The following is a 115,343-nucleotide window of genomic DNA, read 5'->3' on the forward strand; positions in this document are numbered from 1 at the left end:
TGGAACCTGGAGATTCCGTTCGAAATCCTTGGTGGGTCGTCGTTGTTTCCATTGTTCTGGCGCTTATCGTGTGCGGCGTCTTCATTGCCATGAATGGGATGAACCCGCTCATCGTATATAAGAAGATGGTGACCGGCGCGTTCGGCAGCTCGTACGGCCTGTCAGAAACGCTCGTTAAAGCCATACCGCTCCTCTTATGCGGGATCGGCGTTTCCATAGCCTACCGAATTTCGTTCTGGAATATTGGAGCGGAAGGGCAATTTGCCGCAGGGGCAATTGCAGCGACCGCGGTTACGGTTTATTTTCCGACATTGCCGATTTACTTCTCCATTCCGCTTATGGCCTTGTTCGGCATCCTGGCAGGTGGAATATGGGGGTTGCTTACGGCTTTACCTCGCATTTATTTTCGAGTTAACGAACTGATTACCTCACTAATGCTGAATTACGTCGCGCTGCTGGCGCTCGATTACGTGGTCTTCGGACCTTGGCGTGACCCGGAGGGCTTTAACTTTCCTGGTACACCCATGTTCACCGCTGCGCAATCACTACCCGTGCTCGGAAGTACGCGACTCCATGCCGGCCTCATTATTGGACTCGTCGCAGCTGCGCTATATGCCATTACGATTCGTTATACGAAATGGGGGTATGAGCTTCGACTGATCGGAGCGAACCCGGAAGCAGCAAGGCATGCGGGCATTCCGCTGAGTAAGCATATCCTGCTTGTCATGCTGATCAGCGGCGGCTTAGCGGGCATTGCCGGGATGAGCGAGGTGTCGGGCGTTACGCATCGGTTGATGTACGGGATCTCACCGGGTTATGGGTATACGGCGATTATCGTCGCTTGGCTTGCTAAGCTGAACCCGCTCGGCTTGATTGTCTCTTCCGTCTTGTTCGGCGGGCTGATCGTCGGCGGCTACAGTGTTCAAACGATCGGTTTGCCGTCATCGATCTCGAATATGCTGCAAGGCGCAATTCTATTCTTCCTCATTGCCGGGGGCTTCATTGGCCGCTTACGACTGCGCCGAAACGTGTAACGGAGGAGTGTCGAGCTTATGGAAACGATGATTCAGCTGATACAGGTCGCCATCTCTTCCGGTACGCCGCTATTGATCGCAGCGCTTGGAGGGATTCTCATTGAACGCTCCGGCATCATTCAGCTTGGGGCGGAAGGATTGATGCTGCTCGGCGCTGTGATGGCGGGGTTGACCTATTTGCATACCGAAAATCTCACACTCACCTTGCTCGCCGTCATCGGGATAAGCGCTGTTCTTGGTTTGCTGCATGCGGCGTTTACGATTTCGCTGCGGACGAACCAAATTGTGACCGGACTTGCGCTGACGCTGTTCGGCTCAGGTCTGAGCGCTTATCTGGGGAAAAGCATCAGCGGCACTCCCATCGCGCATGCCGTCCCCATGATACGATTGCCTTGGCTTGCGCAAGTGCCGGTGGTCGGTGATGTTTTTGCCCGCTTGGACTTGTTTACTTGGCTTAGTTTCCTGCTTGTGATCACGATGCATGTGTTCATCTATCGCACCTCTTGGGGCTTGCATTTACGCGCGATGGGCGACAGTCCGGCGACAGCGGATGTGATGGGAATCCGTGTATATGCGTTCCGTTATGGCTGCGTCATTGCGGGTTCGATGCTGATCGGGATCGCCGGCGCCGATCTGCTGCTCGTGTATACGCCAACTTGGACGGAGGGGATGACGGCAGGACGAGGCTGGATCGCCGTTGCTCTCATTATTTTTGCCAGATGGAACCCCATTCGTGCGTTATTCTGCGCGTATTTCTTCGGTTTGCTAAGTACAATCGGCTTCAGGCTGCAGCTCATTGGCGTTGAAATCCCCTCTTATTTTCTGAAAATGATCCCGTACCTCGTCACCATTCTCGTACTCATGGCTTTAGGCTGGCGTAACCGCAACAAACCGTCCGGCGCACCTGAAGCGCTCGGCATGCCTTATTATCGGGAACAACGATTCTGATCCGTTTGTTCGTTTGGGTAAGGAGGTGATCGAACGATGAGCATTACAGGCAATGACAAGGAGAACTTCCATGACAATCCTTCGGTCTGGCATCCGCTGGACGCGGCGGAAGCCTGGCGATTGAAGCAGAGCTTCGGCGATGAAGCGGCGTTTATATCCGGCGGCACTTGGCTCTCCGCGCAATGGGAGAACGGTGCGCCTAAACCGCGGCATCTCATCGATCTAAGCTGCATCCCAGGCATGAAAGGGATCGCCTTCAGCTCGAAGGAAACGACAATCGGCGCGCTAACTACCTTAACGACGCTTCGGCGCGACCCGTTCTTAGGTGAGCATTACAAGAGCATCGTAGATGCCGTGACCACGATCGCCGCGCCTTCTATTCGCAATGCTGCAACCATCGGGGGAAACATCGCTTGCCAAACCGGCGATATCCTGCCTGCCCTGATCGTAAGCGATGCTGAGCTGCTCTGGCATGATGGACGAAGCATACAGCGTGAACTGCTGGTCCGGTGGCTCGAGGGGTTGGGTGAGGCGTCGGCGCCGCAGGGACGGCTGTTGACGCAGTTAAAGCTGCAGCTGCCGGAAGCGAACCCGCATGTGAGGAGATTGGAAGTCTATCAGAAGATTGGCAGACGCGAGGCTTTTACGCCATCTGTCGTGACTGTCGCTTATTCTTGCGACATCGCTAGACCGAGCAGTGAAATCGTCCGCATCCGGATGGCTGTAGGCGGGGGGCAGATGGTTCCACATCGGCTATACGACGCTGAGAAGCTGCTGCAAAATTCCGTCATGAGCTCCGAGCTGATGGAGAAGCTGTATGAGCAGGTTTTGCTGGAGGCGCGGCCGAAGGGAGATGCATTTGTTTCGGCGACGTATCGCAAACGAACGGCTGCCGGGCTGATTTCGGCATTGTTGTGGCAGCAATGGCAGAACAGCGCGATGACTACTTCGGGCGAATAATGCAACACAACACATAGCTAGCTAGCTAGCGATACGGGAGGGCGATGAACATGCTGCTTAACCGAAGCTCCAGCAAGGAGCGGTGGCGAATCAGGCCGGACGGTCCTGATAAAGTGACGGGCAAGCTTGCTTATCTCACGGATCGGACAGTACCGGGCATGCTGATCGGGCGCGTGCTGCGCAGCCCCTATCCTCATGCGCGTATTGTAGCCATCCGTACCGATAAAGCGAAACAGCTGCCGGGTGTTCATGCGGTACTGACTCATGCGGATATCCCCGGTTTGAATGGTTATGGCATTGCGGTTCAGGATCAACCCGTGCTGTGCTGGGATCGAGTTCGTTACGTTGGCGACGCGGTTGCTTGTGTTGCTGCCGAGACGGCTCAGCTGGCAGAACGGGCGTTGTCGCTGATTGAGGTCGATTATGAAGAACTGCAGATTATGGACAGTCCTTCGAAGGCAATGGCTGCGGATGCGGTGAAGCTTCATGCAAAGGGGAATATTTTGCATCAAACTGAATTTGCTCGCGGTGATATCGGGGAAGGCTTCGCAGGCTGCGTCCATATCGTGGAGGAGACTTACTTCTCGCCTCGACAAATGCATACGTACATGGAAACCGAGGGAGGATTGTTCGTTCCGGAAGCGGACGGACGGCTGACGGTTCACTCCCCGACGCAGCATGGGTTTATGGATCGGTTGCAGCTCTCGCGCATTACGGCGATGCCGGAGACGGCCATTCGCATCTTATCCAGTCCGATCGGCGGTTCCTTCGGCGGCAAGGATGAACTGAACGTTCAGCCGTATGGCGCGTTGCTCGCTCTCAAGACGAATCGTCCCGTTAAGATTCACAATTCCAGGCAAGAGTCGGTGAAGGCCGGGCTTAAACGGCATCCGATGACGATTACGATGAAAACGGGGATTGATGGGAATGGCAGTATCCTGGCACATCAAGTATCAATAACGGCGGACACCGGGCCTTATGCGACGCTTGGGGCGGAAGTGCTTCATTTTGCCACCGAGCATGTGATCGGGCCTTATCGATATGGAACGCTCGATGTACAAAGTGTCTCTGTCTATACCAACAACGGAATGTCCGGCGAGTTTCGCGGCTTTGGCGGCAATCAGGCGATATTTGCGCTGGAAGGTCAGATGGATCGCCTGGCGGAGGCGTGCGGGATGGACCCTTGGGCGTTCCGGCTGCACAATATGCGAAAGAAGGCTGATCCGGGGCCATTCGGTCATCCAATAGCACCGACTGACGGTGCGAAGCAGGTATGGGATGCGGTCGAGGCTTCGCCATTGTGGCTGGAAAAGCAACAGAAGCAGCGGTCTGCTCCGTCTGAACCTTGGCTTCATACCGGCATAGGGGCAGCCTTCATTATGCATGGAGCCGGTCTTGGAGCCGGCATACCCGATCCTGCAGGCGGAAGGCTGGTGCTGGCCGAAGATGGCGTCATTGAAGCGCAGTTCGGCTACGAGGAATGCGGGCAAGGGCTATTAGCTTCCCTTGAGCTGATGCTGATTGAGCAGTTCGGCTTCGCGCCGTCAGATCTGCGCCTCATTATCGGCGACACCGATGCAGTGCCGGACAGCGGTTCGACGACCGCTTCCAGAGCGACAACGATGATGTGGAAGTCGCTGCAGCAGCTGCGGCCACCATTTGTAAGCAGCCTGCTTGGCACGGCAGCTGAAATACTGGCCCTTCCTGAAGAGGAGCTGCGTGTTGGCGCAGGCGGTATATGGAGCAAGGGTGAAGCCGGCGGCAGCGGTAACGGTAAAATATTGCTCAGCTACAAAGCGCTGGCTGAGCGTGCAGGTCGAGTAATCCGTGCCGAGACGAAATTCGCGTTTCCTGCCACTTCGTTTCCGCGGACGGGAGCCCATTATCTATACACCTTTGCTGCGGTGGTCGCGAAGGTCGAAGTCAATACGCTGACAGGACGCGTACACGTCCTTGAACAGTATCATGCCGTAGCGGCCGGTCCGGTCGTAAATCCGCAAGGGTATCTGGGGCAAATCGAAGGCGGCAGCATCATGGCGCTGGGCTATACGCTGACTGAGGAAGCGCTCATGCAGGAAGGTCGCTATATGACGGCTAACCTCGACAGCTATTTAATCCCGACGATCAAGGATGCTAACGGAGTCATTCATGTCGAGGCGATCGAAGAGCTGCCGGAAGGAGATGGATTCGGACCGCGGGGAGTCGGCGAAATCGGTTCGGTTGGCGTTGCTCCTGCCATATTAGCAGCGGTGCACGACGCAATCGGAAGGCGTCTGAATAAGCTCCCAATCGATCCGCTCGAGCTGCTGGAACGGCCTACATTTACGGTGAAGGCGGTGAAAGACCTATGAAAAATGAGTCTGAGCTTCAGCAATGGTCTTCCTCTCCGCTAAACTGTTCCGTAAATGGCGAAGAAGTACAGTTGAATGTCCCTGAGAGTAAACGATTGTTGGCGATCATACGTGAAGATCTGGAGCTCTCCGGCACGAAAATATCCTGTGAAATCGGGCGCTGCGGCGCCTGCATGGTGTTGGTGGATGGCAGAGCGGTCAATGCCTGCCTGACGATGGCTTATCAATGTAACGGGAAGGCAATTACGACCATTGAAGGCATCGCCGGAGAAGGCTTGCATCCGGTTCAGCAGGCCTTTCTCGACGAAGGCGGCTACCAATGCGGGTATTGCACGCCTGGCATGATCGTTTCGGTAACCGCGCTGCTGCAGGAGCAGCCATGCCCAACGCTTGAAGAGGTTGAGGAGGCGCTATCAGGCAATTTATGCCGGTGTACGGGCTATGGGGGAATCTTTCGCGCGGTACACCGGATCATTGAACAAGGGAGGGATCAGCCATGAACGAAAAGGAACGGCATTTGTATTATTTGCGCAAAACCATTGAAGTGTCCAAGCAGGCAATAGCTTCAGGCAATACGCCGTTTGGCGCAATTTTGGTCGATCCGGCCGGTACCATCGTTCTGGAGCAGGGCAATGTGGAGGTAACAACGGGCAGCTGTGCCGGTCATGCGGAGACGACCCTCATGGTGAACGCCTCGCGAACATTTTCGAAGCAGCAGCTCTGGCAGTATACACTCTACACTTCCGTTGAGCCTTGTGCCATGTGCGCAGGCGCGATCTATTGGGGGAACGTGGGCAAAGTCGTCTATGGCATGTCGGAGAAACGGCTCATCGAGCTGACCGGTGATGATGAACGGAATTTAACGTTAAATTTGCCTTGCAGAGACGTCTTTGCCTGCGGACGTAAGCCGATAGAAGTGATTGGGCCATTCCCGGAAATCGATGCGGAGACGGCGGCCGTACATGCGGGGTATTGGACATGAGCATAAGTCTATGGCAGCTGAATACGCTCAGTAAAGAGATGTTCGTCGGTCAAATCGGAGGTGTGTTCGAACACTCGCCTTGGGTAGCGGAGAAGGCTTGGGAAGCAAAGCCCTTTCATTCCGTCAACGAGCTGCATGAAGCGATGCTGGCTGCAGTGCGCTCGGTTCCTGAAGAACAAGTAACCGAGCTGCTGCGCGCGCATCCGGATTTGGCGACCCGAATGACGATGACATCTTTCTCCTCTGCCGAGCAGCAAGGGGCAGGGCTGCATGAGCTGTCCCCGGACGAGTTTAAGCGATTTGCTCAGCTCAATGAGGCTTATACGTCACAATTCGGATTTCCCTTTATTATGGCGGTACGCGGCAAAACAAAAGGCGATTTACTGGCAGCCATGCAAGAAAGATTGCAGCATTCTGCCGTGCAGGAGCGCAAACAAGCGCTGCTCGAAGTTCAGCGGATCACGCAGCTGCGATTGCTAGATTTAATCGAAGAATAAGTCTTGAGGTGAAAGGATGATGCATGATGAAGCTTCGAGATGGACGGACGCTTTATTATGGCAAAGGCGATGTGCTGACCTATCGAACCTATGCGGCTCCGCTTGTCGTAGCGCCGATTCCGGAATCACCGTATTGTGGCGAATCCAATATTATTTTTGCGCATAATGTGACGTTCTCGGTCAGCAGCGAGGTGCTGCTGGGCTCGTTCAGCGAAGGTGACAACACGCATGTCGTAGCTACCGACTCGATGAAAAATTTTATTCTAAGGCATGCTGCGGCGTTTGATGGGAGTACGACCGAAGGCTTCCTGGCCTATGTCGCGGAAGCTTTTCTCGCTCAATACCCGCATATTACGGATCTTGAGATTGCTGCCGATCGCATTCCGTTCCAGTCCATTCGGGTTGGCGGGGATGGGGGATTTAACGAGAGCGGATTGGTGTTTCGCAGATCTCACAACGAACATGCCCATGCATGCTTAGCGATGAAGCGCTCTGTCGATGATGGAGTCGTCGTTGTCGGTCAGTCCAGCGGAATTGCGGATTTACAGCTTATTAAAGTGAGCGGCAGCTCATTCTACGGATTTATTCGAGATGAATATACGACATTACCCGAAAGCTATGATCGTCCCTTGTTTATTTACTTGAATCTTCATTGGCGGTATTCGAAGGTCGCGGATGCGTTTGATGGAAGTGGCGGCGCGTATGTGGCGGCGGAGCAAATTCGCGATCTGGCTCAGCAGGTGTTCCACGCGATCCAATCTCCGTCTATTCAATATTTGGTCTGTCAAATTGGCTTACAGCTATTAACCAGATTCCCGCAGCTGGAGGAGGTTAGCTTCGAATCCAACAACCGCACATGGGAAACGATCGTCGATCGTGATCCGGTCACGGGAGCCGGTGTATATACGGAGCCTAGGCCGCCATATGGGTTCCAAGGGTTCTCGCTGACTAGGGCGGATTTGGAGAGCGCTGATTTTCAGAAGGCGATGGCCAATAATACTGCAAAGTCGGTCGCATCGCCATGATGGGACAATTGACCACACATGTTCTGGACACGTCGCAAGGGAAGCCGGCTGCCGGGATGAAGATTCAGCTGTGGGTTCATTCCTCGCTTGGCAAAGCGCCGCAGCTGATCAAAGAAGTACAGACAAACGCGGATGGTCGCGTGGATACGCCCTTGCTTAGCCGCGGCGAATTGCATATTGGCGAGTATGAACTTGTATTTGATGTTGGAGGTTATTTTGGCGATACGCGGTTTCTAAGCCTAGTGCCCGTTCGGTTCATCGTCGAGGATGCGAGGTCCAACTATCATATCCCGCTGCTAGTCGCGCCGGGTGGTTACAGCACGTATAGAGGAAGCTGAACTGGCAGGATTTTGCAAAGCGGCTTGCGCAATGGTAGAGTATAGACTACCTACATACGTGCAAGGAGTGAGTTTCGATGACAGAACCGCAGGCGGTCCAAGTCCATCCATTTTACAAACATGCTGAAGAAGCGTTTAGGCTGCTTCCTGAAGCTGCCGAGAGTTTAGCGAAGCTGAAAGCGGCGTTCGAAGCCGCAAACGAAGAGTTTCTGGCGATTGAGCTTAAACATATGCTGGCGAGGCTGGAAGAGCTGCGCGCATTGTTCGCGGATGGTCCGACAGGTTAGATAGTGGGAAAGAGCTAAGCAGCTTGATATGCTTGGCTTTTTTTATAGGAGTAGGTCAACCGGAATTTACTGGTTGGCCTTTTTTTTGCAGGCAACGCACCAAGGTTGATTATTTAACGAACCGTACTGGCCTTATTTGCTCAAAAAGTAGAGTAGCGAGAGGTTCGAGGCAATGCAGTTTCATGATTCCGGATGTAAAGTATCAGCTACTTTGTTGATTTGGATTGTCACCCAGGCGCCTTCATTCATAAATTAGGGATAAAGGAAGGTGATGAATTCATGCGCGTAACGATTACGATGGCATGTACGGAATGCGGGACACGCAACTACATGACGACCAAAAACAAGAAAAACAATCCGCAGCGTCTGGAGCTTCGCAAATATTGCCCGACGCATAAAAAGGTAACGCTGCACAGAGAAACGAGATGATGAGCAAGTGCGATCCGCGGTTTTGATCTGCACCCCTCTTTTTAGATGAGTCTAATATATGGGGGGCAGTTTATTTCCGCGGATTTTTTTAATTCAAATTGCCGGAGGAGGCGGATCGATGAGAATCACAATTGCGGCAGTCGGGGATTTATTGATGAAGAAGAAAATGATCGCATCGGCCCAGCGCGAAGGCGGATTCGCCCCGATCTTTGCCAAAGTGAAGCCCTATCTGCGAAATTCCCATTTGACGATAGGTAATCTGGAGACGACCTTTTCGGGTGCCGGTTTTCGAGGGGAACGCGGGAAACTATTGTTCAACTCCCCGGACAAATTCGCCGCTACGCTTCGGAGCTTGGGTTTCCATGTATTGGGCACGGCCAATAACCACTGCATGGACGGGAAAGTGTCCGGTTTGAAGCGGACATTAAACGTCCTCGACCGCAACCGTCTGCGGCATACGGGCACGAATCGTTCAGCTCAAGAAGCCCGAAGGAAGCTGATTGTGAACGTGAAGGGAATCAAAGTCGGCATTTTGGCTTATACGAAAGGAACGAACGGGATATCAGTGCCGCAGACGTGGCTGGTGAACCGGCTAAACCGGAAGAAAATGATAGCGGATGTGCGTCATTTGAAGCGGAGATCGGATTTTATCATCGCTTGCCTTCATTTCGGGAAAGAATTTCGACCTTACCCCGATGGCAGCCAGATCCGGCTTATGCAATTGTTATTTAAGAATGGTGTGAATGTAGTGCTCGGAGCGCATCCCCATGTGCTGCATCCCATAAGAATGGCTAAGGTAAAGGATATCGACGGACAAATTAGAAATCGGGTATCCGCATCGTCCTTGGGTAATTTCGTTTCCACCGAACTCCCCCAACATACCGCCAGACTACGCGGCACAATCTTGCTGTTAATCGTAACGAAAGATGCAAATGGGAAGACGGATGTGGTGAAATTGTCGCGGGTGGCAACTCGGATCAAACAAAATGTAGGGAAGAACAACGTTTATCGGGTTGTGCCTGTTTAGATGAATATGGAGGAAGGCAAAGAGGTGAAGAATGGCTTCACTTCTTTTTTTATGGCAACCCAATGCTGAGGGGGGGAGCTAGGGAAACTATCCGAATTCGTGCAGGCTTGCCAGATACATAAGCTTCGTTCGCTAATTATTATCGTGGACTGAGGGAGAACCTAACGAGCAGTAGAAAGGAGAGGATCGAACATGTCTGCACGGACTCCATCGCAATCATTACCGAACAAAGACGACTTCTCGCTGAAAAAGATAATGCCACCACTTATGGCCATTATCGTGGGTATGATCATGGTTATTCTCGACAGTACGGTCGTCAATAACGCCATTCCGCATCTGGTGGACTATTTCGACACGGATCTGAAGACCATCCAGTGGACGGTTACCGGTTATACGCTCGCTTTGTCCGCTGTCATTCCGCTAGCGGGTTGGCTGACGGATAAATTCGGTTCCAAGCAGATCTTTCTGCTGACGATTACCTTGTTCACCATCGGTTCGCTCTTATGCGGGATTGCACAGACGCCGGAGCAACTCATTATTTACCGGGTTATCCAAGGCCTAGGCGGAGGTATGGTATCCCCAATCGGGATGGCGATGGTGTTCAAGCTTGCGCCTCCTGAACGCCGCGGATCGATCATGGGTGTATTGGGCATCCCGATGCTGATGGCGCCGGCTTTCGGCCCCGTCTTGTCAGGGTGGTTAGTGGATTCGGTCAGCTGGCATTGGATCTTTATTATCAATTTGCCAATCGGCATTATTGCATTCATTCTCGGCGTAAAATATTTGCCAAAGTCCGATCGTCATAAAGCACCTCATCTGGATGTCATCGGCATGTTACTTGCGCCAATTGCATTCACGATGCTTGCTTTCGGTGTGAGCGAAGGGGGCACAAGCTGGTCATCGACTGGTGCAATTACGGGGCTAACCGTTGGCGGAATCGCATTACTTGTGTTTATATTCGTGGAATTAAGGCAGGAGCAGCCGCTTCTGGAACTGAAAGTATTCAAATCGTCTGACTTTACGCGCGGGATTATTTTGACTTGGATCGTGCAGCTCGCGTTGTTTGGGGCCATGCTGATCGTACCGCTGTACCTGCAAAGCGTCAAACATTACACAGCTTTGGAGACCGGCTGGATTCTGATGCCGCAGGCGATTTGCGCAGGAATTGGGATGCCGATCAGCGGACGATTATTTGATAAAATCGGGGCAAGGCCGCTTGCGTTCTGTGGACTAGCTGTCGTTTCCGCGGCGTTGTTTATTTTATCTACGGTATCGGTCGACACCAGTCTGTGGCTTATTATCGTTTCCATATGCATGATGGGCCTTGGCATGGGCTTCTCCATGATGCCGCTGAATACACATGTACTGAACTCGGCGCCTAGGCGGTTGGTTAGCCGTGTCACGCCTCTTACAACAGCTGCGCAACAAGTTGTCGTCTCGTTCGCGGTTGCCGGTCTTACCGGATATCTGACGGCACAGATCACTTCCCATACTGCACGCGCCGGACAAGGAGCAAACCCGCTAACTGCAGTAGTCGCGGGGTATGGAGATACGTTCTTCCTGTCCGCATGCATTGCAACCGCGGGTGTCCTTCTTTCGTTAATTCTTCGCAAGCCGAGATTGAACGAAGAGGATAAAAGAAGTATCGGAGATGAACCGGATGCGGCTATGATGATGGGGCACTAAAGCACCTTGTATTTAGGTTGCCGGATGTTGTACAATTACGACAATTTGATAGGAAGTTGTATAACCTCAATAATATGGTTTGAGGGTCTCTACCAGGAGCCGTAAAATCCTGATTACAAAAATGTGTATGACGCTTACACGTTTTTGTGATCGGGATTTTTTGTTTTATTACAGGAACAGAGGTGTGAATAATGGTGCAAAATAGTTCAGCTTTGCGTCCGCTTATCCGAGTCGCGGCCAAACAGGAACCTGCGGATGTGGTCATCCGTAACGGACGAATTGTAAATGTTTTTACAGGTGAGGTAATGACAGGCGACATCGCGATCGTTGAGGGCGTTATAGCCGGAATCGGCAAGTACGAGGGAAAAGAAATTATCGATGCTGGGGGACGTTATATCGTACCTGGTTTCATTGACGGTCATGTCCACATCGAAAGCTCGCTGCTTACACCGCCGCAATTCGCTCGCGTTTCGCTACTGCACGGAGTCACGACGGTCGTTACGGATCCGCATGAAATCGCCAATGTCGCGGGAACTGCGGGTATTCAGTACATGCTCGATGCTGCCGAAGGTTTGCCGATCGACAGCTATGTCATGCTGCCTTCATGCGTACCGGCAACTCCGTTCGAAAGTAATGGGGCTCAGCTTGACGCAGGGCATCTGAAACCTTTCTATAGCCATGCCAATGTATTGGGATTGGCCGAGGTTATGGATTTTCCATCCGTTGAACATACGGAGGAACGCATGCTGCATAAACTTGAAGCGACTCATGAAGCAGGTGCTTTAATGGACGGGCACGCTGCCGGAATAAGCCGCGAAGGGCTAAATGTATATATGGCCGCAGGCATTCGTACCGATCATGAGAGCACCAGCTTGCAAGAGGCGCAGGATCGACTCGACATGGGCATGTACTTGATGATCCGCGAAGGGACGGTCGCGAAGGATCTTGATGCGCTGCTGCCTGTCGTCACGCCGAGAAATGCAAGACGCTGCCTTTTCGTCACCGATGATAAGCTGATCGACGATTTGCTCAGCGAAGGCAGCATCGATCATATTCTAAGGCTTGCAATGGCGAAAGGTTTCGATCCAGTTACCGCCATCCAGATGGCAACGTTGAATGCGGCGGAGTGCTTCCGCCTTTATCGGCATGGTGCAATCGCAGCAGGTTACCAAGCCGATTTGGTGCTGCTCGACGATCTGGAACAAGTTCAAATCCATCAAGTATATAAGCGCGGCCGCTGCGTAGTGGATGCCGGCAAATTAGTGGAAGAAGCTTTCCCGCCAATAGATCGGACGATGGACAGCATGAACCGCAATCTGCCCGGACTTAATTCTAAAGAGGTCGAGCCGGCTCAATTAGCTATCCCGCTCACAGGCGATCGGTGCCGCGTCATTGAGGTCATTCCGAACTCCCTTGTAACAAATCAACTTATTGAACAAGTCATTGCGGATGAGAAAGGGATGTTCTCGCCATCCACAGCCAGTGATTTGCTGAAACTGGCCGTGATCGAACGACATCAGGCGACCGGAAATGTAGGCGTTGGGATCGTCAAAGGCTTCAAACTGCAGCGAGGGGCGATTGCAACTACTGTGGCGCATGATTCCCATAACATTGTGGCGGTTGGCGTTTCCGACGAAGAAATATTGCTCGCGATCGCTGAATTGAAGCGAATCGGGGGCGGAGCGGCGGTCGTAGCCGGCCAAGAGGTCCTTTCATCGCTGCCTCTGCCAATTGCGGGTTTAATGTCCGACCGGCCCTACACGGAAGTGAATGAGGGACTCAAGAAGCTGATGACTGCAATGACCGAGATTGGGGCTTCGCAGGATTTCAATCCTCTGCTAACCTTGTCGTTCCTGACACTGCCCGTCATTCCGCACTTGAAGCTGACGGACAAGGGATTATTCGATTTCACATCGTTCTCCCATATTGCGGTAGAGGTTTAATGAGAGCGCAAAAAAGACCGGCATTTAGCCGGTCTTTTGTATGTGAATGTAAGTGAACTCGATGGAAGGTTATACAGTCAAATCTGCATAAAATGGCGGAACTGCGCCAAGCATGCTGGCATATACGAATAGTTGTCCTTTGTGATGCGCCTCGTGCCCGATTAAGCGATGCAGCACTTCGACAATCGGTTCCGTAACTTGAAAGGCTTCAACGGTAGCGTCTTGCCGTAAATCGGATTCTGAATAGGAGGCAAGCTTCTGTTCATGTTGGGCGGTAAGCTGCTCAAGAAGCTGCCGAGCTTCGCATTACTTGTTGTCCTGCAGTGAGTTCCATTGTAGTTATTGTTGTCATTGATCTATCACTCCTCGATTCGAAATATTTTTATGAAGCGCAGCGCACTATAACCAAGAACAATTCATCACTTCTGCATGACTCTGCCTTGGATAATTATCGTTTCAGACAAAGAACAAAACGACGATGTAGTTGTCGTTGTTTTTGCTGTATCCATACTGTAACACCGCAGACCTGCAGATTGTACTACCGCTATGTTTGACCGGGAGTAACCAAACGTTATGAGGGATGAAGATGAGAATTGAATGGCTGGAAGCCTTTCAGCAGACGGCGGAAACGAAGAGCTTAACGAAAGCCAGCGAATCCTTGCATATCAGCCAGCCCGCTCTGAGTAAGCAAATCCGCAACTTGGAGGTTGAGTTAGGGGCCCAATTGTTGCTGCGCTCGTCCGTCGGCGTATCCCTGACAACAGCCGGTCAGATCCTGCTCGAAAGAAGCAAACGCATCCTTAATGAAGTAAATGCGCTGCGACGGGAGATTACGCTTAGTCAGGATGAAGGGAAGGTCGTACTGACGATCGGTTCTTGGCCAAGTATCGCGACGATCTATTTGCCCGGCCGCATTGCAGGCAATCAGCAGGCAGAAACAAAATTGGAGATCAAAGTACGGGTGTTTTATAGCTTTTTCGAATTGCTGACGAATTTGGATAATGGCACGATCGATGCTGCTTTTTTCGATGACAGAGGGGTTAAGCACTCTTTCTATACTACACCTGCATTTACGGAGAGGTTCTTCCTGTTCGTGAATGTAAACCATCCTATATACGGTAACAAAGAAGAGGTTCAGTTTGAGGAAATTAAGGATGAAACGTTTGTCATGCTGCCTGAGGGCTGCGATGTAAGAATGTTAGTCGAGAAAGAATTTTCCGACAGAGGCAATCAGCTGAACATTGCGTTAGAAATTGAACTCGGACAAAGCATTCTTGGTTTCGTTCATGCCAACCTGGGGATTGCGATTCTGCCCGAAATCTTCATTATTCAGAAAAAGGATACGATTAAAGTCATTCCCATTACGGATTTTGCGACGATACGCCAAATCTCGGTTATTACTCGCGAAGAATCCGTCTGCAAACAGTTGTTAGGCTTCATTTAATCGCATTTGCCCATCATTCGTCATAACGATTGGTTATTACCCACCAAACAGAAACGTAGTACAATCATCCATTTTGGAGTGGTACAGTTACGGAGTACTTATCACAACCACTACCACTGCCAAGAAGCAGTTGAAGGTATAAAGGAGCATGCGAATCCATGTATAATTTGTTCAACGACTTTAAAATCAAGGGTTTGGAACTGAAAAACCGAGTCGTCATGCCGCCGATGTGCCAATATGCTGTCAGGAACAATGATGGAATTCCCACAGAATGGCATTACGTGCATTATGTGAGCAGGGCAATTGGTGGAGCGGCGCTTGTGATCATCGAGATGAGCGACATCGAGCCCGACGGCCGGATTACGGATTTCGATTTAGGCGTGTGGTCTGACGAACAAATCGCACCGCTCAAACGCATCGTCGATGCATGTCATGAATACGGAGCGAAAGTGGGCATTCAAATCGCTCACGCCGGACGCAAAGCCGAGCACGCTGAAGTTCCCGTCGCACCTTCGCCGATCCCGTTCGACGAGAAGTCCAAAACGCCAAGAGAGTTAACGACGGAAGAAACGAAGGCGATGGTCGAGAAATTCCGTACGGCGGCTGAACGCGCGATTAAAGCCGGCGTGGATACGATCGAGATTCATGGCGCCCACGGCTATTTGATTCACCAATTTCAATCCGGCTATACCAATAAACGAACCGATGAATATGGCAAGGACAAGACGTTATTTGGCTGCGAAGTCATCCGTGCTGTCAAAAGCGTGATGCCGGAAAACATGCCGCTAATCATGCGCATTTCCGCTAGAGAATACGTTGACGGCGGCTATGGCCTTGATGAAAGCATTGCATTCTCTAAGGCGTATCGCGATGCAGGCGTGGATATGTTCCACGTGAGCTCCGGCGGCGAAGGCCCGATTCTGGCGCATGGCAGGCCGGGCACGCATGTTGCTTACCAAGTACCGATGGCCAGAGCAATCAAGCAAGCATTGGATGTCCCTGTAATCGCCGTCGGTAGACTGGACGAACCTTCGCTCGCCAATGCGGTCATTGGCAATGAAGACGCAGATCTCGTGGCTGTCGGAAGAGGTATGCTGCGGAATCCGTACTGGACGCTCGAGGCAGCCACTGTGCTTGGCAAAGAAACGTCGCTTCCGGGCGTGTACGGCATGGGTTTTAGAGGTTTGACGAAATAATACGGAGTCATGATCGAGCACCGTTCGGCTGCGAACGGTGCTTTTTTGCGAGTAAATTAATCTAGCAATAACGAAACAAGTGAGGTCATGCGACATGATAAACATACCCGAGAAGATCAAGCAAAATGTCATTTTCTCCAGAGTACAACTAAGTCTTGTAAATCCTCGTATCGTGCTGGAGCAAACGCCAAAGGGCATGCGCTATGAATCTGATCTCACTCATCCCTTGTACAACAGTGTGATTGCATATCAACAACCTTTGTGCGATAAAGGGACCGGGGACGACATCGCAAGCATAATTAAAGGATATAAGGCTCGGGGCGTTCCTTTCACTTGGCTGTCTTGGTCTCATGACGCCGATTACGGGAACTTAGCGCAAACGCTCGAATCGAACGGACTTCAGAAAGTCGATAGCCTGTCAGGGATGTCGCTTTCCTTATTGGATTGGACGTACATTTCGCCGGAGATTCCCGAATTGACCATCCAACCGATCCGAACGCGAGCCGAGATGTCTTGGTTTAGAGAAATTGTGCTGCCCGTATTCGGATTTCAAGGTGAAGCCGGCGATGTCCTCGTTCAATTCAGCGAAGACACCGCTATTGGCGAGAAGGCCGCTTTCCGCCATTACATAGGCTTCATGGATGGCCAGCCGGCCGCAGCGGCAACTGCGATTCACGATGGGGAAACGATCGGCATCTATAATGTAGCCACATTGGAAACCTATCGCCGCAGAGGCATAGGAAGCGCAATGACTGCGCATGCCGCAAGCGAAGGTTATGCCGCCGGCGGAAGGCTTGCCGTTCTGCTGGCGAGCAAGATGGGACAAGGCGTGTATCAGGCGATCGGATTCGAAGAGGATGTCACGATTGACGTTTATTTGGGCTAAATGATTGGATGCAACCGAGCCTGCACAATCTACCAGCACGGCATAGTGATATGTCTCGCGCCATTTTCTCTAGCATCTCATACGATAGAGGAATGGAAGAGTAGAGGAGGCGTCCCCTTTGCCGATCTTGGACACTGGACTGCTGATAAATCGAGAACGAAGACGAACGGCGAGCCTTAGAATTACGGTTATGAATCGCGGAAGACAGCAGGCCTCGGCAGGCATTCAGGTGTATACGATTGCAACCGAAGCGGCGGCATCAATGGATTCGAATCTAGTAAACGGTGATCAAGTAGGAGGGGGATACGGCAAGCTTGTTATGCGCAGGCTGGCTATCGTAGAGCTGCAGCCTGTCGGTTATTCCAGCGGCACCTTCACGGTCCAGCATGAGGTCAAAGAGCTGGATCAGTTTGGCGTCAGTATTACGGCAAACGGTCTTGCGGCCGGTGAGGTGTTTGCTACAATGGCGGAGCTCGACGAGAAAGGCGAGATGATCGATCAGCACAATTTGCAGGTGATGTCGTCGCTGATGGATGAAATGATGCACGCTTATGTGGCGAATCATACCGGTCACACCGTGACGGTCATTCAGACGGCAACCAATACGAGAGTGGCAACGATCCCGTTTCCGGTTGGCAGCAGTCCGCGTCAGCTGGATTTTACCCCGAATGGGCGAGAAGTTTTAGTGACTTGCCAGGGCGATAAAACGGTCAAAATCATCAACACGCTCACGCATACCATCGCCGGTGAAATTACGTTCCCGGTAGGCGCGGTGCCGCTTGCGGTTGCCGTGTCGCGTAACAGCGGCAAAGCTTACGTGACGACGATGGTGGAAGATTATATTGTCGTCATCGATACGGAAACGCGTTCACTCTGCAAGTTGATCCCACTCCCACCAGGTAGTGACCCCGTTGCGGTAGCCATCGCGCCGGATGGACAGAAAGCGTACTGCTGCTTAATCAATAAAGGCTGCATCGCAGTTGTGGACACGATCACCCATGCCATTATATCAACGATCAGGCTCCCTCATGGAGCCAAACCATCTGCGATCGCTTTTACTCCGGACGGTGAGCTAGCGTATGTAACGGATGTGCAGTTTGAACGCGTATATGCGATTCGAACATCTTCGCAAGTAATTACGGCTACGATTAAGCTGGATACGGGCAATGATCCACAGAAGCTAGTGATTACGCCGGATGGCGCATTAGCTTATGTGGCAAGCCGAGGTGGCGACGAGATCGTGGTCATCAATCTGTCGCGCAATGAGATCTTAACCCGTATTGAGCTGCCCGCGGGCAGTAATACGAGCGATATCGCGATAACCGCGGATGGACTGAAGGTGTATGTGACGATATTAACCTTTGGCTACGTTGCGGTAATAGAGGTTGCAAGTCAGCTGCCGATTGCGATTCTGCCAACAGGCAGTTTCCCGTCAGGCGTAGCGATTTCGCCCATTTTACTGGATTAAGCAAACCAAACAAAGCCGCGGTCGGGATTGAGCCTCCAAGCTCATCCCTTCCGCGGCTTTATTGTTTTTATTCAAGCGGCAGCCATGCCAGCACATCCTGAATGTGCTTATCCCAATAGCCCCATTCATGCTCGCCCGGCCCTTCCTCATAGGTAAGCGGCAGCCCAAGACTCCGCGCATGGTCTCGGAACAGCACATTGTGGCTGTATAAGAAATCCTCGGTACCGCAGCATTGGTAGAGCTTCGGAACCGGTTTTCCGGATGCAGCCAGCTGCTCAGCGGCCAGGAACAAATTGTTCGGCAGCTCGTCCACCTTTTCCGGTGAACCGAATATAAGGTTATAATCAAGAGATGAGCGATCGTTAAAGTCTTTCAAATGAAGTGCACCAGATAAACTTGCGGCAGCTGCGAAGGACTCCGGTTTATTCAGAGCGAGCTTAAACGCGCCATAACCGCCCATCGACAAGCCAGCAACGAAATTATCTTCTCTGCGGTCGGACAGCGGGAAGAAAGAGCGGGCGATCGCGGGGAGCTCTTCGCTTATAAAGGTCCAATAATTGCCGCCTAACGCCATATTCGTATAGAAGCTTCGATGTACGGCAGGCATAACAACAGCGATGCCGAGTGCTGCTACATAACGCTCAATTGACGTTCGTCTCAACCAGATCGTATGGTCATCCGACAAGCCGTGAAGCAGGAACAAAGTCTTATGTTTCTTCTGACCGGCATGGGAAGCCATTCCAATCTGTGAGGGAGCCGCCTGCGGTAAAATCACGTTCATCGACATGGACAAGCCAAGCACTTCCGAATAGAAATCACATTGAATAAGAGCCATCCTGTTTATTACCTCCGGTTTATTCGCATTTGGTATTTGGTTGGATCTGTCAAGCTACTCTTATTTTACATGCAAGCAACCCATACAGCCAGTAAGAAAGGAACTACTTACACATGGATGTACTGACTTCAGCGTCATCGAATCGGTCAGAGCTCTACACGGACGAACTACGCAAACACCTGGAAACATGGAAAATAAACGATGTCGTCATTCTCCGGGGCGGCGAGCTGCTCTGGGATTGGCATGACAAGAACATCGACCGAGTAGGCGCGATCTACTCCTGTACGAAGAGTATTCTCTCCGCATTAATCGGAATCGCCATCGAGCAAGGCCATATCAATAGCATCGACGAGCCGATAGCCGATTACTTTCCCGCGATTATCGGAAACGATGAACGCAAACGTTCCATTCGAATCAAGCATCTGCTGTCCATGACGTCCGGACTGGACTGGCCTGATTTCGATAAGCCGTATTGGAAAATGAAGCGTACAGACGATTGGATCTCCTTCATTCTCTCGCAGCCAATGGTGCATGACCCGGGGGAAGCATTTGCCTACAATTCAGGCGGCTCGCATGTATTATCAGCCATTCTGACGAAAGCGACCGGACAAACAACCTATGCCTATGCGGAGGAGCATTTGTTTCAGAAGCTGGGATTTCGCAAACCGAGATGGAACAGCCACAATGGCATTTACGAAGGCGGAGCGGGGCTTCATATGACTTCCGGGGATATGGCGAAATTCGGCCAGCTTTACTTGCAGGGCGGGCTATGGAAGGGGGAGCAGGTTATTCCGCGGAACTGGGTCGAAACCTCAACCTCGGTACATCACAAAGGACTGTCGCATTACGAGCCTCCAATATTCGGTGAATACGGGTATCACTGGTGGATATCGACTGTGGCGCATAACGGCGTGGTAGACTACTGCTTCGCCAAAGGTTATGGGGGACAATACATTTGCATCGTACCGTCTTATGATCTTGTTGTTGCCATCCGTAAGGAGCCTGAGGGCAAGAGCAGCGCGATGGCGGCCAAACAACTGCTGTTCGAGCATATCCTTCCGTTCTGTTCATAATCTGTTCAAAAACCGCTGTTATGCTTAACGCATACTACAGAATAGATACGCAGGGGAAGGAACTGATCACCATGAACGAACAAGCAAAAACAAGCGGCAGCTGGAAACCGCTGCTGCGATTAATCGGTCAAACAAGGCCGTCTAAAGGTCTATTAATAACAGCTATATCGATGAGTTTGATCGGGACATTAATTTCGCTGATCATCCCGTTGTTTACGAAGAATCTCGTGGACGGCTTCTCGATTAGCAATCTTAGCTGGCAGCAAATCGCGCTATTCGGCGGCATCTTCGTTCTTCAAGCCTTAGCCAGCGGGTTCTCCATGTATATGTTGAATGCGGTAGGGCAGCGAATCGTGGCCAACTTGCGCGACAAGCTGTGGAAGAAGCTGCTGAAACTGCCCATTCCGTATTATGACAATCACCGCACGGGCGAGACGATTAGCCGAATGACCAATGACACCGGTGTCGTAAAGCAGCTTATCTCTGAGAATTTAACGAATTTCTTAACCGGCATTATCTCGGTAACCGGATCGGTTGCCGTATTGTTCTACATGGATTGGAAAATGACTTCAGTCATGCTCGGCGTGATCCCGATTGCTGCCGTTTTCCTGGTCCCGCTGGGCCGTCAAATGTACATCGTTTCGAAGGGACTGCAAGAGGAAACGGCATCGTTCACGACTACATTAACTCAGGTTCTCTCCGAGGTTAGACTTGTGAAATCGATGAATGCCGAGAAACGTGAATATACAGCCGGCAGCACGAGAATTAGCAGTTTGTTCAACTTCGGTCTGAAAGAAGCGCGTATTCAGGCGATGATCGCACCGCTTATGATGTTCGTTATGATGATGCTGCTTGTGGTCATTATCGGTTACGGCGGGATGCGGGTGGCCTCAGGCGCGCTATCGGCCGGCGAACTCGTTGCCTTCATTCTATATTTGATCCAAATTGTAATGCCGATGACGCAAATTACTTCTTCTTCACACAGTTCAAGAAAACAGTCGGCGCCACGGAACGAATCATCACCATATTGGAGTCACCGGAAGAAGATCACGAAGGCGGCAAGCCGGTGGATCGTGCGGATCAAGTTATTTCCGTGAATGATCTCAGTTTCAATTATTCGAATGGCGAGCCCGTGCTGACGGATCTCAACTTCCGTGTAGAACCGGGGACAGTTACAGCGATCGTAGGGCCGAGCGGCGGCGGGAAAACAACCCTATTCTCTCTTCTGGAACGATATTATGAGCCAACGGGCGGGACCATTAAGCTTGGCCGGGAATCCATCGACAACTACAATTTAAGGTCGTGGAGAAGCCAGTTCGGGTATGTTTCGCAGGAAAGTCCGCTGATTGCCGGAACGATTCGAGATAATTTGTGCTATGGCATGGATCATGAAGTAAGTGACGCCTCGATCGTCCATGCGGCTGAAATGGCCTATGCCCATACTTTCATCAGCGAGCTGCCAAATGGTTATGATACGGAAGTCGGGGAACGCGGAATCAAGCTCTCCGGCGGTCAACGCCAGCGGATTGCCATTGCCAGGGCGCTGCTGCGTGATCCGAAGATCCTGATGCTCGATGAGGCGACATCAAGTCTTGACAGTAAATCGGAGGTTGTCGTTCAAGAAGCGCTTAAGAACTTAATGGCGGGGCGAACGACGCTGGTTATTGCCCACCGGCTGTCAACGGTTGTGGATGCGGATCAAATTCTGTTCATCGAGAAAGGCAAATTGACCGGAAGCGGAACGCATGATGAGCTGCTTGAAACCCATCCGCTGTACTTGGAATTTGCCACGCAGCAGCTTCGGCTTTATGAGAGAGAAACCGTAGAATTAGAGTAGTCAGCTTGGACGGACACGTGTATAGTAAAGCGTGGTAATTTTATTACAGGTATAGGTCTGAGGAGGAACATGACATGCAAACGAAGTTTTTGAAAGCATTGTGGGGAATGGAAGGCACATACCGGGACATGTTTACCCGGATTAAAGCAGCAGGTTTTGACGGTGTCGAGACACCGATGCCCGAAGCCGATCAAGAAAATGAATTCAAGGAACTGCTGGAAGAGTTCAAATTCGACTTTATCCCGCAAATCTTCACAGGCGGCGCTGATCATGCGGCCAGCTTCGCTGAGCAAGTGGAGCGCGCGGTTTCGTTTAAACCGCTATTCGTGAACTCCCACAGCGCTCGCGATCACATGACATTCGAGCAGCAGGTTAACTTCTTCGAACAAGCGCTTGCCGTAGAACGTGCAACTGGCCTTGCGGTAGGACATGAAACGCACCGTCAACGTGCGATGTTCACGCCATGGACGACAGCTCGTTTGCTTGAAGCGCTCCCTGAGCTTAAGATCACAGCTGACTTCAGCCACTGGACTTGCGTTTGCGAGTCGCATCTGGAAGATAACAGAGCGGACATCGAGCTTGCGATTTCCCGTACGCTCCATATTCACGCGCGTGTAGGCTATGCGGAAGGACCGCAAGTGCCGGATCCATCTGCACCGGAATACGCGTATGAAGTGTCGCTGTTCGAAGGCTGGTGGAAAGAAATGATCCAAAGCCGTGCGGCGCAAGGACATGCTGTTTCAACGGTTGTACCTGAATTCGGACCTCCGGGCTACATGCACACGCTTCCGCACACGAACCAACCGGTTGCGGATCTGTGGGAAGTTAACGATTGGATCTACAAACGTTTCCGTGAGAACGTAAAGAACTGGCAAGCGTAAAAAATATTTGTAATTTCCATTCTCAATGATAATTATTATCACTGTTGGCTATACTACGGTATAGAGGGACAGGACGAGGACGAGCCGCCTTCTGGTCGAGACGGCTCGTTGTTGTTTCATCCTGTTTTATTAAACAAACCAAGAACTTACCTTAGATTTTTGCTTCAAAGGTTTTGCAATCCGTTTCTTCGGAATTGTTCGCTTGTTTCCCGCGGTTACTCACCACATATATGGAAGAAGCGTTGCAATGGTTGCCTGCAGCCCAATGCTTGCAGGAATTAACTTCGCAAAGAACATCTTTCGCCATCTGAACTCACCTCCGTTCTCATTTAGGATGGTCGTTTTGGCATGCCTTTTATACCCTGACTACAGAAGTTTATTGCCTATGAAGCTGTGAAGCGGCTATGATAGGGAGCAAATAGGGTGTAAGGGCTGACAATAGCGATGACGATGATGCGTAAAAGTTTTATGTGGATGATGTACAGCGTGTTAACCGGGATTGCCGTCGGTACGGCTGCCGCTTTGTTTCTGGCCGGACTCGAATATGCAACTTATCTTCAGAATTCCTTTTCTTGGATGCTGCTGCTTCTGCCAATCGCTGGAGCTGGAATGAGCTACTTATTTGTGAAGTATGGGGCGAATACCGCTAAGGGTAATAATCTCATAATTGAGCAAATACGTCGGAGCGACGAACAGCTGGGCCTCTATGAACGAGTTCCGATTCGCATGGCTCCGCTCATATTGCTCGGTACGTGGATCACCCATTTATTTGGCGGCTCAGCCGGCCGAGAAGGGACAGCCGTTCAGATGGGCGGCAGTATCGCCGACTGGTTCGGAAGGACGTTTAAGGTTAGTGCAGCCGGCAGACGAATCCTGCTGTTAGGTGGAATAAGTGCCGGATTCGGAGCTGTATTCGGGACGCCTTGGGCGGGTACGGTCTTTGCGCTTGAAGTGGTCACCATGGGCAGGAAAATTTCGTATAACGCGATCCTACCCTGTCTCATTGCAGCATTTGCTTCCAACTATACAACGCTGGCTTGGGGGATTCATCATATTGCATACAGTATGGGCAGCGGTATTCCTTCATTTAGCTGGGGTGTTCTGCTGAAAGTGCTGATCGCATCCATCTTGTTCGGTTGGATGAGTCTCTTGTTTACCTACGCGATTCTTTTCGTGAAACGAATGGCCTCGAGATGGGTACCGCTTGGCTGGATTAGAGCTTTTGTAGGTGGTTTGGTCATCATTGGGTTAGTTTTTGCCGTTAATACCCGTGAATACCTGGGGTTAAGCTTGCCGCTTCTGGTACAATCCTTTCAGGAGCAGGTGCCGGCTGCCGCATTCTTATGGAAAACGATCTTTACGGTCGTCACACTCGGTACCGGATATCTGGGTGGAGAGGTTACGCCGCTGTTTGTTATCGGTGCCGCACTCGGTAATGCGCTCGCGCCACTCTTGCATTTAAGTGTCGCCTTTCTGGCCGGACTTGGGTTGATTGCGGTATTCAGCGGAGCGGCCAATGCACCGCTGGCTTGTGCCGTGCTAGGATTAGAGCTCTTCGGTACTTCCGGAGCCGGCTATATGCTTCTAGCTTGTATAGTCAGCTATATGTTCTCCGGACATAACGGCATTTACAGCTCGCAGTTAATCGGTGTCGCGAAGCCGCGCTATTATGTTAAGGTGCCCGGATTGAGCTTGCTGCATACGAAACTCAAAAAGGGAAGAAACGCTCAGCTATGAGCGCTTCTTCCCTTTTTATTCGCCACTAGACTAGGATACGCGGCGTGCTGTAGCGTAGTGATCGCTCCACCAACCGGATTTGATGCTTGAGATCATGACGCCCGGCTTGCCATAGGTATGAATCATTTTGCCATTACCGATGTAGATGCCGACATGGTGAATCGGTTTATAGAAGAAAACCAAGTCGCCTGGCTTCAGATTGCTTTTGCTTACATAAGTACCGACTTTGGATTGGCTCTTGGACGTGCGCGGCAGCGTAGTACCATACTTCTTAAACACATATTTAGTGAAAGAAGAGCAATCGAAGTATCGAGTTGTTGACGTAGAGACGCCATATTTATAAGGTGTGCCGAGATATTTTTTGGCGGTGCTGATAATGCCGCTTGCTTTCGCAGCCGATGTTGCGTGAGCCGGTGTAGCTTGCAGTGCTACTGTGCCGCCTGCCAGCAAAGAGAAGCTTAATGTGATACTCATAATAAATTTGCCGATTTTAGTGTTCATGATTAAAGTTCCCCCTGTGATGTAGTTCCCATGAAGCATGTTCGCCTGGGACAAATGACCTAAAAACACTATAGCATATAAAAAACTTCCAACATTTACTTGGTAAGCGGATTCACAAGGAATGACAAGGGTTTCAGCCGAACTATGAGAAATGCATTAGAAATTCTTCATCGAATGAATATTGACATGCGACACCGAATACTATCATGGAATGATGAGGTGACAAAGGGGCGTTTGATCGATGAATTACTTCTATTTCGGTAGCATTGTTGGGGTTGCAGGCATGTCCATCTGGTCGATAATCCGTACATATAGTAGAAGTGCGTTCCTAAGCTGCATGGCAGGAATGATGATTGCCATGACGATCGGGATGATGACAAGCGTCTCCATTGGTACGATCGCAGGCGTTTTATATCCCAAAGATTTGACGTTCCCGACTGCAGCCTCCGTGCTCCTTGGGCTTGTCTGCGGTTACCTGGCAGGGAAGCCGGTTAGTACGATGGCTGCGCTTGATGGCATGCTCGCCGGGATTATGGGGGGCATGATGGGTGCGATGCTTGGCGTCATGATGGGCAAACATGCTGCTATGATGGTGCTTTTCGTCGATGTGTTGTATGTATTCATTCATCTGGTTGTTTTACAGCTAATCCGGGAAGAATCACGAGAAGCGACCACGGAAGCGAAGGGAGACAGTAAGCAGACGCCGATTCTGCATCCGCTCGTATTCGGGCTTGGTATATTTGTGCTTGCAGCCGTGTTTCTGTACCAGGGTTAGTCGACCGAATCGTTGCATGCACGAACGAAGTTGTATACCCCCTGGAGGTATGATATAGTGATTGGTATGAAGAGGGGGATTGCGGGATGAACCATAGCGAGCAAGAGCAAAAACAAGAACATTGCCACGATCACGCCGGTTCTGTTCGGCGCAGTGCGCATACCGATGAAATTAAGAACAGCCTGATTACGCGTTTGAACCGAATCGAAGGGCAAATTCGCGGGTTGAAGGGACTTATTGAGAAGGATACGTATTGCGATGATGTGCTCAATCAGATCGCTGCCGCTCAGTCGGCCTTAAATGGCGTCGGGAAGCTGCTGCTCGAACATCATATGAACAGCTGTGTAATCGAACGCATCCAGCAGGGGGATCATGAAGTCGTAAAGGAACTGCTTGTGACCATGAACAAGCTGATGAAATAATAGACCGACAGACCGAAAATGCAGGCTGTGCGGTCTTTTTTACACCTCTTGCAATACCCCCATGGGGTATGTTAGAATGATTATGAGGATATACCCTCCGGAGGTATATAGATCGAAGAAAGGAATGGATCTATAGTGGCGATTCAGAAGACTACGCTTCAGATTAGCGGTATGACATGCGCTTCTTGTGCTTCTCGAATCGAGAAGGGGCTGTCGAGACTTGAAGGCGTCACGAGTGCCAGCGTGAATTTGACGATGGAAACCGCTCGTGTGGAATATAATGAAGCTGTCATCGCTGTTGGCGATGTGATGAGCAAAGTCGATCAGTTAGGGTTTCATGCTGAGCTACATAAAGAAATGTCGCAGCTCAGCGAGCAACGAGAATCCGGATTGAGGCAGCTGAAGCTGCGATTGCTTATTTCAGCGCTGCTCTCCTTGCCGCTGCTGTTAGCCATGGCGGATCACTTCGCTTTTGCATCTTTTCTTCACATTCCGGGCTGGTTAATGAACCCTTGGCTGCAGCTTGCCTTGGCAACACCGGTTCAATTCGTAATAGGAGCTCCGTTCTATATAGGTGCCTATAAGGCATTGCGCGGTAGAAGCGCCAATATGGACGTGTTAGTTGCGATCGGCACATCTGCGGCTTATTTCTACAGTTTAGCCCAGACGCTGGAATCCCTGGGGCAAGGCATGCATAGTGTTGAACTGTACTATGAAACGAGCGCGCTGCTCATCACCTTCCTGCTTCTTGGCAAGCTGCTCGAGGCGCTGGCCAAGGGCCGCTCCTCACAAGCGATTAGCGCGTTGATCGGGCTGGCGCCGAAGCAAGCCGTCGTTTTGCGAGAAGGAATAGAGGTTCGCCTGCCGATTGAAGAGGTGCAGCCCGGTGATTTCGTCGCCGTTAAGCCTGGGGAGAAGATCCCGGTCGATGGCGTTGTGCTGGAAGGCAGCTCCTCCGTGGATGAGTCGATGCTTACCGGCGAGAGCTTCCCTGTACAGAAGCAGGCAGGCGATCCGCTTATCGGGGCCACGATTAACGGAAACGGCGCATTGGTCATGCAAGCTACGAAGGTAGGCAAAGAGACCGTACTGGCTTCGATTATCCGAATTGTGGAGGAGGCGCAGGGTTCGAAGGCGCCGATTCAGCGAATCGCGGACGTTATTTCAGGCATTTTCGTGCCTATTGTCATCGGAATCGCTGCGGTGACATTTCTGTTATGGTACTTTGCACTTGAGCCCGGGGCATTCCCGGAGGCGCTGCGCAAAGCGATTGCGGTGCTCGTGATTGCCTGCCCTTGTGCACTTGGTCTCGCGACGCCGACCTCGATTATGGCAGGCTCAGGCAGAGCGGCCGAGCTGGGCATCTTGTTCAAAGGCGGAGAACACCTTGAACGCGCGCATCTCATTGACGCCGTGCTGCTCGATAAGACGGGAACCGTGACGGAAGGGAAACCGAAGCTGACGCGTTATCAGATCGAGTCCGGTTTTCAAGAAGAAGAGGTGCTGCGGCTGGTTCTTACAGCCGAGAGCAGCTCCGAGCATCCGCTTGGCGATGCGATTGTCGCCGGACTTCGTGAGCAAGGCATCGAAAAGGCAGCGGCCATTGAATCGTTCTCCGCGATACCCGGCTTCGGGATCGAGGCGCGCATCGAAGGAAAGGCGCTGCTTGTCGGCACTCGCCGCCTGCTTGCGCTGCACCATGTCGAGCTTGCGGATCAAACGCAAGTTGAACAACTGGAGAATGAAGGCAACACGGTCGTTCTCGCAGCTGTAGATGGCGTGTACGCAGGTTACTTCGCGGTTGCGGACCGTATCAAACCGACCTCTCGCGCTGCAGTCGAGGCGCTGCAGGCGCTTGGCCTGGAAGTTGTACTGATTACCGGAGACAACGCTTCTACCGCGCGGGCAATCGCTGAACAAGCAGGGATACGTACGGTTCTTGCCGAAGTTTTACCGGAAGGCAAAGCGGAGGAAGTGAAGAAGCTTCAAGCGCGAGGACTTAAAGTCGCGATGATCGGCGACGGTATTAACGATGCGCCGGCGCTGGCTACCGCTGATATTGGGATGGCGATGGGGACGGGAACCGACGTTGCCATCGAGGCAGCCGATATTACGCTGATGCGCGGTGATTTAAGCAGCATTCCCGAGGCGATCGCGCTTAGCCGGAAAACGATGAGCAACATCAAGCAAAATTTATTCTGGGCACTTGCCTATAATGCGGTCGGTATCCCGATTGCCGCAGCCGGCTGGCTCGCCCCTTGGGTGGCAGGGGCTGCGATGGCGCTGAGCTCGGTATCAGTCGTGCTCAGCGCCTTAAGGCTTCAACGATTCCGCAAATAACTTTGACTAAGAGGAGCGATTTCAAATGACAACTACCATCCAAGTGAAGGGCATGTCCTGCCAGCATTGCGTGAACAGTATTGAGGGAGCGCTGAAGAAGAACGGCGTAGCAGCAAAGGTTGACTTGCCCGGTAACCGGGTCACGGTCGATTATGAGGAGAAATCGATATCCCTGGATCGCATCAAAACATTGATTGAAGATCAAGGATTCGATGTCGTGTAAGCACAGGTGGCAATTCTTTCATTAAGGCTAATCCACGAGATGGATTAGCCTTTTTGAGTGGAAACATGGTATGATTACGGTTTGAATGTTGTTCGAAATTGAGTAATGCTGGAGGCTTTGAAACTGGTGAACAAGTACCCTTTTGACTTTGACCCGAAAGAATCCTTCGTCCAGCAAGCCAGCGATTGGATTGCGGATGTCTTCTATGAACGGCTGCCTGAAGCCGGCTTTGAAATCCGAGATGAGCAGATCTATATGGCTTTTCAGCTGGAACGGGCTTATAGCGAGAAACAAACGATTTTTGCAGAGGCTGGCGTAGGGACGGGGAAAACATTCGTCTATTTGCTTTATGCCATTAACTATGCACGATATACGCGAAAACCGGCCATTATTGCCTGTGCGGATGAATCGCTGATCGAGCAGCTGGTGAAGCCGGAAGGCGATATCGCGAAGCTGGCCCGTTATCTGGATTTGACGATTGATGCGCGGCTGGGCAAATCGATGGATCAATATATTTGCTTGAACAAGCTCGAAGATGCAAGAGGCGGCTTCGCGGATACGGAGATTTATCGGGACATGCATGCTGCATTGCCCGATTTCGTCCATAACCCGGGCACGATGCAAGCCTTCTATCCCTATGGCAATCGTAAGGATTACCCGAACTTGACTGACGATCAGTGGAAAGCGGTTGGCTGGGATGTGTTCCAGGACTGCCTGGTTTGCTCAAGGAGACACCGCTGCGGTCAGACGCTCTCGAGGGAGCACTACCGTAAGGCAGCGGACATCATCATCTGCTCCCATGACTTCTATATGGAGCATGTGTGGACGTATGAGGCGCGTAAACGCGAAGGACAGCTTCCGCTTCTGCCTGAGCATAGCTCGGTCGTATTTGACGAAGGTCATCTGCTGGAGACTGCTGCTCAGAATGCGCTCACCTATAAACTGAAGCACAACGTATTTGAATCCATCATTACGCGGCTGCTTCAAGGAGAAATCCGCGAGACGCTTGCTGTAACGATCGACGAAGCCATCGAGCAGAGCGAGCATCTCTTCAGGCTGCTGGATTCCAGCAGCCGTTCCATTGCAGCGTCGGATCGGCGTGAAGTGATCATGTCAGATCGGTTGTTGAAGGAAGTTACTCGCTTCGGGGCGGTGCTAGCCGCGATTGAAGAGGAGCTTGTCTTCGAGAGCGGGATGTTCACGATCGATGCGTATCAGCTCACCATTGTGGAAGAGCATATCGAGATGCTTCAGCTGGCGCTGAATTTATTTAAGAAGCCAAGCGGGTTGATCACTTGGATCGAAGAAGAGCAGGACGGCATTACGCTTGTCATTATGCCGAAGCTCGTGAAGGAGATTCTGGAGGAGCGTGTCTTCTCGAAGCACATGCCCATTGTGTTCTCTTCCGCTACGATGTCCGTCAATGATTCGTTTGATTATATCGCAGATAGTCTGGGTATCCAGAAGGCGTTATCCTTCTCGGTAGCGTCGCCTTATGATTATGAGACGCAGATGAGCGCAGCGGTTGCGCCGATTGGCAGCCAGGCTGACAAGCTCAAGCTTGCCCTGCAGCGGCTTCAGCAATCGGAAGGACGAGCGCTTATCTTGTTCCCTTCCAAGGAAGAGCTGCTGCAGTTCAAAACGGATATCGCGTCGATTCCAGGCTTCGCAGCTTTCCGCTTCCTATTTGAAGGAACAGCTGAAATCAGTCATCTCATCGAGTCGTTCCAAAGTGATGAAGCCAGTGTCCTATGTGCGGTCACACTATGGGAAGGGCTTGATATTCCGGGTCCGTCGCTGTCGCATGTGCTGATGTGGTCGCTTCCGTATCCACCGAACGATCCTGTCTTCACAGCCAAACGCAGAGATGCCGAGCACCCCTTCGAAACCGTGGACATGCCTCATATGCTGCTTCGTTTGAAGCAAGGCTTGGGACGTTTAATTCGAGGTCGCGAGGATACGGGGATGATTACAATGATGGGCAAAGAACTGGCGGATGCGCGGGTAATGGAGCAGGTTGAACGCATTCTTCCGGCAGGCGTTAAGCCGCAGGTTCTGAGCGTTTGAATGAATTGACATCTAGTATGTCGTTCTCTACAATTTAAATAGAATAGGCTCATAGAAAAGGATGGGAAGCAAATATGTCGCAGCCAATGAAGAAATCCACGTATAAGAGTCAACGTAAAGCCGAGCAAGAGAAATTGGAGAAGCAGCGCAAGTTTATGAAGAAGCTGATGTGGGGAACGGGTATCGTTGTTGTTCTGGGCATCATTGCAGCCCTGATTTTCACGCCGAAGGCAGATCCGACCGCATTTGATTACGAACAGCTGCCTATTCTGGGGAAAGCGGATGCGCCGGTCAAAATTGTCGAGTTCGGCGATTATAAATGCCCGTCCTGCCAAATCTTCAGTCAGCAAATTAAGCCGCAGATCGAGAAAGATTACGTGGAGTCGGGCAAGGCTGCCATCTACTTCATGAACTTCCCGTTCATCGGAGATGATTCGACGACAGCCGCTCTGGCCGCACAATCCGTCTACCATCAGAATAATGACGCTTTCTGGAAATATTTCGACGTTCTCTATAAGAATCAGCAAGACGAGCACACGCTTTGGGCTACGCCTGAATATCTGGTTCAGCTGGCTAAAGATAACGCGATCGATGTTGATCTGGATTTACTGAAGAAAGATATCGAAGAAGGCACCTATGCCTCTGAAGTCAGCAAACATAAGTCTACTGCAATTGCCGCTAACGTTAATTCCACGCCAACCTTGTTCATTAACGGCGAAGAATTTAAAGGCGAATTCGGTGACTATCCAAGTATTAAGAAGGCTATCGACAACGCGCTGGCCGGCGAGGGCAAATGATCCAAACGTCATCGAGACTGGGGTTCTTTAGCAAATACGCGCTCTACTTGGCGTGGATCGTATCGATTGTCGCTACGGGCAGCAGTTTATATTTAAGCGAAATCATGCACTTTATCCCATGTAATTTATGCTGGTATCAACGAATATTCATGTACCCGCTTGTGGTGCTCCTCGGAATGGCGAGCTACCGCAACGACCGCAAGCTGATCCCGTACATTTGGCCGCTTTCCCTACTGGGCGGATTGATCTCCATCTATCATTACGCGGAACAGCAAATTCCGGCTCTGGCCAAAATGCTTCCGTGCACGGTCGGCGTTCCGTGCAGCGATGATTATCTCGACTGGTTTGGCGGTTATGTCACCATTCCGTTCTTGGCTTTGATCGCTTTTGCATTGATCACGATGTTGATGTTGAATGCACGGGGAACTGCAGAAGAAGCGATCGATGATGCAGAGCAAGCCGAGGATGCGGAAGAGCTGGGTGAGCGTTCCACCTTATAAAAAGAGTAGAAGTCCTTCGGGACTTCTTTTTTTTGTCGAATTTAGGTGCTGATTTACTTGCATTTCTCGGTCGTTAGTATGCATTTTCTCTGTCAACGGGGATTGAAGTCTCAAAATATGAACATTCCATGGACTTTTGCCTGTTCATTTGTCCCAACTATGATGTTTCTGCTATCATGTATGGATGGACGTACAAAGGGTTAATTAATTAAATAAGCGCATCTAAATAGTTGGAGGTAGCCTGTAATGACAGCAGAGAATAATAGTCAGAAGTCGCCATGGGAACTCTATTATGGCCCGAATTTAGGGTATATCGAGGAAATGTATGAGAAGTTCCTGATAAACCCTGAATCGGTTGAGCCAGCATTCAGAGATTCCTTTGCGAAATGGGGACCACCGCCGTCCACATCGGCAAAGGGAATTGTAAAGGTGAATCCACCGCTCGCATCCGGCGTTTCAGGCTCTGATAGCATTAAATCGATTGATCCTGCTTTCTTGAAGAAAATCGTTGACGCCGGCAAGCTTGTACGAAATATCCGTACTTACGGTCATCTTGCAGCCGACAATGATCCGCTCGGTTTATCTGCCGCACCGGACACGCAGCTGCTCGAGCCGATGACATTTAAGCTTACATCGGAAGATCTGGACACCATTCCGGCTTCTCTCATCTGGGAGGAAGCACCGGAAACGATTCGTACAGGTGCCCAAGCTATCGCGCATTTGAAAGAAGTTTATACTAAGTCGTACGGTTTTGAATTCGGGCATATTCATGCGGAAGATGAGCGGATTTGGCTCCATCGCCAAGCTGAAATCGGCATGGCCAGCAAACCGATGAGCGCCAAAGAACGGATCGCTTTGCTTGGACGCTTAATTGATGTTGAGCAATTCGAAACTTTCCTGCATCGCTCGTTCGTAGGTCAGAAGCGTTTCTCCATCGAAGGAACGGATACACTTGTGCCGATGCTCGACGAGATCATCCGGGAGCTCGCGCATGACGGCGCTCGTCACATTCTGATGGGTATGGCGCACCGTGGACGGTTGAACGTATTGACGCATGTTCTCGGCAAACCCTACACAGCTATTTTCTCTGAATTCCATCATTCGCCAAACAAAGAGAAAGACTTGCTGCCATCGGAAGGCGCGATGGGCATCAACATCGGCTGGACCGGCGACGTGAAATACCACTTAGGCGCGCATCGCTCGCTTAAGGAGAACGAAACCGTTGAAACCCGTATCTCGCTGGCAAACAATCCGAGTCACCTGGAATACGTCAATCCGATCGTAGAAGGCTACACACGCGCAGCGCAAGACGATCGCAGCAAAGCCGGCTATCCAACACCTGATTTCGGCAGCGCAGCAGCGATTCTGATGCACGGCGACGCCGCGTTCGCAGGTGAAGGTATCGTAGCGGAGACGCTTAACTTCAAGAAGCTTGCGGGTTATGAGAACGGCGGAACGATTCATATCATCGTCAACAATAAACTCGGCTTCACGACCGAGAGCAAAGATTCGCGTTCTACTCATTATGCGAGTGACCTTGCAAAGGGATACGAAATCCCAATCGTACATGTTAGCGCCGACGATCCGGAGGCGTGTATTGCTGCGGTTCGGATGGCATGTGAATACCGTCAGAAGTTCCACAAAGACTTCCTGATCGACATGGTGGGCTACCGCCGATACGGTCACAATGAGACGGACGACCCGGAAACAACGCAACCGCTCGTTTATCAGAAGCTTCGCAACCATCCGGTTGTCGGCCGTATTTACAGCGAGAAGCTGAAAGAGAAGGGGCTATTGTCTGAGGATCAAGTTACAGCTATTAGGCAAGCTGGTCTTGCAAAGCTGCAAGCTGCACTCGATGAAGTGAAGTCGAGCGATAAATCATTCAAGCAGCCGAAAATTGATGATACGAGCAAACGCCGCAAGAAAGAAGTCGTTACTTCCGTTCCGCTTAAGAAGCTCAGCGCGATTAATGAGGAGCTGCTTAAATGGCCGGATGGCTTCAAGGTGCACGATAAGCTTGAACGTATTCTGATGCGCCGTGCTAACGCGCTGGAGAAAGGCAGCAAGGTGGATTGGGGCTTGGCCGAAACGCTTGCTTTTGCATCCATTCTATCCGACGGTACGCCAATTCGCTTGAGCGGACAAGATTCGGAGCGCGCAACCTTCGCATTCCGTAACATCGTGCTGCACGATGTAGAAACGAATGCGACGTTCTCGCCGCTTCACAAGCTGCCTCAAGCCAATGCTTCCTTCGCGGTTCATAACAGTCCGCTTGCCGAAGCTTCCGTTCTTGGGTTTGATTATGGATACAACGTGTTCTCCCCGGAAACACTTGTTATTTGGGAAGCGCAATACGGCGACTTTGCCAACTGCGCGCAAGTGATCATTGACCAGTTCATCACGGCAGGCCGTGTGAAATGGTCGCAAAAGTCCGGTCTGATCATGCTGCTGCCTCACGGCTATGAAGGTCAAGGTCCGGAGCATTCCAGTGCGAGACTTGAGCGTTTCTTGCTTCTGGCAGCGGAAGATAACCTGACGATTGTAAACCTGACGTCAGCGTCGCAATACTTCCATTTGCTTCGTCGTCAAGCCGCGATTATCAATACGGACGAAGCGCGTCCGCTGATCGTGATGTCGCCTAAAAGCTTGATCCGGAATCCTAGCGTCGCTTCGGACCCAGCTGAATTCAGCAATGGCTCGTTCAGACTAGTGCTGGAGCAGCCGGGTCTTGGCAAGCAGCCGGCACAAGTAGAGCGTCTGATCTTCTGTACCGGTAAAGTGGCCATCGATCTGGAAGCCGCATTGGAGCTTAAGGATGGACAAGCCGAGGATAAATGGAACTGGGTTCATATCGTTCGCGTGGAGCAGCTGTATCCGTTCCCGAAATCCGATATTGAACAAATCATCAACCGTTATCCGAATGTGAAAGAAGTACTGTGGGTTCAAGAGGAGCCGCAAAACATGGGTGCATGGAACTATGTCGAGCCGCGGATCCGCGCACGTGTAACACCTAATACAACCGTCCGTTACATCGGTCGTCCTAAACGGTCGAGCCCGGCAAGCGGATTCCAATACGTACACAACATGGAGCAGCAACGTATCGTTTCCGTTGCGCTGAATCGCAGTACTCTAACAACGACGACTAAAGGGGAGAACAGCCATGAGTGAAATTAAAGTACCCGAAATGGGAGAATCGATCGTAGAAGGCACGATCTCTAAATGGCATGTCAAAGCCGGTGACAGCGTGAATGTAGGCGATGTGCTTGCTGAGCTGGAAACGGATAAAGTCAACATTGAAATCAGTGCGGAGCAAGCCGGCGTTATCGAGCAGCTTCTTCGCGGCGAAGGAGATACCGTAGCGGTAGGCGAAACGATCGGTAAGATCGGCAGCGGCTCCGGTGCAGCAGCTCCTCAGCCAATGTCGCCTAGCAGCGACCCTGCGGCAGCGCCTGCGCCGGTAGCGCCGGCAACAACGCCGGCAGCGCCTGTGGCAGCGGCGGAACCGGCTCCAGTGGCTGCTCCGGCCGCAGCGCCGGCCCCGGTTGCTTCTGATGCGAATGCCGCTGTGTTCTCTGCAACGCCTGCAGCGCGTAAGCTTGCAAGAGAGCGCGGCATTGATCTGACGCAAGTGCAAGCTCAAGATCCAATGGGCCGTATCCGTCAGGAAGATATCCAAGCGCATAACACGGCTGCGCTAGCTCCTGCTGCAGCACCTAGCGCACAAGCAGCTCCTGCGGCGTCTGCTCCTGCAGCTGAGCCGGGCAAACCGGCAGAACGCCGTAAGATGTCCCGCCGCCGTATTACAATCGCGAAGCGCCTTGTAGAAGCGCAGCAAACGGCTGCAATGCTGACTACGTTCAACGAAGTCGACATGACGGCGATTCTTGAAGTTAGAAAACGCCGGAAGGACGCGTTCAAAGAGAAGCATGACATCGGTCTTGGTTTCATGTCTTTCTTCACGAAAGCCGTAATCGGCGCGCTCAAAGCTTACCCGCTGCTGAATGCGGAAATTCAAGGCGACGAGATCCTTGTGAAACAGTACTACGATATCGGTATCGCAGTATCTGCTAAAGAAGGCCTTGTTGTACCGGTTGTGCGTGAAGCCGATCGTCTGAGCTTTGCTCAAATCGAGAAGCAAATCGCGGAACTTGCAGGAAAAGCTCGTGCCAACACATTGGCATTGAACGATCTGCAAGGCGGCACGTTCACGATTACAAACGGCGGCGTATTCGGTTCGCTGCTCTCCACGCCGATTCTTAATGCGCCGCAAGTCGGTATTCTCGGTATGCACAAAATCCAAATTCGTCCTATGGCGATTGACGATGTGCGCATGGAGAACCGTCCAATGATGTACATTGCTCTATCCTACGATCACCGTATCGTAGATGGTGCAGAAGCGGTTCGCTTCCTCGTTACAGTGAAGCAATTGCTCGAAGATCCAGAATCATTGCTGCTTGAAGGCTAATTCTTCCGCGGACAAACATCAACCTCACCTTCTGACGTCAGGGCTTCTATCCCTGAACGTCAGCTTGTGAGGTTTTTTATTTGCTATTGGCCCTCATTCTACATAGAATGAGGGTAAGACAGCGAGAAACGGAGGCGAATGCAGATGAACGTACGTAAAATGCGGTTATTTGATTTCGAGAACATCCACTCCAGCGAGGATCGGGATGAGTATGAGAAAGACTATGCCAGATTAATTCAATCTCCGGCATTTCGTCGCCTGCAGGGCAAATCACAAGTATTCGGAGCAGGCTCCGGTGACTACTATCGAACGCGACTGACGCATTCGCTTGAAGTTTCGCAAATCGCGCGAGAAGTGGCCCGTAAGCTCGGGAAGAATTATTCGTTCCTGGCGAAGAAGGAGCATCCGGGACTAATGCTCGACCCAGAGGTTGTGGAATGCGCATCGCTCGCCCATGATTTGGGGCATCCTCCTTTTGGCCATAAAGGGGAAGAAGTGCTCAATGAACTGCTCATGGAAGAATGCGGACTTAAATATGAAGGCAACGCTCAGAACTATCGGATCTTAATGTTTCTGGAGAAGCGTGCAGGAAGTGACAGCGGGCTCGATCTGACAGCTGCCGTGCTGCTCGCCATTAATAAATACCCGTTCTGCTTAGACGACCCCGGTCGATTGAAGGGGGTCTATAGCATGGAATGGGAAGGGATTAAGGCGCTGCGCGGCGCCTGGGGGATGCCGGATGGCTGCGCGACACTTGAGGCGCAGCTCATGGATCTCTGCGACGATATTGCGTACTCGACACATGATATTGAGGATGGCATTCGGGCAGGAAAAATCCAGATGAATCCCAGTTTGTTCGAGGATGACCGTCTCGTCGCGAACGTCATGCAGGAAATCATCAACGATCCCGGTAACGCGGTCATGCATTGGGAACAGGTTGATATGAAGCTGATGGTGAAGCAGGCGCTGCATCATTATCTGGAGCAGTGGGAAAGCATTTATGTGGAATGCGGCAGGGAGCCATCGCGTACGCGCAGAGAGATGAAAGCGCGGTGGGTGAGGAAGTTTGTGAGCGGGGTCGGAATCATTGATGATCCGGCAACAGGCTGGAAAAGGGTCACCTTCGTTCGCGACGGCGTGCAGGACATGGAACTGCTGCGCACGATGGAGATCTTGAAGAAGCTGGCGTGGGTGATGCTGATTAAGGATTTCCGCGTACAGCGGCTTCATAAACGCAGTGAGATCATCATTAAGCGTTTATGGGACAGCTTTAAGATACAGGACTCAGGGCGGCTCATCATCCCGCCGGATTGGCTGGAAAGCTACGAGCGGCTCAAGGATGTATGGTCTTGGGAGCGGATGGTGTCCGATTATATCGCAGGTATGACGGATGCCTATGCGGAGAAGGTATATACCGAATTTTACGGAAGCGCGTCTACGACAAAAGGCGGGTTATTGTACGATCGGGACTAATAATGGAGGAGGCTGCCTGGGAAGCAGTCTCCTTTTTGTTGTGGCGTATGTGTCACTGGCAGCGATAAGATGCAACTTGGCAATTTGCATCTAATCACGGCATTGTCAATGGTGCTCGCCGCCGATGATTAAAATTCTAACGAATGGTACGGGCCTTATTCGGGTGGGATAGAGCGAAAGTAGGCATTGCGACACTAAATAGCACATAAGGCCTCTACGATTCGTTAGCGTTTGAATGTGCGGGGTAAAATCGAAAAAGCTGCCCCCAAAGCCAATACATGCACTTTAGGGACAGCCGATAATTGTATATGGTGATGGATAGATTCCGAGCCTAGCCCTTATCGGTTCCAGTAAGGGTGATTCGAATTGCCGGAAGTTTTCGTTGGTGTTGCGGAATCATCAGACTGCACAGGTTGCGTATCATTTACAGTCCCGCTGTTATCGCTATTGTCTCCGGTGTTGCCATCGTCAATGGAGCCATTATCAGTATTACCGTTATCGTTGTTACCGTTGTCGCCGGTATTGCCCGTATTGCCATCTGCAATGACATGACGTGCCGTTACAAAGGTTTTATCCCAAGCGCTGCCTGAGAATTTAGAAACCGTTACGCCTACACCGACACGGTATGTTTGCAGCAATTTGTCATCGCCGATATAAAGACTCACGTGATTGATGACGCCATCATGATTGGTATCCGAGAACACCAAATCACCCGGCTGCAGTTGATCCTTTGTTACTTTCGTACCGACTTTTGCTTGTTGTCTGGACGAGCGCGGCAGATCAATGCCATGCTGCTTAAAGATGTATTGAACAAAAGAAGAACAGTCGAATACAGAGGTTGTTGTTGTTTTGGCACCGAATTTGTACTCCACGCCTAGATATTGTTTACCTGTTGCAATGATGTCATCCACGATCGATGAACTGGCTGTCGCTGCATGCGTTGTATTGGGTGTGAAAAGCATGCTTCCGCCGCCTATTGCAATGGATAAACCTAATGTAAGGCTCAGTAGTTTTTTATTTAAACGTTTATGATTTAGTGTGTTAGTCATGGTGAACTCCTCCTGCACTGAAATGTAGTTTGGTACAGGCCGCTGTGATTGCCTACAAACACTATAGCACAGCATTTTGTACCATCACTTTCCAATGAGTCGAAAGACCTATGAAGCATAGCGGATGATCGCGATTATTAGAAAACGATTAGAAAAGACTAATGTAATCTGCCTTGACTTACGGAAATGTTACTTCCGCAGTTCAAGCATGCTCGTAGCTATTAGCTTCACTTTGACATGCAGTTCTATCCCCGGAATGTCTTCGTTTACGGCAAGGCCTTTGCGATACCAAACCTCGTTCAAGGAGTAGATATCCGTGGAACGTTTCTTGCCTACTTCATAGGTCTTCATAATTTCGTCGTACAAGCTCTTCTCGAGCAGTTTATTCATTTCAACCAGTGGGAATGTGTCCTGCTGCTCCCGTAGAGCGGCGTCCATGGCGATGTTTAGTTTGACGATTCGTTTACCATCCTTATAGGCAGGCTTTTTCTTCACCTTAATGCTCTTTAAAGCAGCAGTTCCAACGAATTTCCCTTGTTCATCTTTGATAGGAAGGAGGCCGCGCCTGGTGTTTTTCTTTAACCATTTTACTCCTGTTGCTTCTTCGCGGCTGAATCGAGCCTCGCTCTTTCCGTTCTTAAGTGCGACAAGCCCGTCCACGATCGGCAATGTGAATGCCTTGCTGCCTTTCTTCCAGTTTTTAGAAAGCGTCACATGGTCGACCAAGGTCGTCTCGAAAGGTTCCCTTGTAGATCGGATGAGTCTCTGATATTGAATGGGCTCAAAGGAAGATTGCAGCTGCTTAAATAACAGATTCGGCTGATAATACAGCGTAGCTACGTACGAGCTGCCGGTGATTGGCATTGTAGTAAGAATCTCTGCGAGATTTTCATTTGTTGCGAAAACCCAAGGGGTATAACGTTGATCGCGTGTTCGCATCAATTCGTCATGGATATTGAAGATTCCCTTGGCGAGTAGGCGGTCACTGAATATAAAGGCTTTATTCTGTGTCCAATCCATACGCATCTGGCTTTCCTTCTGCAGATCGAACACCGCCATCCCGATGCTCTCGCCTTCGCCTCTTCCGATCACGACCGGTTTAGCGTTTTGGCTGCCGCCTTCTTGTTTTGCCATGGTTGTAAGGTCATTGATTTGCGCATAGACTTGATATTTTCCGTCCACGTAATCTATTCCCATCACAGTGACAAAATTAAAATATTGAATGTTCTTTACGTCCCAGCAGCCGCACAAGCATAACACGAGGCAGCTGACCAGGGCCGCCTTCCAAATCCGGTTCATGGTTTTCCATCCTTCATCCTCGTATCGTCCTGTAAATGGAGGTTCTGCGGTCTCTTACTCATGTTATTGGCCGGTTTCTTCAGCAGCGCTCCTACGATATCTCCCCACGATGGCGGTGAAATCGGAGAAAGATACGGGATCCCGAATGATTTGAGATTGGACATATAGGAGACGACGAAGAAAATGGACATGAAGAAACCGAACATACCGAGTATGGAGGAGATGATCATAATGACGATGCGAACAATCGACACGATGCCGCTAAGCGTCGGGTTTACCAGCGTGTAGCCGGCTATCACCGTAGTTGCAACCACAACGGTTACGGTAGGAGACGTAATGCCGGCACGGATGGCGGCATCGCCTACGATGATACCGCCGACGACGGTTACGGTTGGCCCTACCGATTTGGGCAGTCGTTGTCCGGCTTCCTTGAACAGCTCAAACAAGATGAGCACCGTTATCGCCTCGAATGGAAGCGAAAGCGGAAGTCCGATACGATTCGATGCGATCGTAGCTAATAAAGGCAATGGAACCTGCTCGAAATTAAAGCCGATCAAAGCAATGTAGAAAGCGGGCAGGAACAGTGCCAAAAACCAGCCAAAGAATCGGATCAACCGTTGAAAAGAGCTAATCACTGACCGGAAATAGCCATCTTCCGGTGAGTTAATGAGCGACGTAAGCGTAATGGGCGCGATAATGGCTAGCGGTGAGCCGTTAAGCAAAATCACGAAACGGCCGCTGATTAGGCATTCTGCGGCAAAATCCGGTCGGCCGGTATTGTCGATTAGGGGTATCACCGAATAAGAACGATCCGATATAGCTTCCTCTAGCTGCGAGCTCGTAACGAGCGCATCAATCTGTATTTTCCGCAATCTTGCCCTAGCCTCATCGACAGCCTGTTTGTTCGCAATATCCTGGATGAAAAGCAATTTTATCGCGGTCAGGCTTCGAACTCCGATTATAAAGGATTCTACTTTGAGTGTCGGAGTAGCCAATCTTTTTCGAATCAGCGCCAAATTAGTCTCGATACTCTCGGTAAATCCGTCACGCGCTCCCTTCGTAGACGTTTCCGTAACGGACTCTTCCGTCGTTCTTTGTGGCGGATCCGAGACGTATTGTACGTAGCACTTAGCTGTTTCCAGATCGTAAAGGAATAAATCGCCGTTAAACACATACAAGGAGAGCTCTTTTTTCCAATGCGATGTAAGCATTACGGGGTGTTGCCGCCAAAGGTCTGCGCCGTACGTACTGATTTCATTGATTTGCTCACGGTTCGACAGCCCTTGGCAGAAGACGAAGAGAAAATTGCCGTTCCTCTCGAAGGTAACATCGCCGCAGTCCTCGAATAAAAGCCGGATATCGCTTTCACTGATGTTAACCATTTCGCTGCACCGCCTTTTTGTTTTTTCCTGTCCAGATGCAAATTAAGATCACGATTGTAACGACACCGCAAAATATACTGGCACTCGTGTAGTAGTTTCGCACTAGATTGTGAAAATTCACATCCGAAAGCTTAAGCAGATTGACCACTAGAAGGATCAACGAAATCAGAATGAACAAAATCTCGGGATGTTTCCACCTCTTCACCCACAGCGTGTGTATGATGTAGATGGCCAATGAGATTCGGATAAATGCACCTGCCAGCCACTGATATATGGACAAAAAGTCGGTTTGGCCGAGCATGCTTCCGATGGCGGCCATCCGCCACTGCTCGTAGGCCGGGTATCGCAGCAGCGTAGCTTCGAAAGGACCAAACATGGCGATCACACCTGTCAATGGCCCAAATGTCAGTTCAATTAACATGAGCACGACAAGGCTCATATTGAGTCGTGACAGCTTCCCTTTCACTTCGTCCTTCAAGAAGAATACAAGGAAGATCTCCGTAATGCCTGATGTCGTGTACCAAGCGCCTTTCGTGATCGCCTGGGTTGAATTTTTGAAGATGGGAAACAGGTAGTGGTAGTCCTTATATTGAAAGTTCACGGTCATAACGTACAATCCGGCCGCGATAATCCAGGGCAGCAGAATGCCATTGGTGATGGCGATGGCAGCCAGTCCTTTTCTGGCTGTGAAATAACTAATGCCAATGATACACAGGCCAACGATCCATTGCGGGGTATAGGTTAAGTAGGAGGAGTTGGACCACATAATCGTATCCCGAATGCTGATGCTCGCCTGTGTTAGGAAATATACGGTGAACAGGAGTGTGAAGAACAGCCAGATCAACTTATGCGCTTTTGCGAACATCCAAGTGGACAACGAATAAGGAATATTTTTGTACATATATACATACAGCAAGCCGAGTAGCAAAGAAGGGATAATGGCTGTCAAGACAGAAATCCATGCGTCGCGATTCGCTGTATCCAGTAAAATGGGAATCAGGATGACATGGTTGGAGATGCCGATAAACGTAACCAGCAAGGTGGACAGTTGAAAAGGGGTGATTTTATCGTTCAAATCCTTGATCCTCCTTTCATTAGCGGTGTACTTAAAATTTCCAATTTCGCAAATTTTATGCATAAAATCGGCTTTCTCGCGCATGAAGCCTAGGCGTTTGCTTGATGAATGTTGCCCTCGCAGCGAGGTAGCGTATAATCTAAAGTAACGAATCATACGGACATGGACGTCTATTTTATTCAATTGACCTTAAGGGGCTATAGGGATGGAAAACGAAGCGAATACTACGTTTAAGTGCGCCGTTCAACGGCTAGGGAAAGTTGTTGCCACAGATGGGAAGAGCCTTGCCATTGAAGTGAACGGCAAGCTGCTGACGTTGTCGCGCGAGAAGGCGGAGAAGGAGATCGCGGCCGGCGATGTGCTGCGCTGGGACGGAACAAAGTGGATTCGCGTCGCGCAGCAGGATAATGCCGCGGGACAATAATGAGAGAAGCTTAATCCCCTTTGCACCCTAATCGGAGCCGGCTGCTGCGAATCGTTAAGGAAGGGGTGATTAGAGGAATGGAAGTATTAGAATCGAAACGTTGTTTATTTTGTGATGAGCTTGTGAAAGTGAAACGAAAAGGTGGAAACGAGTGGTACATCGATTGTATGTGCGCACCGGGCGGATCTTATGGATTGCGCGAAGACAGCTACGAGCCATACCGCCAGTTGTCCTATTCGGAAAAACGCAATTCGTTCCCGATTCTGTCGGCTTATATCCGGGAGCAGACGGATTGCGATGAGAAGGTCGTTCTCACTTACGCGGACCGGGAAACGATCCTGCAATCGCCTCAAATTCCAATCACAACGGAAGAGAAGGGGAAACGTCTTCTCCGTTATCTTCACCGGCACACAAGCGGACCGGGTGAAGCGGTAGTTATTAATCAGTTCTCGCAAAGCTATAATTTGACCTATTCTTTAAACTTGCAAGAGCTTGTCTTCATCACGGAGAAGCTGAAAGAAGAAGCTTATATCGAGCGCATCGGCTCAACATTTAAGCTGACGGAGAAAGGATGGGTAGAAGCAGCCAATACGGCGAGCGGTAAAGCGCTGAAGCCATGTTACGTCCTACTGAGCGGCAATGATGAGAACGTAAGCAGAGTATGGCTGGAGACGGTGTTCCCGAGACTGATTCAGCTTGGTTATGCACCGAAGTTTCTGGAGGATGATCTATCGCTTCGGCTGGATCCGAAACCGATTGAAACGATGCTGCAAGAGGTGAGCGACTGCAAGCTGCTTGTGGCGGATGTGACGGAACCGAGTGCGGAACTGTGGCTTCGTGCGGGGTTTGCGATAGGCAATGAGATCCCGATCATATGGACAAGCCAAGCGGCGGATCAGCAGCTTCCGCAAGGGGTCAGACCGCATGTTTGGCAGGATGTGGAAGAGCTCGTAAGGGTGCTTCAGAAGGTGTTAACGAAGGAATAATGGTTATTTTAGGGGTTGCTCGAAGTGGTGTTCATAGGCTATAATCATTTTATACAATTTAATTAAATGCAATATACTGTGAACTCAATTCAGGAGGGACCTACCGATGAGCATTTATGATTTCACCGTCAAGACCATTGCTGGCGAAGAGCAGTCGCTGTCCGCATATAAAGGCAAGACGCTTCTGATCGTCAATACGGCAAGCGCATGTGGACTTACCCCTCATTACAAAGGGTTGCAGCAGATCTATGAAGCCCATAAGGACGAGAATTTGGTCGTACTTGGTTTCCCTTGTAATCAATTTGCTGGTCAAGAGCCGGGGACGAACGAGGACATTGCGAGCTTCTGCGAGCTCAATTACGGTGTAACCTTCCCGATGTTCGCGAAAATTGACGTGATTGGCGAAGATGCTCATCCGTTATACAAATATCTAGTGGACGCAGCGCCTGCACCTTACCATACCGGTACAATCGAGTGGAATTTCGTGAAATTCCTGATTGATCAAGAAGGCAACGTTGTGAAGCAATATCCGGCATCGACGGATCCAGCGGCAATTGAGCCGGATCTACGCAGCTTGATTGATAACGGCAGCCTGGGAGCGGCGCCGAATACAGTTAACGATTAACTGTATCTTACTTTAAACGATGAAAGCACCCCTTACGGGGTGCTTTTTGATTTCTCAATCGAGAAAGATTTGTTTCGTTGCAGGACAAGCTTTAGAGCGTCTTGCTTGCGATAGGCTTGATAAAGCACACCGAGGATGAGCCAAATGAGCCCCATAATAAGTGCATCCTTGCTTAGCAGGAGAAACAAGTAGGCGATGACGCTGGCACCTGTACCCGGCAGAAGCAAATATGCTAGTGTGCCTTTAACAGTACGCTTCCGTTCCTTGACATAATAGTGGCAGATGACAGATATGTTGACAAAGAAGAAGGCGGTAAGCGCGCCGAAATTCACGAATTTGATGGCTGTATCGAGTCGAATGACCAAAGCTAACATGGAGACCATGCCAACAATCAGGATATTAACCGCAGGCGTTTTGAGCCTAGGGTGTACATAGGCGAAGATGCGCTCCGGAAGGATCGATTCGCGTCCCATTGCTAACAGCAGCCGTGACACGCTTGAAACGGAAGAGATTCCTTGCGTAAAGATTGCAAATAAGAGCACAATGATGAATACCGATCCAAGCATGGCTCCGCCGACCATTTTCACAATTTCCAGCCCGGCCGAATCGATGTCGGTGAACGGGATCGGATTTGGGAATGCAAGCTGAGTTAAATAAGACGGTGCGACATATAAAACGATCGCGATCCCAATAATAATAGCGATCGCTCTCGGGATGGTTTTGCTTGCGTTCTTCGTTTCTTCGGACATTGTCGTAATGGAATCGAATCCGAGGAAGGAGAAGCAGATCATGGAAGCGCCTGATAGTATCGTTGTGAAGGGAATCTCATGTTGGAGGAGTGGCGCGAGTGGCTCGCTTATGGAAGTTAGGTCTCGGTAGAGCAAGATGCAAAACAAGGCGATGAAGCCCATTTGAATGAGCACAAACCATTTGCTTAGATTGGCTGAGAATGATGCGCCGCGCAGATTCACCAGTGTGATGAGCAAATTGATTCCGATCATCCAGAGGTAGGCAGGTATTGCCGGAAATTGCGCATGCATATAGATACCGAACGTTAGACATGCGATAATAGGTGAGAAGAGGTAATCCAGCAGCAATGCCCACCCGACAAGAAAGCCGAGGTAGGGATGGATAGATTTCTTCACATAGGAATAGGCGGATCCGGAGCTTGAGTGTGCCTTCGACATATGACCATAACTATAGGCAGTAAACATGATTGCGACAAAAGCGGTTAAGTACGCTTGGGTTAACATCCCGGCGGACGATTCGTAAGCAATACCGTAAATCGAGAAGTAGATCATCGGAGTCATCCAAGCAAGGCCGAGGAACACGATTTGAAATAACGATAATGTTGGCGTTAGTTTGACTTGTACATTCATGTGCAGCACCCTTCCGTCATCCCGCGTGTAACCATCCCATTTCAAAAGAGATGGCTTGAAAATAAAAAAAGCGCGGAAGGTATCCCATTATGAGATCCTCCCGGGCTTTTATCCCTCCGTGAACACAGCAACGGCTGTGCGTTCTCTCTCGGTCCAGACCAGCATGCCGGAAAGGCTGCTACGGAACCCTAGAAAACGTATGGCATATTTAGTTACGTTGTTTTGTTAGATAATATAACATAAACTACCTGATCGTCAATTGAAAATTTAATGGCGTGCGAACTAGCTTCGTTCAGGCAGCAAGAGAAAGGATGCTTTTAAATTGTCTATGAATGAAGAGGAAAAACCGCAGTTAATCGCAACGAAGATTTGGAAATGTAAGAACGCGGATTGTAAAGCGTGGGTTCGTGAGGAATTTGCCGAGGCTGGTGAACAGGCTTGTCCGATCTGTAAAGGACCGATGCATCGCAGTATGAGGCATTTGCCCAAAGTACAGAATAAGATCAAATCTCAACCGCGAAAGAAGAAAAATGAATTTGACTTTTAGCCGCCTATTGGCGGCTTTTTTATATGTTCGGGGAACGAGAGGTGGCGCGGAGGAACGGTAGGGTGAAGTAGGTGCTAATAAAGAGTCCTCCAGAGGTAGAAGGTCGCATAGGCTTTCCAGTCGCCCCAGGTAGAGGAGAGCTGTTTGATCTCTGCGATGGATGGCTTATCTGGCCGTACCATGAGGTGTTTCAGCGCATTGTGAAGCCCCGCATCCTCGATCGGAAAAGCTCCGGGCATACGCAAACAGCGCATCAGTACATAATTAGCCGTCCATGGTCCGATTCCGCGAATACGGGTTAGTGCTTTCTCGATGGCTGTCCAGTCATGTAGTGACATGAGCTGTTCTTTGGATAAACGGCCTTCGACGATTTCGGCAGCCGTTCCGATTAAGTACTCGGCCTTGCGGGTTGTGAACTGCATTTCCGTCAGGTCGGAGACCTGGAGGGCTGCAATCGTTTCAGGTTTAGGGAAGGTAAAGTAACATCGGCCATTCCATTCCTGGGAAGAGCCGAAGCGCTCCACGAAAGGTCTCTTGAGCGTATAGGCAAAGGTTAAATTAATTTGCTGACCCATAATGCCCCAGCTGAGCGCCTCAAATAAGTCATCGATACCGACTACGCGCAGTCCGTGGAACTGCTTGACGGTATCTCTGAGGAGATCATCTTGCTCAGCCAATTCGTAGAATGGCAGCAAATCGCGATCGCAATCGAACCATTCCCACACATAGCGGGCGGCAGTCTCGCGAAGCTCCTGAGAAGGTTCCTCGTTCAAAGCGGGGAACTCAATGCTTAGTGAATCGTTCTGTTCAGGCGTGATTCGTATGAGTACGGGATTGCTCGCAGTGGGAATGAGCCGCAGTACAGCGTTATTTTCGACATGGAATAAGCATTCGTTACTGGATCGTTGCAAATAATCAATGATATGGGCACTGCTGAACGGAGCAGGTGGATGGATTGTAATGGCGTGCATCTCTCGTTCGGAGGCCTCCTTTCAAAATCAATTGGATGTGACTGCTGCGTTAGTTGAAGTACATAATCAGTTGTATCATACTTTGGGGCTTGTCCGCTTTCGTAATCTTGCGTTCTCATACGGTAAAGCTTACATCAACCCGGTAAAGAGGTTATACTTCTTCTCATGGAGGTGAAGCTGCATGCCAATGATGACAAGCGATATGTGGCTGGCTATTGCAAGCTGTGATGCTTCGTACGATGGCCAGTTCTATTATGGCGTGAGTTCGACCGGGATTTTCTGCAGGCCCTCCTGCAAATCGAGAACGCCGAATCCGAAGCATGTTCACATTTTCTTGAATGCGGAAGCTGCGCTTGCTAATGATTATCGCCCTTGTAAACGATGCAAGCCCGAGGGAAGGCGACTTCCGGAGGAAGAATGGGTAGAGTCGATTGCTGCAGTGATTGCCGAACGTTACGAAGAGCCGCTTACTTTGTCCAAATTAGCAGAGCTGGCGCATGTCAGTCCTTATCATATACAGCGAACGTTTAAGCGAATCAAGGGCGTGTCCCCTGCTTCGTATTTGCAACGGGTACGTATGGAGGCGGCAAAAGAGCTGCTGTCCGGATCTGGGTTATCGATTAGTGATATTGGCGAAAGAGTGGGTTACCCGAATGCGGCGCATTTCGCGACCGTATTTCAGAAGGAGACGGGCAGCTCGCCGTCGGCTTATCGTATGACGCATAGTAATAAGGATTAGGGGAGGATGGGGAAAATGAACAATCTGTATTGGACTGAACTAGATGATGCCTCGTGGCGGTTCATTCTTGTTGCGACGGAAGAAGGGCTTAGTTATGTCAGTTCGCCCGGCGATTCATTGGATGAAGTCGCTGAATGGTGTGCGAAGCATTATCCGGGATGCATGTTGGTAAGAGATGATGTGCGATTAGAGGGATATAGGAAGCAGCTTCGCGCTTATTTGAAGGGGGAGCTGACAAGCTTTCAACTGCCTTTGCGTGTGAAAGGGACGGCTTTTCAGCAGCTGGTCTGGCAAGCTTTGGAGCAAATCCCGCATGGGCAAACCTGCTCTTACTCCGATATCGCGGAGCGGATTGGAAAAGCAAGCGCCGTTCGGGCTGTTGGAACTGCGATTGGCGCGAATCCGGTGCTTATCGTCGTGCCTTGTCACCGGGTTATCGGGAAGAATGGCGCGTTAACCGGGTTTCGCGGCGGGATGGATGCGAAAGAGCGTTTGCTTCGGCTTGAAGGCGGACGATATACTAACACATGAGGCATAACTTGAGGAATTTGAAGGGATGAGGCAATGATTTCGATTACAGAATTTTCGGTTGATAAAATTAAAGACCCGTTCGGCATTCTAACCGGCGATCGGTACGAGTTTAGACTGGATGTGGACTTGCCGGAGGATGATGAATTGTTCGTCGAGAATGGCGTCTATATCCGCGTCATTTATAAAGTGGACGGCGAAACCTCAAGCATCGTGAAGTATGAGCTGTATGAGCGCATGAACGATCGGTACGTGGATGCTGAGCTGGAGGATGAGGAAGAGCAGCTTATTGATACTTTTTGTAAAGCGCATTTCTCGGAAGCCGAAGAATAGAATAAGGTGAACTGCTTAGGAATGAGCAGACGTGTGTAATAGTTTGTACGGCCAGCAAATAGCGGGCCGAAACAAAGTGATTAAGGCGGTGTATGACATGACAGTTCATTATCTGCTCAATTGCTACAACAACCAAATTTTGGTGAAGCAGGTAGAAGGTGATGAAGGGCCATTTAATGTCAACATACAATCCAATAACAATCCACTCAGTTTCGGTAATACGTTATATACGGCCCAAACCAAAGAACATGCCATCCGAATCGCCAATCAGCTGTGCGCGTTCTATTCGATGGCCAGAGTCAACGGCTACTATCTGGATGGCAATTGGTTCCGCAACGAGAACAAGTCCGACATATCCGCGGAGCATGTGCTCAAGCAGGAGCGGACGAAGGACGAAATGCACGCCATGCTGACGAGTGAGTGATGAAGGATGATTGAAGGCAGCCGAGAGGTTGCCTTTTTTGTTGTTGATGGTGACTTTAGCGGCCGCTAAGTAGACCTCGACAGCCTGACCCTAGTCGGCGGTGTTTGCGCGGCGGCGGGATCTCGTCGCCTAAAGTGAAATGAACCGGCTGGCTTTGCCATTTCTGGGGGCTGATAGCGGATATGCCGCTTACGGCAGCAAAACGTGGTCGAATAGGTGCCCTTAAGCGGATATACCGCTCTCGAAGTGGCTCAATCGTCGAAACCATGCCGCTTGTAAGGTGAAATGATGCAGGAATGATCTGTGGAAGCGGGTATAAGGCAAAGGCATACGAGCTTGAATGTGTGTATAGCTGGAGCTGCGTGTTTCCCAAGGAAAGGGGTTAGTAGTTTGTTGGCTTGTTGATTGTGCTGAGAATCGGTTTTCCCGACTCTCAGCGTCAATTCGGTGTGGATTTGGCCGTGAGAGTCGGTTTTCCTGACTCTCAGCCTCCGCCGCGGAGGTAAGCAGCTAGGTGGAATGGTGCGAGAGGATTCAAAAAAAGCTGAACGGGATCCTAACCCGTTCAGCCTATTTTCCGCCGATGATGCGAGCATAGCGCTCTTCGCGCTGCGGTGCTGTGAGTTTTGGGCAGTTGTAGCACATGTCGCCGTCTTCGCGGCAGTAGTACATGCAGCAGCCGGAACGAATCATGATTTTGCCGCCGATCTGGTAGGGGCTGTCGACGTATCTTGGCGTATGCAGGAAAGGATTGCGTTTGCTGCCGAACAAGCCGGGGTCAAGCTGCTCCATGAGCACCTTGGAAGCATGGGTGAATCGCTTCCGAACTTCTTCAGAGGTTTCTTTTGCCTCGAAACTGGTTATCATGTTAGCCAGCATGCTGCCGAATTGCGTCCAAATAACCGCCGGTTTCAAGTTCCCGGCAGAAGCGAGGGCGTTCAGCGCTGGACCAATGACATCTCGAAAATCCGCCTCAAGCGCATCCCGCACGTACTGTCCACGGTCTGCGTCTTCAGGTATTTCCGTATAGCTGAGCTCGTTCAGCTTGAAACCGTACAAATTATAAGTCCCGCAATCCTCGATTTGAAACGTGAGCTTATCGAGCGACATTGCCAGAATCGCGTTATAGCGTGACAACAAGAGAAGCCTTGCCGCGCATAGATGAAATAAGGAGCCGCCCATAAATGAAGCAGGCAGCTCTGAGCCGGTAGCGCGTACCGTTAAACCTGCTACCCCGATTGCCTTGTGCACCGAATCTGCGCGCAGAAAATCGGTCGCCGGCATCTCGAAGGAAGGATGAGCAGTGCCTGTGGGCGACACGCGTATGTAGTAAGAATCGAATAGGGAGAAATCGATGACGAGCTTGTTCATCATCATTGGCGCGCGCTCCTTTGATAACATTTCTCAATCGCATGAATAGCAATTATAAGATGCGCTTAACGATGTGTCAACGCCGAAACTGCCGTTTCCAGTGTCCTTAAGTGGACAGCTTTTGCATTGGCGATTTATAATGGAGGGTATGTTCTTGCACCGCAACCTATATTGATCGTATGAACGGGGCCTAATCGGGATGAAAAAGTTCAAGAAATTTTATATCGAAATTACGAGTGTCTGCAATCTGGCCTGTTCGTTCTGTCCGCAAACGAAACGTCAGGCGAATTTCATTAAGGTCGAAGACTTCACGAAAATATTAGATGAAATCAAACCGCATACGGACTATATCTACTTCCATCTTAAAGGCGAGCCGCTGCTGCATCCGAAAATTGATCAGCTGCTCGACATCAGCCATGAGCGCGGCTTCAAGGTGAATATTACGACGAACGGAACGCTGCTCCACAAAGCCAAGCACAAGATTATGGGCAAACCGGCGCTTCGCCAAATGAACTTCTCGCTGCACAGCTTTGACGGGCATGAAGGCTCAGTGGATAAAGAAGGTTACGTCGGCAGCGTGCTTTCGTTCGTGAAAGAAGCTGTGGCGACTTCGGACATGTTGGTTTCGCTTCGGCTGTGGAATTTGGCTGAAGACAACGAGGTAAACGTGGAGGTCAACCGCAACCACGAGATTTTAGAGCAAATTGAAGACGCGTTTGAGCTGGATTTCCGCATTCAAGAGAAGTTTACGCGCGGGAATGGGATTAAGATCGCGGATCGCGTGTATTTGAACCACGAGGTGGAATTCAAATGGCCGGATCTGAAGGAGAAAGAAGACGAGGGCAAAGGCTTCTGCCATGCGCTTCGCAATCAAGCCGGAATTCTGGTTGACGGTACCGTTGTACCTTGCTGCTTAGACGGCGAAGGCGTCATCAATTTAGGCAACATTCACCAGACATCATTCTCGGAGATTATTGAAGGCGATCGTGCGAACCGGTTGTATGACGGATTCTCGCGCAGAGAAGTCGTCGAAGAGCTTTGCCGGAAGTGCGGCTTCAGGCAACGGTTCAGTTTATAAGAAAGAAGGTACAGAAAGTCGTTATGAATCATTTTCCAATCCATCAGCGGAGGACGCTTCTTTCTCTGAATCGGGAGAAGAACGCGAGGCTTCCGTTATTCTATATGGCTGTTGCTCTATTCCTTGCCAAAATGCTGCTGCTGCGCTATTTCTTGTTCCAAGAAATTGACTTGACGCGGATCGTTGCAGACATCGGCGCCATCCTGGTGATACTCAGCGTAGTCGAACTGGCAACGCCGAATAAGCTTCGAACGACCGTTTACGGTGCGGTGAATCTCATCTATTCGTTCGCGTTATTCTCATCTGCTGTGTATTTTGAGCATTTTGGGAACGTTCCGACCTATACGGCGCTGTATGAGCTGCATCAGGTGACGAAGATCGGTTCCAGCGTAGAATCGACAATTCAATTTAGTCATTACTTATTTTTTGCCGATTTGGTGATTGGCTTAGCCATTTGGATATTCTCAGCTGTCCGCGGCTCGGGCCGCCGCTCTAGGAGCAGCTATAGCGGTTATAGCAAGCCGCTCGTTACGCCGGTTTACCGTGTCGTAATGACACTAATTCTAATCCTAAGTTTTGCGCTTTCGGCTCGCGTTATTCAAGTTGGCATGCCAATCGACAATGAGCTTGTCGAAGCTGAGCAGGAAGGTTTCTTGAACTATCAAATATCTGCGGCGATTAAAGCGGCGCAAGACAATAGTGTGGCGGCTGAAGGGAATATCGATGAAATTACGCAGGAAGCAAGTGATCTTCAAGCGAGCTATCCTTATAAGGATGGGGCGAGTGGTCTTCCGGCGGCGTATTTCGCATCGCAGAAGGGCAAGAATCTGATCGTCATCCAAATGGAGGCGTTTCAGAACTTCCCGATCCATCTCTCAGTAGGCGGGCAAGAACTGACGCCGGTACTGAACAAACTTGCCGATGAAAGCTTCTATTTCCCTCACGTATTCCAGCAGATCGGGCAGGGAAATACTTCGGATGCGGAGTTCATGTCCAACACGTCCATTTACCCGACCGCGAAAATTGCGATGTCGACCGGTTACGGTGATCGGGATATCCCGAGTTTACCGAAATTGCTGCAAAAGACCGGCTATGTCACAAACACGTTTCATGTAAATGATGTGACGTTCTGGGATCGGAATAAACTGTATGCGGCCCTTGGATTTAATCATTATTTTGACAAGCCCTATTACACGAACGATCATTACAACAGCTTCGGAGCCTCAGATGAGGAGCTATACCGTGTTGGCGTCCAGAAGCTGCAGGAAGTGAGCGATGCTAACAAGCCGTTTTATGGGCAGTTTATTACGGTATCGAATCACTTCCCATTCGAAGTTCCGTTGGACCGGATGAAAATGGAGCTTCCGGAGAAGCTGAAAGGAACACAGCTGGGCAACTATCTGCTAGGCGTGAACTACACGGATTATGCAATCGGCACGTTGATTGATAAGCTCAAAGCAACGGGGCAATGGGACAATACCGTATTGGTGTTGTATGGGGACCACTTCGGTCTGCAGCCAAACGATAATGATCCTGCATTCGTGAGTCAAGCGCTCGGAATCAAATACGACCCGCAAGTCAGCCGGTTTAATATACCTCTGATCATCCATGCACCCGGTCAACAAGGTAAAGTCGTCGATCAAGTAGGGGGACAGCTGGATATTATGCCGACAGTGGCGAATCTGCTCGGCGTGTCGCTGAAGGATGAACATTTTACGGCCTTCGGCCATGATCTGCTTAATGTGGACCGGAATGTGTTCGGAACGAGATACTATTTGCCGACTGGCTCATTCTACAACAATGATATTCTGTTCGTGCCGGGCAAAGGCTTCGAGGATGGCAAAGCAGTGAACATCCGCACGCTTGAACCGGTGACGGATCTTGCTCCTTATCGGAGCGACTATGATTATGTGATGCAGCTCATGGATGTTTCCGACCGTTATGTAAAATCACTTCCGAAACGTCATTAAGATGAATTCAAATCGGCCTCTCCTAAGTGCGTTTAACGCAGGTAGGGGAGGTTTTTTTTGGCTTTGTTTGCATTGCCTAACGAACGTTAATGTAATAATACCTTACATAAGGATTGACACTTTCCCGAAATCGCCCCTATAATACGAATCAATAGCAGGTTTTAACAATTGAATATCGGTTCTCATGTTAGCTATTGAGAACAACTAACCATCTAGGGTTCCGTTGCGCGAGCGTTTCGTTCAAGTAAGTCTGGTCCGAGAGATGGTGTGCAGCCGCGCTGCATAACACGGAAGGATAAAAGCCTGGGAGAAACCAATCTCTCGGGCTTTTTATATTTAGATCACTTTTCGAGGAGGAATATTCAATGACGACAAGCGTGTGGAGCACTACCTTTGGGGCAGGGGATAAATGGTCAGCGAGAATTAGCAGAGGGAGATTACTTCGGTTTACAGCTTTGCAGGATAACGCCAATTTGTCGGTCATGATGTTTCACGCTGACGACCTGACGGAGCGCTACAATATGCCGGACACGCTGAAAGCCCAATATACCGCGCATTTGACTCGCGGAAATATTCTGATGAGCGATAATGGCCGCGCAATGGCAAGTTTCGTCGAAGATGATCTTGGCTGGCATGATACGATAACGGGCTTCATGACTCGCGCCTCAACGGATGCCAAGTATGGCTTGACCCAATATCAGCAGCTTCGAAATGAGTGGCTGCGCAGCGGCTATGAGAATTTTGCGGTAGAGCTGGTTCGTAGCGGTCTAGGCATTCGCGATATGGGGCCGGTCGTGAACTTGTTCTCGAAAGTCAGCTGCGATGACGTAGGACGCATGGCTTACGATCCTACACATTGCAAGGAAGGCGCTGCCGTAACATTGCGGACAGAGATGGATATTCTCCTTGTCGTATCCAACACGCCGAACCCGCTGAATCCGAGCACCCGTTATCCGACTGCCGCTGTTCAGCTTGAGGTATTGCCCGCACCGGCCGTCGATCTGGATACGGACTATTGCTGCAATTTTAGGTCCGAGAACCGAAGAGCATTCGAGAATACGGCGGAGTACTATTTACTCGCCGGGCGTTAATATTCGATGGTCAGATAGATACACGTAACTATTCATAAGGAGGAACTACGATGACTACTGCATTTAACCGACACGAAAGTTTACTGCAACCGGAAACGGCGATTATAGATGAAATTGTTTTGGCAGGGGATGGCTGGATGAAAGAGCTTCAGCCGGGTCAAGTACTGCGAATCGTGGATTTAGAAGGCAACCAAGCGGCGGATACGCTGTTCTACGATGCGGATAATCCGGAAGATCACTATAGTGCGGTTGCGACGATCACAGGGCAAGGAAACATCTACTTAACGACAGGCTCCGTGCTGCGGGCCGAATCCGGCAAGGAACTGGTGAAGATCGTAGCCGATACTTGCGGCAGACATGACACGGTAGGCGGCTCTTGTTCCGCTCAAAGTAATACGGTGCGATATGCGCACGAGAAGCTCCAAATGCACAACTGCCGCGATACGTTCATGCTGCAGCTTGCCAAACATGATGGCGGCTATACGAAACGTGACTTGGCGCCTAACGTGAACTTCTTCATGAATGTACCCGTGTCAGAAGATGGCGGGCTGCGGTTTGCCGATGGGGTATCCGCACCTGGTTGTTATGTGGAGCTCGAATCGATCTGCCGGACGATGGTGTTAATCAGCAATTGTCCGCAACTAAATAATCCATGCAATGCCTATAACCCAACTCCGATTCGGGTGTTGATCTGGAATCCATAGAGAGAAAAAGAGTCATTCAGGGAGGGAAACACCATGTCCATGTTCACTAAAGTTCTCATCGCGAATCGCGGCGCAATCGCTGTTCGAATCGAGCGTACGCTTCGCAAGCTTGGCATCCAATCCGTTGCCGTCTATACACAAGCAGATCAAGACAGTATTCATGTCGATGGCGCGGACGAAGCGGTATTGATCGGTACGGGTCCTGCAAAAGAAAGCTACCTGGATGTGGACCGTATTCTCCAAACCGCAATCGATACCGGCGCGCAGGCGATTCATCCGGGCTATGGATTCTTGAGCGAGAATGCAGCATTCGCTCGTGCGTGCCGTGAGCGTGGCATCGTGTTTATTGGACCTACTCCGGAGCAGATGGAGATGTTCGGTCTGAAGCACTCCGCTCGCGAGATTGCAGAACGCGCCGGTGTACCGATGCTGCCCGGCACAGCGCTCATCTCGGAGCTTGACGAAGCACTCGCGCAGGCAGAAGAGATCGGGTATCCCGTCATTCTGAAGAGTACAGCCGGCGGCGGCGGAATCGGAATGCGGGTTTGCGCGGATGAGAGCGCGCTTGCTGCCGCATTTGACGGTGTTCGTTATTTGGCGGAGACGAACTTTAAGAACGGCGGCATTTTTCTGGAGAAATATATCGCTAGAGCCCGTCACGTAGAAGTGCAAATCTTCGGAAACGGTTTCGGCGAAGTCGTGACCTTGGGTGAACGCGACTGCTCGATTCAGCGCCGTAATCAGAAGGTAATCGAAGAAAGCCCTGCGCCGAATTTGCCTGAGCATGTGCGTCAAGAGATGTTTGCTTCCTCGAAGCGACTTGCCGCAGAGGTTGGCTACCGCAGTGCGGGAACGATTGAATATTTGTACGATCCGGAATCATGCGCGTTTTATTTCTTGGAAGTGAATACCCGTCTGCAAGTGGAACACGGTGTGACCGAAGAAGTACTTGGCCTTGATCTCGTGGAATGGATGGTGCGCGAAGCCGCGAACGAACTGACGGGGCTGGAATCCATGATCAAACCGGCTGTTGGCCACAGCATTCAAGCGCGTATCTATGCAGAGGATTGCCTGCAGCAATTCCGCCCGAGCGCAGGGAAGCTCGATCAAGTGAAATTCACAGAACATGCGCGTATCGAATCCTGGGTACGCGACGGGATTACAGTCACCACCTTGTACGATCCGATGTTGGCGAAGATCATCGTTCACGGCGACGACCGGATGGATGCCATCGCAAAGCTGATTCAAGCCATCGATGAGACGCGCCTCTACGGGGTCACGACAAATCTGCAATATGTCAAAGCGCTGCTTAGCCATGAAGATTGCTTGAGCGGCAATGTGTATACACAGCTTCTGAATACGTTCGAGCCGGCTGAGCTTGCTCTTGAAGTCATAGATGGCGGAGTGCAAACGACGGTGCAGGATTGGCCGGGGCGTACGGGGTACTGGGATGTCGGCGTTCCGCCTTGCGGTCCGATGGATCCGCTCTCGTTCCGCATGGGGAATAAGCTGCTTGGCAATGCGGATGACGCAGCCGGACTTGAGCTGACCCTTCGCGGCGGCGCTTATAAGTTCCGCGATGAGATGTGGATTTGTTTGACCGGTGCCGATATGGAAGCCGTGCTGGATGAAGTGGCTGTACCGTTGTACCAGCCGATTCTAGCCCGTAAAGGTCAAGTACTGAGCTACGGCGAAGCAAAAGCAGGCATGAGGGGCTATTTGCTCGTTGCCGGCGGGTTCGATATGCCGCGCATGCTGGGCAGTTCCGCGACGTTTACGCTTGGCAACTTCGGTGGTCACGGCGGACGTGCGCTTCGCGCAGGGGATGTGCTTGGTGTCAATCGCAGCGAGCAGCAAGTACTGCCGACCGGAACGGCTGTGAACTTGCAGGAATGGGACTTACCGACAATGACTCGCACATGGACCATCGGCGTTATTCCGGGACCGCACTGTACATCCGAGTATTTGCTGCCTACTTATCTTAAGGAGCTGGCAGAAACAAGCTTCGAAGTCCATTTTAACAGCTCGCGTACCGGTGTCCGACTCATCGGTCCTGCCCCTCATTGGGCAAGGGAGGATGGCGGTCAAGCCGGCCTGCATCCATCCAATATCCACGACAATGCCTATGCGGTTGGGACGCTGGACTTAACGGGGGATATGCCGATTCTGCTCGGGCCTGACGGTCCAAGCTTGGGAGGCTTCGTATGTCCGGTGACGACAGCGTCGGCGGAATTCTGGAAGCTGGGCCAGCTGCATCCCGGCGATCGCGTTCGTTTCCGGCTGCTGTCGCTGGATGAGGCTGACCGTCTGCGCAAGGAACAAGAAGGCAATCTGGAAGCGATCGGGCATGGAGAATGGGATCAGCTTATACCGCTTGGCTTACCGTTGGAAGAGTCCGTATTATCGCCGGAGTATCCGCTATTGAAGCAAGAATCGGCGAATCGCAGGTTCCCGATTACGATTCGCTGCAGCGGGGACGAGAATATTTTGGTGGAGTACGGGGAGATGGAGCTGGACTTGCTGCTTCGTTTCCAGGTGCATGCACTCATGCAGGCTATTCGGGAAACCGGCGCGATTCCGGTGCAGGATTTGACGCCGGGCATTCGCTCGCTTCAGGTGCATATTGATCCGAAACGGACCACCGTGCGAGAAGCGTGCGAGCGTATTCTTGAATTGGATTCCAGCCTGCCGCCGCTAGAAACGATCGAGGTTCCTTCACGAATTGTTCGTTTGCCGCTCTCTTGGGATGATCCTGCTACGCAGCTGGCGATTGAGCGCTATCAACAAAATGTCCGCCCGGACGCGCCTTGGTGCCCGAGCAACTTGGAATTTATACGCCGCATCAATGGCCTTGGCGATCTGGATGAAGTGTTTAAAGTCGTGCATGAGGCGAATTATCTGGTGCTGGGACTTGGCGATGTTTACCTTGGCGCGCCTGTTGCGACGCCGATCGATCCGCGTCATCGTCTTGTCACTACCAAATACAATCCGGCTCGTACATGGACACCGGAGAATGCGGTTGGCATCGGCGGCGCCTATATGTGCGTATACGGGATGGAAGGTCCGGGCGGTTACCAGTTCGTCGGCCGTACGATTCAAATGTGGAATTTGAACCGTCAGACGGAGAGCTTCCTGCCGGGCAAGCCGTGGCTGCTTCGATTCTTTGACCAAATCCAATTCTACCCGGTAACGGCAGATCAGCTTCTGCGTCTTCGCGAAGATTTCACCCGCGGACGTTTCGAGACGGATATTACGGAAACGACGTTCAAGCTAAGCGATTATCTGGCATTCCTGGACGAGATCAAGGAGAGCACGGATGCATTTCAATCGATGCAGCAAGCGGCTTTCCAAGCCGAGCGTGAGAACTGGAAGGCGCTTGGACTCGCCGAATTTATTTCGGAGCATGATGCGGTTAAGGAAGCGCCGGAGGATGAACTGCCTGAAGGGACAATCGCGGTTCGCTGCACGATGCCCGGCAGTGTTTGGAAGGTGCTCGTGAATCCGGGTCAAGAGGTGAAGAAAGGCGAAACGCTGATCATCGAGGAGAGCATGAAGATGGAGTTTACTCAGACCGCGCCATGCGACGGGTATGTGTCATCGATCTTCGTCAAACCTGGAGATGAAGTGCATACGGGGCAGCTGATTGTAGGGCTCGTGAAGGAAAGGGAAAGAGAGGCGCTGCGCATATGAGCACGATCGAATGGCCAATTAAACTGACCGCACAATGGCTCAGAGACCAATATACCGCTAAGCTACTGAAGCCTGCTGATGTGATAGCTGAAGTGATCCGCCGAGCTGAGGCGGACGCGGAGATGAATATATGGATTACACCGCCTTCCATGGCGTTTATCGCGCCTTACCTTGAGCGGTTGAATTCGCTGAGTCCGGAGAGCTCGCCGTTATGGGGCATCCCATTCGCCGTCAAAGACAATATTGATCTGGCCGGCGTACCGACGACAGCCGCTTGCGCGGAATACAGCTATACGCCTAGCGCCAGCGCTATCGTCGTACAGCGACTCGTAAATGCCGGAGCCATACCGATCGGCAAAACCAACCTGGATCAGTTCGCAACCGGACTCGTCGGCACGCGAAGCCCTTACGGCGAAACGCAAAATGCGCTGCGAAGCGAGCTCATTAGCGGCGGCTCCAGCTCCGGTTCGGCCGTGTCCGTGGCGCGCGGGCAAGCGGTATTCGCGCTTGGCACGGACACGGCCGGCTCCGGGCGTGTTCCGGCGGCGCTGAACGGCTTGGTCGGCTATAAGCCGAGCCTAGGCGCCTGGCCGACGAAAGGCGTTGTCCCGGCATGTGCGAGCCTGGACTGCGTCACCGTATTCGCGCATAACCTTGACGATGCGCTGGCTGTCGACTTGTTTGCCCGCGGCTTGGAACAAACAGACCCGTGGTCCCGCGCGATTGCGCATCCAACGGGAGATAAGCTTCCATCGTCCGTTTGTTTGCCTTCGGAGACGCCGACATTCTATGGACCATTCGCGGATCAATATGCGAAAGCTTGGGCGAAGGCCGTCGGCGTAGTCGAAGCAATGGGGCTGCCAGTAGCCTATGTGGGGCTTGATCTGTTCGCGGAAGCTGCGGCTATCCTATACGGCGGACCCTGGGTAGCGGAAAGATGGGCTGATCTGGGTCCGTTCATCGAGAGCCATCCCGGAACCGCGTTTCCCGTAACGGAGCAGGTACTTCGTACCGGCGCATCGCCGGACTATACCGCGGCAGCGGTCTTCCAAGCTGCGCATAAGCTGCAAGCATTCAAGCTGGAAGCGAGGCGGCTGTTGAAGGACGCCATCCTATTCCTTCCGACATGCGGCGGAACCTGGACACGTGATGAGGTGCGAGCGAATCCGATCAGCGCGAACAGCGATATGGGTCGGTATACGAATCATTGTAATTTACTTGATCTGTGCGCCGTTGCGGTTCAGGCCGGAGAAGCCGGTACGGATTTGCCGTTTGGCGTGACCTTGTTTGGAACTGCGGAGGATGAATCACTGCTATGCAATGCGGCAAATCGGTTTATCTCCGCCTTTGGCAGCGAGCTGCCGGCAATGCCAGTTCAGCCATCCGTGCCGCTAGCTTCCGTTGAACCTCCGGCAACCACGCTGGTTGCGGTCTGCGGTCTACACATGAGGGGCTTCCCGCTTGAGAAGCAGATGATTGCCTGCGGAGCTGCGTTTGTGCGGGAGGCGGAGAGTGCGGCGAAATATCGGCTTGTGAAGCTGCCAACCACGCCTGCGAAGCCGGGTATGATTAAACAGAAGCAGGGTGGGGCCTCCGTTTCGCTCGAAATCTGGGAAATGCCTGTCGCTTCCTTCGGCGGCTTCACCGCATCCATTCCAGCACCGCTTGGCATCGGCAAGGTTGAGCTGAGCGATGGCACGGAAGTGCCCGGGTTTATTTGCGAAGCTTATGCAGAGCTGGGCGCGGAAGATATTACTGCATATGGATCGTGGCGCAACGCCGTGCTGCAATAGATTTGGTTCATATCGATGTTCGTTCGTAACGCAAGCCGCGTCCTCCAATCAGGAGACCGGCTTGTATTTTTTTATCGTGGCGCTCAATGCGACAGTAGAAGGGCAAACGGAAGGGGGAGTATAATAGGAGGAATGAGATCGGAGTGAAGAAATGTGTTTAAGAAAATAGGGATCCCATTACTTGTGACGCTAGTACTCGTTATCGCTGCCGGTTTCGGTGCTGCCATGTATGTGAAGCCAACCGAGAAGCTGGATTTGCAATTTAATGAAGTGCCGCTCTTGGAACGGGCTTTGTCGATGATTCGGAAGCTGAATACGTCATTTGTGCTCTCAGAGGCGGACATTGATAATATCGGTAAAGCGGCAATTCGGCTAAAACCGGAGTACCAGCCGGGCGTCCTCATTACCGGGGCTAGATTTCATCTGGAAGGGGAGCGTCTTGTCGCGCATTTAAACTTGAAGCTGCGGGATCGATTGCCGGTTGGGATCGTGATCTACTACAAGCTGGAGTGGAACAATCCGAACTTGGTTGCGAAGGTCGATGAAGCGAGGCTGCGCGGGATTACGCTGCCGAAGGGGTATTTTGACGATATCGTCATTCCGTTCGGGTCCCAGCTGCCGGAGCTCTTGCATATTAAAGGCATTGTGATCGATAAAGGAAATGTAGTTGTGACCATACGAAAGCCGACGCTGCGCGAGCTTCGTGTTCTGATTGAACAGAAGTTGAAACGGCAGGTCGGCTGATGGTGAAGCTGAAGTTATATTCGTTTGCGGGTTTAGCGTAGCTTCGGAAGAAGCGGACGCAGCGTGGCGATCAAGAAAGTCGCGGCAATGGCTTTGACCATGTCGCCGAACAGGAACGGGTAGCAGCCGTTAACCATCGCTTTGGCAAACGAATAGTTGGCCTTGTACGCAAGCCACGGTACGCCGCCGACATAAGCGAGGACTACGCTAAAGAGCACTAAGCTTATGAACAGCATCGCATACTGGCTGCGATTGAGTTTGCTCGAACGTGCAAAGATACGGTCGCTTGCCAAACCGATCAGTAGAGCCGAAATAGGGAACATCCATATGTACCCGCCGGTTGCGCCGGTAATTACTGCTAATCCTCCGTTACCATGTAGAAGGGGAAGGCCAAATGCAGTTAGGATGACGACGATGGCGATACTCCAAAAGCCGAACCGAGCTCCAAGCAGACCGCCTGCTAACATGATGGCGAAGGTCTGAAGCGTGATCGGAACCGTTGTGAAACCGAGCGGAATGCTTACGTAACCAAAAGCGATAAAGAGTGCGGCGAACAGGGCGGTAAATACAATGCCGCGAATCCAGTAGGTGACGGCGGATTGTCCGCTGTCTGAAATCGGAGCGAGTACAGCAGAAGATGAGTTTGAGTTTGAAGTGGATTTTGAAGTCGTTTCCATTGAAAATTCTCCTCTCTAATGTTAACCTTGTTATCGTAAGTTGGTTAACAATTGAAATCATAACATGGGTTAATCCGTTTGGGAAGAGGGATTTTCATGAGTCATTCTACATACGCTGAACGTCTGATCTTAAAGGATGTCTCTATAGATCGGCTGCTCGATAACGGGGATAGCAGCCCGCGTTTACTTCAAATTGATTTTGAATTGGCGCCTGGCGAATGGGTGAATTTAGCCGGAGTGAACGGGAGCGGGAAATCCTCGCTAGCCCGATTACTCGCAGGGTTAACAATAGAAGGCGTGCAAGGGACATGGAGTCGCGGTTTTGCGGGAAATCGGCCTTCGCCTTATGTCATGCAGCAGCCGGATGCACAATTATTCGCGGAGACACCGCGTGAGGAAATTCGATTTGCGCTGGAATGGCGCGGCATGCTTCCTCATGAAATTATGCAGCAGACGGAAGAAATACTCACCTTCACAGGACTCTCCGCAATTGGGGATACCCCCTGGAACCGTCTGTCCGGCGGTCAGAGACAGCTGGCTGCCGTAGCCGCTGCATCGGCAGGCGAGACGGCGCTTCTCGTATTCGACGAAGCGACCTCCATGCTCGATGAGCAATCGATGGTGCTCGTGCATGGATTAGCTAAGAAGCTTCATCAGCGCGGCACGGCGATTGTGTGGGTTACGCAGCGTTTGCAAGAAATCGAATCGACTGCGCGGGTTGTTGCATTAATGGATGGCAGTATCGTTTTTGACGGAAAAGGCGGGGAGTTCCTGTACGGATCAGCTGCACAAGTCGAGCAAGGGCCGACGCCATGCCAGACATGCGGACTTCGTTTACCCTACTTATCTACCTTAGCGCTAGAGCTTGGAAGACTCGGAAAGCTGCAGCCTCCCTATCCGGAAACACCGGAAGAATGGGATCAGGCGCTTGCTCGAATCGGGGCGGTGCTATGATGACCTTGCATATAGTTGGTTTGAAGCATGTGCCGATAGGGGTACATAATGAGATGGCCGTCATGCAAGAGCATGAACTGCGATTGGAACAAGGATCCATCACGATCATCATTGGCGCCAATGGCGTCGGGAAAACCAGATTAATGGAAACCATCGCCGGCCTTACGAAGTCCGAAGGCATCTCCGTTTCGTATGGCTCGAATTCGTTGTGGACGGAGCGACGCTCGCGCGTAGGGCGAAAGAAAATAGTGCGCAATCGAGAAGCCATGCTCGCTTATAGTTATTCGTGCCAATCGCCGGAAGAACAATTGTTTGCGCGGACGGTGCGAGATGAGCTGCAGTATGTGATGCGTCCCTATCCTCTCGATGATGAAGAATGTACACGCAGAGCGAGTGAAGCGTTGGCCGCAGTCGGCTGGGACGAGTCGTGGTTGGATCGCGATCCTTACTTCATGAGCGGCGGCGAGCGGCGGCGGACGGCATTAGCCTGCTTATTCGCGCCTCCGGCTTCATGGCTGCTGCTGGATGAACCGACTGCCGGATTGGATGCCGCCGGCCATGAGCGGCTTGGCACGCAGCTTAAACAGCATGCAGAAGGCGGCAAAGGCGTGATTCTCATTTCGCACGAGAGTGACTGGGCGTTGCAGCTCGCTACCGCGGTAATTATCATGCACACGAATGGGAGCGTGCGGCATTGCAGCAGGGAAGAACTGCTCGCGAATCCCCATTGGCTGGAGCAAGCGGGCATGGAGATTCCGGCATGGCTGCGTGTTGCCCACCGGTTAGCTTGTCTTGGCGTTCCGCACACGCAAGTTTGGGAGCCTGCGCGTTTGGCGCAAGAAGCAGCACAAATCGTGAAGCCGAACGTCAAGGTGCTGCGCCTAAGCAAACCGATGACTGTGCGTGATAACAGAGCAGCGTTTGCTTTGCGAGACTCTGACAGGCATTCATCGCCATTATCATTATTCGATCCCAGATCGGTTTGGCTTACGTATATTCTTATTTCTGCCGCGATCCTCTTTCAATCCACCTGGTCCGGTTTAGGTGCTATGGCCGTGGTAGTTGCAGCTGCCATCTATCTCGGTAAAATCCCGCTGAGACGCTGGCGCAGCGCGATAATAGCACTGACTATCTTCACGTTCTCAGTCGCGCTTATCGCCGGACTCGGACCGCAGGAAGGGGGCGGCTTCTGGCGTACTGAAGCTGCACTCGTATCGCTGCAATCCCTCCTTCGACCGCTCCTTGCGATGCTGCTGGGCTTCGGCTTGCCGCTTGCAGTAACTCCGCTTCGGCTGCGAAGGTCCTTGGAGCAGCTGCTTTCAAAAGCAGGAAAAGTGCCGCTCTGGTGCACGAAGGTCATATTAACGATTACACTTCTGCTTCGATTTATACCGGTGCTCCTATCGGAATGGGAACGTTTCGCACGTATCGCAACAGCGCGAGGTAAACAAACGCAGCGTTCTGCGCGGGGATCGCTCAAGCGGCTGCAAGAAACGTCCGTCCCGTTCATGCTGACCTTGTTCCGGCTAGGTGAACAAGTTTCCGACGCCCTCGAGAGCAGAGGCGTTGGTAAGGAAAGGCAGCCGACATTGTTGATAACGGAGCATTGGAAGGGCCGCGACACCGTTCTGGCAGTGACCGGAGCAGCCATTCTGGTCATTTTCTGGATGTGGCAATAGGCATTTGGCTCCGAATCGGCTATGATAGAACAAGTGTTAACTTTTGAAAGGAGTGTCTGGCAAGCTATGACTGAACCGCTTCAACCTCAGCTCGATCGAGCTTACATTCACCGCCTGCTGGAGCTACTACTGACAACACCGAGCCCTAGCGGATTTTGCATGACGATTATGCGCATTATTCAAGAAGAAGCAGCCAAGCTGGGTTATGCGCTGGAGCTGACCCCTAAAGGCAACGGCATTATAACGATACCAGGTTCAGACCCTCAAGATAACGAGGTTATCGCCATTACAGCCCACGTCGATACATTGGGTGCAATGGTAAGGTCCATTAAGCCGTCCGGAACGCTCCGGTTCACTCCGATTGGCGGCTATTCGATGCATACGGTAGAGAGTGAATACTGTCTGATTCATACGCGGGATGGCCGTACGTATGATGGCACGGTGCTGACGACGAAGCCATCCGTTCATGTGTTCTCCGATGTTCGGGATTTGAAACGCGATGAAGCCAATATGGAAATCCGCATCGACGAGCTTGTGAAGTCCAAGGATGATGTTCAGAAGCTGGGCATTGCTCCAGGCGATATTATCAGCTGGGATGCGCGTACGAAATTCTTCGATAATGGATTAATAAAATCACGCCATTTGGATGACAAGGCAAGTGTCGCCGCAGTATTCGGGCTGCTGGAATGGCTGAAGCGCGAAGGCAAATCACCGCTTCGTATGGTTAAGATCATAATTTCGACGTATGAAGAGGTAGGTCATGGCAGCTCGAATATCCCTGCGGATATTACGGAAATGATTGCCGTGGATATGGGGGCGATCGGCGATGATCTCTCGACAACGGAGCGCGATGTGTCCATCTGTGCGAAGGATTCATCCGGACCGTATGATTATCTCATGACTTCGAAACTCATTGAGCTTGCTGGGCGGGAGAAGATTCCATATGCGATTGATATTTATCCGCATTATGGCTCCGATGCTTCGGCTGCACTGCGCGGCGGAAGCAATATCAAAGCAGCGTTAATCGGACCCGGCGTTCATGCGTCTCATAGTATGGAGCGCACACATAGCGATGCTGTATTGAACACAGCGGCACTGCTGTTAGCCTATTTATTGGAGCCTCGTTCATAATTAGAGGATGCAATAGGAAAAATTACGAGTAGACAATTAGGAAACGAACATTATATGATGAATGATGGGTGAATTGACAATGACAACGAATAATGTATCTAATCCAAACGATACGCAAGAGCAAGCGGCAGGTATTCCTGAAGAAGAAATTCAACGTTTGATTCAAGCGCTTCACGAGAACGCGCTAAGAGCGCTTCGTTTTAAATTCGAAGAAGATCAGGTTGACGGACAAGTATTGAACCATGAAGTGTATGGGCCGATCTTCACATACAAAATCGAAGTGAAAGACGGACATAAGTATGCCTGCGGCTTCTTCATGCGCGAGCTGCTGAACACGTTCCAAAACAACGAAGATCCGGCGCTCTGGATGTCTTCGTTCTTCCTCGACCTGATGGATGCCGGCGGCGAGCGATTGCTTCCAATGCCTCCACAATCCGAGGATGAGGCGAAAGCGCTGATCGACAACGTCATCGTACCTTACTGTGCGAAGGCTATTCGCGAAGAGTTCCCGGACGAGCAGGTTCACGTGGATCTGGACTTGAACGAACAGCATGGCGCGGTGCTTGAAGCAGGCTTTACGTCCATCTCCGATGGCAACAACGTCTGCGCGCTGCCGCTTCACATGCTGATTGCGCATCACTTGCTGAATCGCGATCCAGCTGAACCGATTATCCAAGGCTTGTACCGTATTCGTGAAGAACACGGCTTGGATTAAGTCTTATTTGTAAAACAAGGCTGTCTCCCTGGTGCATTTATTCACTAGGGAGGCAGCTTTTTGTTTTGCTTAAGTAGCAAATTGGTCCGAAACAACTTTGGCGGCGCATTTCATGGGGGGAGTAACCGAGTATTTGCTCTAACGAATTGTAGAGGCCTTATTTAGGGTGAAAACGCTGCAAAATAATTGTAAAGAATCGTGGAGGCGCTATTTGGCGTAAAAAATGGGGAAAACACTGCTTCGACACCAAATAACGCCTGTACGATTCGTTAGAAATTTCAGAGCCATCATATTGGCGAAATAAGACCACTGTGGTTCGTTAAAGTTTTTAGTGGGAGGGGACTGTGAATTGGTGCTTCGGCAATCATCAACAAAAAAAGGTGTCCTATCTGTCATCGATGATGACGATAGGACACCTTTTAGTCATCTAAGCGCTGAGCGCTTCGTTCTTAACCTCAACCGCGTGCGCTTGCTTCTCCGCTCGCATGTATAAGATGAGTCCGGCGATGACGAAGGCGCCGCCGATGAGCTGGAAGCCTGTGACCATCTCGCGGAAGAGCAGCATGCCGAGCAAGCTGGCTCCGACCGGCTCCGCGAGCACGGACATCGAAATCGTAGTCGGCTTCACGTATTTCAGCAGCCAGTTAAAGATCATATGGCCAAATACAGTTGGGACGATCGCAAGCAGCAGGAACACAATCCACTCCCGGTTTGCGTATCCGGACATCGGCGTGGCTGTGGCCACATTATAAATGGCGAAGCATACCGTTGTGACGCCAAATACGATGAAGCTGTAGAGGAACGATGAGACACGCTTCAGTATTTGTTTGGCGATCAACATGTTCACGGCAACGGCTAAAGCCCCGAAGAAAGACAAGCTATCGCCGAAGAACGCACGCTGCGACAGTGTAATATCTCCGGAACCGATGCTGATGGCTCCGACCAAAGCAACGATCATGCCGATAACCGCAAATTTACGCGGTTTATCCTTGAAGAAGAGAAAGGCGCCAACCATGACGAACACCGGCTCCAGCGCCAAAATAATAGTGGAGCTGGCAATCGAGGTGTAGGTCAGCGATGCCATCCATAGCAGAAAGTGCAGGGCGAGGAAGAAGCCCGCAGCAATTAGAAGCAGCCAGTCTTTTCGCGAGATGGCTTTCATGCCCGGAAGCTGCTTTACGCCAAACGGCAGCATCAGAATAAATGTGAAGAGCATCCGGTACATACCTTGGACGGAAACCGGCGCATTGGAGTACCTCACCAAGATTGGTGCAAATGAGATGGCCAGCATTCCGACGATAAGCGGGAACACGGGGGAAATGGACATTTTGGATGATGACGATGAATTCACAGTGAGGTTCCTTCTTTCTGCTCCGTAATTATGCGCGAAGCGACCTTTCTCATTATGCACACAAAGCCTTGTCCCCGCAAGGGAAAGAGACTATTTGGCAGCTGTATAACCCGGACTGCTTGGACATCGTATTAAACAGCAGAGAATTCGGAATTCGTCAAAATGTGTTCATTTGTGTGTGCGTCGCAGTGCATGCTTTGATGATATGATTTGGATAAGAAGCGGCAGTATAGTACAGAGTAAAGGGGAGACTGGAAATGGGTGTTCCGACAGGGGTATGGATTTCAGCTGCAATTATCGCGATCATCGTGACTTGGATGACAATATGGGTTACTAATAAAGCCTACTCCAGACGCTGGGAAGACCATAATGTAGAGAACGAGCATGGCAAGAAAAACAACTAGATTTGACATGAAAACAATAACCATTCTATAATTGAAGCGAAACCATTTGGTTTCGCTTTTTTCGCGAATAAGCTGCATGAACTTGGAAGTCCATTTCCGACAGATGGTCCGCGCTTCGGTTCCGACACGTCGACAAAGTAATTTCTAAATAATTCGTAACTATCTTTTACACGAGGAGAATGATGGCATGGAAACAGAGAACGTATTGCCGGATATTGTACAGACAGGGATTTTCAACGCGCCGATTCAGAAGGTGTGGGCGGCCATTTCAACAGCGGAAGGTCTTTCCGTCTGGTTCATGCCAAACAATTTGCAAGCGGTCGTCGGCCATGAATTCACGATCGATGCCGGTCCGTTCGGGATGCAGCCATGCCTGGTGAAGGAAGTGGACGAGCCGAACCGGATTTCTTTTGCTTGGGGGAAGGATTGGGTTCTCACGATTACACTGCATACCATTGGCGACAATCAAACCGAGTGCACGCTCATTCACTCCGGTTGGAAAGCCAATTATGTCAATGAACTCGGAATGCCTCATGATGTCGTCCGCGAGCGGATGAAAGGGGGCTGGGTGGGAATCCACCAAGCACTCGGCAAGTATGTAGAGGCTTAATATGGCACTTCCATCAGCGAAGCATGATGTGTTTCAAGCCATCGCCGATCCAACAAGGCGCGAGGTATTGAAGCTGCTGGTCGATCGGGAAATGCCGGTGACGGCGATTACGGGACATTTTCCGATGACACGTACTGCGGTATCGAAGCATCTTCGCATCTTAGCGGAGGCTGGGCTCGTTAAAGAACGTAAAGTCGGCCGCGAAACACGGTACCGACTGGAAACGCAGCCGCTGCAGGAACTCAAGAATTGGCTCAATTATTACGAACGCTTCTGGGAAAATAAAATGTCAGCTCTGCAACGATTCGTTGAGTCTGACTGAGCAAATCAAAGTGACTGAACTGGCGGCAAACCGGTGCAGTCACTTTTTTACTGCTTTTGAAGACGTAAACGCTTCCGAGGCGGTGCATTTTCTGATACGCTAATTCGAGAAGGAGGTCTTTCCAAGATGAACCATAATCAACCGACCGCATCCGAAAATCCGCAAGCTTCCGTCCAATACATTGGACAAGTTGGCGTCATCATTCGCCGTAACGGGTTTCATGTAGCCATTGATCCTTATTTAACGGATTCTGTCGACCGTCTCGCGGGTTATCCGGAAGGGTATTGGACGCGCAGCTATGCACCGCCTGTTCATCCTGCTGAGCTGAAGGATATCGATCTTGTCCTCCTTACGCACGAGCATCAGGATCATCTTGATCCGGAAACGATTGCTGTTATTGCAGAAGTTTCGCCTATGTGCAAATTCGCTGGGCCGCTTGCCTGCCAGCCTCTATTAGCCGATATCGGAATTGCTCCTGATCGACTTATAGCTTTAAAATTCGGCATACCGCTGCATGGGGATTCGGAGCTCATTATTCACCCGATCGCTGCATGGCATGAAGAACGAGAAGTTGACGCTGACGGCTGGGATCGTTATCTGGGCTACATTCTGCAGTGGGATGGCTTCGCGATCTATCATGCCGGGGACACGTTGGTGCAAGAAGAGTTGATCGAGATGCTGCAGCCTTATCGGATCGACATCGGCATGCTGCCGATAAACGGTCGGGATCTTTTTCGCAATCGACTTGGTGTGGTCGGCAATATGAATGCCTATGAAGCGGCGGCTTTAGCCGATGAACTGCATATGGGCGTTATCATCCCGCTCCACTACGACCTCTATCCCAATAATAGCGAAGGTATCGCCGGCTTTATGGATGCGCTGCTAGGCAAGTACAGAGGACAGAAATTCCATCTGTTTCAGCCGGGGGAAACCCGATTCTTTTAACATCTATGAATCCGTTTACAAGTCGTGAAGGAAATCGGAAGCCGGATCCCGAATGAAGAGGAAAGATGCATTTACAAAAATACCAAAGTAAAAAATAGCTCGAAAAGCGCATCAGCACCTTATTTATAACGTATATTGGTGGTACTAGCCAAATTAATTTGGAGTAGTGTGTTCATTCGGTGCAAAGCATCCATTTGCCTTCGAAACGACTTGAGGGGGAGACGTTGATGGAGAAAGGACCGATTCTGATCCTGACCGGCGATTATGGGTCCGGGCATATTCAAGCAGCACATGCGCTCCGGAGGGCACTCGCTGTGCTTCATCCTGAAATCAAAGTAGACATCATGGATTATATGGCAGAAGCACATCCTAGGGTTCATCCTATTAGCAAATATGTTTATTTGAACGGCGTACAAACATTTCCGAAAACCTATGGTTTCTTCTATGGCAAAACACGTCATCATAATCGGTTAACGAGCAGCTTAAAGTTTATGCAGGCATTGGGTCTTGGGAAATTTCTGACGATGCTGCAAACGGTCAAGCCCTCAGTTGTTGTATCCACGTTTCCGCTTGCTGCCGGGGCGATGTCGTTTATGAAAGATAACGGGCTTTATGAAGTCCCAACGGTCACGGTTATTACGGACTTTACGGACCACAGTTACTGGTTGTACCCGGAGACGGATTATTATGTCGTGGGCTCCATTGAGGTTGCACATAGCTTGTCCAAAGTTGGGGTAGAGCCGGAACGGATTTCGGTGACGGGCATTCCCATTCGTCCTGAGTATAACGGGTCTTATGATAAATCAGCCATTTTAGCGGATATCGGACTTGAACCGGAGCGCCCAACTGTCCTGGTTATGGGCGGCGGCAATGGCATGATGGGGCAGGAAATCGGGGAAGCGTTATGCCTGGCCTTGGCCCGAAAAGAACTCAACGCGCAAATGATCTTTGTTTGCGGACATAATGACAAACTCAGGCTTCAGCTTACAAGGCTGAAATTTGCGCATAAGCTCCCGATTGTCGTGACGGGCTTTACGGATCGGGTACCGGAGTTGATGGCAGCAGCCGATCTACTCCTTACTAAATCAGGGGGACTCACCTCTTCCGAGGCGCTCGCTGTCGGTTTGCCTATGCTGATCTATAAACCACTCCCTGGGCAAGAGATTGATAATGCCAACTTCTTGCGTAATTGCGGCGCGGCGATACACATCGAAGACGATACCGAACTCTTGTCTACGATGCGCATGCTGCTGAAATCGCCGGCTCGGCTGGATACGATGCGCAGACAGGCGAAAAAAGCGAGCAAGCCGTATTCCGCTGAAGCGGCTGCCGGGCTAGTCGCGGAGCTTATCGCACAATCAAATAAACAAACCGTCTAACAGGGAGGCTGTGCGGTGCGATTTGATTCACGCCGCTCTATGTGTTAGAACAGTAATGATGGAGTGGATGATTCTGATCTGCTCGTGAATTCGAATGGGAAAACGGAGGCGAAACGTAGCATGAGCATGCAATATCGCAGACTTGGCAAAACCGATTTGAACGTATCGGTGATTGGACTTGGCACTTGGCAGTTTGGCGGCGAATGGGGACAGTCGTTTACGCAGGCTGAAGCGGATGCGATTCTGGACCGCGGTGCAGAGCTTGGCATTAACCTGATCGATACAGCGGAATGTTATGGCGACCATTTATCAGAAGCACTTATCGGTGATTATCTTTCCCGCCGCAAACGGGAGGATTGGATTGTTGCGACGAAGTTCGGCCATCATTTCCATGAGCGTTTCACGCGCACGGATGATTTCTCGGCGGCAGACGTCATCAGACAGCTTGATGCTTCACTGTCCGCGCTGAAGACGGATTACGTGGACTTGTACCAATTCCATTCCGGACCGGATGCGGTATTCGATAACGACGAGCTGTGGACCGTGCTGGACAAGCAGGTGCAAGCCGGCAAAATCAGACACCTCGGCACATCAATCGGCAGCAACCGCAATGCGCATCAGGTTGATGCGTCCACGAAGGTTGGTTCTAAGGTGATTCAAGTGGTCTACAATCGCCTTGATCAAGCGCCGGAAGAGGAAGTTTTCCCTTCCTGCTTGAGACAGGACCTCGGCGTTCTGGCCCGCGTGCCGCTCGCTAGCGGATATCTCAGCGGCAAGTACAAACCGGATGCGGTGTTCGATGTGACTGATGTGCGTCATCGCCATGACCGCGAGAGCACGGTGCAGAAGCTGCAGGAAGTGCAGCGCATCGCGGCTGAGGAAGTGCCGGCAGGCGTCGATATGGCGGCATGGGCGCTCGCATGGTGCCTGAAGAACCCGGCGGTGACTGCCGTTATTCCAGGCTGCAAGAGCCCGGCGCAGGTCGATTCCAACGCAAGCGTCGTCGCGCTGCTGGAATCAGGCCATCCGCAGGATGTGCAGAAGTAGCGTTTGTAAGGTGGAGGTTGAACAGGAGGTTCCTGTTCGACCTTTTTTTGTTTGGGGGCTGAAAAGCCGGAAGCCTGTAAGGCAATTGGGTGCTTTAGGGTCGGATAATCGGATTCTCAGCGGAGTACTAGGGACTATCGATCGCAAGAAGGTGCTGAGCGTTTTAGTTTTAGGGCTATAAGCGGTATATCCGCTTATAGCCAGCCAATTGGTGATACGCAGACGCTGTGGATGTTGTAGTTTGAATACAGAATTCCAGCCAAAGACCGGATTCCATGCTAAACTAATCATAATGATCAGCTCATTCATGTGGAGGCAAGGGATGTACAAGTATACGATTTGTTTTATCGAACAAGGGGATAAGCTGCTCCTATTGAATCGGGATCGTCCACCGGCGATGGGGCTGTGGAATGGTGTGGGTGGGAAGCTTGAAGCGGGGGAGTCTCCGTTCGAAGGTGTGGAAAGGGAAGTCATCGAAGAGACAGGGCTCCGTCTCACGGACTTTCGGAATTGCGGAATCGTGACTTGGCGAGTGGATCGCGTAGATATCGGCGGCATGTATGTGTTCCGCGCATCAGTACCAGAGCATGTCAAGCTGAGCACTCCGCTGAGAATTGACGAGGGCCTGTTGGAGTGGAAGGAAAAGTCGTGGGTGCTGGACAAAGGCAACTATGGGATGGGCATCATTATACCAAGATATTTGCCGGCTGTTTTGTCCGACGAAGCATGCTACGAGCATCGGTGTATCATCGATAATAATCAATTAACCGCATATGAAGCTGTACCGATATCTTTAGATGTGGCTGCTTTACAAGTTAACATTTAGACTCTAATGACATGACAAAAAACTGAGAAACGGTTACCCGTGTCTCAGTTTTTTTGATGGTACTACAGGTGGTTTGTTCACGTCGATGAGAATCGTGAGACTGACAAGGGTGACGAAGATCGTTGCTCCCATATCGGATAAGATAGCGATCCATAAGGTCAGCCAGCCCGGAATGGTGAGCAGCAGAGCGATTAGTTTCAGTCCGAGCGCGCAGGAGATGTTGAAGAAAATTACGCGGTTCATGCGTTTGGCTACTCTTATCGCATCCGGCAGTTTTCCGAGGTGATCCTGCATCAGTACAATATCGGCGGTTTCAATGGCACTGTCCGTTCCTTTGCCCATCGCAATCCCCAGGTTTGCGAAGGCTAAAGCAGGAGCATCATTGATGCCGTCGCCGATCATCGCGACGCGGCCGTCTCTTGCGAGTTCTTTGATTTTGTTTACTTTGTCCTCCGGCAGCAGTTCTGCATGGTATTCCGTGACGCCGACGCGCTGCGCTACTTTCTGAGCAGAGACGGCGTGATCACCGGTCAGCATTACGGTACGTTTCATACCGAGGCGATGCAGTGCATCGATGACGGCGGCGCTCTCCTCGCGAATCTCATCTGCGATCCCAAATAACCCAAGCACTTTCGTGTCATCTGCAACGAGCACGACGGTTAGCCCGCGATCTTTAAGCTGCCTCAAATGTTCGCGCACGTCCGATTGCAGAACCAAATGCGCGAGGCTATGTTCATTCCCGAGCCAATAGGTTTGCCCGGCAATGACAGCCTTCACGCCGCGTCCCGGTAAAGCCTCGATATCTTCTGCGTTCAGCAGCTCAGCTCCATGCTCCGTTACGGCTTTCATAATCGCTCTGGCTAACGGGTGTGAGGAGCTGCGTTCGATCGTGCCCGCAATCGTCAAGAAGCGTTCTTCTTCATATACGACTGTTTCCTCTACGAACGGAACTCCTTTCGTGAGCGTACCTGTTTTGTCGAACGCTAGGGTGTTGATCTTGCCAAGCTGCTCGAGGTATACGCCTCCTTTTACAAGAATCCCGTTTCGAGCATTTCTGGTAATACCCGAGATAATCGCGATGGGGGAGGAGAGAATGAGCGCGCATGGACAACCGACAATGAGGACGGCCAACCCTTGATAGAGCCATTTACTCCATGATCCATCCAACAATAGCGGCGGCACCAAAATAACAACTGCAGCAATGATCATAATGATCGGCGTGTAGATACGTGAGAAACGGTTGATGAACAGCTCCGTCGGCGTCTTCGTTTCTTGCGCTTCCGCGACCAAATGCAAAATCTTCGCTAATGACGAGTCGTTATAGGCTTTCTCGATTTCAATATGAAGCACACCTTCGTTATTCAAGCTGCCCCCAAAAACTTGATCCCCGATGGTTTTATCTACTGGAAGCGATTCGCCTGTTATGGCCGCCTCACTAACGGAGCTTCGACCGCTCGCGACTTTCCCGTCCGATGGGATTTGAGAGCCCGGCTTTACTATAACAAGATCGCCCTTGCGAAGTGAAGAGATAGGCACAAGCTTCTCAGTTCCGTTAACCAGCGTCCAAGCATCCTTCGGCGCGGATTCCAGCAAAGCAGACATCGATCGTCGCGCCTTCTCCATGCCGAAGCCTTCCAGCCACTCGTTGATGCCGAAGAGGAGCGAAACGAAGGCTGCTTCCTTCCATTCCTGTATGCCAATCGCGCCAATCAGCGCAATAGTCATTAATGTATCGATATTGAAACGTAGTTTGATTAGGTTTCTTAGACCGCGCATGAACGTTGTGTAGCCGCTCAGAACGATGGATAGGAGATAAAGGGAAACGATAAGTCCGGACATCCAATACTCTTGCGCAAAAAAAGCAACGCCATACAGCACGGTCGCCGCGATGAGGCCTTTGTTTTCGAGCAAACTGCCACTATGTGCATGTGAGTGGCCGTGTCCTTCATGACCGTGGCTATGGTTGTGATTATGACCTTCGTGCTGAACATGCCGACGTGAACTTCCGTTTCCATGGTCATGTTTGTGATCGTGACTATGTCCGTGACCGTGCTCATGTTCATGTTCATGTTCATGCTCGTGGCTATGTCCATGCTGGTGCCCATGTTCATCCGCGTGTCCATGTCCGGCTATATGATTGTGCCCATGTCCATGTTCATCTGAATGCCCATGCCCCACATGCGTTGTCGCGCCAGCTTCGTGTACGATGAAGGCATCCTCTTCTTTAAGCAGCTTCTCCACGGCTTGCAGCGAAACGAGCGGAGGGAGCTTCAGCTTGCCGGATGTATAGCTCAGAGCGGCTTCCTGGCCGTGCTCCAGCTTACGAATCTGCCGTTCGAGCTCCAATGTACAACTCACACACGAGAGTCCTTTTACGCGATATTCATTCATAGCGACAACCCTCTCTGCACCCTCGATTTATGATATCTTGCCTATAGAATAGGTTGAACCTGACGGGCTGTCAAACCGATCCGTCATAGCTTTTGCCAGATGCCACAAAATAATAATTGAAGTACAGCCTTTCCAGATGGTACGTTAGTAGCAGATGCAGGCTTCGAGCGTACTAGGAGGTCATTTACTGTCATGGCTCAAAACACCGTTAAACGCATTTGCGCTTTGTTTCTTCTTCCACTGATCTTCTGTTTTGCTGTTCCAGTCTATGCAGAAGAGGCTGTACAGGCTCAGCCCAACTTAGCCTCCGAATCGGCGATTCTTATGGATGCCCAAACCGGAACCGTGTTATTTCAAAAGAATGCCGAGAAACAGCAGTTCCCGGCTAGTATTACGAAGATCGTCACCGGCATTATCGCTTTAGAGTATGAAAGCGTTTTATCGAATTTGGTGACAGTGTCAAAGGAAGCCCGCGGCGAAGAGGGGACACGCATTTATCTGGCGGAAGGCGAGCAGGTGCCTCTTGAGAAGCTTTTATATGGCATGTTAATGAACTCCGGCAATGATGCGGCAACTGCAATCGCTGAATATATAGACGGTTCGAAGGCGAAATTTGCTGAACGGATGAATGCTTTTGTCAAAGAAAAAGCAGGTGCGGAGCACACCAATTTCGTGAATCCGAGCGGTCTCCCAGACGAAGCACAGGTCACAACTGCGCTCGATATGGCCCGAATCAGCAGATATGCGATGCAAAATGAAACGTTCCGTAAAATCGTCGCTACAGAACGAATGCCTTGGGTGGGGAAAGAATGGACCTCCTCGCTCATCAACCATAATCAGATGCTCAAAGACTATGAAGGAACAACGGGAATTAAGAACGGCTACACGGAAGCAGCAGGCTTCACGCTTGTTACGTCGGCGAAACGCGATGGTATGGAGCTGATTGGCGTTATTTTAAAGTCCCCTTCCAAAACTGCGGTGTACAAGGACATGACAGCATTGCTTGATTACGGCTTTCAACATTTTGAATTAAAGCAGCTGATCGCTGCGAATGAATCCTATCCGTTTACAAGCAGCGCACCTGCCGAATTCATTGCTGCCGAGCCGATGTGGGCGGTGCTCCCCAAAGGCGAGACACCGGCTGTTACCGTAACCTCCCAAGGAAATGTTTTGGTAACTAGCTCGATCGGAACGGTAGATGCTGGTACAATGGAACCAGTCAAGCCGGAGCTTCCTGTGACTGTTGCTTCCGTTACGCCAAGTTTGGAAGAAGAGGCGAAAATGACGGCAGACGTACAAAGCGATGAGCCTTCGGGAAGTACGAAGCTGACGATTTTTATAATATGGATGTCACTGATCATATACTTGGCGGTGCTTGCGTACTTGAGGCTTAAACGGCAGAAACAGGAGCGTTCCAGCGGGTTATAAGTGGATGTAGGCAAGAATTGATTCTTTGCGAACAAAGAGGTAAAAGCGGGCTGGACGGCGTATATATAACATGTAACCGTATCCAAAATGAGGAGATGGAAGCGATGAGGATAATGGTAGAACAATCGGCCGCACGCTGGTATATCAGGGAAATGGAATTGTCGGATGGCGATCAATTGCGTATTTTCGTTCGTTTAGGTGGCAGCGGCAGTGTTCAACCAGGCTATTCACTCGGCATCATGAAGGATGAACCAAGAGAACCGGGGCTGCATCAAGTAGTTGAGGGCATTACGTTCTTTATGGAAGCGGATAATTTGTGGTATCTGGAGGATCGTGAATTGCAGATTCGGTTTAACGAGCAAGAGGATGACATCTGGATGGACCTCGTGTAAAAGTTGAACAATACCGTGAAGTAGAAGGGCGGGCCTCGTGCTTGCCCTTCTTTGCGTTCACCTCTATAATGAGTCATTATGGCTTGACAAAGGCGGATTGTTCGCAATGGATTTTAAGAAATATAAGACCTTCCAAGTAGTTGCCGATACCCTTAATCTTACAAAAGCAGCCCAGCTCCTCGGCTACACGCAGCCGACCATTACGTTGCAGCTGCAATCGCTTGAGAGTGAGCTTGGCGTCACGCTGCTGAACCGAGTCGGGAAGAAGACGTATCTTACACCATCGGGTAAGCTTGTTAAGCAATATGTCGATCAGACATTCGCGCTGATGGATGAGATGGAAGCGGAACTCCGCAAGCTGGATAACCCGCACGGCTTATTAACCGTTGCAGCACCTGAATTTTATTGTACGCAGTATCTATCCCTCATCATCCATTCCTATATTTCGCAAAATCCCAAAGTAAAACTGCAGCTGTTCTCGTGCGACAGCAATGATGCGATGAAGAAGGTTGCCACGAACGAAGCGGATCTTGCCATCATCGCCGGACCTTGTGATTCCCAGCAGATGGAGCTCATGCCGCTTGGCAAAGAAGATCTCGTCCTTGTCACGACCAAAGAGCTGTTCGAGAAGCACGATACGCGCACATTGCTCGAAACCTATCCGTTTATTACATACAAATCAGGGTCCAACATTCAGCGGCTCGTAAACGAATGCTTGCAGGAGTACGGCTTCACCCCTGACAAATACATCGAATGCGTCACGGATGAAACGATCAAACGCACCGTGCTTTATCATACCGGCACCGCATTGCTCGGCTCAGCGCTCGTCGAAGACGAGCTCCGCAAAGGGACACTAGCCGAAATTCACCGCTTCCCAGGCAAAATCGAAACCTCCATGGTCATCCTCAAGAAACGGATCACCGAACAAAACATCCAATCCTTCTCCGAAATCGTCCAGAGAATCTGGAAAGAGTGGGACTAATACATCTTACACAAAAACCTTCAATCCAAAGTCATTAACGGATTGAAGGTTTTTTCGCTTCAAAAAAGTTGCACGGACGAGTAGAGTCGCAGAGAAGAGGGGATGGGTGTGGGGGAGTGGAGAAGCGCGAGCGTCCGTATTTGTACTCGAATAATATCCGCAGGGTATTGTTCAAATTAATTCGAGTACAAGAAACGGTCGGAACCCCCCACACCCAATCCCCTCCAACGCGCCGAAGCAATTCCGTGCATAATAATACATAGGTTTTCTCAATTGTAATCATTAACTATTTCAATTTTTTCTATAAAAATCCCTATGCTACAATGGACATACTTGAAGATATGGAAGGAGTGCAGCAGATGAACGCGGTGAAAAACAACAACATTTCCATTATCGGTGTGCCGCTGCAATATGGTGCAGATCGCAAGGGTGTCGACTTGGGCCCGGATGCGATTCGAGGAGCGAACCTTCATGAACGGTTGAAAGCGCTCGGTTTTAACATTGAGGATCTTGGAGATCTCAGCGTACGGCGTATGCTTGAAGCACCTCAGCAAGGTGAGAAATTGAAGCACCTCAGCGAAATCGTACGCGTCAACGCGGAGCTGTGCGAACGAGTTTCCGCTGAAATGAGTAAAGGCCAATTCCCGCTCGTTCTGGGCGGCGACCATAGCATTGCAATCGGGACAATTAATGGCGTCCTGCAGCACGTGAAGCGGCTTGGCGTCATTTGGTTTGATGCCCATACGGACGTCAATACAGATGAAACGACGCATTCCGGTAATATCCATGGCATGTCCTTAGCGGCTGTTCTCGGCTACGGGCATCCTGATCTTATAGGCATTGGCGGCATCGAAACGAAGCTCCGTCCGGAGAACGTTGTCATTATCGGCGCGCGGTCGATCGACCCGGGGGAGCGTGCTTTTCTGAAGGAGAAAGGCATTCGCGTCTTCACGATGCACGACATTGACCGCAATGGCATGAAGCAGGTCATGGAAGAAGCCATGGAGATCGTGACAAACGGAACCGACGGCGTCCATCTGAGCTTGGACCTCGACGGTATGGATCCGTTCGAAGCGCCGGGTGTTGGTACGCCGGTGTCAGGCGGGATGTCGTATAGAGAGAGCCATTTTGCGATGGAGCTGCTCTTTGAACGCAATATTCTTGTATCCGCCGAATTTGTAGAAGTGAATCCAATGCTGGATCAGCACAATAAGACGGCAATGGCCGCAGTGGAATTGATCGGATCGGTGTTTGGCGAACGTATCCTATAACCGCATATGCTGTAAGAGACATCGTAAGGGAGAGTGCCAGTATGGGTACCGTGACTAATCGCATTATCGAACAAACGGAGCGCTTCGGCGCCCCGAACTATCATCCGCTGCCGATCGTCATTTCGAAAGCTGAAGGCGTATGGGTGGAAGATCCGGAAGGCAACAAGTTTATGGATATGCTGAGCGCGTATTCGGCTCTTAATCATGGACATCGCCATCCCCGCATCATTGCGGCGCTTAAGGAGCAGGCAGACAAAGTAACGCTCACCTCGCGCGCTTTCCATAACGACCAGCTTGGCGAGTTCTACGAGAAGCTGACCGCGCTGACCGGAAAAAGCATGATTCTGCCGATGAACACAGGCGCCGAAGCGGTTGAAACAGCACTTAAAGCGGTTCGTCGCTGGGCGTACAGCGTGAAACAGGTGCCAACGGATCAAGCCGAAATCATCGTATGCGAGGGCAATTTCCACGGCCGCACCATTACGGTAACGTCGTTTTCATCCTCTGAGGAATATAAGGAAGGCTTCGGACCTTTTACACCGGGCTTCAAAATCATTCCTTACGGCGATCTCGACGCTCTTCGGGCGGCGATTACGCCGAACACGGCAGCGTTTCTGGTTGAGCCGATTCAAGGGGAAGCGGGTATCGTTATCCCAACCGAAGGTTTCCTAAAGGCGGCCGCGGAACTATGCAAGGAGAACAATGTACTCTTCGTGGCGGATGAAATCCAAACGGGATTCGGCCGCACAGGCGAGCTGTTTGCATGCGATTGGGAATCGGTTGTTCCTGATATGTACATTATGGGCAAAGCGCTTGGCGGCGGAGTGTTCCCGATCTCGGCCGTTGCGGCAAATGAAGAGATTCTCAATGTATTCAGCCCGGGTTCACACGGTTCAACCTTTGGCGGTAACCCGCTAGGCTGCGCGGTTGCGATCGCTGCACTGGATGTGCTTCAGGACGAAGAACTGGTGAAACGCTCCAATGAGCTCGGTGCTTATTTTCTCGAGGAGCTTCGTCAGATTGCCAATCCGGTTATTAAAGAAGTACGCGGACGCGGTCTGTTTATTGGTTTGGAGCTGCACGGCGAAGCTCGGCCATATTGCGAGAAGCTGAAGGAATTGGGGATTTTGTGCAAAGAAACGCACGAAACGACCATCCGCTTCGCGCCGCCGCTTACGATCACGAAAGAACAGCTGGATTGGGCGCTCGCGCGGATCAAGCAGCTTTTCTAAACCGGCTGCAGCCGGCAATTAGCATGTAGACGACGAGTAGGATGGTGGGCCACGATGGCAGAAGTGAACCAAGCAGCAGAGAACAAGAAGAAACTGAGTCTGATCGCGGTGCCTTTCGGTCTCGGAGCAGGACGTCCGGGCACGGAAGAAGGACCGGAAACGATGATGCAGGTCGGATTATTGCGTCAGCTCCGTAAGACAGCCTACGAGATCACGGGCGAGCATAAAGTAAAATGCCCACAGAAGCCGACGGCGGCGTCTGCCAAAGATTCAAGCCTTAAGCATTTGCCTGAAGTGAAGGAAATGAGCAGGCAAGTGGCTGAATTGGTTGCGCAAGAAGTGGGCAAAGGCAGCATTCCACTCGTGCTCGGCGGAGACCACAGCGTAACGATCGGTGTATTGGCAGGTCTCGCGAAGGAGATCGCGAGCGTTGGCGTAATCTACTTCGATGCGCATGCGGGACTTAACACGGAAGAAAACACGCCAACCGGCAAAATGGGCGGGATGTCGCTTGCCGTCGCGCTTGGCAAAGCGAAGCTTACCCTTGCCGATATTGCGGGCGGCGTATCGAAGACGGCGATTAGGAAAGAGAATGTAGTCCTCATCGGAGTCCGCGATGTTGAACCGGAAGAGCGAGCGCTCATTCTGTCCGAAGGGATCACAGTATTTACGATGCATGAGATTGATCGGATGGGCATTGAGAAGGTCATTGCGAAGGCAGTTGAAATTGCAGGACAAGGCACGGATGGCATCCATGTAAGCTTCTCCGCAGACTGCCTCGATCCGATGGAAGCACCGGGAGTTGGCATGCAAGTACCCGGTGGACTGACATATCGTGAAGCCCATTTCGCCTGTGAATTGCTGGCAGAGACGAATCGCATCATCTCCATTGATGTCGTTGAAGTCAATGGCATGATGGATGAAAGCCGCCGCACAGCTCGTCTGGCTATCGGACTTATCGCTTCCTTACTCGGTAAACGAATTATATAATGCGAAGAAAAGCCGTTACGATAACGATCCCAAGGATCGCTCGCAGCGGCTTTTCTTCGTTCGATGGCTTATGAGTCGGTGCCGGTTTAGGCCACTATTCCAGCCCAAATTCCTTCATCTTGTTGTACAGCGTTCCTCTGGATACGCCAAGCAGCTTGGCGGCGGCGCTCTTGTTGCCCGCTGTCTTGGCAAGCGCGTCGTGAATGAGCAGCTGCTCTTCTTCGTTGTTGCTGCTTGCCTTTAACCGCTTCTCGCCATCCGAAGAGGACGAATCGGTATCCTTGCGGGTAAGTGCCAAGCTCGGCTGTCTGGCCTGTAGCGCTGCAGGCAAATGCTCCAATGTAATCGTATCTTCATCACTTAGAATGATGCAGCGCTCAATGACATTGCGCAGCTCAAGGATGTTGCCCGGCCAATCATAGTTGGCAAAAGCCAGCATCACTTCCGGAGACAGCGCAGGCAGCGGCTTCTGATAATGCAGCGAGAACTGCTTCAGATACATCTGCAGCATCGCTGGAATATCTTCCGGTCGATCACGAAGCGGCGGGATGGAGAGGGAAACGACATTCAGCGCATAATACAAATCGGACCGGAAAAGCTGCTCCGCTACTTTTGCTGCCAAGTCTGTCGTCGATGCCGCGATAATGCGGGTCCGGAGCGCAATCGGTTTGCTGCCGCCCGTGCGTGTGATCGTTTGCTGCGAAATGTAGTGGTACAGCTTAGCTTGCAGCTCTAAGGACAGTCGGTCAATTTCATTAATGAACAAGGTGCCGTCTTTCGCTAGCTCCAGCTTGCCGGCTTCCCCGGATTCGGCTCCGGTGAAAGCCCCGCCTTGGAAACCGAATAGCTCCGTTTCGAGCAGGCCCATAGGGACAATGCCGCAATTCACAGAGAGAAACAAATGATCGGCACGCGGTCCGGAATTATGAATAATTTGAGCTAACTGCTCTTTGCCTACACCGCCTTCACCGATTAGAAGTACCGGAGTGTCGGTTGCTGCGACTTTCCTCGCCCACTGCATGACTTTACCGATGGCAGGCCCTTTGCCTTTCATGAGGGAGAATAATTCCTTATCGGCGGATTTCTGCATATGCGAGAAGGTGTGAGCTGAGCTTAGTTGTTCATTCAATCTGACTAGCTGCGTAATATCCTGCTCGGCTGCTATGCCTCCAATAATCACGCCCTGTGAATCGCGAATAGGAGCGGCGTTAATGAGAACATGCGTGTCTTCGCGCGGCCGATGATACGTGTTGCGAATCATTCTGCCTTCATCAAGTATTTTCAATACCATAAGTGTTTCTGTATCAAAATGCTCCCCTATGCGCCTGCCAAGAATCTCGGCTTTGGGTAAGTCGTAGATTTCTTCCGCGACCGGGTTCCAGCAGATTACCTCGCCGCTTCGATCGACAACCGTAACGGCTTCCGTAACGGTTTCCGAGAGCGTTTTGAAGTAGGCTGACCAGCGCTGCTGCTCCGAATCGAGATAACGGACCAGATCGGATAAATGAATGTAGCCCAGAATCGTACCGCTGGCATCTCGAAGCAGAACTGGGCGATTCGTCGAGTAGGCGGCTAAACGGAAGGAGTCATTCCCTGCTTCGCAAAGGACGGAACGAAACCAGGGACTCTCGCCAAGCAGCTCCGGAACGGAGGCTTGCTTATTCAGAAGTCCGCTCTCAAGGAGAGCCAGATCCTCGGGAATGACGAGGACAGCTTGCTCAATGTCTTCCTTAATAGCAAGCAGGATGGCTTTGTTTTCTCTTAATGGTTGCAGCAGTTGTTCCACTGTCGCTGCGCCGGGAAGAAACATCACTTGATTGTTCAACGGTAGTTGTTCAATTTTGAACATAATGGCCCTCGCTCTGGCGTAAGATGACTCAAATTTACCATACTTTGTCGAGCTTATTCAACAGAATTGCCTATGGTGAAGCTTGTACAGTTGTTCAAAACATTGGATGAACACATTTATTGAACAAATACTGTTCAAAATAAAAAATAGAGTGTATAATTCTCAGTAGTGAAATGAACAACTTTGTACAACTCGGATGGGGGACTTGATCGCATGGAAGTAATGCTTCGAAATATGTTTCAAGCATTAGGCAAGAGCCGATCTGCCAACCGTTTAGCTAAGAAATATGGTCTTCGCTTTGGCGCAGCCCGTTTTGTCGCAGGCGAGACGATTAAACAGTCGATCGATGCTGTACGTAAACTCAATGATGACGGTCGTATCGCGACGCTGGATCACTTGGGTGAATTTGTCTTTAGCGAAGAAGAAGCGCGTGAGTCCGCAGACATGTGTATTCAGACACTTGATGCGATCGCAAGCTCCGGCGTTACATCTAATCTGTCGCTCAAGATGACATCGCTGGGACTGGATATCAGCCGCGAGCTTTGCATGAGCAACATGAGACGGATTTTGACTCGCGCACGGATGCATAATAATTTTGTCCGAATCGACATGGAAGATTACGCGCACTGCCAAGTTTCGCTCGATATTTATGAGGAGCTTCGCAAGGAATTTGACAATGTCGGCATTGTTATTCAAGCGTACCTGTACCGGACAGAACAAGATATTCAGAACTTGAATGCGCTTGACGCTAATTTGCGCCTCGTGAAGGGTGCCTATAAGGAATCGCCTGACGTGGCGTTCCCGGAGAAGAAAGACGTGGATGATAATCTGAAACGGATTATCCAGCAGCATATGAAGAACGGCAATTATACCGCTGTAGCGAGCCATGATCCTGCCATTATTGATTTTACGAAAGCATTCGTGCAAGTGGAGGGCATTTCGAAGGACCGCTTCGAGTTCCAAATGCTGTACGGCATCTGCGAGGATTTACAGAAGCAGCTGGTGCAAGAAGGCTACCGTGTTCGCGTATATGTGCCTTATGGCGTCGATTGGTTCGGTTATTTCATGCGCCGCCTTGCCGAACGTCCGGCCAATGTTTGGTTCGTTCTCAAGAACATGTTTAAGTAAATAATAGCTTTACGAATACATTAGACCCGTAACCGGGAGAGGAGCCTGACAATGATGAATACATTTACGGAAGTGAAACCATATGCGAACGAGCCGTTTACGAACTTTGCTCTGGAAGAGAACAAGAAAGCGATGCAAGCGGCAATTGCAAAGGTGAAATCTGAATTGGGTCGTCATTATCCGCTTACGATCGGCGGCGAGAAGATCGAGACGGAAGCGAAAATCACGTCGATCAACCCCGGTAACATAGACGAAATAATCGGTTATGTGAGCAAAGCCGATCAGAAGCTTGCGGAACAAGCGATGCAAGCAGCATTGACTACGTTTGAAACGTGGAAGAAAGTTCCTGCTCGCGAACGCGCGGAATACTTGTTCAAAGCAGCTCATCTGATGCGTGAGCGTAAGCATGAATTCTCCGCGACGATGATTCTTGAATCCGGCAAAAACTATGTAGAAGCGGATGTTGATACTGCAGAAGCAATCGACTTCCTGGAGTTCTATGGTCGTGAAATGATTCGTCTGAGCAACACGAACGAAACGCAGCCGCTGACGAAGATTCCGGGCGAAGATAACAAAATCACTTACATTCCGCTTGGCGTTGGCGTTGTTATTCCTCCTTGGAACTTCCCGCTTGCGATCTGCGTGGGCATGACAACAGCAGCTGTTGTTTCGGGTAACACGGTGCTGCTTAAACCTGCATCGACAACACCGGTTATCGCGCATAAATTCTTCGCCCTTATGGAAGAAGTAGGTTTGCCGGCAGGCGTTATCAACTTTATTCCGGGCAGCGGCGCAGAAGTGGGCGACTACTTGACGACGCATCCGAAAACGCGTTTCATCAGCTTCACGGGCTCCAAAGAAGTGGGCCTTCGCATCAACAAGCTGGCAGCCGATACCGTTCCGGGTCAAATTTGGATCAAACGCGTCATTGCTGAAATGGGCGGTAAAGACGGCATCGTGGTCGACGAAACAGCGGATCTGGAAGCAGCGGCAGCAGCTATCGTAGCATCCGCATTCGGTTTCCAAGGCCAGAAGTGCTCGGCAGGTTCACGCGCGGTTATCGTAGAATCGGTTTACGATCAAGTGGCTGAACGTGTTGTCGAATTGACGAAGAAGTTGAAGTGGGGTCTGCAAGAGCATGATTTTGCTGCAGGTCCGGTTATTGATAAAACATCCTATGACCGCATTCTGGATTATATCGAAGTGGGCAAACAAGAGGGGACACTGCTTGTTGGCGGCGACAAAGCTGAGGGTAACGGCTATTACATCCAACCGACAGTGTTCGGCGATGTAGGCGGCAAAGCGCGGATCATGCAAGAAGAGATCTTCGGACCGGTACTGGCGCTTGCTAAAGCGAAAGACTGGCAGGAAGCTATTGCCATGTACAACGATACCGAGTTTGGTTTGACGGGTTCCTACTTCTCCACGGACGAAGATCGGATTGCCGAAGCGCTTGAAACGGTTCATTGCGGTAACTTGTATATCAACCGTAAATGCACAGGCGCGCTTGTAGGTGTTCATCCATTCGGCGGTTTCAATATGTCCGGTACGGATTCCAAAGCAGGCGGCTATGATTACCTGCTGCTCTTCACGCAAGCTAAATTGACTTCCCGCAAAATCTAATGAACTTTGCGGCCCTCTATGCGAATTGCTTGGAGGGCCTTTTCTCTTTTTCGCCGGAAGCTAAGCCAATCATTCATTCTAGTTTCACATCCACTTGAGGGGGCCCTATACAGATGAATAAGGTCAAAGAAAATGTTGACGTACTTGCCAGAACGCAGCAAGTCATTGAAACGGCTTTAACTAAGCTAGGTTATGAGAGCGCTTTCTACGAGTTGTTTAAGGAGCCTCTGCGTCTGCTAACCGTCCGTATCCCGGTGAAAATGGATGATGGCAAGGTGAAGGTGTTCACGGGTTATCGCGCGCAGCATAATGATGCGGTCGGACCGACCAAAGGCGGCGTTCGTTTCCACCCGGATGTAACGCAGGAAGAAGTGAAAGCGTTGTCGATGTGGATGAGCATCAAGTGCGGCGTTACGAATTTGCCGTATGGCGGCGGCAAAGGCGGCATCCAGTGTGATCCGCGTACGATGTCCTTTGGTGAGTTGGAGCGACTTAGCCGCGGTTATGTAAGAGCGATCAGTCAGGTTGTCGGACCGACAAAAGATATTCCGGCGCCGGACGTATTCACGAATTCGCAAATTATGGCGTGGATGATGGATGAGTACAGCCGCATCCGTGAATTTGACTCCCCGGGGTTCATTACCGGCAAGCCGCTGGTGCTTGGCGGCTCGATTGGCCGTGAATCGTCCACGGCGCTTGGCGTGAGTATCGTCATGAATGAAGCGGCTAAAGTGCTCGGTATCCCGATCCAGAAGGCGCGCGTTATCATCCAAGGCTTCGGGAATGCAGGCAGCTACCTGGCGAAATTCTTACATGACGCTGGTGCAACGATCGTCGGTATCTCGGATGCGGCAGGAGCGCTCTATAATCCGGAAGGTCTCGATATTGACCATTTGATGGACCGCCGCGATTCGTTCGGGTGTGTCACCAATCTATTCCCGAATCGCATCACAAACCAGGAATTATTGATTCAGGAATGCGATATCCTAATTCCGGCGGCAATCGAGAATCAAATTACGGAAGACAACGCACATCTCATCAAAGCAAAGCTGCTCGTAGAAGCTGCAAACGGGCCGACGACCCATATGGCTACACAGATTTTGACCGAACGCGGGATTATGATCGTACCTGACGTATTGGCGAGCGCCGGCGGCGTGGTTGTATCGTATTTCGAATGGGTACAAAATAATCAGGGATACTATTGGACAGAGGAAGAAGTTAACGAACGATTGAAAAAGATTCTTGTGGATGCGTTCAACAATGTGTACCGCACGTCCCAAGAGAAGAAGACAGATATGAGACTGTCCGCCTATATGGTAGGATTAAAGCGGGTAGCTGAAGCTGTAAGATGGAGAGGTTGGGTCTAAGATGGCACAAACTAGCATTATTTTCAGGTTAGAGCTGGATCACAAGAAAGTTACCTTCGGCGACGTAGCCGCAACAATCAGCAAAGCGGGCGGCGATATTACTTCCATTGACGTCATCCGCCCGGGACATGACACTTCAACACGCGATATTACAGTAGATCTTTCCGACAAAAATGAATCGGTAATGGTGGATGCGCTGCGTGGACTTGACGGCATCTCCGTTATCAACGTGTCGGACCGTACGTTCTTGGTTCACTTGGGCGGGAAGATTACCATTCAACCGACGCTGCCCATCAAGAATCGCGATGATCTGTCCAAGGTATATACACCGGGAGTAGCGCGCGTGTGTACGGCCATCGCTGAGAATCCGCACAAAGCTTATTCGCTTACGATAAAACGAAACACAGTTGCCGTAGTCACTGACGGAACAGCGGTTCTCGGACTCGGTGATATTGGCCCGCATGCTGCGGCACCTGTTATGGAAGGGAAAGCGATGCTGTTCAAGCAATTGGCAGGCGTTGATGCGTTCCCATTATGTCTGGATACGAAAGATACGGAAGAACTCATCCGGACGATTAAGATCATGAGCCCGATCTTCGGCGGCATTAATCTGGAGGATATCAGTTCTCCGCGCTGTTTCGAAATCGAAAGCAGGCTTGCCGATGAGCTTGATATTCCGGTCTTTCATGATGATCAGCACGGTACAGCCGTAGTTGTTATCGCAGGGTTGTTAAACGCCCTTAAGGTAGTCGGCAAACGGATCGAGAATATCCGCGTAGTCGTGAACGGCATTGGCGCTGCAGGCGTATCGATCTGTAAAATGCTGCTGCAAGCCGGTGTGAAGCGACTCGTTCCGGTTGACCGTGACGGTGCCATTATTCGCGGCGGATCCTACGAGCATCACCCGATGTGGCAATGGCTCTCCGAGCAGCCGCAGGTTGAAACGAACAGCGGCACGTTGAAGGAAGTTATCGCAGGTGCCGATGTATTCATCGGGGTATCGCGTGCGCGCGTGCTTGGCGAGGAAGATGTGAAACGTATGGCACCGGGGAGCATCGTATTCGCGATGGCCAATCCGGAGCCGGAGATCACACCGGAAGAGGCCCTTCCGCATGTGGCCGTATTTGCGACGGGCAGAAGTGATTATCCGAACCAAATCAACAATGTCCTCGTATTCCCGGGCTTGTTCCGCGGAGCGCTCGATTGCCGGGCAAGAAGAATCAATGAGCCGATGAAATTGGCGGCAGCAAGAGCGATTGCATCGGTCGTTTCCAGCAGCGAGTTGAATGAGCACTACATAATTCCGAGTATTTTCAACGAGCAGGTCGTCATCCAGGTTCGCAAAGCAGTCATCGAAGCGGCTATTCTGACGAATGTCGCGAGACGGACACCTCCGGAGTATCGGTAAATAGCTCTTACATGCATAAACAGCTGCAGGATTGGGTTGCTCCTTCCTGCAGCTTTATTTATGATGAAATGGTAACTATTATTTTACATCTGCGGGGGAGAGGGACGTTCTGACTCATAAACAGCTGGCTTCATCATGCTTTAATAAGGTTTGGGATCTGCTGAGTAAGGAAGCGCGAACAGAGCGGGAGAACGAAGAGATGGTGCATCTCTGCCACAGCTCGTTCTGGCATTGGACACAGGTGGAGGAGCACACGCCTACGAATCTTTCTGTCGGCTACTGGCAGCTGGCTCGCGTATACGCTGTTATTGGACAAGGCAGCCAAGCACTCGATTATGCCAACAAATGCTTGAAGGTCACCACTGATGCGGAGCTGGATGCCTTCTATATGGCTTATGGATATGAAGCGGCTGCCCGGGCTTATGCGGTATTAGGCCAAGACGCTAGCAAAGACGAGGCGTTGGCACAAGCGGCCGATTACGCGGAGCAAGTGGTAGATGCAGAGAGCAAGAGCTGGGTAGTTGCGGATCTTGCCACGATTTAATCGAATATAGGGGCTATCTCTAAAGTGTGCGGAGTGACTTTTGAGGTGGCCCTTTTTTAGTTGCGCAAGTGTAGCTTCGGTTGCTATGGCATGCAATAAAGCTGCAGGGTGAGTTTGCGAAATGTTGCTCGAAAGGCAACATTTTCATCTTTCGCAACCTCGACAACCTTAATTGATGCATGAAAAGCAACAATTAGGTAGATAAGTAGCGCCTAATGGACATCTCAAGGAGAAATATTGCAATACGCGCAACATTTCCACGTCCCCCACTATAAAATCGCAATTCTGTTGCACATTAGCAGCATTTTTGGGGTAAGTACCGTAGTTTGGGTTAGTTTGTGAGTTGAGAGTCGGATTTCCCGACTCTCAACAACAGCCAACTACTGCTTCACTTGAATTTCATCGATAAATGTCCAGGCACTGCTGGCAGGCTCGATCTGCACTTTCACATATCGACCAGTCACGCTGCTTAGGCCGGTTACTTTATACGTTTTCGTTTGGTCCGTGGCGCTGACAGCCGGTTTATTGACGACACCGACTTGCGTGAAGTTCACGTTGTCCGGCGAAGTAAAGAACGTAACCTTCTTCGGAAGCAGGATATAGACCGATTTGATTTGAAGGAAGTTCGAAGTCACCTCTTTAATCGTCTTCGAACTGCCGAGGTCGATTGTAAAGGAATAGGTGCTGGCCGTATTACGCCCTTGCCACGCAGCATCGGAATAGACCGTAGAGCCGAAGCTGCTGTTCGTCAACTCACCGCCGCTATCCGGATAGGAAACATCAGCAGCCAGTGTAGACGTATAGGTTTTGCCGGCTGACAGATTCGTAGGGTAGCTGGTGCCCGCTAAAGTAGTGACGGATATTTGAGATGAAATGGCAGAATTGTTTCCGGCTGCGTCGAACGCTTGCACTTTATACGTATAAGTGGTGCTCGCACTTAGCTGGCTGTCGTCAAAAGTGGTACCAGCCGAATACGCCGTCCAGACAACCTCATTGTTTCGATAGATCTTATAGCCGACTACGCCGGTAGCATCCGTTGAAGCCGTCCAGCTGAGGTGCGTAGAGATTGAAGTAGTAGAAGATGAAGCCAGAGAAGTAGGGGTTGTAGGTGCTGTCCCGTCTAAGGTTCCGGAGGTTACGTAATTCTGATAAGTGGTGTAGTAGAGCGGGTTTACTTGCTGCGGACTAATATAATGGTTAAAGCTGAAGCTGAGATAGTTCGTTACATAAGAGGAGACAGCGTTGATATCCGCTACCATCATCGATAAATCCATCGGCTGAAAATCCAGATTGAACGTCTCGGCATCATCCCAGAGCAACATGGCCGGCCGCGCATTGGTGATCGCTGCTTTCGTAGCGGAGAACCAAGCACCGAGCTGCGCAGTCGTTGCGTGACCGGCGCCGACACCATCCTGCAGCGCCAGAATATCGAGGGAGCTGTTCGGGAGAATCGCTTCCCACATCGTTTGCCAGCCGGAAGAAGTCTGTCCGCCGGAGGTGTTGTAGAACGGGGAGATCATCACTTTCAGTGAAGGCGACAATGTCTTAATGTAACCGGCTACGGTTTGATAAAAGATGTTCATACGGCTCCACTCCGTGGAAGTTGGGAAGTTCCAGTTATCAACTTCGAAGGAGAGATAGAACCCTTTCAGAGATGCATTCGTCCCATATTTGGCGTAAAGATCGCCCGCCAATGTTTTGGCGAAGTTTGCCTCGTTCGTAAGCCAAGTATTGTCGCTGGCATACTTGCCGAACCAGTCTTCATTGAGCTGCAGGCCGAGGTAAATGTCTACGCCATACGTATTCCCTTTGGACAAAGCTTTCGATACGACATCTATGGACGTATTTTGCGTATAGCCGGTAAGTGCGGTCGTCGGATAGACCATCGTGTGGGATTTGCTGTTGGCCGTCCACTGGAGGACCAGCTGATTCATGCCGACATCGGTCATTTTCTGATATTCGGTGTTCCACTGCGTGTCCGTCCACGTATTGCCAAGATCGGGCTGAAGAAAGGTGCCATTAAGCTTCGTTACTCCGGATAAAGAAGCGGGGCTCACTTCCCATTCGTCAATAAATGACCAGGTGCTTGCGGCACTTGTAACGGTGATTCGCACATAACGAGCAGAGATAGTGGAAGAGGCTGAGCAGGAGTAGGGGACAGCTGCAATGTCGACGCCCGCGCCTTGCTGCGAGACTGTACAAGCTGTTGTATAGCTTGTTCCGTTCGTAGATGAAGCGTAAGTGACGAGGGTAGGGGTTTGGATCGCGGCACCGGTATACTTGAAGAAGTTGGACTTGAAGTCTTTGAAGGATTGGGCGGTTCCGAGGTCAACGGTGAAGGTGTAGCTGGTGGCGTTGAAGCGTCCTTGCCAGTTTGCATCGGCTAGCAAAGGGGAGGCATAAGTGCCGTTAGTCAATTCTATGCTGCTTGTGTCGGGGTAACTGGCATCCGCGGCGGTGGAAGCAGTGTAGGCTTTGCCGAGAAGCAGGTTAGTGCCGGAAGCGAACGCCTCCTTCGGAACAGGTGCTGCAATGCCAACGATAGATAGTACGACGAAGAGTGCGAGCAGTAATGAGAGCGTATTCCTTTTCATAAACGACCTCCTTTAAGGTGGGTGGCATGAATGGAATAAACCACATTAATTTAAATATAATGTGGAGTATTACACCACACATCGCCAGATTACTCGCATCACGCTGGGAAGTCAATCCTTTTTTGGAGTGCCGATCGTGCTCGTTTTGTAAAAAATATTCTTTACATCCCCGGTAGGCCATACTATAATTGGAGGAAATAACCGTCATAATTTATAAACTTGGAGTTTAATACCGCACATTTGTATCAACCGTTTCAGCAAACCAATCGATTTACTTGCCGGGAGGTGCTAAACATTTGAGAAATGTGACTACACATGCGGTGCGATTAGAAGATTTGAAAGGCAAATTGATTGTGTCCTGCCAGGCGTTCCCGGGCGAAGCGCTATATGGCAGTGATATGATGAGCCGAATGGCTCAAGCTGCCGAGTACGGCGGTGCATCCGCGATCAGAGCTAACTCACCTGATGATGTTGCGGCAATAGTCGAAGCCGTCAATTTGCCGATTATTGGATTATGGAAGCAGTCTTATCCGGATTCCGAGGTTTATATCACGCCTACCTACGCCGATGTAGAACAGGTTGCGCAAGCCGGCGCTTCCATCGTTGCCATGGATGCCACACTCCGGGCAAGGCCCAGAGGAGAGAAGCTTGAGGACATTGTAGCGAAAGCCAGATCACAGTTAACCTGTCTGTTAATGGCTGATGTTTCCACGATGGAAGAGGGGCTTCATGCCGAGAAGCTGGGGTTCGATATCATCTCGACAACCTTATCCGGTTACACCTCGTACAGTGAGCAATCCGAAGAACCTGACTTTGCTCTCGTTTCAGAGCTGGCTCAGCGCATCTCAGTACCCGTATTTGCGGAAGGGCGTATACGGACGCATGATCATACGATACGTCTGCTTCAAAGCGGAGCCTATGCCATCGTTATCGGAGGTGCAATAACAAGGCCGGAGCTCATCACCCGAAAATTCGTTGAAGCGATGAATAGCGTGCATTAGTAGAGCGTCTCTTTTCATATCGATGTCCAATCTTTCACGGGAGGCGTCCATTCGTGTCGAAGTTTACGAAGACTCAGGACAGTTCGAATACGCTGCTTGTCATTGCAAGCATGTATAAATCACTAAGTCGAACCGAGCAGAAAATAGCGGATATTATACAGGAAGATCCCGAGAGTGTCGTGTATGCCACATTGACGGACTTGGCTGAGAAGGCGGATGTGGGCGATACTTCCGTGCTCCGTTTGTGCAGGAAGCTCGGCTTTCGGGGGTACCAGGAATTTAAGCTCTCCTTGGCACAGGATCTCGTAAATCCGGTGAAGAACGTACATAGCGAGATCGAGGAAAGCGACGATGTTGCGACCATTGCGAGCAAAATCACAGCGGAGAATAAAGCCTTTTTGGAGAATACGCTTGCACTTCTCGACATGCGGGAATTGCAGAAAGCGATCGATGCGATTGCGAAGGCGGACAAAATTTATTTTATCGGGGTGGGATCGTCCTCCAATACCGCCGCAGATGCGAAATACCGGTTCATGCGTCTTGGTTTTCATACCGAGCTCATCATAGATTCGCATGTGATGGCTATGACGGCCACGCTGATGACTAGCCGAGATGTGGTTTTCGCCGTTTCCACTTCGGGAAGCACAAAGGATATCGTCGATACGGTACGAATTGCCAAAGCAAACGGCGTATTCTTCGTCTGCCTCACCAGTCATGCCAAATCTCCGATCACGCAATTTGCAGATGCGGTGCTGCTATCTTGCTCCAAGGAATCACCGCTTCAAGGCGGGGCGTTCCGCTCGAAGATTACCCAAATCCATGTCCTGGACATACTGACGACTGCTGCTGCCATTCAGTGCAGGGAGCGGGCTTATCAGGCGATCGAACTGACATCTAAGGCTGTAAGCGATAAATTATATTAACGAACACCAAGACGACTTCCTTGTTCGAACAGACGTTGTAGGCAAAGCTGAGAAGCTGCTGTACGTGTTCAGACTAGGGAGTTTTTTTGCATACAACCAATTCAACTAGATCAAACGAACAGAGTGCAGCTGATCGGTTATCTTATCCCAAGGATTGACCAAGAAAACGGAGGGGTTGAACATGGTGAAAAAAGCTAGTAAGAAATGGTATGTCTTGTTAATGCTTTCGGCAATGGGAAGTCTCGCACTCACAGGCTGCTCGTCTAACTCGAATTCGAATTCGGAGGGGGCGAATAAGCCGGCGCAAACCACTACGTCTGACGCGAACAACTCGAATGCGAGCGCCACGAACAAGACGGAAGATGACGCGAAGACGGAAACGCCGAAAGAGAAAACCGAGGTGAACTTCTGGTATTTATGGGGTGGCACGGAAGCGGAGAATCTGGAGAAGCTGATCGCCGAATTTAACGGAAGTCAGGATTTGTACACAGTCAAAGGGTTGTCTGTTCCTGACATGCAGAAGATCATCGTGGCGCTCTCAAGCGGAAGCGGTCCTGACCTAACCGACAATTTCAGCTCGAATACGGCTTCGTATGCGGAGAAAGGAATCATTGAACCCCTTGACGAATATATCGCGAAGGACAATTACGACATGTCGGACTTCGTGCCAGGCGCGCTGAAGAGCGGTCAATATAACGGCAAAACGTATGCGCTCCCGATCAACGTAAATTTCTATATGATGTTCTACAATAAGAAGCTGTTCGCAGACGCTGGCATCGCCGCTCCGCCTACTACGGACAAAGAGCTGCTGGAGGATGCCATCAAGTTAACGCAAGTGAATGATGATAAATCGATCAAAGTGATGGGATTCCCGGATTTCCCTCTCGTTTATTACGTGAATCCGATGTCCTTTGCGCTTGGCGGCGACTTTGCATCTGCAGACGGTAAGCTTACTCCTAACAACTCCGGCACGCTCGCTGCCATTAACCTCATGAAATCTTACCGCGAGAAGTTCGGCGTAGACAACATCACGAAATTCAACTCCTCGGCCAAATATTTGGACGCAACCGATCCATTCATCTCAGGCAGACAGGCGATTCGATTCGATGGACCTTGGTTTGGCAACACCGTGAAGAACCAACTGAAAATCGAAGGCTTGGATTATGGCGTGGCGCCGCTCCCGGGTCCCGAAGGACAGCCGGGCTTAGCAGGCGGCGGTGAAGTCAGCGCGTCCACCTTCTTTATCGCTAAGAATGCGAAGAACAAGGATGGCGCATGGGCGTTCCTGAGCTGGCTGACATCCAAAGAGTCGATGACGAAATTCAATGCGATGTTCGGCAATCTACCGGCACGAACTTCCGTTTACGACGATCCTTCGCTGCAAGGGCTGCCTGACTTCAAGCTGTTTGCCGATGCAGCCAAGAATGCCAACTTGAAAGCATTCCCGGCCGTTTCCGTGCAGACGGAATACGCGAAGCTGATCTCCGACCAGTTCGAGCTGGCCGTGAACGGCAAGAAATCGCCTGAGGATGCCTTGAAGGAAGCGGACGAGAAAGCAAGCTCGCTTAAATAATGAAGCTGATCGTCTCTTTCGGACTCCTGCTTGATCAGGAGTCCGAAAGAGACGTAGCTGATTCAACCGCTTCGGAGGTGTGCGATGGGGAAGAATACCGTTAAAGGACTGCTGTTTGCCAGTCCGTGGCTGATTGGATTTCTCGGACTGACGCTGTATCCGATCTTGCTTTCCTTCTATTATGGATTCACAGCATTCAATGCCTTTCAACCGCCGAAGTTTGTCGGATTCGGCAATTACAAGGAACTGTTTCATGATGATCTATTCTGGATCAGCGTGCGCAATACGCTGTATCTCACCATTTTCGGTACGCCTGTGAACCTAGCGTTTGCGCTGCTGGTGGCGTTGCTGCTGAACGTGAAGGTCAGAGGGATGGCAGCGTATCGCACGTTATTTTATATGCCGACCATAGTACCGCTGGCTGCATCGACGCTGCTGTGGATCTGGATTTTGAACGGTCAGTACGGTTTGCTGAATGGGCTGCTAACGAAGCTCGGGTTGTATGCGCCGAGCTGGCTGGGCGATCCGGTATATACGAAACCTTCGTTGTTGATCATTGGGGTCTGGGCTGTGGGCAACGTCATCGTCATTTTCTTAGCCTCTCTTCAGGATGTATCGGCAACCCTGTATGAAGCAGCTGAGATCGACGGCGCGAGCGTACTGCGGCGATTTCTCCACATTACGCTGCCTAGCATTTCCCCGATCATTCTCTTCCAGCTGATTATGCAGCTCATTAACGGATTTCAATATTTCACGCAGGCTTATTTGATCATCGGAAGCTCAGGCGGTTTGAACGGCAGCCAAATCGGCGGCCCGGAGAACTCGTTGCTCGTCTACGCGGTCTACCTCTACCACAATGCATTCTATTATCTCAAAATGGGCAAAGCATCAGCGATGGCGTGGCTAATGTTCGTCATTGTCGGGCTAGTGACTTGGGCGGTTTTCAAAACATCTAAAAAATGGGTCACCTATGGAGGGGATTAACGTTGACGACGAGACCTCTTGCCAAAACACTGAATCGCAGTATTCTTCCTCATATGGCGCTCATCGTGCTCAGCCTGATATTCGTCGTTCCGTTTCTCTGGCTCGTGGGCACGTCGCTCAAATCACTGAATGAAATCTCCCAATCGACGCTGTCGCTTATCCCCCAGAAGGTACATTGGGATAATTATGTCCGCGTTTTTGAACGCATTCCGTACACTCGCTATATGATGAATACCTTATTTGTCACCATATTGAGTGTAATCGGACAGCTCATTTCGTCCTCACTAGTTGCCTATTCGCTGACGAAGGTAGAGTGGGATGGCAGTAAATACATATTTCCGGTCATTGTCGCCACCATGCTGCTGCCGTTCCAGGTGACGATGATTCCGGTCTACATGATCTATCAGAAGCTGGGTCTTGTAGGGAGTTATTGGCCGCTAATCATCCCTACCTTCACGGGAGCGCCGTTCTATATTTTTCTGCTGAGGCAGTTTTTCATGACACTGCCGGATTCGCTCATTCAAGCCGCCAGAATCGATGGTGCGAATGAATGGACGATATTTACCCGAATTGTAATCCCGCTATGTAAGCCGGCGCTGGCAGCTATAGCAATCTTCACGTTTCTATATACGTGGTCGGATTTTCTGGGTCCACTCGTGTATTTGAACGATAGCGCAAAATATACGCTTACGCTAGGTTTGCAGGCATTCATGGCAGAGCATTACGTGGAATGGGATTTATTGATGGCGGCTTCCGCATTGTTCACGTTACCCATCATCATCATGTTTTTCTTCGCGCAAAAGTATTTCATCGAAGGGATTACATTAACAGGGATTAAAGGTTAATTTGCCTAGGTGGGACAAACCACACACATTCAGGGGAGTGGGGAATGACTATGACGGCTGCGCGGGTATTACCGATATCGGGAACTTGGTTTGATTTCCATCATCCGAACCCTTATGAGGGCGACCACTGGAATGCGACAACCGATCAATTTCGAGCCGGCGACTGGGAGCTGAAGATCACGGAGATGGCCGATGCCGGGATGGACACGTTGATTCTAATGTCTGTAGCCCTTCACGGCAAAACGTTCTACCCGTCCGAGGTGATCAAAGAACGCTGGAATTTAGTTTGTCCCGATCCGCTTGAGGTGGTGCTGAAAGTGGCTGATCGGCTTGGCGTTTCCGTGTTTCTTGGCCTCGGTTTCTTCTCGACGCCGATCTTCCACGGGTTCGGTCAAGGCAGCGATGCAACACGGTACCGATTTGAATTTGCTTCCGAGCTCTCTCAGCGATACGGCCATCATGCCTCCTTTAAAGGCTGGTACTTCCCGGTGGAGGCGGCAATAGAGCAGTATTATCCCGCGCCTTATTTGGAATATGTCAATACACTTGCCAATCACTGCCGCAAGCATGGCCCTCAGCAAGTGCTTATCGCTCCTTTCGGTACGCGTTCTATAGTTGCGGATGAGCACTTCGTTGGTCAGCTGAGAGCTTTGGAAGCGGATTTCATTGCTTATCAAGACGAAGTCGGCGTAGGCAAGACCATTGTTGCAGAGCTGGACGATATTTGGGGGCGGCTTCGCGAGGCGCATGATAAGGCGGGGAAGCCGCTCTGGGCGGATGTTGAAATCTTCAAGTTTCATGGCAAAGTGCTGCATCCGGCTCCGTTCGAGCGCGTGAAGGGGCAGCTGGAGGTGGCGTCCAAGTATGTGGATAAAATACTGTGCTATCAATATTTGGGGATGTTAAATAAACCAAACAGTCCGGCACATGCAGGTCATCCGGATTCGCCGAAATTGTATCAGGATTATATGGATTACATCCAATCCGCACGATCGAAGTGAGGTGATGCCTATGAATCAAACTGCCGTTATCGGAATCGATATAGGGGGTACGAACATTAAGTCAGGCATCGTCGACAGCTCGGGCTATGCGCTTCAAATCCATACATGGCCAACCGAAGCGCAGCTTGGGCGAGACAAGTTATTGGATCGTATTACCGGAATTATTGACCAATATGGTGAATTTGCCCGTACTGAGGGGATAGGTCTTTCAGGGGTTGGTATCGGAACTGCGGGTTTCGTAAATAGAGAAGGCGTAATCGGAACCGCTACCGATAATTTGCCGGGTTGGAGCGGCACGCGGTTAAAGGCAATCATGGAACAGCGCTGCGGTCTTCCCGTTGAAGTGGATAACGATGTCAATGCGTTGGCGATGGGAGAACTTTGGCTTGGTGCCGGGCAGCAATGGACGGACTTCCTTTGTATTGCGCTGGGTACAGGAGTAGGTGGCTGCTTAATCGTTAATCGGATGCCGTACCGCGGGAGAAGCGGCTATGCAGGAGGATATGGCCATCACGTGATTCAGTCCGGCGGAGTGCCGTGCAATTGCGGTCAATGCGGTTGTTGGGAGCAATATGCTTCGGTAACGGCGCTCAAACGAATGGCAGCCGAGCATATCGGGACAAGCAAGCTTTCGCCGGAGGCACTCTTTGCCGGCGCACAATCAGGCGGGGAGTCAGAACTCGCGATCGTGGATCGTTATGCCGACTATATTGCAATCGGGCTTGGTAACCTCATTCATGCCTTTAATCCAGGTGCCATTGTAATTGGCGGGGCTGTGACCGGACAGGGAGAATTCTTGTTTGACCGAATACGAAACCGAGTCCGTGCGCATACCATGAAGGCTTATGTGGATGAACCCGAACTACCGATTGTACCTGCGCAACTGGGGGATATGGCAGGCATGTTCGGATCCGCATACCTCGCAATGAGGCAGGCTTGAGACTTGCCTATAGAAGGAGAAAAAAGACAGCGGTTTTGCAAGGTTTCTTGCAGACCGCTGTCTTTTTGTCGTTTCGCTTCACCCTGAAACAGTCTTGTTCTTAACCTGTCGATGGGCTGTTTGGTACATGCCCCTTCTGGTTGCGGTTCCGATCCGTTGAACCGGCAACATCATTCTCGGCTTGACGGGACTCCGTCTGCATGGCGTTCATTTTGCCTTGCAGCGTTTTGTTCTTATTTCTGGACAATACTCATCCTCCTCGACGATATGTAGTTGCCTTGAGGGAGGCGGTCATAGGTTGCCCAATCCGTACGCCACCGATTCTTTTCCGCGATGCGACTTCTATTTATGTCCTGATCGCAATAGTTATTGTCCAGATCGACCATGATTCCATGCTTTAGGTTGATTATGATGAGGGAAGTAATCGTTTTCATGGTCAGTAAACAACCAAGCTGAATGCTGCATGTCCGATCTTTGGATCGTACACGCAAACCAATCAGCAGTGAAGGAGAGATATGAACCCAATGATTGGAGTTGGAATCCTCGGATTTGCCCACGGGCATGTCAATGCTTATTGTGACGAATGGAAGACGGCTGATTATGGCGTGAAGGTGATTGCCGCCTGGGATCATGATGCACAGCGATTGGAGACGGCTTGTACGGCGTATGACCTGCAAAGGTATGCGGATGCGGTCAAATTGCTTGAACGAAGCGACATTCAGGCGGTTGTCATTGCTTCTGAAACCTCAAAGCATGCTGAGTTGGCAGAGCTTGCCGCCGCACACGGTAAAGCGATTATCCTGCAGAAGCCGATGGCGCTAACGATGGCGGAAGCCGATCGAATCGTCGAAGCAGTGCAGAAGCACCAGGTCCCGTTTACGCTGGCTTGGCAGATGAGAACGGACCCGCAGAACATCCAGATGAAGCAGTGGATCGAGAGCGGAGAGCTGGGTCAAATCTTTATGGTTCGGCGCAGACACGGATTGCCGGTAGGCTTGCATGCTGATTTTGCAAACAGCTGGCATGTGGACCCCGCTGCGAACCGCGATATTTGGGCAGATGATTCCGCGCATCCGACTGATTTTATCCACTGGCTGCTTGGGGAACCGGAAAGCGTAACGGCTGAGATTGCGTCGATGTTTAACCCGCGTATCCCAATGGACAACGGCATCGCCGTGTATCGTTATGCGGACGGACCGATTGCAGAGGTCAGCTGCTCGTTTACATGCACCTCGGCGCAGAACACGACTGAAATTATCGGAGAGCTTGGCACCATCGTGCAGAATTACGGGGACGCCACAAGCTGCAATGTACCTCGTCCTGACGATGGCGCAGGGCTCATGAAATATACGACGGCAACAGGCACTTGGACCGCAAGCGACATTGCAACACCTGCGAATCATGGCTTCCGTATCCGTGGACTTGCGAAGCCGCTGGCTGAATTCCTGCGCGGCGAGCGGGCGCCAATTGCAACAGTCGAAGAAGGACGTACATCCCTTCGGATGGTTCTTGCTTCGTACGTTTCAAGCGAAGAAGGCCGCCGAGTACGGCTCAGCGATTCTAAGATCGAGAACGTTTAATAGACAAACCAATACCTATAAACCATTTCAGGAGGACTTCAATCATGGCAGTTAAAATCGGAATCGTAGGGATGAACGGCATCGGAAATTTACACGCGGCATGCCATAAAGAAGATGAGCTCGCAGATCTCGTTGCTGTATGCGACATCGTGAAGGAGCGCGCGGATGCCGCAGCCGAGAAGTATGGCGTGAAAGCTTACTACAGCTTGAAAGAAATGATTGAGAACGAGCCGGATATCGAAGTCATCGACGTAACGACCGGCGGAATCGACAACGGAAGCTGGCATTTCGAGCCTGCGATGGAAGCGATCAGCTACGGGAAGCATGTTCTCGTCGAGAAGCCGCTTTGTCATGATATTCGCGAGGCGCGTGAGCTGGTTGCCTATGCAGAGAAACAGAAGGTTTACCTGGGCTGTAACCTGAACCATTATTTCACGGAGCCGGCAGCGAAAGGCAAGCAATATATTGAGAATGGTGAAATCGGCGAGCTTGTGTATTGCTTGGCTAAGATGGGCTTTAACGGCGGTGAAGCCAACTACGGACCTGCAGGATCCGGCAAAGTGAAAGGCCATCCCTACTTCCACATGAAGGCGTTTCTGACACATCCACTTAGCGTAATGAGACATTTCTGCGGCGATATCACGCATATTCAGACATTCTCGGATCGTCCGGGCTTCCGCAAAAGCGCAGGCGATGTGATGGCCTCGATCAACAGCATCCATCTCAAGTTTGCCAATGGCGGCGTTGGTTACCTGCTTAGTCAGCGCGGCGATGCCGTTTACGGTCTCGGCGGCTGGTGGAGCTTAGAGATGGCGGGTACAAAAGGAACGTTCTGCATCGAGAACTGCGTCGAGAAAATTTCGTACTGGAAAGCAGCGAAAGGTATTCCTGCAATCAGCGTACAGCCGGAGCCTGAAGTAACGGACTATGGCACCAACGACTTCAATACGACGTTTAATCACAGGCTGCATGCTTTCTTGGAGGATGTATCGAACAAGGTTCCATTCGAGGAGCTTCGCGCTAATGGCCGCGATGCACTTGCCGTATTGGAATATACGTTCGCGGTTATCGAGTCGTTCGAGCGCGGCGGAGAAATGGTCAGGCCGCATCCGCTTCCGCCGCTACATGGCGATCCGTTGTTCTTGAGATAAAAACCAACATTAAACAGAACCTTGAGGAGGATATAACAATGATTCAAATTGGCGTGAACTCGGTATTATTCAAATCGTATGATTTCGCTCAAGCAGCAAAACTGATTGCGCAATGCGGGTATGACGGCGTTGAGATCTCAGCGATTCAAGGCATGTGCGAGCACCTGGACCTTAGCCGCTGGCAGGAGCAGAAGGATGAGCTGCAAGCGATTGTACAAGAGAACGGCTTGAAGTTTCTCTCCATGGAGGTAGCTTCACTGAACGAAGAGCGCTTGCTGCTTGCTTTCGAAGCGGCGCAAGCGATCGGAATTCCGGTTATTAATGTCGGTCCCGGCGGCAAATCCGGTGTAGATGAGGATTTGGCTGCATCGATTGAAACGCTGAGCCGCTTATCAGAGATTGCCGGCACCTTCGGCGTTACGCTTTGCGTGAAAGCGCATGTCGGAAGCTCGATCTACAATACGCCGACTACGCTCGCAGCAATGGAGCAAATCGCATCGTCTTCGTTCGGCATCGATATGGATCCAAGCCATATTCATCGTTCCGGCGAGAACGCGGAAGAAGCGCTTCCTGCCGTTATCAGCCGCGTGAAGCATATCCATATCCGCGACTGCAAAGGCCGCGAGCAAGGTCCGGGTCCGATCGAGCTGCAAGCATGCGGCCGCGGGGATATCGATCTGTTTGGCTATTGCGAAGCGCTTGTAGCGGGCGCTTATGACGGCCCGGTCGTACTTGAAGTTATCGGCGCGCAGCCCACACATACCATTGAGCAAGTGACTGCCGTTGCAGCGGAGTCGTACGGCTATCTGAACGCTTGCTTCAAGAAATTAAACGCCCGCTAGCCGTTACGGTTTACGAACTTTCCTTCTCCCACCAAACAATTACGCTTAGGAGGCTACTGCCATGTCTGCAAAAAAACCTAATATTCTCTTCTTCGGCATCGACAGCTTGCGCCGCGACCATATGAGCGGCTATGGCTATTCGCGTCTAACGACGCCATATATCGATAAACTTGCTTCGCAAGGCGTAACGTTCGAGCAGCATTTTAGCCCGAGCATTCCGACTACGCCTGCCTATGCTTCCATGCTTACAGGGATGGATGTGTTCGGAACGGATGTCGTGGCGCTGCGCCATGAAGGCCCGCTTGGCGGCCATGTGGACACGTTGGCTGAGGTGCTGGAGGCGAATGGCTACAATACCACCTGTATCGGATTTACCGGTAATCCATCGGCACGCGGGTTTCAAAACTATCTGAATTACGAGTCTTGGCTTCCGGAGGAAGAGAGCGGCCGTGCTCCGAAAGCAGAGAACCTGAACAATGTTGCGATTCCGGAACTGGAGCGTCTCGCTGCGGAAGATAAACCGTTCTTCCTATTCCTGCGCCATATGGATCCGCATTCGCCCTATCTGCCTCCGCAGCCGTTCGAGCGGATGTTTTATGGGAAAGACGAGAAGGACCCTTCCAATTCCTCGATGGAGCCGGTTTATGATTTCAAGCCCTTCGGCGATTATTTGAAATCGTGGATCGGGGAAGACGTGACCGACCATGAGTACGTAACCGCACAGTACGATGGTTCCATCGCGTATATGGACATCGCGATTCAAACGTTATTCACGAAACTTGCCGATATGGGCATTGAAGAAGATACGCTCATCGTGATTACGTCCGATCATGGCGAAACGTTGTATGAGCATGATTGTTATTTTGACCATCACGGCCTTTATGACTGTACGCTTGTCGTGCCGCTTATCATCAAATTCCCGGGACGCGTACCAGCCGGCAAACGAGTTTCGAGCGTCAGCGTCATCTCGGACATTATGCCGACAGTGCTGGATTTGCTCCAAATTGAAACGAATATCCCGTATGACGGACGCAGCCTGAACCCGTTCATCAAAGGTGAAGCCGACAGCAGCATGGAGAAAAGCGAGCTCTACATTACGGAGTGCACCTGGATGCGTAAACACGGCTGGCGGACGCCGGAGTGGAAGCTCATCTGCTCGCTGGAGCCCGATTTCCATTACAAACCGGAGATCGAGCTGTACAATCTGATTCGCGACCCGCAGGAGAATGTGAACGTAGCTGACCAAGAACCGGAAGTCGTCGCTTTCTTGCAGCAACGGATGAACGAATACATCGCCAAACGCGAGGAAGAAGTAAATCGGACCAATCCGATCTACACGAACACGAACTGGCACGGACAGAACAAGATTTTCACCTCCTCGCAGGAAGCGTATGACTCCCTCTATATCGGGTCGATTAACAATGCACGCAAGCTGCAGCAGAAGGACAAGGAGAAGGAACAAGAAGAAGCTAAAGAGACGGTAGAGAGCAATGATTAAAGTAGCTGTCGTCGGCGTAAACCATATCGGTAAAATCCACTGCCACGCTTACAAGCGGCATCCGGATACAGAGCTGGCAGCAGTATGCGATCTTATGCAGGAACGTGCCGAGGCGGCAGGCAAGCTGCATGGCGTCCCATTCTATACGGATTTGCGAGAGCTTCTGCAGCAGGAAGACGTGGATGTTGTCGTTGTGGCAACAGCCGGCGTAGAGAAGGGCAGCCATCACTTCGCACCGACAATGATTGCAATCGAGGCAGGCAAGAGCGTATTCGTCGAGAAGCCGATCTCAAACAACATTGAAGAGGCTCGTACGATGGTAGCCGCTGCCAGAGAGAAAGGCGTCCGGCTCGCGTGCAACCTGAATCATCGGTTCACGCCTGCCGCTTATAAAGCCAAGGAGCTTGTCGCTTCCGGCAAGCTCGGCTCCTTGCTCTTCCTGAATATGCGGCTTACGATCCGCAATCCGCAGGAGGATACGGAATGGCTGCATATGCGCGCGCTGCATCCGCATTCCATCGATGTGATGCGTTATTTTGCAGGTGACGTCAAACGGGTGCAATCCTTCATGACCAAAGCTCCCGGCCGCCAATCGTGGTCGACCGTATCCATTAATATGGAGTTCGAATCCGGCGCCGTCGGCCATTTGACCGGCAGCTACGATATGTCGATGCGGCACCCGATCGAATATTGCGAAGTGGCAGGGAATGAAGGCAGGATCGTCGTAGATAACGTATATGAAAGTATGACGTACTACCCGCATGAATCCGATGAGCTGACGGTCGTTCGAAATCCGCTGTTTGGCGGGATGAAAGGCTTCGACGATACGTTCGATCAGCGCATCAATTGTTTCATTGAAGAATTGAAAGCAGGCGTTGCGCCTGAACAGATAACGGCATCGGGAGCAGACGCGCTTGCAGCCCAAGAAGTCATTGAAGCGGCCATTAAGTCGCATCAACTCGGCGGGGCTCCGGTGACAGTCCAACTATAGCTAGGGAAGAAACTTACCACACAGCACACACCACACAAGGTGTCATACGTTTCTTCTTGTTACCTAGGGATGCTGCAGGAGATACGGAGGGAAACAGGCATGAATAACGGTTACGGCTCGGTATTATGGTTTACCGGACTATCCGGAGCAGGCAAAACAACGACAGCCAAAGCCGTAGAGAAGAAGCTGCTGGAGCGCGGAAGACGGGTAGAGCTGCTTGACGGCGATGAGCTGCGAGCCACGATTTGCAAAGGGCTGGGCTTTAGTATGGAGGATCGTTTCGAGAACATTCGAAGAATCTCCTACGTTGCCAATTTGCTCTCCCGTAACGGGGTTGATGTGCTGGTCTCAGCCATCAGCCCTTATAAAGCGATGCGAGATTACGCGAAAGAGCAAATGCCATCGTTTGTGGAAATCTACGTGAAATGCCCGCTCCATGTGTGCGAGATGCGAGATGTGAAAGGGTTGTACGCTAAAGCGAGATCGGGGGAGATTACCCGTTTCACCGGCGTATCCGATCCCTATGAGGAACCGGAAAATCCCGCTATTACGCTGTGCACCTCCTCGTCGACGCCGGAGCAGAATGTAGATCTGGTTCTGGCTTGGATCGATCAGAACGCGAGGACGAAGTACAAAGACAACCAGAAAGGACTCAGTGGGCTATGAAAATCATTCTAATATCGCTGGATACGCTTCGGGCATCTCGGTTAAGCAGTTATGGCTACACGAAGCGAACAAGTCCCCATTTGGATCAGATCGCGCGCGATGGCGTACTCTTCGAGCAGGCTTATGCAGCCGATATTCCGACAGAGGTAGCCCATACCGGCGTCTTTACCGGCAAAATCGGTCTTACTACCGGCGCCGTCTCACACGGCTCTGATTTGACGAACCTCCCTAAATCGGTGGAATGGCTCCCGAATTTGCTGCGCTCGGCCGGGTTTACCACGGCGGCCGTCGATAATATGTATCAGCTGAAGGAATGGTTTGCCCGCGGCTACAACTACTATATCAACAGCGTTGGCGGCAACCGCTGGATCGATGGCAGCACAGTTAACAAGCTGGCTCTGCCATGGATCGATCAGCATAAGGATGAACCGTTCTTTCTGTTTCTGCATTACTGGGATGCGCATACGCCGTATTTGCCTCCTGATTCTTACATTCCGGAGTTTTATGATTCGGCTAAGGACCCGTTCGATCCGCGAAACAAAAGCATGGAGCCCGCCTACAATCATTCGGCCTATCCGTTCTTTAAGCACCATCATTACGATCTCGTCGGTCAGGTGACGGACAGCGATTATTATGATGCGCTCTATGACGCGGAAATCCGCTATTTGGATGACCGTTTGAAGGAACTCGACGATCATTTGGCGAAGCTAGGTATTCAAGAAGAGACGCTGCTCGTGCTATTCGGCGATCATGGAGAGAGTTTGACCGAGCATGATATTTATTGGGATCATTGCGGCTTATATGAGCCAACCGTCCATGTGCCTGTTATTATGAGGTGGCCGGGCCGGTTGCCGGAAGGAAGACGCGCGTCAGGACTCGTGCAGCAGGTTGATCTGCTTCCGACATTGCTCGAAGCCATTCGCAAGGAAGCGCCGGCTGGCATCGATTTATCGAAGCTGAAAGACCCGGCGGGCCTTGATGGCAAGAGTTTATGGCAAACGATCCAGGGGCAGTCCGAAGGGACGCATGAAACGGTTTACTTGAGCGAATGTGCGTGGCAGGCAGCAAGAGGAATTCGGACGGATCGTTACAAATTTATCCGAACCTATGATGCGGGTCCTTTCACGAGACCGCCGCGTGAATTATATGATTTATCTGTGGATCCCGAGGAGAAGGTGAATCTGGCAGATACGGAGCCGGCGTTGGCCGAAGCGTTCGAGCATGAGCTGGAAGAATGGGTGCAGCAGAAGCTTCACGGAAGACAAGACCCGATGGCCATGCAGCTGGAGGAGAGAGGTTTGCCGTTCCGCAGACGGATTGAACAGATATTGGCGGGAGCGGGAATGACTTGGGACGAATGGAAGAGCAATCCGGACCGGACCAAGTTTGATGAAGCAGCCAGTAAGCATTCACACAGTAAATAGCCAGATGCGCAAGTCAGACTCGTTGGTGAAGGAGGGCGTGTATGAAGGATATCCTTAGCAGTACCGGGTTTATGAAAGTGGAATTTCCCTTCTGGATTACACGCACGGTTCAAGGCTCCATTCGTGAGCATGGGCATGAATTCGTCGAGCTTGTATATGTCGTTAGGGGCAAAGGGATGCATGTCTTTGAAGGCACGCATTACGCCGTGCATGCCGGTGATGTGTTCATTATCAATCCCGGTGAAACCCATGCTTACGAAGTAGAAAAGGGCGAGCAGATGGAGATTATCAACTGCTTGTTTATGCCTTCCTTCATCCCGGATGCGCTGCTGGCCGAGCTGGAAATCACCGGTTCAATGGACTACTTCTACGTTCATCCCTTCCTGAAGGAAGATGTCCGGTTTAATCACCGCCTTAATTTACATGGTCAGGATGCCGCCCATGTACTGATGCTGCTCGAAAATATGCTGCGGGAGATGAACGGACGTTCGATTGGCCACACTACCCTCATTCGGCTGCAGCTAATCGAGCTGCTCGTCTTGCTCTCACGTTATTACACGTTGATGCAGCAGCAGCGCGCACACCCTTCACCTCGCCAGATGGAAAGAGAAATGACGGCGAAGCGCATTTATGGTTATCTCGAACGCAACTACGAGAAGAAGATTACGCTTCAATCATTATCCTATCTGTTTAGCTCCAGCATTCGGCAGCTTAATCGTCTGATGCAGGAGGAATACAATCGGAGCGTATTTGAAGCGCTTCATGAGGTGCGGATTGAACGCGCCAAACATCTGCTGATGGAATCCGACGAGAAGGTTATTGTCATCGCGACGATGGTCGGCTATGAAGATCAATCCTTCTTCAATCGGTTGTTCCTAAGGCATGTAGGCTGTTCTCCGAGCCAATACCGTGTAAGCGGCTAACCCGAGAGGAGACAACAACCGTCATGGTACAGCGCCCTCCTAATATATTGTTAATTACAGCCGACCAATTGCGTTATGATTGTGTCGGCTACAGCCGCGTCTATCCCGTCCAAACGCCAAACCTGGATCGGCTTGCGGCCCAAAGCACGGCGTTCCACCATGCGTACTCGCATATTCCGGTATGCAGCCCTGCCAGGCAGTCGATGCTTCATGGCAGAAGAGCCGAAACAATCGGCGCGCTGTGGAACTATAATGCGTTTCTGCCGGTGGGCAGCTTGCAGCCGGAGCAGTATTCTTGGAGCACGGCACTTGCGCAGCAAGGATATCGCTCTGCCTTCCTTGGCAAATGGGGTGTCAATCCAAGCGAGGATCCGACAGCGTTCGGCTATGACTCCTATGTGAGTGAAACAGAGTATCGAGAATTTCGGAAGAACCGTTACCCGGAGCTAACCTATACGAATGGCTATTTCGGTGAGACCAACCCGATTCCGCTTGAGGATTCGGAGACGCATTGGTTCGCGGATCGAGCAATCGAAGCAATCGATCAGTTGAACACCGGGCCGGAACCTTGGCATGTGGCTGTTCACTTTGCCGAGCCGCATCTCCCATGCCGCCCAGCCGGAAGGTTTGCTGATATGTATGATCCGAATCAGATTCCGGAATGGCAAGGATTTCGAGAATCGTTCCAGGGCAAACCTTATATTCAGCAGCAGCAGCTTGTAAGCTGGGGCGTGGAAAACTATACATGGGCGGACTGGGCACCGGTGGTTGCCCGCTATTACGGCATCATTAGCCAGCTTGATGAAGCGATTGGCCGGATTCTTGAGTCGCTTGAGCGAATGGGAGCCGCGGAGAATACGGTCATTATATTCACGGCGGATCATGGCGATATGTGCGGCTCTCATCGGATGATGGATAAACATTATATTCTCTATGACGATGTGGTGCGTGTACCGCTGATGATTTCATGGCCGGGCCACTTCCAATCTGGGGCAGCAAACGATGCATTCGTCTACAACTTACTTGATATGGGCCCTACCTTGTTGGAGCTTGCCGGAGTTATCGATGAGCCGCCTGTGAGGTTTCATGGCCAATCGATCGTACCTCTGTTGAATGGCAGCTTATCGCAGCAGGGGGCGAACTGGCGGGATGAGATTGTAGCGTCCTATAACGGTCAGCAATTCGGCCTATATACGCAGCGCATGATCCGGACGCAAACCTGGAAATACATTTGGAATTTAACGGATACGGATGAGCTCTATGATCTACAGTCCGATCCGGCCGAGTTAATCAATGTCATTGGGGAAGCGGCGCACGCAGAAGCGGTGGCAGACCTGAGGAAACGTTTGTTTGACCGGCTTTCTGAAGATGAGGACCCGGTCGTCTCCAATGAATGGACACGCAGACAGCTTCTAAATGGAGCAAAATTGCATAAATAAGAGAGACATGGATCGGAGTGCGAACCAGACTGGCAACAGTTTGGGCACTCCTTTTTTATGGATCCGTTTTTGGGTATAGCTTTTCCAAAGCGTTCCTTTTATAATGAATTCACATATTCTTGTTAGATTATCTGACATGGTGAAACGGAGGGAAGACGGATGCATGAACTTTGGAAACAGCGCAAATCTTGGGCAGGCTACGTAATCGTCGTCTTGGCTCTTCATTTCATGGGTTTCATTGGGTTAATGGTGGCGGTACGCGCGGATGCAGGATTCTGGAGCCTCGGATTATTAGCGTATACGCTTGGCATGCGTCATGCGTTCGACGTGGATCATATTGCTGCTATCGATAACACGGTGCGTAAGTTAGTCCAACAGAAACGGAATCCGCTAGGAGTAGGCTTCTATTTCTCACTGGGCCATTCGTCGGTCGTATTCTTGATGGTGCTTGCCATTGCTTTCTCGGTGAAGTGGATTCAGAACGAAATGCCCTTCCTACAGCATACGGGCAAGCTGATCGGGACATCGGTTTCGGGTATTTTTCTGCTGTTAATCGGTATCATCAATTTACTCGTGCTCATCAATTTGTTTCAGTTGTTCCGCAGTATGCGCAGCGGCAATCATAATCAGAATGAACTGGAAGAGCTATTGGAAGCGCGGGGGTTGTTCTCCAGGCTGTTTAAGCCGCTGTTTCGTCTCATTAGCCGCAGCTGGCATGTGTATCCGCTCGGATTCTTGTTCGGCCTTGGCTTTGATACCGCAACAGAGGTAGGGCTGATGGCGATTTCCGCAGGCGCGGCGCAGAGCTCCGTGTCCATCATCGGTATTCTCGCGCTGCCGCTCTTATTCGCATCCGGCATGAGTCTCTTGGATACAGCAGATGGCATGTTTATGACCAAAGCTTACCGCTGGGCCTTCAATACACCGCTTCGGAAAATGTTCTATAACGTTACCGTCACAAGTGTATCTGTCATATCGGCGCTGTTGATCGGCATGGTGGAGCTGCTGCAAATTCTAACGGAGAGGCTGAACCTGCAAGCTCCGTTCCTGCAGTGGGTTAGCAGGCTTGATCTGGGAGACCTCGGTTATTTCTTAGTCGCCTTGTTCGCCATTGCATGGCTTGTGTCGGTTGTCGTCTGGAAGACGATGAAGCTAGAGGAACGTTATTAGTCGCGCTGCTCTAGCTAGGGTACTAGCAACGAAGCGCTCTGACTTGCTATAATGATCGCAGGTAGGTGATCACGATGGCTAAGAAATCGAAGTACAAACCGGCTTCCCACTCGCAGCAGCAGCAGAAGCAATCCAATGAGGAGAAGCCTGCGACACTGAAGGATCTATTGCGACCGGAAGTGCTTGATAAGCTTAAAGGCGCGGCTCAGGATTTAAAAGATGCGGAAGAGAAGCGTAAGGCAGACCTACGCAAGCAGGAGGAAGACGCGCGCGCGGCTGAGAAGAAACGGCAAGAGAACGATTTCGAATATTTGTTGAACAACAGTAAGATGGATTGGCGTAATAATAAAAGCTAAATGTAATGAAAGCTCCCGTCTAGCCAATAGACGGGAGCTTTTTTCTATGGAATTATTTGGATTGCACGACCACCTGTCCAATCTTTATCCTTCTATTTTACATATGAATACATAAAGGAGGTGATGTATTATGGCTACAATTTTGCTAGATTCGAAAACATCACAAAATGCGAGTTACGCCAACTCCATTGCTATTCCGATCACGGTAATCAACACGCCTAACCTGATTGCTCAGCAAACACTCAATTTATCCGCAGGTGTTGCCGGACAAACACGGGTTGAATTTACAGGCGTAGCTGCAGTTCAATTGCCGCTTCTTCCGCTTCTGACAACGATTAATATCTTCGTTACGAGAGGGTTGACATCAGCAGATATCAACGTGTTTTCCGCTTCGCAAAACCTTGATCTGAGCATCGTCGGACCGCAGCTGCTTGCGTTCTCCGGCTCTGATTTCAACGCGCCTAATATTGCGAATCAAGCGTATTCCGTTTTCATCCAATCTTCTGCACTTGGTACGATTCGTGTAGGACCAGAGAGCTTCAACTTCACCGCATACTCTAACTAAACTTATTTTTTAAATTAGAGGGGTGCAAGCACGACATCATCATGCTATAATGGGGTATCTTGAACGTTGTAGGAGGTATCCAATTAGACATCATGTGGACCTAATTTTCTGTCGATCATGATTTTCGAAAATGACGATAAGAAATGAGCTCAGCCTGTGCGCGGAGCGGAATAGGTTACGTGTGTCTATAGGAGAAGACTCCTGCTGCCTTGATGGATGCCAATCATTGGCGTTTATTTTAGGTATGTTCACGCTATCTCTATATCCGTATATCCTAAGCCGCAGGCGTGCCTTGCGGTTTTTTTGTTGTCTTCGACAATCATCGCCCATGTCAGTTGTTCAACTAAACTAAAAGTGGTGATTGGTATGACATTATTAACCTTACGCGGAATAAAGAAGAGCTTCGGCGACACGAATGTACTCGTGAAAGTAGACGCCGATCTGGCAAGCCGGGAACGAGTCGGCTTGGTCGGAATGAATGGCGCAGGCAAAACAACATTGGCAAATATGATCTTCGGCAGCATCCAGCCTGATGAAGGCAAGCTAACGTTTCATAAGGATCAGCTGCGCATGGGGTATTTGCTGCAATCCACCTCGTATACGGTCAGCACGTTCAGTCAAATGATGGACCCTGCTGCAGAATCACGCGAAACCGAGCAGTTCCTACAGACAGCAAGTCATCTGGGCTTGCAGAAGGTGAAGGAGTGGGACGGCGAGCGCCTAGCCGGACTTAGCGGAGGCGAGAAGACGAAGCTTGCCATCGCTCATATCTGGGCTTCGAAGCCGGATATTCTGCTGCTCGATGAACCGACGAATCATTTGGATTTTGACGGGGTAGATTGGCTTGTACAAGAGTTGAAACGGTATAGCGGTACGACAATCGTGATCTCGCATGACCGTTATTTCCTGGATCAAACCGTTGACCGGATTATCGAGCTGCAAGATGGCGTATCGACGTCCTTTCCCGGCAATTATACGTTCTACCGGGAGGAGAAAGCCCGCCGCTTCCAAAGCCAGCTGCATCAGTTTGAAGAGCAGCAGAAATATGAACAGAAGATTGAAGCCGAAATCAATCGGCTGAAGAACTGGTCGGATAAAGCGCATCGCGAAGCCGGAAAAGTCGGGAAAATGGCTGAAATGCGCACAGGCGTGAAAGAATTTTATCGCAGCAAGGCCAAAGCGATGGATAAGCAGATCAAGTCGCGTTTACACCGGCTGGAGAAGATTGATCTGGAAGGCGTGAAGAAGCCGGTTGAAGAAGTCAAGGTATCCTTCGGCTGGGATCAGCCGGAGAAACGCGGCCGCCGCATCGTAGAAGCGCAGCGGATAGGCAAGTCCTACGGCGGTAGATCGTTGTTTGCCGACAGCTCGTTCTATCTGCAGCGTGGCGAGAAAGTCGGCTTGCTTGGACCAAACGGCAGCGGAAAGACGACGCTCATTCAAATGCTGCTTGGTCAGAAAGCAGTCGATGCCGGTCAGCTGTGGATCAGTCCGACTGCAAAGGTCGCTTATCTAACGCAGGATGTGTCGGATCTGGATCAACGGCGCACCGTTCTTGAGCTGCTGCAAGACAGCCATGAAATTCGCAGTGATGTTGGGA

The 115,343-nt window shown here is 50.9% G+C and carries 104 protein-coding genes, 2 pseudogenes and 3 riboswitches (2 of these 109 cut by a window edge); of the genes and pseudogenes, 89 read left to right on the plus strand and 17 right to left on the minus strand.

From position 1 onward, the window contains the following. The 14 genes from AC6ESO_RS03345 to ade form a co-directional block, all read left to right on the plus strand. Positions 1 to 1,034: the 3' portion of an ABC transporter permease gene (locus tag AC6ESO_RS03345; protein WP_497090131.1), read on the plus strand. It extends 79 nt beyond the left edge of the window; only the last 1,034 of its 1,113 coding nucleotides appear in the window; its start codon lies beyond the left edge, outside the window; its stop codon occupies positions 1,032 to 1,034. A gap of 18 nt (positions 1,035 to 1,052) precedes the next feature. Then, entirely contained in the window at positions 1,053 to 1,982 is a 930-nt protein-coding gene (locus AC6ESO_RS03350; RefSeq protein ID WP_497090132.1) for an ABC transporter permease, read from the plus strand. Positions 1,983 to 2,018: 36 nt separating this feature from the next. Next, positions 2,019 to 2,942 (plus strand): FAD binding domain-containing protein, encoded by a 924-nt coding sequence (locus tag AC6ESO_RS03355; RefSeq protein WP_497090133.1) that lies wholly within the window; start codon positions 2,019 to 2,021, stop codon positions 2,940 to 2,942. A gap of 50 nt (positions 2,943 to 2,992) precedes the next feature. Continuing rightward, positions 2,993 to 5,293, plus strand: a complete 2,301-nt coding sequence (gene pucD / locus AC6ESO_RS03360; protein ID WP_497090134.1) for a xanthine dehydrogenase subunit D — start codon at positions 2,993 to 2,995, stop codon at positions 5,291 to 5,293. After that, positions 5,290 to 5,793 (plus strand): (2Fe-2S)-binding protein, encoded by a 504-nt coding sequence (locus tag AC6ESO_RS03365; protein ID WP_497090135.1) that lies wholly within the window; start codon positions 5,290 to 5,292, stop codon positions 5,791 to 5,793. Before pucD ends, AC6ESO_RS03365 begins: the two co-directional genes overlap by 4 nt. After that, the gene (locus tag AC6ESO_RS03370; protein ID WP_497090136.1) at positions 5,790 to 6,275 is read left to right on the plus strand and encodes a nucleoside deaminase; all 486 of its coding nucleotides are present in this window, start codon (positions 5,790 to 5,792) and stop codon (positions 6,273 to 6,275) included. The genes AC6ESO_RS03365 and AC6ESO_RS03370 overlap by 4 nt, the downstream gene beginning before the upstream one ends. Then, the gene (gene uraD, locus AC6ESO_RS03375) at positions 6,272 to 6,772 is read left to right on the plus strand and encodes a 2-oxo-4-hydroxy-4-carboxy-5-ureidoimidazoline decarboxylase (RefSeq protein ID WP_497090137.1); all 501 of its coding nucleotides are present in this window, start codon (positions 6,272 to 6,274) and stop codon (positions 6,770 to 6,772) included. Before AC6ESO_RS03370 ends, uraD begins: the two co-directional genes overlap by 4 nt. Positions 6,773 to 6,795: 23 nt before the next feature. After that, complete coding sequence (gene pucL, locus AC6ESO_RS03380) at positions 6,796 to 7,797, plus strand: factor-independent urate hydroxylase (RefSeq protein ID WP_497090138.1); 1,002 nt, start codon at positions 6,796 to 6,798, stop codon at positions 7,795 to 7,797. After that, positions 7,794 to 8,135 carry a hydroxyisourate hydrolase gene (gene uraH / locus AC6ESO_RS03385; RefSeq protein WP_497090139.1) on the plus strand — a complete coding sequence of 114 codons (342 nt, stop codon included), beginning with the start codon at positions 7,794 to 7,796 and terminating at the stop codon, positions 8,133 to 8,135. Before pucL ends, uraH begins: the two co-directional genes overlap by 4 nt. Positions 8,136 to 8,212: 77 nt before the next feature. Next, positions 8,213 to 8,422 carry a hypothetical protein gene (locus AC6ESO_RS03390; protein WP_494817360.1) on the plus strand — a complete coding sequence of 70 codons (210 nt, stop codon included), beginning with the start codon at positions 8,213 to 8,215 and terminating at the stop codon, positions 8,420 to 8,422. Positions 8,423 to 8,701: 279 nt separating this feature from the next. Continuing rightward, positions 8,702 to 8,851 carry a 50S ribosomal protein L33 gene (gene rpmG, locus AC6ESO_RS03395; RefSeq protein WP_494817361.1) on the plus strand — a complete coding sequence of 50 codons (150 nt, stop codon included), beginning with the start codon at positions 8,702 to 8,704 and terminating at the stop codon, positions 8,849 to 8,851. A 118-nt stretch (positions 8,852 to 8,969) separates the two neighbouring features. After that, positions 8,970 to 9,878, plus strand: a complete 909-nt coding sequence (locus AC6ESO_RS03400; protein WP_497090140.1) for a CapA family protein — start codon at positions 8,970 to 8,972, stop codon at positions 9,876 to 9,878. A gap of 192 nt (positions 9,879 to 10,070) precedes the next feature. Beyond that, positions 10,071 to 11,564 (plus strand): MDR family MFS transporter, encoded by a 1,494-nt coding sequence (locus AC6ESO_RS03405; RefSeq protein ID WP_497090141.1) that lies wholly within the window; start codon positions 10,071 to 10,073, stop codon positions 11,562 to 11,564. A 36-nt stretch (positions 11,565 to 11,600) separates the two neighbouring features. Continuing rightward, positions 11,601 to 11,700, plus strand: a riboswitch (purine riboswitch). A gap of 55 nt (positions 11,701 to 11,755) precedes the next feature. Then, the gene (ade, locus tag AC6ESO_RS03410) at positions 11,756 to 13,507 is read left to right on the plus strand and encodes an adenine deaminase (RefSeq protein ID WP_497090142.1); all 1,752 of its coding nucleotides are present in this window, start codon (positions 11,756 to 11,758) and stop codon (positions 13,505 to 13,507) included. A 69-nt stretch (positions 13,508 to 13,576) separates the two neighbouring features. Here the strand turns inward: ade and AC6ESO_RS03415 are convergent. After that, positions 13,577 to 13,795, minus strand: a pseudogene (locus AC6ESO_RS03415) (DinB family protein); the annotation flags it as partial. A gap of 298 nt (positions 13,796 to 14,093) precedes the next feature. On the opposite strand from AC6ESO_RS03415, the gene AC6ESO_RS03420 reads away from it, so the two are divergent. From AC6ESO_RS03420 to AC6ESO_RS03435, 4 genes are all read left to right on the plus strand, one after another. Further along, positions 14,094 to 14,951 carry a LysR family transcriptional regulator gene (locus AC6ESO_RS03420; protein WP_497090143.1) on the plus strand — a complete coding sequence of 286 codons (858 nt, stop codon included), beginning with the start codon at positions 14,094 to 14,096 and terminating at the stop codon, positions 14,949 to 14,951. A gap of 158 nt (positions 14,952 to 15,109) precedes the next feature. Further along, on the plus strand, positions 15,110 to 16,147 hold the full coding sequence (locus AC6ESO_RS03425; RefSeq protein ID WP_497090144.1) for an NADH:flavin oxidoreductase/NADH oxidase: 1,038 nt from the start codon (positions 15,110 to 15,112) through the stop codon (positions 16,145 to 16,147). A 94-nt stretch (positions 16,148 to 16,241) separates the two neighbouring features. Next, positions 16,242 to 17,033 carry a GNAT family N-acetyltransferase gene (locus AC6ESO_RS03430; RefSeq protein WP_497090145.1) on the plus strand — a complete coding sequence of 264 codons (792 nt, stop codon included), beginning with the start codon at positions 16,242 to 16,244 and terminating at the stop codon, positions 17,031 to 17,033. Between the two features lie 118 nt (positions 17,034 to 17,151). Continuing rightward, positions 17,152 to 18,501, plus strand: a complete 1,350-nt coding sequence (locus AC6ESO_RS03435; protein WP_497090146.1) for a beta-propeller fold lactonase family protein — start codon at positions 17,152 to 17,154, stop codon at positions 18,499 to 18,501. 67 nt (positions 18,502 to 18,568) lie between these two features. On the opposite strand, the gene AC6ESO_RS03440 is transcribed toward AC6ESO_RS03435, so the two are convergent. Next, entirely contained in the window at positions 18,569 to 19,336 is a 768-nt protein-coding gene (locus AC6ESO_RS03440) for an alpha/beta hydrolase (RefSeq protein WP_497090147.1), read from the minus strand. 113 nt (positions 19,337 to 19,449) lie between these two features. On the opposite strand from AC6ESO_RS03440, the gene AC6ESO_RS03445 reads away from it, so the two are divergent. The 3 genes and pseudogenes from AC6ESO_RS03445 (at position 19,450) to AC6ESO_RS03455 (ending at position 23,127) form a co-directional block, all read left to right on the plus strand. Then, the gene (locus AC6ESO_RS03445) at positions 19,450 to 20,409 is read left to right on the plus strand and encodes a serine hydrolase domain-containing protein (protein ID WP_497090148.1); all 960 of its coding nucleotides are present in this window, start codon (positions 19,450 to 19,452) and stop codon (positions 20,407 to 20,409) included. 71 nt (positions 20,410 to 20,480) lie between these two features. Continuing rightward, positions 20,481 to 22,246 (plus strand): annotated as a pseudogene (locus tag AC6ESO_RS03450) (ABC transporter ATP-binding protein). 74 nt (positions 22,247 to 22,320) lie between these two features. Beyond that, positions 22,321 to 23,127, plus strand: coding sequence for a sugar phosphate isomerase/epimerase family protein (locus AC6ESO_RS03455; protein ID WP_497090149.1), 807 nt, complete (start codon positions 22,321 to 22,323; stop codon positions 23,125 to 23,127). Positions 23,128 to 23,278: 151 nt separating this feature from the next. Here the strand turns inward: AC6ESO_RS03455 and AC6ESO_RS03460 are convergent, their stop codons facing one another. After that, positions 23,279 to 23,434, minus strand: a complete 156-nt coding sequence (locus AC6ESO_RS03460; RefSeq protein WP_090983801.1) for a DUF1540 domain-containing protein — start codon at positions 23,432 to 23,434, stop codon at positions 23,279 to 23,281. A gap of 137 nt (positions 23,435 to 23,571) precedes the next feature. On the opposite strand from AC6ESO_RS03460, the gene AC6ESO_RS03465 reads away from it, so the two are divergent. Continuing rightward, positions 23,572 to 24,864, plus strand: coding sequence for a chloride channel protein (locus AC6ESO_RS03465; RefSeq protein ID WP_497090150.1), 1,293 nt, complete (start codon positions 23,572 to 23,574; stop codon positions 24,862 to 24,864). Positions 24,865 to 24,894: 30 nt separating this feature from the next. On the opposite strand, the gene AC6ESO_RS03470 is transcribed toward AC6ESO_RS03465, so the two are convergent. Continuing rightward, on the minus strand, positions 24,895 to 25,365 hold the full coding sequence (locus tag AC6ESO_RS03470) for a C40 family peptidase (protein ID WP_497090151.1): 471 nt from the start codon (positions 25,363 to 25,365) through the stop codon (positions 24,895 to 24,897). Positions 25,366 to 25,606: 241 nt separating this feature from the next. Here AC6ESO_RS03470 and AC6ESO_RS03475 point away from each other — a divergent pair, with 241 nt between their 5' ends. The 10 genes from AC6ESO_RS03475 to AC6ESO_RS03520 all read left to right on the plus strand — a co-directional run bounded on the left by AC6ESO_RS03475 (position 25,607) and on the right by AC6ESO_RS03520 (position 38,430). Then, a complete protein-coding gene (locus tag AC6ESO_RS03475) occupies positions 25,607 to 26,140 on the plus strand; it encodes a hypothetical protein (protein WP_497090152.1) in 534 nt (177 codons plus the stop codon). An 86-nt stretch (positions 26,141 to 26,226) separates the two neighbouring features. Continuing rightward, positions 26,227 to 26,562 (plus strand): metal-sensitive transcriptional regulator, encoded by a 336-nt coding sequence (locus AC6ESO_RS03480; RefSeq protein WP_497090153.1) that lies wholly within the window; start codon positions 26,227 to 26,229, stop codon positions 26,560 to 26,562. A 135-nt stretch (positions 26,563 to 26,697) separates the two neighbouring features. Then, positions 26,698 to 28,902, plus strand: a complete 2,205-nt coding sequence (locus AC6ESO_RS03485) for a heavy metal translocating P-type ATPase (protein ID WP_497090154.1) — start codon at positions 26,698 to 26,700, stop codon at positions 28,900 to 28,902. Between the two features lie 25 nt (positions 28,903 to 28,927). Continuing rightward, a complete protein-coding gene (locus tag AC6ESO_RS03490) occupies positions 28,928 to 29,125 on the plus strand; it encodes a cation transporter (protein WP_475780663.1) in 198 nt (65 codons plus the stop codon). A 126-nt stretch (positions 29,126 to 29,251) separates the two neighbouring features. Continuing rightward, positions 29,252 to 31,192 carry an ATP-dependent DNA helicase gene (locus tag AC6ESO_RS03495; RefSeq protein WP_497090155.1) on the plus strand — a complete coding sequence of 647 codons (1,941 nt, stop codon included), beginning with the start codon at positions 29,252 to 29,254 and terminating at the stop codon, positions 31,190 to 31,192. 74 nt (positions 31,193 to 31,266) lie between these two features. After that, positions 31,267 to 31,989, plus strand: a complete 723-nt coding sequence (locus tag AC6ESO_RS03500; RefSeq protein WP_497090156.1) for a DsbA family protein — start codon at positions 31,267 to 31,269, stop codon at positions 31,987 to 31,989. Further along, on the plus strand, positions 31,986 to 32,489 hold the full coding sequence (locus AC6ESO_RS03505; RefSeq protein ID WP_497090157.1) for a disulfide oxidoreductase: 504 nt from the start codon (positions 31,986 to 31,988) through the stop codon (positions 32,487 to 32,489). The genes AC6ESO_RS03500 and AC6ESO_RS03505 overlap by 4 nt, the downstream gene beginning before the upstream one ends. A 246-nt stretch (positions 32,490 to 32,735) precedes the next feature. Continuing rightward, positions 32,736 to 35,660, plus strand: coding sequence for a 2-oxoglutarate dehydrogenase E1 component (locus AC6ESO_RS03510; RefSeq protein ID WP_497090158.1), 2,925 nt, complete (start codon positions 32,736 to 32,738; stop codon positions 35,658 to 35,660). Continuing rightward, positions 35,653 to 36,957, plus strand: coding sequence for a 2-oxoglutarate dehydrogenase complex dihydrolipoyllysine-residue succinyltransferase (gene odhB / locus AC6ESO_RS03515; protein ID WP_497090159.1), 1,305 nt, complete (start codon positions 35,653 to 35,655; stop codon positions 36,955 to 36,957). Before AC6ESO_RS03510 ends, odhB begins: the two co-directional genes overlap by 8 nt. Before the next feature lie 144 nt (positions 36,958 to 37,101). Beyond that, positions 37,102 to 38,430, plus strand: a complete 1,329-nt coding sequence (locus AC6ESO_RS03520; RefSeq protein ID WP_497090160.1) for a deoxyguanosinetriphosphate triphosphohydrolase family protein — start codon at positions 37,102 to 37,104, stop codon at positions 38,428 to 38,430. Between the two features lie 338 nt (positions 38,431 to 38,768). Here the strand turns inward: AC6ESO_RS03520 and AC6ESO_RS03525 are convergent, their stop codons facing one another. From AC6ESO_RS03525 to AC6ESO_RS03540, 4 genes are all read right to left on the minus strand, one after another. Beyond that, positions 38,769 to 39,479: a C40 family peptidase gene (locus tag AC6ESO_RS03525; RefSeq protein ID WP_497090161.1), complete on the minus strand. Its 711-nt coding sequence runs from the start codon at positions 39,477 to 39,479 to the stop codon at positions 38,769 to 38,771. Positions 39,480 to 39,668: 189 nt separating this feature from the next. Continuing rightward, positions 39,669 to 40,778, minus strand: a complete 1,110-nt coding sequence (locus tag AC6ESO_RS03530) for a Ger(x)C family spore germination protein (RefSeq protein ID WP_497090162.1) — start codon at positions 40,776 to 40,778, stop codon at positions 39,669 to 39,671. Further along, positions 40,775 to 42,160, minus strand: coding sequence for a spore germination protein (locus tag AC6ESO_RS03535; RefSeq protein ID WP_497090163.1), 1,386 nt, complete (start codon positions 42,158 to 42,160; stop codon positions 40,775 to 40,777). Before AC6ESO_RS03535 ends, AC6ESO_RS03530 begins: the two co-directional genes overlap by 4 nt. Continuing rightward, a complete protein-coding gene (locus tag AC6ESO_RS03540; protein WP_497090164.1) occupies positions 42,153 to 43,235 on the minus strand; it encodes an endospore germination permease in 1,083 nt (360 codons plus the stop codon). Before AC6ESO_RS03540 ends, AC6ESO_RS03535 begins: the two co-directional genes overlap by 8 nt. 205 nt (positions 43,236 to 43,440) lie before the next feature. Here AC6ESO_RS03540 and AC6ESO_RS03545 point away from each other — a divergent pair, with 205 nt between their 5' ends. The 3 genes from AC6ESO_RS03545 (at position 43,441) to AC6ESO_RS03555 (ending at position 45,270) form a co-directional block, all read left to right on the plus strand. Then, positions 43,441 to 43,659 (plus strand): hypothetical protein, encoded by a 219-nt coding sequence (locus tag AC6ESO_RS03545; RefSeq protein ID WP_497090165.1) that lies wholly within the window; start codon positions 43,441 to 43,443, stop codon positions 43,657 to 43,659. Positions 43,660 to 43,736: 77 nt separating this feature from the next. Next, entirely contained in the window at positions 43,737 to 44,645 is a 909-nt protein-coding gene (locus tag AC6ESO_RS03550; protein WP_497090166.1) for a hypothetical protein, read from the plus strand. 106 nt (positions 44,646 to 44,751) lie between these two features. Next, entirely contained in the window at positions 44,752 to 45,270 is a 519-nt protein-coding gene (locus AC6ESO_RS03555; RefSeq protein WP_497090167.1) for a glutathione peroxidase, read from the plus strand. A gap of 32 nt (positions 45,271 to 45,302) precedes the next feature. Here the strand turns inward: AC6ESO_RS03555 and AC6ESO_RS03560 are convergent, their stop codons facing one another. Next, positions 45,303 to 46,649 (minus strand): APC family permease, encoded by a 1,347-nt coding sequence (locus tag AC6ESO_RS03560; RefSeq protein WP_497090168.1) that lies wholly within the window; start codon positions 46,647 to 46,649, stop codon positions 45,303 to 45,305. Between the two features lie 95 nt (positions 46,650 to 46,744). After that, positions 46,745 to 46,852: riboswitch (guanidine-I (ykkC/yxkD leader) on the minus strand. A 125-nt stretch (positions 46,853 to 46,977) separates the two neighbouring features. Here AC6ESO_RS03560 and AC6ESO_RS03565 point away from each other — a divergent pair. Next, a complete protein-coding gene (locus AC6ESO_RS03565) occupies positions 46,978 to 47,196 on the plus strand; it encodes a cold-inducible protein YdjO-related protein (RefSeq protein WP_497090483.1) in 219 nt (72 codons plus the stop codon). A 74-nt stretch (positions 47,197 to 47,270) separates the two neighbouring features. On the opposite strand, the gene AC6ESO_RS03570 is transcribed toward AC6ESO_RS03565, so the two are convergent. Then, positions 47,271 to 48,167, minus strand: a complete 897-nt coding sequence (locus AC6ESO_RS03570) for a DNA-3-methyladenine glycosylase family protein (RefSeq protein ID WP_497090169.1) — start codon at positions 48,165 to 48,167, stop codon at positions 47,271 to 47,273. 181 nt (positions 48,168 to 48,348) lie between these two features. Here AC6ESO_RS03570 and AC6ESO_RS03575 point away from each other — a divergent pair, with 181 nt between their 5' ends. The 4 genes from AC6ESO_RS03575 (at position 48,349) to AC6ESO_RS03590 (ending at position 50,191) form a co-directional block, all read left to right on the plus strand. Continuing rightward, positions 48,349 to 48,906 carry a bifunctional transcriptional activator/DNA repair enzyme AdaA gene (locus tag AC6ESO_RS03575; protein WP_497090170.1) on the plus strand — a complete coding sequence of 186 codons (558 nt, stop codon included), beginning with the start codon at positions 48,349 to 48,351 and terminating at the stop codon, positions 48,904 to 48,906. Between the two features lie 15 nt (positions 48,907 to 48,921). Continuing rightward, positions 48,922 to 49,437, plus strand: a complete 516-nt coding sequence (locus AC6ESO_RS03580) for a methylated-DNA--[protein]-cysteine S-methyltransferase (RefSeq protein ID WP_497090171.1) — start codon at positions 48,922 to 48,924, stop codon at positions 49,435 to 49,437. A 33-nt stretch (positions 49,438 to 49,470) separates the two neighbouring features. Continuing rightward, positions 49,471 to 49,767 (plus strand): DUF6509 family protein, encoded by a 297-nt coding sequence (locus tag AC6ESO_RS03585; RefSeq protein WP_497090172.1) that lies wholly within the window; start codon positions 49,471 to 49,473, stop codon positions 49,765 to 49,767. A gap of 97 nt (positions 49,768 to 49,864) precedes the next feature. After that, a complete protein-coding gene (locus AC6ESO_RS03590; protein WP_497090173.1) occupies positions 49,865 to 50,191 on the plus strand; it encodes a hypothetical protein in 327 nt (108 codons plus the stop codon). A 570-nt stretch (positions 50,192 to 50,761) separates the two neighbouring features. Here AC6ESO_RS03590 and AC6ESO_RS03595 read toward each other — a convergent pair. Beyond that, positions 50,762 to 51,568, minus strand: coding sequence for a hypothetical protein (locus AC6ESO_RS03595; protein WP_497090174.1), 807 nt, complete (start codon positions 51,566 to 51,568; stop codon positions 50,762 to 50,764). A gap of 193 nt (positions 51,569 to 51,761) precedes the next feature. Here AC6ESO_RS03595 and AC6ESO_RS03600 point away from each other — a divergent pair, with 193 nt between their 5' ends. The 7 genes from AC6ESO_RS03600 to AC6ESO_RS03630 all read left to right on the plus strand — a co-directional run bounded on the left by AC6ESO_RS03600 (position 51,762) and on the right by AC6ESO_RS03630 (position 62,632). Beyond that, positions 51,762 to 52,640 (plus strand): radical SAM/SPASM domain-containing protein, encoded by an 879-nt coding sequence (locus tag AC6ESO_RS03600; RefSeq protein ID WP_497090175.1) that lies wholly within the window; start codon positions 51,762 to 51,764, stop codon positions 52,638 to 52,640. Between the two features lie 23 nt (positions 52,641 to 52,663). Beyond that, positions 52,664 to 54,610: an LTA synthase family protein gene (locus AC6ESO_RS03605; RefSeq protein ID WP_497090176.1), complete on the plus strand. Its 1,947-nt coding sequence runs from the start codon at positions 52,664 to 52,666 to the stop codon at positions 54,608 to 54,610. A 201-nt stretch (positions 54,611 to 54,811) separates the two neighbouring features. Next, positions 54,812 to 54,922: riboswitch (guanidine-I (ykkC/yxkD leader) on the plus strand. 53 nt (positions 54,923 to 54,975) lie between these two features. Then, positions 54,976 to 55,701, plus strand: coding sequence for an urea amidolyase associated protein UAAP1 (locus tag AC6ESO_RS03610; protein WP_497090177.1), 726 nt, complete (start codon positions 54,976 to 54,978; stop codon positions 55,699 to 55,701). Between the two features lie 50 nt (positions 55,702 to 55,751). Beyond that, positions 55,752 to 56,405, plus strand: a complete 654-nt coding sequence (locus AC6ESO_RS03615; protein WP_494817399.1) for an urea amidolyase associated protein UAAP2 — start codon at positions 55,752 to 55,754, stop codon at positions 56,403 to 56,405. A gap of 39 nt (positions 56,406 to 56,444) precedes the next feature. After that, positions 56,445 to 60,095 carry an urea carboxylase gene (gene uca / locus AC6ESO_RS03620; RefSeq protein WP_497090484.1) on the plus strand — a complete coding sequence of 1,217 codons (3,651 nt, stop codon included), beginning with the start codon at positions 56,445 to 56,447 and terminating at the stop codon, positions 60,093 to 60,095. Continuing rightward, positions 60,092 to 61,888: an allophanate hydrolase gene (gene atzF, locus AC6ESO_RS03625; RefSeq protein WP_497090178.1), complete on the plus strand. Its 1,797-nt coding sequence runs from the start codon at positions 60,092 to 60,094 to the stop codon at positions 61,886 to 61,888. The genes uca and atzF overlap by 4 nt, the downstream gene beginning before the upstream one ends. 153 nt (positions 61,889 to 62,041) lie before the next feature. Continuing rightward, positions 62,042 to 62,632, plus strand: a complete 591-nt coding sequence (locus AC6ESO_RS03630) for a hypothetical protein (protein WP_497090179.1) — start codon at positions 62,042 to 62,044, stop codon at positions 62,630 to 62,632. A 32-nt stretch (positions 62,633 to 62,664) separates the two neighbouring features. Here the strand turns inward: AC6ESO_RS03630 and AC6ESO_RS03635 are convergent, their stop codons facing one another. Then, positions 62,665 to 63,309, minus strand: a complete 645-nt coding sequence (locus AC6ESO_RS03635) for a biotin transporter BioY (RefSeq protein WP_497090180.1) — start codon at positions 63,307 to 63,309, stop codon at positions 62,665 to 62,667. A 96-nt stretch (positions 63,310 to 63,405) separates the two neighbouring features. Here AC6ESO_RS03635 and AC6ESO_RS03640 point away from each other — a divergent pair, with 96 nt between their 5' ends. The 4 genes from AC6ESO_RS03640 to AC6ESO_RS03655 all read left to right on the plus strand — a co-directional run bounded on the left by AC6ESO_RS03640 (position 63,406) and on the right by AC6ESO_RS03655 (position 67,788). Further along, positions 63,406 to 64,263, plus strand: coding sequence for an ATP-binding cassette domain-containing protein (locus AC6ESO_RS03640; protein WP_497090181.1), 858 nt, complete (start codon positions 63,406 to 63,408; stop codon positions 64,261 to 64,263). Further along, positions 64,260 to 65,942: an ATP-binding cassette domain-containing protein gene (locus tag AC6ESO_RS03645; protein WP_497090182.1), complete on the plus strand. Its 1,683-nt coding sequence runs from the start codon at positions 64,260 to 64,262 to the stop codon at positions 65,940 to 65,942. Before AC6ESO_RS03640 ends, AC6ESO_RS03645 begins: the two co-directional genes overlap by 4 nt. Before the next feature lie 66 nt (positions 65,943 to 66,008). Continuing rightward, positions 66,009 to 67,073 (plus strand): M42 family metallopeptidase, encoded by a 1,065-nt coding sequence (locus AC6ESO_RS03650; protein WP_497090183.1) that lies wholly within the window; start codon positions 66,009 to 66,011, stop codon positions 67,071 to 67,073. Between the two features lie 79 nt (positions 67,074 to 67,152). Further along, positions 67,153 to 67,788, plus strand: coding sequence for a hypothetical protein (locus AC6ESO_RS03655; RefSeq protein WP_494817406.1), 636 nt, complete (start codon positions 67,153 to 67,155; stop codon positions 67,786 to 67,788). 427 nt (positions 67,789 to 68,215) lie between these two features. Here the strand turns inward: AC6ESO_RS03655 and AC6ESO_RS03660 are convergent, their stop codons facing one another. Continuing rightward, positions 68,216 to 69,139: a DMT family transporter gene (locus AC6ESO_RS03660; RefSeq protein ID WP_497090184.1), complete on the minus strand. Its 924-nt coding sequence runs from the start codon at positions 69,137 to 69,139 to the stop codon at positions 68,216 to 68,218. Positions 69,140 to 69,396: 257 nt separating this feature from the next. Between AC6ESO_RS03660 and AC6ESO_RS03665 the strand changes: the two genes are divergently transcribed. The 7 genes from AC6ESO_RS03665 (at position 69,397) to AC6ESO_RS03695 (ending at position 74,672) form a co-directional block, all read left to right on the plus strand. Beyond that, entirely contained in the window at positions 69,397 to 69,543 is a 147-nt protein-coding gene (locus AC6ESO_RS03665) for a hypothetical protein (protein WP_497090185.1), read from the plus strand. Between the two features lie 187 nt (positions 69,544 to 69,730). After that, positions 69,731 to 70,153 (plus strand): SRPBCC family protein, encoded by a 423-nt coding sequence (locus AC6ESO_RS03670; RefSeq protein ID WP_497090186.1) that lies wholly within the window; start codon positions 69,731 to 69,733, stop codon positions 70,151 to 70,153. Position 70,154: 1 nt separating this feature from the next. Then, on the plus strand, positions 70,155 to 70,475 hold the full coding sequence (locus tag AC6ESO_RS03675; RefSeq protein ID WP_475780698.1) for an ArsR/SmtB family transcription factor: 321 nt from the start codon (positions 70,155 to 70,157) through the stop codon (positions 70,473 to 70,475). Between the two features lie 126 nt (positions 70,476 to 70,601). Then, the gene (locus AC6ESO_RS03680; protein ID WP_497090187.1) at positions 70,602 to 71,420 is read left to right on the plus strand and encodes an MBL fold metallo-hydrolase; all 819 of its coding nucleotides are present in this window, start codon (positions 70,602 to 70,604) and stop codon (positions 71,418 to 71,420) included. Between the two features lie 227 nt (positions 71,421 to 71,647). Then, positions 71,648 to 72,799 (plus strand): MGDG synthase family glycosyltransferase, encoded by a 1,152-nt coding sequence (locus AC6ESO_RS03685; protein ID WP_497090188.1) that lies wholly within the window; start codon positions 71,648 to 71,650, stop codon positions 72,797 to 72,799. 126 nt (positions 72,800 to 72,925) lie between these two features. Continuing rightward, positions 72,926 to 73,846: an aldo/keto reductase gene (locus AC6ESO_RS03690; RefSeq protein ID WP_497090485.1), complete on the plus strand. Its 921-nt coding sequence runs from the start codon at positions 72,926 to 72,928 to the stop codon at positions 73,844 to 73,846. A gap of 322 nt (positions 73,847 to 74,168) precedes the next feature. Next, the gene (locus AC6ESO_RS03695; protein ID WP_497090189.1) at positions 74,169 to 74,672 is read left to right on the plus strand and encodes an NUDIX hydrolase; all 504 of its coding nucleotides are present in this window, start codon (positions 74,169 to 74,171) and stop codon (positions 74,670 to 74,672) included. 33 nt (positions 74,673 to 74,705) lie between these two features. On the opposite strand, the gene AC6ESO_RS03700 is transcribed toward AC6ESO_RS03695, so the two are convergent. After that, the gene (locus AC6ESO_RS03700; protein ID WP_497090190.1) at positions 74,706 to 77,063 is read right to left on the minus strand and encodes a heavy metal translocating P-type ATPase; all 2,358 of its coding nucleotides are present in this window, start codon (positions 77,061 to 77,063) and stop codon (positions 74,706 to 74,708) included. A gap of 192 nt (positions 77,064 to 77,255) precedes the next feature. On the opposite strand from AC6ESO_RS03700, the gene AC6ESO_RS03705 reads away from it, so the two are divergent. The 6 genes from AC6ESO_RS03705 to rocF (AC6ESO_RS03730) all read left to right on the plus strand — a co-directional run bounded on the left by AC6ESO_RS03705 (position 77,256) and on the right by rocF (AC6ESO_RS03730) (position 83,358). Further along, on the plus strand, positions 77,256 to 78,491 hold the full coding sequence (locus AC6ESO_RS03705) for a D-alanyl-D-alanine carboxypeptidase family protein (RefSeq protein WP_497090191.1): 1,236 nt from the start codon (positions 77,256 to 77,258) through the stop codon (positions 78,489 to 78,491). 104 nt (positions 78,492 to 78,595) lie between these two features. Further along, the gene (locus AC6ESO_RS03710) at positions 78,596 to 78,883 is read left to right on the plus strand and encodes a HesB/YadR/YfhF family protein (RefSeq protein WP_494817415.1); all 288 of its coding nucleotides are present in this window, start codon (positions 78,596 to 78,598) and stop codon (positions 78,881 to 78,883) included. Positions 78,884 to 78,989: 106 nt separating this feature from the next. Continuing rightward, positions 78,990 to 79,865: a LysR substrate-binding domain-containing protein gene (locus AC6ESO_RS03715; protein ID WP_494817416.1), complete on the plus strand. Its 876-nt coding sequence runs from the start codon at positions 78,990 to 78,992 to the stop codon at positions 79,863 to 79,865. Positions 79,866 to 80,224: 359 nt separating this feature from the next. Then, complete coding sequence (rocF, locus tag AC6ESO_RS03720) at positions 80,225 to 81,136, plus strand: arginase (RefSeq protein WP_497090192.1); 912 nt, start codon at positions 80,225 to 80,227, stop codon at positions 81,134 to 81,136. 41 nt (positions 81,137 to 81,177) lie between these two features. Continuing rightward, positions 81,178 to 82,368, plus strand: a complete 1,191-nt coding sequence (locus AC6ESO_RS03725; protein WP_497090193.1) for an ornithine--oxo-acid transaminase — start codon at positions 81,178 to 81,180, stop codon at positions 82,366 to 82,368. A 54-nt stretch (positions 82,369 to 82,422) separates the two neighbouring features. Continuing rightward, complete coding sequence (rocF, locus tag AC6ESO_RS03730; RefSeq protein WP_497090194.1) at positions 82,423 to 83,358, plus strand: arginase; 936 nt, start codon at positions 82,423 to 82,425, stop codon at positions 83,356 to 83,358. 94 nt (positions 83,359 to 83,452) lie between these two features. Here rocF (AC6ESO_RS03730) and AC6ESO_RS03735 read toward each other — a convergent pair whose 3' ends face one another. Continuing rightward, positions 83,453 to 85,207: a sigma-54 interaction domain-containing protein gene (locus tag AC6ESO_RS03735; protein WP_497090195.1), complete on the minus strand. Its 1,755-nt coding sequence runs from the start codon at positions 85,205 to 85,207 to the stop codon at positions 83,453 to 83,455. 213 nt (positions 85,208 to 85,420) lie between these two features. Here AC6ESO_RS03735 and AC6ESO_RS03740 point away from each other — a divergent pair, with 213 nt between their 5' ends. The 5 genes from AC6ESO_RS03740 to AC6ESO_RS03760 all read left to right on the plus strand — a co-directional run bounded on the left by AC6ESO_RS03740 (position 85,421) and on the right by AC6ESO_RS03760 (position 91,277). Then, positions 85,421 to 86,335, plus strand: coding sequence for a proline dehydrogenase family protein (locus tag AC6ESO_RS03740; RefSeq protein ID WP_497090196.1), 915 nt, complete (start codon positions 85,421 to 85,423; stop codon positions 86,333 to 86,335). A gap of 54 nt (positions 86,336 to 86,389) precedes the next feature. Next, positions 86,390 to 87,958, plus strand: a complete 1,569-nt coding sequence (gene pruA / locus AC6ESO_RS03745; RefSeq protein WP_497090486.1) for an L-glutamate gamma-semialdehyde dehydrogenase — start codon at positions 86,390 to 86,392, stop codon at positions 87,956 to 87,958. A 113-nt stretch (positions 87,959 to 88,071) separates the two neighbouring features. Beyond that, positions 88,072 to 89,325: a Glu/Leu/Phe/Val family dehydrogenase gene (locus tag AC6ESO_RS03750; RefSeq protein ID WP_497090197.1), complete on the plus strand. Its 1,254-nt coding sequence runs from the start codon at positions 88,072 to 88,074 to the stop codon at positions 89,323 to 89,325. 1 nt (position 89,326) lies between these two features. Next, complete coding sequence (locus AC6ESO_RS03755; protein WP_497090198.1) at positions 89,327 to 90,733, plus strand: NAD-dependent malic enzyme; 1,407 nt, start codon at positions 89,327 to 89,329, stop codon at positions 90,731 to 90,733. 199 nt (positions 90,734 to 90,932) lie between these two features. Beyond that, positions 90,933 to 91,277 carry a hypothetical protein gene (locus AC6ESO_RS03760; protein WP_497090199.1) on the plus strand — a complete coding sequence of 115 codons (345 nt, stop codon included), beginning with the start codon at positions 90,933 to 90,935 and terminating at the stop codon, positions 91,275 to 91,277. A 380-nt stretch (positions 91,278 to 91,657) separates the two neighbouring features. On the opposite strand, the gene AC6ESO_RS03765 is transcribed toward AC6ESO_RS03760, so the two are convergent. Next, the gene (locus tag AC6ESO_RS03765; RefSeq protein WP_497090200.1) at positions 91,658 to 93,871 is read right to left on the minus strand and encodes a DUF4434 domain-containing protein; all 2,214 of its coding nucleotides are present in this window, start codon (positions 93,869 to 93,871) and stop codon (positions 91,658 to 91,660) included. A 305-nt stretch (positions 93,872 to 94,176) separates the two neighbouring features. On the opposite strand from AC6ESO_RS03765, the gene AC6ESO_RS03770 reads away from it, so the two are divergent. The 7 genes from AC6ESO_RS03770 to AC6ESO_RS03800 all read left to right on the plus strand — a co-directional run bounded on the left by AC6ESO_RS03770 (position 94,177) and on the right by AC6ESO_RS03800 (position 101,138). Next, complete coding sequence (locus AC6ESO_RS03770) at positions 94,177 to 94,872, plus strand: N-acetylmannosamine-6-phosphate 2-epimerase (protein WP_497090487.1); 696 nt, start codon at positions 94,177 to 94,179, stop codon at positions 94,870 to 94,872. Positions 94,873 to 94,925: 53 nt separating this feature from the next. Beyond that, the gene (locus tag AC6ESO_RS03775) at positions 94,926 to 95,795 is read left to right on the plus strand and encodes a MurR/RpiR family transcriptional regulator (RefSeq protein ID WP_497090201.1); all 870 of its coding nucleotides are present in this window, start codon (positions 94,926 to 94,928) and stop codon (positions 95,793 to 95,795) included. Between the two features lie 181 nt (positions 95,796 to 95,976). Beyond that, positions 95,977 to 97,368 carry an ABC transporter substrate-binding protein gene (locus tag AC6ESO_RS03780; RefSeq protein WP_497090202.1) on the plus strand — a complete coding sequence of 464 codons (1,392 nt, stop codon included), beginning with the start codon at positions 95,977 to 95,979 and terminating at the stop codon, positions 97,366 to 97,368. Positions 97,369 to 97,452: 84 nt separating this feature from the next. Then, positions 97,453 to 98,352, plus strand: a complete 900-nt coding sequence (locus tag AC6ESO_RS03785; protein ID WP_497090203.1) for a carbohydrate ABC transporter permease — start codon at positions 97,453 to 97,455, stop codon at positions 98,350 to 98,352. Between the two features lie 2 nt (positions 98,353 to 98,354). Then, a complete protein-coding gene (locus AC6ESO_RS03790; protein ID WP_497090204.1) occupies positions 98,355 to 99,197 on the plus strand; it encodes a carbohydrate ABC transporter permease in 843 nt (280 codons plus the stop codon). Between the two features lie 44 nt (positions 99,198 to 99,241). Then, on the plus strand, positions 99,242 to 100,198 hold the full coding sequence (locus AC6ESO_RS03795; protein WP_497090205.1) for a DUF4434 domain-containing protein: 957 nt from the start codon (positions 99,242 to 99,244) through the stop codon (positions 100,196 to 100,198). 10 nt (positions 100,199 to 100,208) lie between these two features. Then, entirely contained in the window at positions 100,209 to 101,138 is a 930-nt protein-coding gene (locus AC6ESO_RS03800) for an ROK family protein (RefSeq protein WP_497090206.1), read from the plus strand. Between the two features lie 100 nt (positions 101,139 to 101,238). Here AC6ESO_RS03800 and AC6ESO_RS03805 read toward each other — a convergent pair whose 3' ends face one another. After that, positions 101,239 to 101,385 carry a hypothetical protein gene (locus tag AC6ESO_RS03805; RefSeq protein ID WP_494817432.1) on the minus strand — a complete coding sequence of 49 codons (147 nt, stop codon included), beginning with the start codon at positions 101,383 to 101,385 and terminating at the stop codon, positions 101,239 to 101,241. 277 nt (positions 101,386 to 101,662) lie between these two features. On the opposite strand from AC6ESO_RS03805, the gene AC6ESO_RS03810 reads away from it, so the two are divergent. The 13 genes from AC6ESO_RS03810 to abc-f all read left to right on the plus strand — a co-directional run. After that, positions 101,663 to 102,718 (plus strand): Gfo/Idh/MocA family protein, encoded by a 1,056-nt coding sequence (locus tag AC6ESO_RS03810; protein ID WP_497090207.1) that lies wholly within the window; start codon positions 101,663 to 101,665, stop codon positions 102,716 to 102,718. Positions 102,719 to 102,762: 44 nt separating this feature from the next. Next, positions 102,763 to 103,869 carry a Gfo/Idh/MocA family protein gene (locus tag AC6ESO_RS03815; protein ID WP_497090208.1) on the plus strand — a complete coding sequence of 369 codons (1,107 nt, stop codon included), beginning with the start codon at positions 102,763 to 102,765 and terminating at the stop codon, positions 103,867 to 103,869. Positions 103,870 to 103,907: 38 nt separating this feature from the next. Next, on the plus strand, positions 103,908 to 104,711 hold the full coding sequence (locus AC6ESO_RS03820; RefSeq protein ID WP_494817435.1) for a TIM barrel protein: 804 nt from the start codon (positions 103,908 to 103,910) through the stop codon (positions 104,709 to 104,711). 61 nt (positions 104,712 to 104,772) lie between these two features. After that, positions 104,773 to 106,209 (plus strand): sulfatase family protein, encoded by a 1,437-nt coding sequence (locus tag AC6ESO_RS03825; RefSeq protein WP_497090209.1) that lies wholly within the window; start codon positions 104,773 to 104,775, stop codon positions 106,207 to 106,209. After that, positions 106,202 to 107,200, plus strand: a complete 999-nt coding sequence (locus tag AC6ESO_RS03830; protein WP_497090210.1) for a Gfo/Idh/MocA family protein — start codon at positions 106,202 to 106,204, stop codon at positions 107,198 to 107,200. Before AC6ESO_RS03825 ends, AC6ESO_RS03830 begins: the two co-directional genes overlap by 8 nt. Positions 107,201 to 107,299: 99 nt before the next feature. Next, on the plus strand, positions 107,300 to 107,866 hold the full coding sequence (cysC, locus tag AC6ESO_RS03835) for an adenylyl-sulfate kinase (protein ID WP_497090211.1): 567 nt from the start codon (positions 107,300 to 107,302) through the stop codon (positions 107,864 to 107,866). Continuing rightward, positions 107,863 to 109,290: a sulfatase family protein gene (locus AC6ESO_RS03840; protein ID WP_497090212.1), complete on the plus strand. Its 1,428-nt coding sequence runs from the start codon at positions 107,863 to 107,865 to the stop codon at positions 109,288 to 109,290. The genes cysC and AC6ESO_RS03840 overlap by 4 nt, the downstream gene beginning before the upstream one ends. 41 nt (positions 109,291 to 109,331) lie before the next feature. Beyond that, complete coding sequence (locus tag AC6ESO_RS03845) at positions 109,332 to 110,213, plus strand: AraC family transcriptional regulator (RefSeq protein ID WP_091217040.1); 882 nt, start codon at positions 109,332 to 109,334, stop codon at positions 110,211 to 110,213. A 23-nt stretch (positions 110,214 to 110,236) separates the two neighbouring features. Then, positions 110,237 to 111,652, plus strand: coding sequence for a sulfatase family protein (locus tag AC6ESO_RS03850; RefSeq protein ID WP_497090213.1), 1,416 nt, complete (start codon positions 110,237 to 110,239; stop codon positions 111,650 to 111,652). 159 nt (positions 111,653 to 111,811) lie between these two features. Beyond that, positions 111,812 to 112,822 (plus strand): HoxN/HupN/NixA family nickel/cobalt transporter, encoded by a 1,011-nt coding sequence (locus AC6ESO_RS03855; RefSeq protein WP_497090214.1) that lies wholly within the window; start codon positions 111,812 to 111,814, stop codon positions 112,820 to 112,822. A gap of 74 nt (positions 112,823 to 112,896) precedes the next feature. After that, positions 112,897 to 113,178, plus strand: a complete 282-nt coding sequence (locus AC6ESO_RS03860) for a DUF3886 domain-containing protein (protein ID WP_494817443.1) — start codon at positions 112,897 to 112,899, stop codon at positions 113,176 to 113,178. A 130-nt stretch (positions 113,179 to 113,308) separates the two neighbouring features. Beyond that, positions 113,309 to 113,743, plus strand: a complete 435-nt coding sequence (locus AC6ESO_RS03865) for a hypothetical protein (protein ID WP_210659139.1) — start codon at positions 113,309 to 113,311, stop codon at positions 113,741 to 113,743. A gap of 366 nt (positions 113,744 to 114,109) precedes the next feature. Further along, positions 114,110 to 115,343, plus strand: the 5' portion of a protein-coding gene (gene abc-f / locus AC6ESO_RS03870) for a ribosomal protection-like ABC-F family protein (protein WP_497090215.1). It continues 533 nt past the right edge of the window; the window shows 1,234 of its 1,767 coding nt (coding positions 1-1,234); it begins with the start codon at positions 114,110 to 114,112; its stop codon lies beyond the right edge, outside the window.

The sequence above is a fragment of the Paenibacillus rhizoryzae genome, from assembly GCF_059686995.1.

Bases quoted from the DNA above. Each gene is read 5' to 3' on its own strand.
- AC6ESO_RS03710 (WP_494817415.1), top strand. From the start codon at position 78,596: ATGAGGATAATGGTAGAACAATCGGCCGCACGCTGGTATATCAGGGAA.
- rpmG (WP_494817361.1), top strand. From the start codon at position 8,702: ATGCGCGTAACGATTACGATGGCATGTACGGAATGCGGGACACGCAAC.
- AC6ESO_RS03640 (WP_497090181.1), top strand. From the start codon at position 63,406: ATGAGTCATTCTACATACGCTGAACGTCTGATCTTAAAGGATGTCTCT.
- atzF (WP_497090178.1), top strand. From the start codon at position 60,092: ATGAGCACGATCGAATGGCCAATTAAACTGACCGCACAATGGCTCAGA.
- AC6ESO_RS03420 (WP_497090143.1), top strand. From the start codon at position 14,094: ATGAGAATTGAATGGCTGGAAGCCTTTCAGCAGACGGCGGAAACGAAG.
- AC6ESO_RS03520 (WP_497090160.1), top strand. From the start codon at position 37,102: ATGAACGTACGTAAAATGCGGTTATTTGATTTCGAGAACATCCACTCC.
- AC6ESO_RS03570 (WP_497090169.1), bottom strand. From the start codon at position 48,167: ATGCACGCCATTACAATCCATCCACCTGCTCCGTTCAGCAGTGCCCAT.
- AC6ESO_RS03505 (WP_497090157.1), top strand. From the start codon at position 31,986: ATGATCCAAACGTCATCGAGACTGGGGTTCTTTAGCAAATACGCGCTC.
- AC6ESO_RS03425 (WP_497090144.1), top strand. From the start codon at position 15,110: ATGTATAATTTGTTCAACGACTTTAAAATCAAGGGTTTGGAACTGAAA.
- AC6ESO_RS03695 (WP_497090189.1), top strand. From the start codon at position 74,169: ATGTACAAGTATACGATTTGTTTTATCGAACAAGGGGATAAGCTGCTC.
- AC6ESO_RS03600 (WP_497090175.1), top strand. From the start codon at position 51,762: ATGAAAAAGTTCAAGAAATTTTATATCGAAATTACGAGTGTCTGCAAT.
- AC6ESO_RS03405 (WP_497090141.1), top strand. From the start codon at position 10,071: ATGTCTGCACGGACTCCATCGCAATCATTACCGAACAAAGACGACTTC.
- AC6ESO_RS03645 (WP_497090182.1), top strand. From the start codon at position 64,260: ATGATGACCTTGCATATAGTTGGTTTGAAGCATGTGCCGATAGGGGTA.
- AC6ESO_RS03475 (WP_497090152.1), top strand. From the start codon at position 25,607: ATGAATTACTTCTATTTCGGTAGCATTGTTGGGGTTGCAGGCATGTCC.
- AC6ESO_RS03365 (WP_497090135.1), top strand. From the start codon at position 5,290: ATGAAAAATGAGTCTGAGCTTCAGCAATGGTCTTCCTCTCCGCTAAAC.
- uraD (WP_497090137.1), top strand. From the start codon at position 6,272: ATGAGCATAAGTCTATGGCAGCTGAATACGCTCAGTAAAGAGATGTTC.
- AC6ESO_RS03455 (WP_497090149.1), top strand. From the start codon at position 22,321: ATGCAAACGAAGTTTTTGAAAGCATTGTGGGGAATGGAAGGCACATAC.
- odhB (WP_497090159.1), top strand. From the start codon at position 35,653: ATGAGTGAAATTAAAGTACCCGAAATGGGAGAATCGATCGTAGAAGGC.
- AC6ESO_RS03680 (WP_497090187.1), top strand. From the start codon at position 70,602: ATGAACCATAATCAACCGACCGCATCCGAAAATCCGCAAGCTTCCGTC.
- AC6ESO_RS03850 (WP_497090213.1), top strand. From the start codon at position 110,237: ATGGTACAGCGCCCTCCTAATATATTGTTAATTACAGCCGACCAATTG.
- AC6ESO_RS03760 (WP_497090199.1), top strand. From the start codon at position 90,933: ATGGTGCATCTCTGCCACAGCTCGTTCTGGCATTGGACACAGGTGGAG.
- AC6ESO_RS03700 (WP_497090190.1), bottom strand. From the start codon at position 77,063: ATGAATGAATATCGCGTAAAAGGACTCTCGTGTGTGAGTTGTACATTG.
- AC6ESO_RS03555 (WP_497090167.1), top strand. From the start codon at position 44,752: ATGAGCATTTATGATTTCACCGTCAAGACCATTGCTGGCGAAGAGCAG.
- pucL (WP_497090138.1), top strand. From the start codon at position 6,796: ATGATGAAGCTTCGAGATGGACGGACGCTTTATTATGGCAAAGGCGAT.
- AC6ESO_RS03470 (WP_497090151.1), bottom strand. From the start codon at position 25,365: ATGAACACTAAAATCGGCAAATTTATTATGAGTATCACATTAAGCTTC.
- AC6ESO_RS03445 (WP_497090148.1), top strand. From the start codon at position 19,450: ATGGATGTACTGACTTCAGCGTCATCGAATCGGTCAGAGCTCTACACG.
- AC6ESO_RS03605 (WP_497090176.1), top strand. From the start codon at position 52,664: ATGAATCATTTTCCAATCCATCAGCGGAGGACGCTTCTTTCTCTGAAT.
- rocF (WP_497090194.1), top strand. From the start codon at position 82,423: ATGGCAGAAGTGAACCAAGCAGCAGAGAACAAGAAGAAACTGAGTCTG.
- AC6ESO_RS03830 (WP_497090210.1), top strand. From the start codon at position 106,202: ATGATTAAAGTAGCTGTCGTCGGCGTAAACCATATCGGTAAAATCCAC.
- AC6ESO_RS03715 (WP_494817416.1), top strand. From the start codon at position 78,990: ATGGATTTTAAGAAATATAAGACCTTCCAAGTAGTTGCCGATACCCTT.
- AC6ESO_RS03670 (WP_497090186.1), top strand. From the start codon at position 69,731: ATGGAAACAGAGAACGTATTGCCGGATATTGTACAGACAGGGATTTTC.
- AC6ESO_RS03650 (WP_497090183.1), top strand. From the start codon at position 66,009: ATGACTGAACCGCTTCAACCTCAGCTCGATCGAGCTTACATTCACCGC.
- AC6ESO_RS03585 (WP_497090172.1), top strand. From the start codon at position 49,471: ATGATTTCGATTACAGAATTTTCGGTTGATAAAATTAAAGACCCGTTC.
- AC6ESO_RS03800 (WP_497090206.1), top strand. From the start codon at position 100,209: ATGAATCAAACTGCCGTTATCGGAATCGATATAGGGGGTACGAACATT.
- AC6ESO_RS03545 (WP_497090165.1), top strand. From the start codon at position 43,441: ATGGAAAACGAAGCGAATACTACGTTTAAGTGCGCCGTTCAACGGCTA.
- AC6ESO_RS03825 (WP_497090209.1), top strand. From the start codon at position 104,773: ATGTCTGCAAAAAAACCTAATATTCTCTTCTTCGGCATCGACAGCTTG.
- AC6ESO_RS03740 (WP_497090196.1), top strand. From the start codon at position 85,421: ATGGAAGTAATGCTTCGAAATATGTTTCAAGCATTAGGCAAGAGCCGA.
- rocF (WP_497090192.1), top strand. From the start codon at position 80,225: ATGAACGCGGTGAAAAACAACAACATTTCCATTATCGGTGTGCCGCTG.
- AC6ESO_RS03530 (WP_497090162.1), bottom strand. From the start codon at position 40,778: ATGAACCGGATTTGGAAGGCGGCCCTGGTCAGCTGCCTCGTGTTATGC.
- AC6ESO_RS03865 (WP_210659139.1), top strand. From the start codon at position 113,309: ATGGCTACAATTTTGCTAGATTCGAAAACATCACAAAATGCGAGTTAC.
- AC6ESO_RS03525 (WP_497090161.1), bottom strand. From the start codon at position 39,479: ATGACTAACACACTAAATCATAAACGTTTAAATAAAAAACTACTGAGC.
- AC6ESO_RS03665 (WP_497090185.1), top strand. From the start codon at position 69,397: ATGGGTGTTCCGACAGGGGTATGGATTTCAGCTGCAATTATCGCGATC.
- AC6ESO_RS03810 (WP_497090207.1), top strand. From the start codon at position 101,663: ATGATTGGAGTTGGAATCCTCGGATTTGCCCACGGGCATGTCAATGCT.
- AC6ESO_RS03565 (WP_497090483.1), top strand. From the start codon at position 46,978: ATGAATGAAGAGGAAAAACCGCAGTTAATCGCAACGAAGATTTGGAAA.
- AC6ESO_RS03685 (WP_497090188.1), top strand. From the start codon at position 71,648: ATGGAGAAAGGACCGATTCTGATCCTGACCGGCGATTATGGGTCCGGG.
- AC6ESO_RS03655 (WP_494817406.1), top strand. From the start codon at position 67,153: ATGACAACGAATAATGTATCTAATCCAAACGATACGCAAGAGCAAGCG.
- AC6ESO_RS03595 (WP_497090174.1), bottom strand. From the start codon at position 51,568: ATGATGATGAACAAGCTCGTCATCGATTTCTCCCTATTCGATTCTTAC.
- AC6ESO_RS03535 (WP_497090163.1), bottom strand. From the start codon at position 42,160: ATGGTTAACATCAGTGAAAGCGATATCCGGCTTTTATTCGAGGACTGC.
- AC6ESO_RS03490 (WP_475780663.1), top strand. From the start codon at position 28,928: ATGACAACTACCATCCAAGTGAAGGGCATGTCCTGCCAGCATTGCGTG.
- AC6ESO_RS03465 (WP_497090150.1), top strand. From the start codon at position 23,572: ATGACGATGATGCGTAAAAGTTTTATGTGGATGATGTACAGCGTGTTA.
- ade (WP_497090142.1), top strand. From the start codon at position 11,756: ATGGTGCAAAATAGTTCAGCTTTGCGTCCGCTTATCCGAGTCGCGGCC.
- AC6ESO_RS03350 (WP_497090132.1), top strand. From the start codon at position 1,053: ATGGAAACGATGATTCAGCTGATACAGGTCGCCATCTCTTCCGGTACG.
- AC6ESO_RS03750 (WP_497090197.1), top strand. From the start codon at position 88,072: ATGAATAAGGTCAAAGAAAATGTTGACGTACTTGCCAGAACGCAGCAA.
- cysC (WP_497090211.1), top strand. From the start codon at position 107,300: ATGAATAACGGTTACGGCTCGGTATTATGGTTTACCGGACTATCCGGA.
- AC6ESO_RS03480 (WP_497090153.1), top strand. From the start codon at position 26,227: ATGAACCATAGCGAGCAAGAGCAAAAACAAGAACATTGCCACGATCAC.
- AC6ESO_RS03840 (WP_497090212.1), top strand. From the start codon at position 107,863: ATGAAAATCATTCTAATATCGCTGGATACGCTTCGGGCATCTCGGTTA.
- AC6ESO_RS03820 (WP_494817435.1), top strand. From the start codon at position 103,908: ATGATTCAAATTGGCGTGAACTCGGTATTATTCAAATCGTATGATTTC.
- AC6ESO_RS03845 (WP_091217040.1), top strand. From the start codon at position 109,332: ATGAAGGATATCCTTAGCAGTACCGGGTTTATGAAAGTGGAATTTCCC.
- pruA (WP_497090486.1), top strand. From the start codon at position 86,390: ATGAATACATTTACGGAAGTGAAACCATATGCGAACGAGCCGTTTACG.
- AC6ESO_RS03860 (WP_494817443.1), top strand. From the start codon at position 112,897: ATGGCTAAGAAATCGAAGTACAAACCGGCTTCCCACTCGCAGCAGCAG.
- AC6ESO_RS03460 (WP_090983801.1), bottom strand. From the start codon at position 23,434: ATGGCGAAAGATGTTCTTTGCGAAGTTAATTCCTGCAAGCATTGGGCT.
- AC6ESO_RS03510 (WP_497090158.1), top strand. From the start codon at position 32,736: ATGACAGCAGAGAATAATAGTCAGAAGTCGCCATGGGAACTCTATTAT.
- uca (WP_497090484.1), top strand. From the start codon at position 56,445: ATGTTCACTAAAGTTCTCATCGCGAATCGCGGCGCAATCGCTGTTCGA.
- AC6ESO_RS03615 (WP_494817399.1), top strand. From the start codon at position 55,752: ATGACTACTGCATTTAACCGACACGAAAGTTTACTGCAACCGGAAACG.
- AC6ESO_RS03725 (WP_497090193.1), top strand. From the start codon at position 81,178: ATGGGTACCGTGACTAATCGCATTATCGAACAAACGGAGCGCTTCGGC.
- AC6ESO_RS03855 (WP_497090214.1), top strand. From the start codon at position 111,812: ATGCATGAACTTTGGAAACAGCGCAAATCTTGGGCAGGCTACGTAATC.
- AC6ESO_RS03635 (WP_497090180.1), bottom strand. From the start codon at position 63,309: ATGGAAACGACTTCAAAATCCACTTCAAACTCAAACTCATCTTCTGCT.
- AC6ESO_RS03355 (WP_497090133.1), top strand. From the start codon at position 2,019: ATGAGCATTACAGGCAATGACAAGGAGAACTTCCATGACAATCCTTCG.
- AC6ESO_RS03815 (WP_497090208.1), top strand. From the start codon at position 102,763: ATGGCAGTTAAAATCGGAATCGTAGGGATGAACGGCATCGGAAATTTA.
- AC6ESO_RS03590 (WP_497090173.1), top strand. From the start codon at position 49,865: ATGACAGTTCATTATCTGCTCAATTGCTACAACAACCAAATTTTGGTG.
- AC6ESO_RS03550 (WP_497090166.1), top strand. From the start codon at position 43,737: ATGGAAGTATTAGAATCGAAACGTTGTTTATTTTGTGATGAGCTTGTG.
- AC6ESO_RS03430 (WP_497090145.1), top strand. From the start codon at position 16,242: ATGATAAACATACCCGAGAAGATCAAGCAAAATGTCATTTTCTCCAGA.
- AC6ESO_RS03440 (WP_497090147.1), bottom strand. From the start codon at position 19,336: ATGGCTCTTATTCAATGTGATTTCTATTCGGAAGTGCTTGGCTTGTCC.
- AC6ESO_RS03560 (WP_497090168.1), bottom strand. From the start codon at position 46,649: ATGAATGTACAAGTCAAACTAACGCCAACATTATCGTTATTTCAAATC.
- pucD (WP_497090134.1), top strand. From the start codon at position 2,993: ATGCTGCTTAACCGAAGCTCCAGCAAGGAGCGGTGGCGAATCAGGCCG.
- AC6ESO_RS03575 (WP_497090170.1), top strand. From the start codon at position 48,349: ATGCCAATGATGACAAGCGATATGTGGCTGGCTATTGCAAGCTGTGAT.
- AC6ESO_RS03500 (WP_497090156.1), top strand. From the start codon at position 31,267: ATGTCGCAGCCAATGAAGAAATCCACGTATAAGAGTCAACGTAAAGCC.
- AC6ESO_RS03785 (WP_497090203.1), top strand. From the start codon at position 97,453: ATGGGGAAGAATACCGTTAAAGGACTGCTGTTTGCCAGTCCGTGGCTG.
- AC6ESO_RS03735 (WP_497090195.1), bottom strand. From the start codon at position 85,207: ATGTTCAAAATTGAACAACTACCGTTGAACAATCAAGTGATGTTTCTT.
- AC6ESO_RS03400 (WP_497090140.1), top strand. From the start codon at position 8,970: ATGAGAATCACAATTGCGGCAGTCGGGGATTTATTGATGAAGAAGAAA.
- uraH (WP_497090139.1), top strand. From the start codon at position 7,794: ATGATGGGACAATTGACCACACATGTTCTGGACACGTCGCAAGGGAAG.
- AC6ESO_RS03690 (WP_497090485.1), top strand. From the start codon at position 72,926: ATGCAATATCGCAGACTTGGCAAAACCGATTTGAACGTATCGGTGATT.
- AC6ESO_RS03765 (WP_497090200.1), bottom strand. From the start codon at position 93,871: ATGAAAAGGAATACGCTCTCATTACTGCTCGCACTCTTCGTCGTACTA.
- AC6ESO_RS03390 (WP_494817360.1), top strand. From the start codon at position 8,213: ATGACAGAACCGCAGGCGGTCCAAGTCCATCCATTTTACAAACATGCT.
- AC6ESO_RS03675 (WP_475780698.1), top strand. From the start codon at position 70,155: ATGGCACTTCCATCAGCGAAGCATGATGTGTTTCAAGCCATCGCCGAT.
- AC6ESO_RS03795 (WP_497090205.1), top strand. From the start codon at position 99,242: ATGACTATGACGGCTGCGCGGGTATTACCGATATCGGGAACTTGGTTT.
- AC6ESO_RS03610 (WP_497090177.1), top strand. From the start codon at position 54,976: ATGACGACAAGCGTGTGGAGCACTACCTTTGGGGCAGGGGATAAATGG.
- AC6ESO_RS03755 (WP_497090198.1), top strand. From the start codon at position 89,327: ATGGCACAAACTAGCATTATTTTCAGGTTAGAGCTGGATCACAAGAAA.
- AC6ESO_RS03705 (WP_497090191.1), top strand. From the start codon at position 77,256: ATGGCTCAAAACACCGTTAAACGCATTTGCGCTTTGTTTCTTCTTCCA.
- AC6ESO_RS03780 (WP_497090202.1), top strand. From the start codon at position 95,977: ATGGTGAAAAAAGCTAGTAAGAAATGGTATGTCTTGTTAATGCTTTCG.
- AC6ESO_RS03580 (WP_497090171.1), top strand. From the start codon at position 48,922: ATGAACAATCTGTATTGGACTGAACTAGATGATGCCTCGTGGCGGTTC.
- AC6ESO_RS03370 (WP_497090136.1), top strand. From the start codon at position 5,790: ATGAACGAAAAGGAACGGCATTTGTATTATTTGCGCAAAACCATTGAA.